At 63.9% G+C, this 111,348-nt stretch carries 110 protein-coding genes, 2 tRNA genes and 7 pseudogenes (1 of these 119 running past the window's edge); 59 read left to right on the top strand and 60 right to left on the bottom strand.

Going from position 1 to position 111,348, the window contains the following annotated elements:
• Nucleotides 1–8: 8 nt before the first annotated feature.
• The 9 genes from P6U29_RS18700 to P6U29_RS18660 all read right to left on the bottom strand — a co-directional run bounded on the left by P6U29_RS18700 (nt 9) and on the right by P6U29_RS18660 (nt 7,840).
• Entirely contained in the window at nt 9–338 is a 330-nt protein-coding gene (locus P6U29_RS18700) for a four-helix bundle copper-binding protein (RefSeq protein WP_407118906.1), read from the bottom strand.
• 91 nt (nt 339–429) lie between these two features.
• Nucleotides 430–1,332, bottom strand: a complete 903-nt coding sequence (locus tag P6U29_RS18695) for an NAD(P)/FAD-dependent oxidoreductase (protein WP_407118905.1) — start codon at nt 1,330–1,332, stop codon at nt 430–432.
• Nucleotides 1,329–2,405, bottom strand: coding sequence for a flavodoxin family protein (locus P6U29_RS18690; protein WP_407118904.1), 1,077 nt, complete (start codon nt 2,403–2,405; stop codon nt 1,329–1,331). The genes P6U29_RS18695 and P6U29_RS18690 overlap by 4 nt, the downstream gene beginning before the upstream one ends.
• A 62-nt stretch (nt 2,406–2,467) precedes the next feature.
• Nucleotides 2,468–2,668 carry a hypothetical protein gene (locus tag P6U29_RS18685; protein ID WP_407118903.1) on the bottom strand — a complete coding sequence of 67 codons (201 nt, stop codon included), beginning with the start codon at nt 2,666–2,668 and terminating at the stop codon, nt 2,468–2,470.
• Nucleotides 2,661–2,879 carry a hypothetical protein gene (locus tag P6U29_RS18680; RefSeq protein ID WP_407118902.1) on the bottom strand — a complete coding sequence of 73 codons (219 nt, stop codon included), beginning with the start codon at nt 2,877–2,879 and terminating at the stop codon, nt 2,661–2,663. Before P6U29_RS18680 ends, P6U29_RS18685 begins: the two co-directional genes overlap by 8 nt.
• A 294-nt stretch (nt 2,880–3,173) precedes the next feature.
• Nucleotides 3,174–3,374 carry a hypothetical protein gene (locus tag P6U29_RS18675; protein ID WP_407118901.1) on the bottom strand — a complete coding sequence of 67 codons (201 nt, stop codon included), beginning with the start codon at nt 3,372–3,374 and terminating at the stop codon, nt 3,174–3,176.
• 136 nt (nt 3,375–3,510) lie between these two features.
• Complete coding sequence (locus P6U29_RS18670) at nt 3,511–3,693, bottom strand: hypothetical protein (protein ID WP_407118900.1); 183 nt, start codon at nt 3,691–3,693, stop codon at nt 3,511–3,513.
• Between the two features lie 227 nt (nt 3,694–3,920).
• Entirely contained in the window at nt 3,921–4,667 is a 747-nt protein-coding gene (locus tag P6U29_RS18665; RefSeq protein ID WP_407118899.1) for a Crp/Fnr family transcriptional regulator, read from the bottom strand.
• Nucleotides 4,667–7,840, bottom strand: coding sequence for a CheR family methyltransferase (locus tag P6U29_RS18660; protein WP_407118898.1), 3,174 nt, complete (start codon nt 7,838–7,840; stop codon nt 4,667–4,669). Before P6U29_RS18660 ends, P6U29_RS18665 begins: the two co-directional genes overlap by 1 nt.
• Before the next feature lie 167 nt (nt 7,841–8,007).
• On the opposite strand from P6U29_RS18660, the gene P6U29_RS18655 reads away from it, so the two are divergent.
• The gene (locus P6U29_RS18655; protein WP_407118897.1) at nt 8,008–8,184 is read left to right on the top strand and encodes a hypothetical protein; all 177 of its coding nucleotides are present in this window, start codon (nt 8,008–8,010) and stop codon (nt 8,182–8,184) included.
• Here P6U29_RS18655 and P6U29_RS18650 read toward each other — a convergent pair.
• Both P6U29_RS18650 and P6U29_RS18645 read right to left on the bottom strand, forming a co-directional pair.
• Complete coding sequence (locus tag P6U29_RS18650) at nt 8,181–8,447, bottom strand: hypothetical protein (RefSeq protein ID WP_407118896.1); 267 nt, start codon at nt 8,445–8,447, stop codon at nt 8,181–8,183. The genes P6U29_RS18655 and P6U29_RS18650 overlap by 4 nt on opposite strands.
• A gap of 10 nt (nt 8,448–8,457) precedes the next feature.
• Complete coding sequence (locus tag P6U29_RS18645; RefSeq protein WP_407118895.1) at nt 8,458–9,465, bottom strand: chemotaxis protein CheB; 1,008 nt, start codon at nt 9,463–9,465, stop codon at nt 8,458–8,460.
• 86 nt (nt 9,466–9,551) lie between these two features.
• Here P6U29_RS18645 and P6U29_RS18640 point away from each other — a divergent pair, with 86 nt between their 5' ends.
• A complete protein-coding gene (locus tag P6U29_RS18640; protein ID WP_407118894.1) occupies nt 9,552–9,947 on the top strand; it encodes a response regulator in 396 nt (131 codons plus the stop codon).
• A gap of 70 nt (nt 9,948–10,017) precedes the next feature.
• Nucleotides 10,018–10,209, top strand: coding sequence for a hypothetical protein (locus tag P6U29_RS18635; RefSeq protein ID WP_407118893.1), 192 nt, complete (start codon nt 10,018–10,020; stop codon nt 10,207–10,209).
• Between the two features lie 349 nt (nt 10,210–10,558).
• On the opposite strand, the gene P6U29_RS18630 is transcribed toward P6U29_RS18635, so the two are convergent.
• A complete protein-coding gene (locus tag P6U29_RS18630; RefSeq protein WP_407118892.1) occupies nt 10,559–11,341 on the bottom strand; it encodes an SDR family NAD(P)-dependent oxidoreductase in 783 nt (260 codons plus the stop codon).
• A 164-nt stretch (nt 11,342–11,505) separates the two neighbouring features.
• Here P6U29_RS18630 and P6U29_RS18625 point away from each other — a divergent pair, with 164 nt between their 5' ends.
• The 12 genes from P6U29_RS18625 (at nt 11,506) to P6U29_RS18570 (ending at nt 22,118) form a co-directional block, all read left to right on the top strand.
• Complete coding sequence (locus tag P6U29_RS18625) at nt 11,506–12,681, top strand: zinc-dependent alcohol dehydrogenase (RefSeq protein WP_407118891.1); 1,176 nt, start codon at nt 11,506–11,508, stop codon at nt 12,679–12,681.
• 11 nt (nt 12,682–12,692) lie between these two features.
• The gene (locus tag P6U29_RS18620; RefSeq protein WP_407118890.1) at nt 12,693–13,298 is read left to right on the top strand and encodes a hypothetical protein; all 606 of its coding nucleotides are present in this window, start codon (nt 12,693–12,695) and stop codon (nt 13,296–13,298) included.
• Nucleotides 13,279–14,883, top strand: coding sequence for an alpha-amylase family glycosyl hydrolase (locus P6U29_RS18615; RefSeq protein ID WP_407118889.1), 1,605 nt, complete (start codon nt 13,279–13,281; stop codon nt 14,881–14,883). Before P6U29_RS18620 ends, P6U29_RS18615 begins: the two co-directional genes overlap by 20 nt.
• 162 nt (nt 14,884–15,045) lie before the next feature.
• Nucleotides 15,046–15,225: a CsbD family protein gene (locus P6U29_RS18610; protein WP_407118888.1), complete on the top strand. Its 180-nt coding sequence runs from the start codon at nt 15,046–15,048 to the stop codon at nt 15,223–15,225.
• The gene (locus tag P6U29_RS18605; RefSeq protein ID WP_407118887.1) at nt 15,222–16,376 is read left to right on the top strand and encodes a DUF305 domain-containing protein; all 1,155 of its coding nucleotides are present in this window, start codon (nt 15,222–15,224) and stop codon (nt 16,374–16,376) included. The genes P6U29_RS18610 and P6U29_RS18605 overlap by 4 nt, the downstream gene beginning before the upstream one ends.
• A gap of 73 nt (nt 16,377–16,449) precedes the next feature.
• Entirely contained in the window at nt 16,450–17,007 is a 558-nt protein-coding gene (locus P6U29_RS18600; protein ID WP_407118886.1) for a c-type cytochrome, read from the top strand.
• Complete coding sequence (gene coxB / locus P6U29_RS18595) at nt 17,007–18,011, top strand: cytochrome c oxidase subunit II (RefSeq protein WP_407119353.1); 1,005 nt, start codon at nt 17,007–17,009, stop codon at nt 18,009–18,011. Before P6U29_RS18600 ends, coxB begins: the two co-directional genes overlap by 1 nt.
• Entirely contained in the window at nt 18,008–19,921 is a 1,914-nt protein-coding gene (gene ctaD, locus P6U29_RS18590) for a cytochrome c oxidase subunit I (RefSeq protein WP_407118885.1), read from the top strand. The genes coxB and ctaD overlap by 4 nt, the downstream gene beginning before the upstream one ends.
• Nucleotides 19,918–20,520, top strand: coding sequence for a heme-copper oxidase subunit III (locus tag P6U29_RS18585; protein ID WP_407118884.1), 603 nt, complete (start codon nt 19,918–19,920; stop codon nt 20,518–20,520). Before ctaD ends, P6U29_RS18585 begins: the two co-directional genes overlap by 4 nt.
• Entirely contained in the window at nt 20,517–20,861 is a 345-nt protein-coding gene (locus P6U29_RS18580) for a hypothetical protein (protein WP_407118883.1), read from the top strand. Before P6U29_RS18585 ends, P6U29_RS18580 begins: the two co-directional genes overlap by 4 nt.
• Nucleotides 20,849–21,727: a cytochrome c oxidase assembly protein gene (locus tag P6U29_RS18575; protein WP_407118882.1), complete on the top strand. Its 879-nt coding sequence runs from the start codon at nt 20,849–20,851 to the stop codon at nt 21,725–21,727. Before P6U29_RS18580 ends, P6U29_RS18575 begins: the two co-directional genes overlap by 13 nt.
• A complete protein-coding gene (locus tag P6U29_RS18570; RefSeq protein WP_407118881.1) occupies nt 21,708–22,118 on the top strand; it encodes a c-type cytochrome in 411 nt (136 codons plus the stop codon). Before P6U29_RS18575 ends, P6U29_RS18570 begins: the two co-directional genes overlap by 20 nt.
• 5 nt (nt 22,119–22,123) lie before the next feature.
• Here the strand turns inward: P6U29_RS18570 and P6U29_RS18565 are convergent, their stop codons facing one another.
• Nucleotides 22,124–23,041, bottom strand: a complete 918-nt coding sequence (locus tag P6U29_RS18565) for a c-type cytochrome (protein WP_407118880.1) — start codon at nt 23,039–23,041, stop codon at nt 22,124–22,126.
• A gap of 241 nt (nt 23,042–23,282) precedes the next feature.
• Here P6U29_RS18565 and P6U29_RS18560 point away from each other — a divergent pair, with 241 nt between their 5' ends.
• Nucleotides 23,283–24,065: a Crp/Fnr family transcriptional regulator gene (locus P6U29_RS18560; protein WP_407118879.1), complete on the top strand. Its 783-nt coding sequence runs from the start codon at nt 23,283–23,285 to the stop codon at nt 24,063–24,065.
• 69 nt (nt 24,066–24,134) lie between these two features.
• On the opposite strand, the gene P6U29_RS18555 is transcribed toward P6U29_RS18560, so the two are convergent.
• The 3 genes from P6U29_RS18555 to P6U29_RS18545 are packed head-to-tail and all read right to left on the bottom strand — an operon-like array spanning nt 24,135 to nt 25,737.
• Nucleotides 24,135–24,743 (bottom strand): cysteine hydrolase family protein, encoded by a 609-nt coding sequence (locus P6U29_RS18555; RefSeq protein WP_407118878.1) that lies wholly within the window; start codon nt 24,741–24,743, stop codon nt 24,135–24,137.
• A gap of 26 nt (nt 24,744–24,769) precedes the next feature.
• Entirely contained in the window at nt 24,770–25,102 is a 333-nt protein-coding gene (locus P6U29_RS18550) for a hypothetical protein (protein ID WP_407119352.1), read from the bottom strand.
• Nucleotides 25,072–25,737: a hypothetical protein gene (locus P6U29_RS18545; RefSeq protein WP_407118877.1), complete on the bottom strand. Its 666-nt coding sequence runs from the start codon at nt 25,735–25,737 to the stop codon at nt 25,072–25,074. Before P6U29_RS18545 ends, P6U29_RS18550 begins: the two co-directional genes overlap by 31 nt.
• A gap of 421 nt (nt 25,738–26,158) precedes the next feature.
• On the opposite strand from P6U29_RS18545, the gene P6U29_RS18540 reads away from it, so the two are divergent.
• Nucleotides 26,159–26,386, top strand: a complete 228-nt coding sequence (locus P6U29_RS18540) for a hypothetical protein (RefSeq protein ID WP_407118876.1) — start codon at nt 26,159–26,161, stop codon at nt 26,384–26,386.
• Between the two features lie 73 nt (nt 26,387–26,459).
• Here the strand turns inward: P6U29_RS18540 and P6U29_RS18535 are convergent, their stop codons facing one another.
• The gene (locus P6U29_RS18535; RefSeq protein WP_407118875.1) at nt 26,460–26,735 is read right to left on the bottom strand and encodes a hypothetical protein; all 276 of its coding nucleotides are present in this window, start codon (nt 26,733–26,735) and stop codon (nt 26,460–26,462) included.
• 270 nt (nt 26,736–27,005) lie between these two features.
• On the opposite strand from P6U29_RS18535, the gene P6U29_RS18530 reads away from it, so the two are divergent.
• The 5 genes and pseudogenes from P6U29_RS18530 to tnpC all read left to right on the top strand — a co-directional run.
• The gene (locus P6U29_RS18530; protein WP_407118874.1) at nt 27,006–28,343 is read left to right on the top strand and encodes an erythromycin esterase family protein; all 1,338 of its coding nucleotides are present in this window, start codon (nt 27,006–27,008) and stop codon (nt 28,341–28,343) included.
• A gap of 2 nt (nt 28,344–28,345) precedes the next feature.
• The gene (locus tag P6U29_RS18525; protein ID WP_407118873.1) at nt 28,346–29,668 is read left to right on the top strand and encodes a phosphoribosyltransferase family protein; all 1,323 of its coding nucleotides are present in this window, start codon (nt 28,346–28,348) and stop codon (nt 29,666–29,668) included.
• Nucleotides 29,669–29,935: 267 nt separating this feature from the next.
• Nucleotides 29,936–30,316, top strand: a complete 381-nt coding sequence (gene tnpA / locus P6U29_RS18520) for an IS66-like element accessory protein TnpA (protein ID WP_407118872.1) — start codon at nt 29,936–29,938, stop codon at nt 30,314–30,316.
• A 34-nt stretch (nt 30,317–30,350) separates the two neighbouring features.
• Complete coding sequence (tnpB, locus tag P6U29_RS18515) at nt 30,351–30,704, top strand: IS66 family insertion sequence element accessory protein TnpB (RefSeq protein WP_091880705.1); 354 nt, start codon at nt 30,351–30,353, stop codon at nt 30,702–30,704.
• A gap of 50 nt (nt 30,705–30,754) precedes the next feature.
• Nucleotides 30,755–31,735: pseudogene (gene tnpC / locus P6U29_RS18510) on the top strand (IS66 family transposase); the annotation flags it as partial.
• Between the two features lie 207 nt (nt 31,736–31,942).
• Here the strand turns inward: tnpC and ltrA are convergent.
• A complete protein-coding gene (gene ltrA / locus P6U29_RS18505; protein WP_407118871.1) occupies nt 31,943–33,064 on the bottom strand; it encodes a group II intron reverse transcriptase/maturase in 1,122 nt (373 codons plus the stop codon).
• Nucleotides 33,065–33,747: 683 nt separating this feature from the next.
• Here ltrA and P6U29_RS18500 point away from each other — a divergent pair.
• Nucleotides 33,748–34,332, top strand: a pseudogene (locus P6U29_RS18500) (transposase); the annotation flags it as partial.
• Nucleotides 34,329–34,931 (top strand): plasmid pRiA4b ORF-3 family protein, encoded by a 603-nt coding sequence (locus P6U29_RS18495; protein ID WP_407118870.1) that lies wholly within the window; start codon nt 34,329–34,331, stop codon nt 34,929–34,931. The pseudogene P6U29_RS18500 and the gene P6U29_RS18495, both read left to right, overlap by 4 nt.
• A 308-nt stretch (nt 34,932–35,239) precedes the next feature.
• Here P6U29_RS18495 and P6U29_RS18490 read toward each other — a convergent pair whose 3' ends face one another.
• Nucleotides 35,240–35,563 carry a hypothetical protein gene (locus P6U29_RS18490; RefSeq protein ID WP_407118869.1) on the bottom strand — a complete coding sequence of 108 codons (324 nt, stop codon included), beginning with the start codon at nt 35,561–35,563 and terminating at the stop codon, nt 35,240–35,242.
• Between the two features lie 139 nt (nt 35,564–35,702).
• Here P6U29_RS18490 and P6U29_RS18485 point away from each other — a divergent pair, with 139 nt between their 5' ends.
• The 4 genes from P6U29_RS18485 to P6U29_RS18470 all read left to right on the top strand — a co-directional run bounded on the left by P6U29_RS18485 (nt 35,703) and on the right by P6U29_RS18470 (nt 40,858).
• On the top strand, nt 35,703–36,146 hold the full coding sequence (locus P6U29_RS18485) for a CBS domain-containing protein (RefSeq protein ID WP_407118868.1): 444 nt from the start codon (nt 35,703–35,705) through the stop codon (nt 36,144–36,146).
• A gap of 297 nt (nt 36,147–36,443) precedes the next feature.
• Nucleotides 36,444–37,550 carry a S1C family serine protease gene (locus P6U29_RS18480; RefSeq protein ID WP_407118867.1) on the top strand — a complete coding sequence of 369 codons (1,107 nt, stop codon included), beginning with the start codon at nt 36,444–36,446 and terminating at the stop codon, nt 37,548–37,550.
• A gap of 276 nt (nt 37,551–37,826) precedes the next feature.
• Nucleotides 37,827–38,924, top strand: a complete 1,098-nt coding sequence (locus P6U29_RS18475) for a glutamate-cysteine ligase family protein (RefSeq protein WP_407118866.1) — start codon at nt 37,827–37,829, stop codon at nt 38,922–38,924.
• A 743-nt stretch (nt 38,925–39,667) separates the two neighbouring features.
• Entirely contained in the window at nt 39,668–40,858 is a 1,191-nt protein-coding gene (locus P6U29_RS18470; RefSeq protein WP_407118865.1) for a DUF3182 family protein, read from the top strand.
• Between the two features lie 92 nt (nt 40,859–40,950).
• Here P6U29_RS18470 and P6U29_RS18465 read toward each other — a convergent pair.
• Nucleotides 40,951–41,035: transfer RNA gene (locus P6U29_RS18465), tRNA-Leu, on the bottom strand.
• A gap of 174 nt (nt 41,036–41,209) precedes the next feature.
• Entirely contained in the window at nt 41,210–41,452 is a 243-nt protein-coding gene (locus P6U29_RS18460; RefSeq protein ID WP_018647371.1) for a FliM/FliN family flagellar motor switch protein, read from the bottom strand.
• Between the two features lie 67 nt (nt 41,453–41,519).
• Between P6U29_RS18460 and lipB the strand changes: the two genes are divergently transcribed.
• Nucleotides 41,520–42,269, top strand: a complete 750-nt coding sequence (gene lipB / locus P6U29_RS18455; RefSeq protein WP_407118864.1) for a lipoyl(octanoyl) transferase LipB — start codon at nt 41,520–41,522, stop codon at nt 42,267–42,269.
• A 186-nt stretch (nt 42,270–42,455) separates the two neighbouring features.
• Nucleotides 42,456–43,169, top strand: a complete 714-nt coding sequence (locus P6U29_RS18450; protein ID WP_407118863.1) for a DNA helicase — start codon at nt 42,456–42,458, stop codon at nt 43,167–43,169.
• Nucleotides 43,170–43,221: 52 nt separating this feature from the next.
• Here the strand turns inward: P6U29_RS18450 and P6U29_RS18445 are convergent, their stop codons facing one another.
• Nucleotides 43,222–43,644: a 4-oxalocrotonate tautomerase family protein gene (locus P6U29_RS18445; RefSeq protein WP_407118862.1), complete on the bottom strand. Its 423-nt coding sequence runs from the start codon at nt 43,642–43,644 to the stop codon at nt 43,222–43,224.
• A 111-nt stretch (nt 43,645–43,755) separates the two neighbouring features.
• On the opposite strand from P6U29_RS18445, the gene P6U29_RS18440 reads away from it, so the two are divergent.
• Complete coding sequence (locus P6U29_RS18440; protein ID WP_407118861.1) at nt 43,756–44,610, top strand: LysR family transcriptional regulator; 855 nt, start codon at nt 43,756–43,758, stop codon at nt 44,608–44,610.
• Here P6U29_RS18440 and P6U29_RS18435 read toward each other — a convergent pair.
• From P6U29_RS18435 to P6U29_RS18420, 4 genes and pseudogenes are all read right to left on the bottom strand, one after another.
• Entirely contained in the window at nt 44,607–44,975 is a 369-nt protein-coding gene (locus P6U29_RS18435; RefSeq protein ID WP_407118860.1) for a hypothetical protein, read from the bottom strand. The genes P6U29_RS18440 and P6U29_RS18435 overlap by 4 nt on opposite strands.
• A gap of 60 nt (nt 44,976–45,035) precedes the next feature.
• The gene (locus P6U29_RS18430) at nt 45,036–46,472 is read right to left on the bottom strand and encodes a TIGR01777 family oxidoreductase (protein WP_407118859.1); all 1,437 of its coding nucleotides are present in this window, start codon (nt 46,470–46,472) and stop codon (nt 45,036–45,038) included.
• Nucleotides 46,469–47,133 (bottom strand): annotated as a pseudogene (locus tag P6U29_RS18425) (DUF4166 domain-containing protein). Before P6U29_RS18425 ends, P6U29_RS18430 begins: the two are co-directional and overlap by 4 nt.
• A 16-nt stretch (nt 47,134–47,149) precedes the next feature.
• The gene (locus P6U29_RS18420) at nt 47,150–47,707 is read right to left on the bottom strand and encodes a GbsR/MarR family transcriptional regulator (protein WP_407118858.1); all 558 of its coding nucleotides are present in this window, start codon (nt 47,705–47,707) and stop codon (nt 47,150–47,152) included.
• A gap of 134 nt (nt 47,708–47,841) precedes the next feature.
• Between P6U29_RS18420 and P6U29_RS18415 the strand changes: the two genes are divergently transcribed.
• A complete protein-coding gene (locus tag P6U29_RS18415; RefSeq protein WP_407118857.1) occupies nt 47,842–49,359 on the top strand; it encodes an ATP-binding protein in 1,518 nt (505 codons plus the stop codon).
• Between the two features lie 66 nt (nt 49,360–49,425).
• On the opposite strand, the gene P6U29_RS18410 is transcribed toward P6U29_RS18415, so the two are convergent.
• The 4 genes and pseudogenes from P6U29_RS18410 to P6U29_RS18395 form a co-directional block, all read right to left on the bottom strand.
• The gene (locus tag P6U29_RS18410) at nt 49,426–49,725 is read right to left on the bottom strand and encodes an acylphosphatase (RefSeq protein ID WP_407118856.1); all 300 of its coding nucleotides are present in this window, start codon (nt 49,723–49,725) and stop codon (nt 49,426–49,428) included.
• The gene (locus tag P6U29_RS18405) at nt 49,722–50,588 is read right to left on the bottom strand and encodes an oxaloacetate decarboxylase (RefSeq protein WP_407118855.1); all 867 of its coding nucleotides are present in this window, start codon (nt 50,586–50,588) and stop codon (nt 49,722–49,724) included. Before P6U29_RS18405 ends, P6U29_RS18410 begins: the two co-directional genes overlap by 4 nt.
• A gap of 222 nt (nt 50,589–50,810) precedes the next feature.
• On the bottom strand, nt 50,811–52,826 hold the full coding sequence (locus P6U29_RS18400; protein WP_407118854.1) for an acetyl-CoA carboxylase biotin carboxylase subunit: 2,016 nt from the start codon (nt 52,824–52,826) through the stop codon (nt 50,811–50,813).
• 165 nt (nt 52,827–52,991) lie between these two features.
• A pseudogene (locus P6U29_RS18395) lies at nt 52,992–54,085 on the bottom strand (putative zinc-binding metallopeptidase).
• A 207-nt stretch (nt 54,086–54,292) separates the two neighbouring features.
• Here P6U29_RS18395 and P6U29_RS18390 point away from each other — a divergent pair.
• The 8 genes from P6U29_RS18390 (at nt 54,293) to P6U29_RS18355 (ending at nt 64,346) form a co-directional block, all read left to right on the top strand.
• Nucleotides 54,293–56,770, top strand: a complete 2,478-nt coding sequence (locus P6U29_RS18390; RefSeq protein ID WP_407118853.1) for a PAS domain S-box protein — start codon at nt 54,293–54,295, stop codon at nt 56,768–56,770.
• Between the two features lie 216 nt (nt 56,771–56,986).
• Nucleotides 56,987–57,427 (top strand): EamA family transporter, encoded by a 441-nt coding sequence (locus tag P6U29_RS18385; protein WP_407118852.1) that lies wholly within the window; start codon nt 56,987–56,989, stop codon nt 57,425–57,427.
• Between the two features lie 36 nt (nt 57,428–57,463).
• Complete coding sequence (locus P6U29_RS18380) at nt 57,464–58,918, top strand: sensor histidine kinase (RefSeq protein ID WP_407118851.1); 1,455 nt, start codon at nt 57,464–57,466, stop codon at nt 58,916–58,918.
• Nucleotides 58,903–60,267 (top strand): sigma-54-dependent transcriptional regulator, encoded by a 1,365-nt coding sequence (locus tag P6U29_RS18375; RefSeq protein ID WP_407118850.1) that lies wholly within the window; start codon nt 58,903–58,905, stop codon nt 60,265–60,267. Before P6U29_RS18380 ends, P6U29_RS18375 begins: the two co-directional genes overlap by 16 nt.
• Before the next feature lie 109 nt (nt 60,268–60,376).
• On the top strand, nt 60,377–61,102 hold the full coding sequence (locus P6U29_RS18370) for a hypothetical protein (protein WP_407118849.1): 726 nt from the start codon (nt 60,377–60,379) through the stop codon (nt 61,100–61,102).
• 35 nt (nt 61,103–61,137) lie between these two features.
• On the top strand, nt 61,138–61,749 hold the full coding sequence (locus tag P6U29_RS18365; RefSeq protein ID WP_407118848.1) for a hypothetical protein: 612 nt from the start codon (nt 61,138–61,140) through the stop codon (nt 61,747–61,749).
• 52 nt (nt 61,750–61,801) lie between these two features.
• Nucleotides 61,802–63,070, top strand: coding sequence for an MFS transporter (locus P6U29_RS18360; RefSeq protein ID WP_407118847.1), 1,269 nt, complete (start codon nt 61,802–61,804; stop codon nt 63,068–63,070).
• 25 nt (nt 63,071–63,095) lie between these two features.
• Nucleotides 63,096–64,346 (top strand): arsenic transporter, encoded by a 1,251-nt coding sequence (locus P6U29_RS18355; RefSeq protein WP_407118846.1) that lies wholly within the window; start codon nt 63,096–63,098, stop codon nt 64,344–64,346.
• Between the two features lie 9 nt (nt 64,347–64,355).
• On the opposite strand, the gene P6U29_RS18350 is transcribed toward P6U29_RS18355, so the two are convergent.
• A complete protein-coding gene (locus P6U29_RS18350) occupies nt 64,356–65,720 on the bottom strand; it encodes an MFS transporter (RefSeq protein WP_407118845.1) in 1,365 nt (454 codons plus the stop codon).
• 24 nt (nt 65,721–65,744) lie between these two features.
• Nucleotides 65,745–66,512 (bottom strand): GntR family transcriptional regulator, encoded by a 768-nt coding sequence (locus P6U29_RS18345; protein ID WP_407118844.1) that lies wholly within the window; start codon nt 66,510–66,512, stop codon nt 65,745–65,747.
• Between the two features lie 191 nt (nt 66,513–66,703).
• On the opposite strand from P6U29_RS18345, the gene P6U29_RS18340 reads away from it, so the two are divergent.
• From P6U29_RS18340 to P6U29_RS18330, 3 genes are read left to right on the top strand one after another with little or no spacing between them, the layout of a single operon-like run.
• Nucleotides 66,704–67,903, top strand: a complete 1,200-nt coding sequence (locus P6U29_RS18340) for a mandelate racemase/muconate lactonizing enzyme family protein (protein WP_407118843.1) — start codon at nt 66,704–66,706, stop codon at nt 67,901–67,903.
• 12 nt (nt 67,904–67,915) lie between these two features.
• Nucleotides 67,916–68,683, top strand: coding sequence for an SDR family oxidoreductase (locus tag P6U29_RS18335; protein ID WP_407118842.1), 768 nt, complete (start codon nt 67,916–67,918; stop codon nt 68,681–68,683).
• Between the two features lie 20 nt (nt 68,684–68,703).
• Nucleotides 68,704–69,735 carry an L-idonate 5-dehydrogenase gene (locus P6U29_RS18330; RefSeq protein WP_407118841.1) on the top strand — a complete coding sequence of 344 codons (1,032 nt, stop codon included), beginning with the start codon at nt 68,704–68,706 and terminating at the stop codon, nt 69,733–69,735.
• On the opposite strand, the gene P6U29_RS18325 is transcribed toward P6U29_RS18330, so the two are convergent.
• On the bottom strand, nt 69,725–70,609 hold the full coding sequence (locus P6U29_RS18325; RefSeq protein WP_407118840.1) for a DUF2380 domain-containing protein: 885 nt from the start codon (nt 70,607–70,609) through the stop codon (nt 69,725–69,727). The two genes, P6U29_RS18330 and P6U29_RS18325, sit on opposite strands and share 11 nt — an antisense overlap.
• 193 nt (nt 70,610–70,802) lie before the next feature.
• On the opposite strand from P6U29_RS18325, the gene P6U29_RS18320 reads away from it, so the two are divergent.
• Nucleotides 70,803–72,185, top strand: coding sequence for a histidine kinase (locus P6U29_RS18320; RefSeq protein ID WP_407118839.1), 1,383 nt, complete (start codon nt 70,803–70,805; stop codon nt 72,183–72,185).
• Nucleotides 72,182–72,844: a response regulator gene (locus P6U29_RS18315; protein WP_407118838.1), complete on the top strand. Its 663-nt coding sequence runs from the start codon at nt 72,182–72,184 to the stop codon at nt 72,842–72,844. The genes P6U29_RS18320 and P6U29_RS18315 overlap by 4 nt, the downstream gene beginning before the upstream one ends.
• A gap of 4 nt (nt 72,845–72,848) precedes the next feature.
• On the opposite strand, the gene P6U29_RS18310 is transcribed toward P6U29_RS18315, so the two are convergent.
• Complete coding sequence (locus tag P6U29_RS18310; protein ID WP_407118837.1) at nt 72,849–73,691, bottom strand: hypothetical protein; 843 nt, start codon at nt 73,689–73,691, stop codon at nt 72,849–72,851.
• Nucleotides 73,692–73,902: 211 nt separating this feature from the next.
• Here P6U29_RS18310 and P6U29_RS18305 point away from each other — a divergent pair, with 211 nt between their 5' ends.
• Nucleotides 73,903–74,787, top strand: a complete 885-nt coding sequence (locus P6U29_RS18305; RefSeq protein ID WP_407118836.1) for an IclR family transcriptional regulator — start codon at nt 73,903–73,905, stop codon at nt 74,785–74,787.
• A gap of 36 nt (nt 74,788–74,823) precedes the next feature.
• Nucleotides 74,824–75,090: pseudogene (locus tag P6U29_RS18300) on the top strand (Bug family tripartite tricarboxylate transporter substrate binding protein); the annotation flags it as partial.
• A gap of 221 nt (nt 75,091–75,311) precedes the next feature.
• On the opposite strand, the gene P6U29_RS18295 reads toward P6U29_RS18300, so the two are convergent.
• The 3 genes from P6U29_RS18295 to P6U29_RS18285 all read right to left on the bottom strand — a co-directional run bounded on the left by P6U29_RS18295 (nt 75,312) and on the right by P6U29_RS18285 (nt 76,931).
• A complete protein-coding gene (locus P6U29_RS18295; RefSeq protein ID WP_407119351.1) occupies nt 75,312–75,578 on the bottom strand; it encodes a hypothetical protein in 267 nt (88 codons plus the stop codon).
• A gap of 481 nt (nt 75,579–76,059) precedes the next feature.
• Nucleotides 76,060–76,548: an SRPBCC family protein gene (locus P6U29_RS18290; protein WP_407118835.1), complete on the bottom strand. Its 489-nt coding sequence runs from the start codon at nt 76,546–76,548 to the stop codon at nt 76,060–76,062.
• Nucleotides 76,548–76,931, bottom strand: coding sequence for an ArsR/SmtB family transcription factor (locus P6U29_RS18285; RefSeq protein ID WP_407118834.1), 384 nt, complete (start codon nt 76,929–76,931; stop codon nt 76,548–76,550). Before P6U29_RS18285 ends, P6U29_RS18290 begins: the two co-directional genes overlap by 1 nt.
• Nucleotides 76,932–77,213: 282 nt before the next feature.
• Between P6U29_RS18285 and P6U29_RS18280 the strand changes: the two genes are divergently transcribed.
• A complete protein-coding gene (locus P6U29_RS18280) occupies nt 77,214–78,275 on the top strand; it encodes a serine hydrolase (protein ID WP_407118833.1) in 1,062 nt (353 codons plus the stop codon).
• Nucleotides 78,276–78,340: 65 nt separating this feature from the next.
• On the opposite strand, the gene P6U29_RS18275 is transcribed toward P6U29_RS18280, so the two are convergent.
• Together P6U29_RS18275 and P6U29_RS18270 are read right to left on the bottom strand one after the other, a co-directional pair.
• Complete coding sequence (locus tag P6U29_RS18275) at nt 78,341–79,174, bottom strand: outer membrane protein (protein WP_407118832.1); 834 nt, start codon at nt 79,172–79,174, stop codon at nt 78,341–78,343.
• Nucleotides 79,175–79,445: 271 nt separating this feature from the next.
• Nucleotides 79,446–80,150: an SDR family oxidoreductase gene (locus P6U29_RS18270; protein ID WP_407118831.1), complete on the bottom strand. Its 705-nt coding sequence runs from the start codon at nt 80,148–80,150 to the stop codon at nt 79,446–79,448.
• Nucleotides 80,151–80,250: 100 nt separating this feature from the next.
• Here P6U29_RS18270 and P6U29_RS18265 point away from each other — a divergent pair, with 100 nt between their 5' ends.
• A complete protein-coding gene (locus P6U29_RS18265; RefSeq protein WP_407118830.1) occupies nt 80,251–81,093 on the top strand; it encodes a GNAT family N-acetyltransferase in 843 nt (280 codons plus the stop codon).
• An 18-nt stretch (nt 81,094–81,111) separates the two neighbouring features.
• Here the strand turns inward: P6U29_RS18265 and P6U29_RS18260 are convergent, their stop codons facing one another.
• Entirely contained in the window at nt 81,112–81,561 is a 450-nt protein-coding gene (locus tag P6U29_RS18260) for a hypothetical protein (protein ID WP_407118829.1), read from the bottom strand.
• 287 nt (nt 81,562–81,848) lie between these two features.
• Between P6U29_RS18260 and P6U29_RS18255 the strand changes: the two genes are divergently transcribed.
• Nucleotides 81,849–82,127, top strand: a complete 279-nt coding sequence (locus tag P6U29_RS18255; RefSeq protein ID WP_407118828.1) for a hypothetical protein — start codon at nt 81,849–81,851, stop codon at nt 82,125–82,127.
• Here P6U29_RS18255 and P6U29_RS18250 read toward each other — a convergent pair.
• The gene (locus P6U29_RS18250) at nt 82,115–82,741 is read right to left on the bottom strand and encodes a transposase (protein ID WP_407118827.1); all 627 of its coding nucleotides are present in this window, start codon (nt 82,739–82,741) and stop codon (nt 82,115–82,117) included. The two genes, P6U29_RS18255 and P6U29_RS18250, sit on opposite strands and share 13 nt — an antisense overlap.
• Complete coding sequence (locus tag P6U29_RS18245; protein WP_407118826.1) at nt 82,644–83,891, bottom strand: IS1182 family transposase; 1,248 nt, start codon at nt 83,889–83,891, stop codon at nt 82,644–82,646. Before P6U29_RS18245 ends, P6U29_RS18250 begins: the two co-directional genes overlap by 98 nt.
• Nucleotides 83,892–84,494: 603 nt before the next feature.
• Between P6U29_RS18245 and P6U29_RS18240 the strand changes: the two genes are divergently transcribed.
• Together P6U29_RS18240 and P6U29_RS18235 are read left to right on the top strand one after the other, a co-directional pair.
• Nucleotides 84,495–85,595: an IS4 family transposase gene (locus tag P6U29_RS18240; protein WP_407112594.1), complete on the top strand. Its 1,101-nt coding sequence runs from the start codon at nt 84,495–84,497 to the stop codon at nt 85,593–85,595.
• A gap of 541 nt (nt 85,596–86,136) precedes the next feature.
• Nucleotides 86,137–87,990 carry an alkaline phosphatase family protein gene (locus P6U29_RS18235; protein ID WP_407118825.1) on the top strand — a complete coding sequence of 618 codons (1,854 nt, stop codon included), beginning with the start codon at nt 86,137–86,139 and terminating at the stop codon, nt 87,988–87,990.
• Nucleotides 87,991–88,030: 40 nt separating this feature from the next.
• Here P6U29_RS18235 and P6U29_RS18230 read toward each other — a convergent pair whose 3' ends face one another.
• On the bottom strand, nt 88,031–88,603 hold the full coding sequence (locus tag P6U29_RS18230; RefSeq protein ID WP_407118824.1) for a hypothetical protein: 573 nt from the start codon (nt 88,601–88,603) through the stop codon (nt 88,031–88,033).
• Between the two features lie 393 nt (nt 88,604–88,996).
• Between P6U29_RS18230 and P6U29_RS18225 the strand changes: the two genes are divergently transcribed.
• The gene (locus P6U29_RS18225) at nt 88,997–89,656 is read left to right on the top strand and encodes a peroxiredoxin (RefSeq protein ID WP_407118823.1); all 660 of its coding nucleotides are present in this window, start codon (nt 88,997–88,999) and stop codon (nt 89,654–89,656) included.
• Nucleotides 89,657–89,751: 95 nt separating this feature from the next.
• On the opposite strand, the gene P6U29_RS18220 is transcribed toward P6U29_RS18225, so the two are convergent.
• From P6U29_RS18220 to P6U29_RS18205, 4 genes are all read right to left on the bottom strand, one after another.
• Nucleotides 89,752–91,482 (bottom strand): Cache 3/Cache 2 fusion domain-containing protein, encoded by a 1,731-nt coding sequence (locus P6U29_RS18220; RefSeq protein ID WP_407118822.1) that lies wholly within the window; start codon nt 91,480–91,482, stop codon nt 89,752–89,754.
• Between the two features lie 292 nt (nt 91,483–91,774).
• Complete coding sequence (locus P6U29_RS18215) at nt 91,775–92,521, bottom strand: hypothetical protein (RefSeq protein WP_407118821.1); 747 nt, start codon at nt 92,519–92,521, stop codon at nt 91,775–91,777.
• A 91-nt stretch (nt 92,522–92,612) separates the two neighbouring features.
• Entirely contained in the window at nt 92,613–93,485 is an 873-nt protein-coding gene (locus P6U29_RS18210; RefSeq protein WP_407118820.1) for a DMT family transporter, read from the bottom strand.
• A 97-nt stretch (nt 93,486–93,582) separates the two neighbouring features.
• Nucleotides 93,583–94,029, bottom strand: coding sequence for a hypothetical protein (locus P6U29_RS18205; RefSeq protein WP_407118819.1), 447 nt, complete (start codon nt 94,027–94,029; stop codon nt 93,583–93,585).
• A 301-nt stretch (nt 94,030–94,330) separates the two neighbouring features.
• Here P6U29_RS18205 and P6U29_RS18200 point away from each other — a divergent pair, with 301 nt between their 5' ends.
• From P6U29_RS18200 to P6U29_RS18185, 4 genes are all read left to right on the top strand, one after another.
• Nucleotides 94,331–94,594: a hypothetical protein gene (locus P6U29_RS18200; RefSeq protein ID WP_407118818.1), complete on the top strand. Its 264-nt coding sequence runs from the start codon at nt 94,331–94,333 to the stop codon at nt 94,592–94,594.
• Between the two features lie 423 nt (nt 94,595–95,017).
• A complete protein-coding gene (locus P6U29_RS18195) occupies nt 95,018–95,290 on the top strand; it encodes a hypothetical protein (protein WP_407118817.1) in 273 nt (90 codons plus the stop codon).
• A 367-nt stretch (nt 95,291–95,657) separates the two neighbouring features.
• Entirely contained in the window at nt 95,658–96,620 is a 963-nt protein-coding gene (locus P6U29_RS18190; RefSeq protein ID WP_407118816.1) for a helix-turn-helix domain-containing protein, read from the top strand.
• Nucleotides 96,621–96,762: 142 nt separating this feature from the next.
• Nucleotides 96,763–97,968 carry an IS481 family transposase gene (locus P6U29_RS18185; protein ID WP_407115981.1) on the top strand — a complete coding sequence of 402 codons (1,206 nt, stop codon included), beginning with the start codon at nt 96,763–96,765 and terminating at the stop codon, nt 97,966–97,968.
• 264 nt (nt 97,969–98,232) lie between these two features.
• On the opposite strand, the gene P6U29_RS18180 is transcribed toward P6U29_RS18185, so the two are convergent.
• The 3 genes from P6U29_RS18180 to P6U29_RS18170 all read right to left on the bottom strand — a co-directional run bounded on the left by P6U29_RS18180 (nt 98,233) and on the right by P6U29_RS18170 (nt 99,712).
• Nucleotides 98,233–98,309, bottom strand: a tRNA-Arg gene (locus tag P6U29_RS18180).
• A gap of 150 nt (nt 98,310–98,459) precedes the next feature.
• Nucleotides 98,460–98,978, bottom strand: coding sequence for a hypothetical protein (locus P6U29_RS18175; RefSeq protein WP_407118815.1), 519 nt, complete (start codon nt 98,976–98,978; stop codon nt 98,460–98,462).
• 161 nt (nt 98,979–99,139) lie between these two features.
• Nucleotides 99,140–99,712 carry a hypothetical protein gene (locus P6U29_RS18170; protein WP_407118814.1) on the bottom strand — a complete coding sequence of 191 codons (573 nt, stop codon included), beginning with the start codon at nt 99,710–99,712 and terminating at the stop codon, nt 99,140–99,142.
• 179 nt (nt 99,713–99,891) lie between these two features.
• On the opposite strand from P6U29_RS18170, the gene P6U29_RS18165 reads away from it, so the two are divergent.
• Entirely contained in the window at nt 99,892–100,278 is a 387-nt protein-coding gene (locus tag P6U29_RS18165; RefSeq protein ID WP_407118813.1) for a VOC family protein, read from the top strand.
• 52 nt (nt 100,279–100,330) lie between these two features.
• Here P6U29_RS18165 and P6U29_RS18160 read toward each other — a convergent pair.
• A pseudogene (locus P6U29_RS18160) lies at nt 100,331–100,829 on the bottom strand (hypothetical protein).
• Between the two features lie 260 nt (nt 100,830–101,089).
• Here P6U29_RS18160 and P6U29_RS18155 point away from each other — a divergent pair.
• Nucleotides 101,090–101,443, top strand: a complete 354-nt coding sequence (locus P6U29_RS18155; RefSeq protein ID WP_407119350.1) for a GrlR family regulatory protein — start codon at nt 101,090–101,092, stop codon at nt 101,441–101,443.
• Here the strand turns inward: P6U29_RS18155 and P6U29_RS18150 are convergent, their stop codons facing one another.
• The 9 genes and pseudogenes from P6U29_RS18150 to P6U29_RS18110 form a co-directional block, all read right to left on the bottom strand.
• The gene (locus P6U29_RS18150) at nt 101,444–104,131 is read right to left on the bottom strand and encodes a PAS domain S-box protein (RefSeq protein WP_407118812.1); all 2,688 of its coding nucleotides are present in this window, start codon (nt 104,129–104,131) and stop codon (nt 101,444–101,446) included.
• Between the two features lie 123 nt (nt 104,132–104,254).
• A pseudogene (locus P6U29_RS18145) lies at nt 104,255–104,845 on the bottom strand (DMT family transporter); the annotation flags it as partial.
• A 48-nt stretch (nt 104,846–104,893) separates the two neighbouring features.
• Nucleotides 104,894–105,691, bottom strand: coding sequence for an NUDIX hydrolase (locus P6U29_RS18140; protein ID WP_407118811.1), 798 nt, complete (start codon nt 105,689–105,691; stop codon nt 104,894–104,896).
• Nucleotides 105,692–105,695: 4 nt separating this feature from the next.
• A complete protein-coding gene (locus tag P6U29_RS18135; RefSeq protein ID WP_407118810.1) occupies nt 105,696–106,649 on the bottom strand; it encodes a dihydrodipicolinate synthase family protein in 954 nt (317 codons plus the stop codon).
• Between the two features lie 67 nt (nt 106,650–106,716).
• A complete protein-coding gene (locus P6U29_RS18130) occupies nt 106,717–107,595 on the bottom strand; it encodes an SDR family oxidoreductase (RefSeq protein ID WP_407118809.1) in 879 nt (292 codons plus the stop codon).
• A gap of 160 nt (nt 107,596–107,755) precedes the next feature.
• Complete coding sequence (locus tag P6U29_RS18125; protein ID WP_407118808.1) at nt 107,756–108,616, bottom strand: MaoC/PaaZ C-terminal domain-containing protein; 861 nt, start codon at nt 108,614–108,616, stop codon at nt 107,756–107,758.
• A 204-nt stretch (nt 108,617–108,820) separates the two neighbouring features.
• The gene (locus tag P6U29_RS18120) at nt 108,821–109,210 is read right to left on the bottom strand and encodes a Zn-ribbon domain-containing OB-fold protein (RefSeq protein ID WP_407118807.1); all 390 of its coding nucleotides are present in this window, start codon (nt 109,208–109,210) and stop codon (nt 108,821–108,823) included.
• Nucleotides 109,210–110,367: a thiolase domain-containing protein gene (locus P6U29_RS18115; protein WP_407118806.1), complete on the bottom strand. Its 1,158-nt coding sequence runs from the start codon at nt 110,365–110,367 to the stop codon at nt 109,210–109,212. Before P6U29_RS18115 ends, P6U29_RS18120 begins: the two co-directional genes overlap by 1 nt.
• A protein-coding gene (locus P6U29_RS18110) for an IS1182 family transposase (RefSeq protein ID WP_407118805.1) crosses the window boundary here: on the bottom strand, nt 110,364–111,348 show its final stretch. 1,268 nt of this gene lie beyond the right edge of the window; the window shows 985 of its 2,253 coding nt (coding positions 1,269–2,253); the start codon falls outside the window, past its right edge; it ends in the stop codon at nt 110,364–110,366. The genes P6U29_RS18115 and P6U29_RS18110 overlap by 4 nt, the downstream gene beginning before the upstream one ends.

The following is a 111,348-nucleotide window of genomic DNA, read 5'->3' as shown; positions in this document are numbered from 1 at the left end:
GCCCCTCCTCAGGCCGCCATCGTGCGGCAGGATTGGGCGCAGGAACGGCACATCGCGACGCATTCGTCCATGCCGCCGATCCGCGCGCAATCCTCGGCGCATTCGCTGCAGATTTCGGCGCACTCACCGCATGTATGCTTGTGATGCGGCGTGTTGATCAGCATGAAATGCGCGGCCGTCCGGCACATCTCCGCGCAGGCCATCATCAGACGGAAGTGTTTTGGCTCGACGTGATTGCCGCCGCTCTCAAGGCAATGGTTCATCGCCGTGCCGAGGCATGTCTGATAGCAGCTCATGCAGAGTTCGATGCAGCGGGTCATCTCTTCGGATTGAGCCATCGGTTGTCTCCAATTGCGCGCCCCGCTCCGCTCGACCAAAGCAGGGCAACGCGCTTCGTTCCCGGTTCCGGTTGATTGTGAGCGGTCCCGGTCACGCCAATCGCGGCGGCAGGCTGTTGTGGATGGTGCAGGCGGCGATTGCGGCGTGGCCGAACGCGACAGAGATCTGGTGCAGGTCGGTGACGACGTCGCCGATGCCGTAGAGCCCGCGGATCGACGTGCGCTGATGGTCGTCGACCTTCAGATGACCCTCCCCGGCGTGCTCGGCGCCCAGCGCCGTCGCGAGCTGCGAGCGTACCTCCGCGCCCATCGCGGGATAGATCAGTTCGAATTGCGCGGTGCGGCCGCCTGCAAAGACCGCTTCGATGCCCTCGCCTCTCCGCCGCAAACGCAGATCGGGCGCGAACACGACCTCCACGTCCGCCTCGGCCAGCCGTGACGTTGCGGCCTGATCGTCATCCGGCCCGATTGCGAGCAGCGTCACGTCGCGCGAATAGCCGCGCAGGAATAGCGCCTTGCCCGCAGCACGCGCGAGCGGGCCGATGACGCCGATGCGGCGGCCGGTCGCCTCGAACGCATCGCATATCGGGCAATAGCGCAACAGCCCATCCGCGACGGCGGCCCGCCATTCGTCGAACGGCGGATGGGTATCGACGATCCCGCAGGCGAGAACAACGGTGGCGGCTGCATGCTCGCCGCCATTCCAGCTCGCCAGAAAACCATGATCGAGTCGTTGCAGCGCGGTGACCTCGGCGTCCACACGCGCGACGGCGAGCTGGTCCAGCTGGGCTGACATCCGTTCGATCAGCTCCGTCCCGGACAGGCCGTGGACGAATCCCGGGACATTGTGACTGCGCGGGATCAGCGCCGCCCGGCTCGCACCAGCGTCCACGACGCAGACGCGGCGGCGGAAGCGCGCCAGATAGATCGCGGCCATCAGCCCAGCCGGACCACCCCCGACGATCAGACATTCAAGCGGCGGCGCGCCGGTCATTTGGGGGTCGGGTCCGCAAGACCGGCACCGGGATCGCCGAGGCGCCCGCTCCTTGCCAGCCGGACTGCGTTGCCGAGCGCGCGCGCCGCATTCTGCACCTCTTGCTGGAAGTCGCTGTCGTCATCGAGATCGCGATGCGAGGTGGCGTATGGCTCCCTATAGCCGACATAGCCGTCGAGCTCGGCGTAGCGGCCCGCCGAGATCAGCTGCATGTCGGTCAACCAATCCGACAACGCCCGGCGCACGCCCTCGGCGCCGACCGCATCGCCGTGAACGACGACGCCGAAATGACGGCCGGCGAGATGGCGCGGATAGGACCAGCCCTTCAGCTCCAGCGCCTTGGCTTCAGCGGCGTTCTTGCCGTGGGTCGTGGTCGGATCGGGATTGCCGCCATCGGCGCAGACCATGCGGTCCATCATCGCCTTGAGCCCGGCGGGCACGTGATACCAGTTCACGGGCGCCACGATCAGGATGCCGTGGGCCGCAACCCAGAGCGGATAGATCTCGTTCATCCAGTCGCCGGTCTGCCCCAGCGAATAGTTAGGATAGCAGCTGCACGGCCAATGGCAGAGCGGCATGGCCGTGCCGACACAGGTCTTGCAGGGATGAATGGTCTTGCCGAATTCCGAGGCGAGGCGCGACAGATCGAGGATGTCGACGGCAAATCCCATCTCGATGAAAACAGGCTCGGCCAGTTTGACCAGCCGCCAGGTCTTGGACATCTCCCCGGGACAGGTGTGCTCGCTGCGGGTCGAGCCGTTGATGAGGAGAATGCGCGGCGTCTCGTCCGCATCGTCGTGGCGCCGTTGCGCTTCCAGGATTTTTGCGCGGGCATCGAGCCAGTCGACGGCAAGATCGTAGTCGGGATCGGAGAAACCTGCGCCCGCCTTCCGCGTCAACGGCGCCTTGCGCGAATGGCTGTAGGCGTCCCAGGCTGCAGCGGTGATGGCATCGAGCTCCCGTCCGAGCGGGGCAAAGGCGGGATCGACGAACTGACGCTTGTAGCGGCGCTCGAACTCCTCGCGCGACAGCTTGACGGGCGGCATCCCCTTGCGAACGTCGGCGTCCGTCATGCTGGCTCCTGGCGAAGTCGGTCATCAACCAACCCGTCGCGCAGCGCGCGGTTCCCTGGACTCTACTGGCAAGCAACCGGCTGCGGCAGATCGAATTGCGCGATCAGCCGGTCGAGCCGCCACAGCTCGATGCGTTGGTTCAGCACGAGCGTGGCCGCCTCGCGCTTGGCCTGCTCATCATCGTCGCAGACCAGATTGATGCATCCGAACACCCGCCCGTCCGGATCGATCTGGAACGCGCGGTAGTGCTTGATGCTACCCATTACTACTATGACCTCGCCTTGTAGAGACGGGCGCGGTCAGCCAGTCCGTCAGGCTCGAGGTCATTTCGTTCTGCTTGGCGCGTTGCAGCAGCATCTCACGTTCCCTGCCGGGCGGCAGGGTGCGGGCGCGCTCGCGGGCGTTTTCGGCGAAAGCAGTCAACCGCTCCTGGAGCGATTGGGTCTGTTTCCTGCGGTTACGTTTAGCGGTCATTTTCACTGTCGCGGACAATTCGGTTGGAAGGAAATCGGCCCCGGCGGGGGGACGGGCGCCGGGCGCCAAGTTCTCTCACTCAAGTCGCTTGCCGGTTGGGGCGGCCCAGCCCGGCAACGTTTGTAGCTTCCGCCGCAACAGCCGGTTCCAGCATTTCAGTAAGTTAACGCTGCATAATTTTGCGCCAGCGACAGGCGCGGCCGGACGACTTCAAAGGGGGATCATCATGGCAAGAGTAGCCGGCGCCAAGCCAGCGAAGCGGCGTTAGCGGCGGACTGCCGGGCCCATTACAATCTATTCGGGCGGCTGCAGCCCCGGCGACCGCAGCCATTCGCTCATCTGAGACCCCGTTTCCGCCTGGCGCGCCTTGCGCAACATCTCGTCGCGCGCCGCGCCGGGCGGAAGCGTGCTGGCTTGTTGGCGCAGCCGTTCCGCCTCGGCGGCCAGCCGTGCCTCCAGAGTCTCTACTTGCTTGAACCGATGTCGCGTCGTCATCAGGCGTTCTCCCTGGTGCATGAGGTCGAGCGCGCCGTTGCGTCCTGACGTCCGGTGGGTACCGAGCCGCGCAGCCTGGCAGACGATCAACGTTGCGGAGGGGGAACAGTTGCTTGTTTCAGCGAAAAGACTGGACCTACGGTTCCTCGTTGTCCCGGCGCGCCTTGATCTCCGAGCGAAGCATGGCGCTGTCCATGATGGCCAAACGCAAATCGTTCACGGCTTCGCCATAGTGATCCGCAGACTGTCTATGCTGCTCCCGGAGGGCGCGGCTCTCTTCAATAGCGCGTGCAGCGCGGGCAAACAGGGCGTCAGGCATTCAGCCATGATGCAACAAAGCTCAACAGCACGCTCTTGCATAGGTTACTCAAATCGCGCCAATCGCTCAAAAAGCGTCGCTGATTAACTTGGATCAAGCGTACGCAACCCTCTCCGGCCGTTGTTCGACCAAGAACCGGTGGCCGAAACGGGAATTGACAGGCAGATCCCCCCGATTTCCTTAGCCAAAACGCCGCCGCGAGCCAGGAGGTGCTTGGCCGTCTCACATCAGTCGCGTCGATAGAGCTGCAGATAGTTCGGCGAGTACAGCGCTGCATCCTTCAGGGCGTCGAGATCGGGAATGGTCAATGTGCGCTCGCGCAGCACGATCAAGCCCGATGCCCGCAGCTCCTGAAGGGTCCGATTGAGGTGGACGACCGATAGTCCCGTGGCATCGGCGAGATCCATCTGCGTCACCGGCATCACGCAGGAATTGCCGTCGACCATTCCGACCGGGCGAAGCCGCTCGACGATCTCGCAGAACAGATGGGCGACTCGCTCCAGGGCCACGCGGCGGCCAAGATTGATGGCCCATTCACGCTGGATTGCGGCGTTGACGAGGGTCTCGCGCCAAAACGCTTCGGCAAGCGAGCGGTCCCCCGCAAGCAGGCTCTCGAAACGCGCGCGCTTGATCTCACTGTATAGCACGGGCGTCATCGTCGCGATGGAATGGTCCATCACCGCGAGCAGGAATGCGTTGGCATCGCAGGTCTCGCCCGGAAAGATGAAGTTCACGATCTGGCGGCGGCCGTCTTCCAGGGTCTTGTAACGGCAGAGCCAGCCCGAAAGAACGATGCGAACACTGTCGACCGGATCGCCCTCGGAAATCAGGTCCTCACCTGGTCCGGCACGCTGGAGCCCTTCGAGCATCGCATATTCGAGCGATGTACGGGCTTCTGCCGACAAGGGCCTGAGTGTACTCAGCCGGCGAATGACCGTTTCCACCGAGCTGCGATCGGAGGTCGATAGAGACATCAGCCGGTCAGTACCGTTTTATGAAACGTGCGCTTGCTCACTGGGATGGTGATGGTGCATTGCAGCCCGACGGAGTTGAACGCCATCGTGGTTTGCCCCTTCAACTCGAACGCCAGAGTACGCTCCAGAAGCTCGGTACCGAATCCCTTCCGGGGCGGCGGCTTGACTTGCGGCCCGCCGCGCTCACGCCATTCGAACACGAGCTCCGCAGGCTCAATGGCCTCATCGAAGCGCCAATTGATTTCAATGCGCCCGGCAGGCTGGCTCAAGGCGCCGTATTTCAGCGCATTGGTCGCGAGCTCGTGAATGGCGAGCGCAAAAGTTTCCGCGGCCTTGGGCTGGAAGCGCACCTTCGGCCCCGAGACCCGCATCTGCTCGCCTTCCCGCGCATTATAGGCGAGTAGCTCCTCGACCACCAGATATTCGAGGTCTACCCCCCCTTCGGGATCGCGGGTCACCAAAGCCTGGGTCCGAGCAAAGGCATTCAGCCGGCCGTCGAGATGCGAGGCATATCCCTCGACGGTGGCGCTGGATTCGGCGGACCGGCGGGCAATCGAGCGGACAACGCTAAGCGTGTTGCGAACGCGGTGCTGAAGCTCCGCCAGCAGCAGGCGTTGCCGCTCCTCGGCGCGGGTGATCGCGGTGACGTCGATGAAGGTGATAATGACGCCGGCGATGAAATTGTCGATGCTGCGATAAGGCAGGATGCGCACGATGTAGCGCGTGCCGCTGTCGGGCGCGCTCAGCTCACGCTCGGCGCTGGCCAGGGTGCGCAGCACGCGACGGATGTCGTCGTAGAGCTCCTCGATCGGGATGCGCGCCTTGATATGGCTGATCGGCCGGCCGGTATCGGTTTCGACCAGGTGCAGGAGCTGCGTGATCGCGGGCGTGAAGTTCATCACGCGCAGATCATTGTCGAGGAACACCGTTGCGATCTGTGTGCTCTCGAGGAAATTCTTGAGGTCGCTGGTGGCCCGCGTCAGCTCCTGGACGCGGTGCGCCAGCTCGCCGTTGACGGTGGTCAGCTCCTCGTTGACCGATTGCAATTCCTCGCGCGAGGTCTCCAGCTCCTCATTCGCCGACTGCAGCTCCTCGTTGAGCGACTGGTATTCCTCGTTGGACGATTTCAGCTCCTCGTTGGTGCTCTCGAGCTCCTCGATGGTCGCCTGGAGGCGTTCGCGGGTGGCGCGCAGGTCATTTTCGAGCCGTTCGACGTGCTCGGTGCGCACCAGTGCGTTGGGGTTGCCGTTGTCGGCTTCGATGGTCCGCGCCGGGCCGTCCTTGAACAGAACGACGAAATTGCGATGGCCGCCCCCGCCCTCCTGGATCGGCTCGACCGTGATGTCCACCAGGACGCGGTGACCGTTGACCCCGAGTGGCACCTGCTCGGCATGAACGGGGTCGTTGGTTTCGGCGGCGCGGCTGAGCGCGGTGCGCAATTCCAGCCGGAGATCGCGGTGCACCAGTTGCAACAGGTCGAGCGTGGCGGCGCCTGCCGTCGGCTCGATATAGCGGCCGGTGCGCCCGGAGAAATGCAGGACCTGGAAATGATCGTCAGTGATGACATAGGCCGGCGCATAGCGCTCCGCGATGCGCTGCGCGCGCCGTTCCAGGCCGACGTCGGGTCCAAACGTGCGCACCGACGGCACCTCGACCGGTACCCTGCCGGCCGCGGTCGTGATCGGAAATTCCGGCGGCAGCCGCGTTCCGGTGTCGAGCTTCTTGAAGATCCGGGCGCGGCGGTCGATCGGCGCGAACAGCTTGGGATGCCGTGTCACGTTCTCGGAATTGCCGAGGAAGAGATAGCGCTCTGGCAGCAGCGCGAAATGGAACAGCGGAATCACGCGGTTCTGCAGCTCGGCATTGAGATAGATCAGCAGATTGCGACAGGAGACGAGGTCGAGCTTGGAGAACGGCGCATCCTTGATGACGTTGTGCTGCGAGAAGATGCACATCTCGCGCAGCTCCTTCACCACGCAATAGGTATCGCCCTCGCGCACGAACCAGCGCGCCAGGCGCTCGCTGGTCATGTCCGCCTCGATATTGGTGCGATAGCGTCCGACGCGCGCGGTCGCCAGCGCGCGCCCGTCGATGTCGGTGGCAAAGATCTGGACCTGGGGCACCGAATCCATCCGCGCCATGTGCTCGCGCAGGAGGATGCCGATCGAATAGGCCTCCTCGCCGGTGGCGCAGCCGAGCACCCAGACGCGGACCTGTTGGCCGGCGCCCTTGCCCTCGAAGATCTTCGGGACGATCTGGTTTTCCAGCACCTCGAATTCGCGTTTGTCGCGGAAGAATTCCGTGACTCCGATCAAGAGGTCGTTGAAGAGGTGCTGGGCCTCGTCCTTGTCGTTGCGCAAGTAATCGACATAGGCGGCGATGTCGTCGATCTGAACCACTTGCATGCGCCGCTGCACGCGGCGCAGGAAAGTGTTCTGCTTGTAGCCGTGGAAGTCGTTGCCGGTCTTGTTGCGCAGGATGTCGGCGATGCGCGACAACGAGGTCGCGGCGGCGGCCAGCACCTCGTCGAAGCCCTGCTTCTCCTCGAGGCGCCTGAGATGACGGGCGTAGACCTGGATATGCTCGGGAATTTCTTCCGGCGGCAGCACATAATCGGCGATAGCGGCGGGCGTGTTGCTGTCGCGGAGATGCTCGGCCTGTTCCGGCCCTGCGACTTTTTCGGCGATGGCAAGACCGCCGTGGTCTTTCAGGGCCGCGGTACCGAGCGTGCCGTCGCCGCCGGTCCCGGCCAGGATCACGCCGATCGATTGCTCGGCGCGCTCTTCCGCCAGCGAGACCAGGAAGCTGTCGATCGTCGCCCGCTCGCCGGGCGCCTGCTCCGCCTTGCGCAGCGCGAACCGGTTGCCTTGGATCGTCGTGATCATCGCGGGCGGGCAGAGATAGACCGCGCCGCCTTCGATCGGGTGGTCGTCGCCGATATCAGCGAGCTTGCCGCCATTGGACGCCGCCTGAAGGATGCCGCGCAAGCGCTGCTCGTCGTAAGTCTCGTGATGCTGAAGCGCCAGCACGATGGCCTGATCGGCGCCGACGGTCAGCTTGCCAAAGAACCGCTCGATGCTGTCGAGAGCACCGGGCGAGGCGCCGACCCCTATGATCAGAGGAGTCTTGACCTGGCGCTCTCCTGGGACCGGCTGGTCGCCGACTTCATGCATGGCTGTGGTGGCTCTTGTTCTCTTCCGGGACCAACGGGCGCCCGGCTCCTGCAAATAGCAGAAATCGATATTATCCCAACACATTAAACACAGAAATGTCCCAGCCTTTGGTGTTGTCAGGTCCGGCCGGCAGGGCCATAGTCCAGGCGCACCGGAGGAACCTGCCAATGCCGATCTCCGAGGAGCTCGCCGCCCTGATCGAGCGCGCCGAGCACGCCACCACGGAGGCCCGCCGCCTGCTGGCTGAGAACGAGCGCTGGCGCCGCTACGCAGAATGGCAGCTCGATGCCATGTTCGAGCTCAGCGCAGAGTTCAGGAGACGCGTCCCCCCCCCCCCCCACTAGCCCACCGCGACCTCCTGGCGGAGATACTCGACCCGCTGCTCGATCAGGACGCGGTGCCGCTCCCATTCCACCACGGTCTGCCTGAGCAGGCTGACCAGCCGCTCCGCCTGGCGCGTGTCGTGTCCGCCGGCCATGAGCTCACGTAGCCGATCTTCCTGATCGCGGATGCGCTTCCAGCCCTCCTCGATGTCCTTGTCGGCCTTCACCAGGAGGTGCTCTTCGGCATTGAGCTGTGCGGTACGTTCGGCAAGGGAGATGGCCATGGCTAAGCCTTCAAGCCTCCCGCTCCCCGGTGGGAGGGTCGAGCGACTTTAGCACGACACGCCGGATCATGTCGGCATATTCGCGATATTCGCGCGCCCTAGCCTCGTACATCTCCGCCACGGCAGCCCGCCCGCTGCTGCGGCCGTCCGCGGCCATGCGCTGCACCAGCTCCGCGCGCTCCTCGATGATGCGCAGCGCCACGCGCAGGGCTTCATCGACCCGCCCTTCCTGCTCCTTGGCGAGCACATCGGCCGTGAAGCCGTGCCCCACCTGGCAGCGGAAGCGCATCGGGCGCGCGCCCTTGACTTCCGAGAGCACGCCGCCGCATGCCGGGCAGGTCAGCCCGACAGGGTCGGCAACCGCGCTGAGATTGTCGCTTCCGATCCGCTCTCCGGCCGCAATCTCGACCTCGAGCCTGATCTCGGGCGGGATCGGCAGCGCGGCACCGGCCGGCTCCCTGACGAGCTCGGACAGCACGTCGCCCATAGTGGCGCCGGGAACGCAGAGGTCCACCGTGGTCGCCTCCATGGCGCGCCGCGGCATCTCGTCCGAGATCGCGTCCGCGGGGTCCTGAACCACGGCCATGCCGCCGCAGCGCTTGATGGCGTTGAGGCCGGCCGCGCCGTCGGACAACAGGCCGCTGAGGAGCACGCCGATCACCCGCGGCCCGTGAGAGAGGGCGGCCGAGCGGAACAGGGCATCGACCGCCGGCCGCACCATGTTCTCGCGCGGTCCCCGGCCGAGGAGAATGTGGTCCCCGGACAGCAGCAGATGATGGTCAGGCGCACCGAGATAGACCTGGCCCGGCTCGATTTTCATGCCGTTCTGGGCCTGGCGCACCGGAAGCGGCCCGGCGCTGCTGGCGACGGTGGAGAGAATGCCGATGCCCTGGGCCGGAATGTGCAGCACGACGAACACCGCGGCAGGCAAGTCCGCTGGCAGACGGCTCAAAATCTGCTTCAGCGGCCCGGTCGCTCCGGCCGAGCCCCCGATGACAATGATGTCGCGGTTGCTCATGGAACCGGCCTCCGATTGCATCGTTTGCAGTTTGCACCAAGGCGGATCGCCGGCGTATGTTCCTAGCGTTTGGAGGCTGAGACACCATGGCGGCATCGTCTCATCAGCGGGCACCACTCGCAGGGCGTCGCATCTTCGTGGTCGAGGACGAGTATTTCCTCGCCGATGACATCGGCAAAACATTCAGTGCCATGGGCGCGGAGATCGCAGGTCCCGTTGGCCACTTCGAAGACGCGCTCAAGATCCTGCACGACGGCAGCGTCCTCGATGCCGCCGTGCTCGACGTCAACATTCGCAGCGAGATGATCTTTCCGATCGCCCGCGAACTGAAGGCACGGAACGTGCCGTTCGTTTTCACCACGGGATACGACAAGATCACGCTCGGCCCCGAGTTTCAGGACGTGCCGCTGCTGGAAAAACCGATCGATCTTCCGGCGATGGCACGGACGCTGGCTGGGCTCATCGGCGAGCCCAGAGCTTGATTGCGCAGGGCTTGATCACGCAACGACGCGTGTTCCTTCGCCTTTTTCGCAAGACTTAAAGGAACGCTCGATGATCTACGCACCCGATTCCACCACCGACAAGCAGCTGGTGAAACATTCCCGCGATCTGGTTCGCAAGGCCATGGCGCTGCTGCGCCAGAGCAATCATCTCGCCACCGAGCAACGCCTGCGCGATGAGCTCGTGGAATCTCAAAACATGCCGCCGCGCCAGGACGAGCGGAAATCCGGTCAAGACCGCTGACTTGGTATTTGCTGATCGTGATCAGAACACATGTGCAAAAGCGAGCCAGGCTGTTACGGCCAGGCACAGGATAACTGCGGCGTAAGGCAGCGCGATGCGCAAGACGGCCAGCTCCCCGCTTCAGCTCATCATCATCCAGACGATCGCGGCCATCATTACAAGAAAACCCGTGACCGCAGTCGCGACAAAGGCCTGTTCGATACGATCCATCGCCATCGCAGCCCCCCTCTTGTTTCAGCCGGTACAAATTGACGGTTTGAGGGCGGCGGCGCATTAGGCTATGTGAATCGGGTCTGCTTTCTCTCCGCAAAACGGTTTCCGCGCTCGCCAGCATTGCGCACGCGTCGCTCTACGACCTCGCCGTACCGGGCTCGGCCATCTTGCGGTGCTGCTTGGCCAGCATCTCGTTGGGCGTGACGTTCGCGACCGTGGTCTGGATCTTGTTCTTCAGCCCGGTGACGATGTCGGCCTCCCCGCGCAGCATCGCATCGAAGCCGGCCTTGGCGACGTCGTAGGCGCCGTCCTTCTTCTCGGTGCCGACCTTGGTGTCCATCATGTCGGCGCGGCGGAAGAACTCGGTCTCGGTCGCACCCGGCATCAGGCACGTCACCGTGACGCCGCTGTCGCGCAGCTCCTCGCGCAGCGCAAACGAGAATGAATCGAGGAACGCCTTGCTGGCGTTATAGGCGGCCTGGAAACTGCCCGGCATGAAGCCGGCAATTGAACCGGTGATCAGGATGCGGCCCGCCTTGCGGCGGAGCATCTCGTTGCCGACGCGGTGGATCAGATACAGCGTGCCGGTGATGTTGGTGTCGATGAGGTGTTTCACCCTGGCAAAGTCCTGGTCGAGGAAGGCCCTGCCGAGGCCGATGCCGGCATTGGCGAGCAACGCGTCGATCGGCCGGTCGCCGACCGCCGCACACAGCTTGTCGACGCCCTCGGTGGTCGCGAGATCGGTCTCGACTGGCTCCACGCTGCCGCCGAGTCGGCGCAGATCGACCGCTACGCGTTCGATCTGAGGCTCATCCGCGGCGATGACGAGGTTGAATCCGACCTGCGCGCAGCATCGGGCGAGTTCCAGGCCGATACCAGTGGAGGCGCCTGTGACGACGGCGAGTTGATTGGCGGGCATGCGCAGATCCTTATTGAGGTCTTGGAATTGAGGCGATCACGCTCAATCGCTGCCCTGCTCTCTCGTTCCTATTTGCGCAGCGCGAACAATTTGCGCGCAGCAATAGCAACCATCGATCGTGCCTCGACTTAGATGCCACGTGGCTCAACCGGGAGGGACGGACGATGAAGGCGCTGGTCTGGCACGGCAAGGAGGACATCAGGTGCGACACCGTCACCGACCCGGAGATCCAGGATCCGCGCGATGCCATCATCAAGGTCACGAGCTGCGCCATCTGCGGCTCCGACCTGCACCTCTTCCACAATTTCATTCCGGGCATGCTGCCTGGCGACATCATGGGCCACGAGACCATGGGCGAAGTGGTCGAGGTCGGCTCGGGCGTCAACGGCAAGCTGAAAAAGGGCGACCGCGTCGTCGTGCCGTTCACGATCATTTGCGGCGAATGCGACCAGTGCAAGCGCGGCAATTTCTCTGTCTGCGAGACCACCAACCGCAAGCGTCATCTGGCCGACAAGGTGTTCGGGCACACCACGGCGGGCCTGTTCGGCTACACCCATCTGACCGGCGGCTATCCCGGCGGCCAGGCCGAATATCTTCGCGTGCCCTTTGCCGACGCCACCCACATCAAGGTGCCGGCGGGCATTCCCGACGAGCAATTGCTGTTCCTCAGCGACATCTTCCCGACCGGCTGGCAGGCCGCTGTGCAATGCGACATCGAGCCGACCGACACGGTCGCGATCTGGGGCTGTGGCCCGGTCGGACAGATGGCGATCCGCAGCGCCATCCTGCTCGGCGCCAACCAGGTGATCGCGATCGACTGCCTGCCGGAGCGGCTCAGCATGGCCGAGGCCGGCGGCGCCACAACGATCAATTTCGAGACCGAGAGCGTGGTGGAGCGGCTCCAGGAGCTGACCGACGGCAGGGGTCCGGAAAAATGCATCGATTGCGTCGGCATGGAATCGCATGTGATGCCGTCGCTGCCCGACACCCTGCTCGACCGCGCCAAGCAGATGGTGATGGCCGAGAGTGACCGGCCCCACGTGCTGCGCGAGATGATCTATGTCTGCCGTCCCGGCGGCATCATCTCGGTCGCAGGCGTGTACAGCGGCCTGTCCGACATGCTCCCGATGGGCGCCTTCATGAACAAGGGCCTGACGATGCGGACCGGCCAGACCCACGTCAACCGCTGGACCGACGACCTGCTTCGCCGCATCGAAGAAGGCGAGATCGACCCGTCCTTCGTCATCACCCACAATGTCCCGCTCGCCCAGGGACCGGAGATGTACCAGGTGTTTCGCGACAAGCGCGATTCCTGCGTCAAGGTCGTGCTGAAGCCCTGAAGGAGCAAGCCATGTTTCACTTCTCCAACATCGTGCGCACCAAGGGCGACCCCAAAATCGTCGAGGGCGGACCGAGCCTGAAGCAGCCGGCGGACCAGCTCGCGCGTGCACTCGGCTGGTTCAGCATCGGCCTCGGCGTCGTTGAGCTGTTCGCGCCGCGGCGCGTCACGCACACGCTGGGCATGGAAGGGCATGAGACGCTGGTGCGGACATTCGGCCTGCGCGAAATCATGGCCGGGATCATGACGCTGTCGGTCGAGAAAAACGCCGGCCTATGGGCCCGCATCGGCGGCGACGGCCTCGATGCCGCCGCGCTGTTGTCGGGGTTGACGTCGGACAATCCCAAGAAGGGCAACATCGCGCTGGCACTGCTGATGGTCGGCGGCATCGCCATGCTCGACTACCGCGCCGCGCAGGACACCAAGCCGCGGCGCCCGCCGCGCGATGCGCGGCGCAGGCTCTATCCGAACCGCAGCGGTTTTCCCAAGGGCATCGAGAGCGTCCGCACTGCGGCGAGGCAGATCGCGGCGCACGCAAAGACCAACGACATGACAAACGACAAGACCAACGACATGACAAACGAGGTGAAGCAAGGTGATGAGCGTCGAGTCCCGTGACGAAGCTGCGTGGTGGGAATCCGCCGTCATCTACGAGATCGCACCGATCTCCTTTCAGGACTCGAACGGCGACGGCAAGGGCGATCTTGCCGGATTGATGTCACGCATCGACTATTTGAAATGGCTCGGCGTCGATGCGGTGTGGCTGACGCCGATCTACAGGAGCCCGTTCCGCGACCTCGGCTACGACATCTCCGACTATTGCTCGATCGATCCCGTCTTCGGCAGCCTTGACGAATTCGATCGCCTGATCGACGCGTTGCATGGTGCGGGCATCCGGCTCATCCTCGACCTCGTCCCCAATCACACCGCCCACGATCATGCATGGTTCGTCGAGAGCGCGAGCTCGCGCAACAGCGCCAAGGCCGACTGGTACATTTGGGCCGACCCCGCCGAGAACGGCGGGCCGCCCAACAACTGGCTGAGCCGCTTCGGCGGCAGCGGCTGGGAATGGTGCGAGGCGCGGCGGCAATATTACTATCATTCCTTCCTGGTGGAGCAGCCCGACCTCAACTGGCGCAACCCGCAGGTGCGCGCCGCGATCGCCGATTCCATGCGGTTCTGGCTCGACCGGGGCGTCGACGGTTTTCGCGTCGACGCCAGCGCGGTCCTGATCAAGGATCAGCTGTTGCGCGACAACCCGCCGAATCCGCAAGCCGAGGGCAAGCCGCCGCCGCAGCGGCACACGACGGTGTTCACCGATGACCGGCCCGAGACGATGGATTGCATCGAGTTCATCCGTGAGGTGATCGATGCCTATGCCGGGCGGATGCTGTGCGGCGAGGTCCAGGGCAAGACCGACCGCATCGGCCATTTCTACGGCAACGACCGGCCGCGTCTGCATCTGCCGCTGAATTTCGCCCTGCTCGATTCAAAGTGGGACGCCCTCTCGCTGCAGGCCACGATCGACGCCTATCTCAATGCCATTCCGGACGATGGCTGGCCGGTCTGGGTCATCGGTGGCCACGACAAGCAACGGATCGCGAGCAAGATCGGCGAGGCGCAGATGCGCGTGCTGGCGATGCTGCTGATGACGCTGCGGGGAACGCCGTTCTTCTTCATGGGCGACGAGATCGGCCGCAAGCGCGTGCCGATCCCGCCGGGCCGCGTCCGCGATCCCTTCGAGAAGCTCGTGCCAGGCTATGGCCTGTGCCGCGATCCCGAACGGGCACCGATGCGATGGGACGACAGTCCCGACGGCGGCTTCACCACGGGCCGTCCATGGCTGCCGCTGGAGCCACCCGATGGTGCGGCCAATATCGCCGCGCAACAGCGCGACGCGCACTCGATCCTGGCGCTGTTTCGTGCATTGATGGCGCTGCGGCGCGCGCATGCCGGCCTGCAACGGGGCGAATATGAACCGCTGCGGTCGCAGAACGATGTCCTCGCCTACAAGCGGCGGGACGGTCGTCACGAGGTTCTGGTCGCACTCAATGTCGCGGCCGAACCGCGGAAATTCCACTGGCAAGGAAGCGGCCGTCTCTTGATGTCGACGCATTTGGATCGCCGCACCGAGCCGGTGCCGGATGCATCCATCCTGCTCCGCGGCAACGAAGGCGTGATCATCGCGCTCGAACCTCGGTGATATCGAGAGGAACCATCGGCGTTGCGAAGCGTCTCATCAATGCTTCCGGCGTCTCCCCCCCGCCGCCGGAGGCAGTTTGCAAGACCGCAGCCCCGGCGCCCACGCCCCCTTCAGGCGCCGGGGTAGCGGCGTGAGCGTCGGCAGCACATTCGGAGGCAGCTCATGGGCAAGACCAAAGCTCTGCAGCAACGGATCGCCGGTAAGGCCAAGCAGGCCGTCGGCGAAATCATCGGCGACCAGGATCTGCATGAAGACGGCAAGGCGCAAGCCGAGCGCGGGCGCGCCGAACAGGACAAGCCGAGCGAGCTCAATCCGCTGAAGAAGCTCAAGCAGCTGACGTGAACGCAGAGCCGCGACCAGCGCTCGCGCGTGGGACGCGGCGCAGCACCGGCGAGCGGCGGCGTTCGCGCTGGATTGCGGCAGCCAGCCTCGGCCTGGTCAGCAGCACGTTCTCGACCATCGTCAGCCAGCTCTTCGCCGCCCGCATCGGCCGCGACGCCGCCGTCGACTGGATGATTGTCGCCGCAATTCCTGCGCGCGATTGGGCGATCGGCTCGGAGCCGTCCTGGAGCGCGATCCTGACGGGAATCGCGTTTCACCAATGGGCCGATTTTTCCTGGGCACTGGTTTTCTTCGGTGTGCTCGGGCGCTGGACGGCGGGCTTGCGGCCAATGACGATCCTGCTGCTGGCGCTGCCTTGGGCCGTGTTCTCGTCAGGCATGGAATGGTTCGTGCTGGTGCCGCTGTTTCCATTCTGGCAGCCGCTGTTCACGCTGCAACAACCCTACTGGATCGGCCTGCTGGTCCATGGTGCCTCGGCCGTGATGTACCCCCTGTTCGCGCGCCTGCGCTGGCGGCGCGGGACTGCGCCTGCACGCGACGTGCGGTTCACCAATATTTGGATGACCGGCGCGCTGACCGTGATTGTGGTGCTCGGGGCGGTCGCATTGTTCGGCGGTCATGGTTACGAGCTGCCGTGGATGGGCCGCGACAGGGATCAGGACCAAGCCTACATCCGTCACATGACCACGCATCATGTCCAGGGCATCGAGCTGGCGCGGACGGCCGCCGAGCGCGCGCAGGATCCACATTTGCGCAAGCTCGCGATGCTGATGGTCGCGAGCCAGACCGGAGAGAACCAGATCTTCGAGAATTGGTGGCTGAGCTGGTTCGACACGGAGATGCCCGATTGCAGCACCGAGGAGCGTGCGGCGATGCCGGGCTTCCTGACGCCGGCCGAGATGCGCCAGGTCAAGACCGCGCCGCCGGACCAGTTCGACACGCTGTTCGTCGAGGCGATGAGCCGGCATCACCGCGGTGCGGTCAGGATGGCCGACCAGATGTGGCACAGCCGCGGCGACCCTCGCCTGCGCATCATGGCGCATGCCATCCGTCACGAGCAGCAGGGCGAGATCGCGCTGATGCACGGCGGAAGCGGCCTCGCCGCCGTCATCACAGGTGTCCGCAACATGTTCGGCGACAACGTCAATTGAGCCTGAGGAACCTTGGATCGGCGAGCCGATTGAGGATCACAGGTTCCTGAATTCAAGCGATCAGATGCAACGGATGGCCGGCGTTCTCCTTGGTCTTGCAGCTGCCTTGGCCGGGTGCCAGCGTGAAGAGCGGGTGTTGCGGCTGGATCCACCGATCGCCGACGCGCTCGACAAGATCGCGCTGATGCCGAACCGCATCGGCGGCGCGCCGCCGGACGTCTATTTCTCGCTCGGCAAACCCTACGAGGTCAACGCCTACAATCTCAGCCAGGGCAAGCGGCTCTATGCGTGGTTCGGCTGCAAGAGCTGCCATGGCGACGGCCAGGGCGGCATCGGCCCCGGCTTCCTCGATGGCTGGTGGTCCTACGGCCCCGAGATGGTCTCGATCTTCGCCTCGATCCGCGACGGGCGTCCGCACGGCATGCCGGCGTTCGGCGACAAGATGACGACAGATCAGATCTGGCAGCTCGCCGGCTATGTGCAGACCATCGGCTCCTACCAAGGCAAGACCGCAGCTCCCAGCCGCAACGACGAGAAGCAGACCCGGCCCGCCGAGAACCGGGCGCCGGCAAAGCTGTTGTTCGACGAAGGTCCCTCGCCCGTCCATCCGGATCAGGGACCGACGCCGTGATCCGCCTCCGCCGAGCCTGCTCGGGCGCCCTGCTCGTCGCGCCGCTGGCCGGCTGCGGCGGCAATTGGCAATCCGCGCTCGACGTCTACGGCACCTCGGCGATCTCGCTAAAGCACCTCATCATCCTGATCGTCGCGGTCTGCTCATTGATCTGGATGCTGGTGATGGTTGCGCTGATCGCCGCGTTGTGGCGAGGCCGCGATGCGCGGCCGGTCTCGCCAGAGCCGGGACGTGAGCGACGGATGACCATTGCCGTCACCGGTGCCGTCGTCGCCACGGTTCTCATCATCGGCACCTTCACCGCCATGAGCTTCGTCGCGACGCGCGCGCTCAGCGTTGCGGGCCAGGACGATCTGACGATCCGCGTGCGCGGGCTGCAATGGTGGTGGGGTCTCGAATATATCGGGCCCGATCCGGCAAGCCGATTTGAGACTGCCAACGAGATCCACATCCCGGTCGGGCGCAACGTGCGCCTCAAGCTCGAAGGGCTCGACGTCATCCATTCGTTCTGGGTCCCGAGCCTTGCCGGCAAGCAGGATCTCGTGCCCGGCCGTTCCAACGAGCTCACCATCCGTGCCGAGCACGCCGGCATCTATCGCGGCCAATGCGCCGAGTTCTGCGGCATGCAGCACGCCCATATGGCGCTGCTGGTGATTGCCGAGCCGCAGGACGAGTACGCCGAATGGGCGGCAACACAGCGGCAAGCGGCGGCGACTCCTCCCGACGAAGAGACCGCCACGGGATTGCAGACCTTCCTGACAAAGCCCTGCGCGGCCTGCCACACCATCCGCGGCACCGCCGCTGCGGGCACCACCGGGCCAGATCTCACCCATGTCGGCAGCCGGCGCACCATCGCCGCCGGCCTGTTCGAGACCACGCGCGGCTCGCTCGCGGCCTGGACCGCCGATCCCCAGACCATCAAGCCCGGCAACAACATGCCGATGGTGCCGCTGACGCCCGACGAGCTGCGCGCGGTGTCCGCATATCTGGCGAGCCTGAAATGAATCGTCCTGCTACAGCGCCCGACACGCGCGACATCGATGTCGAGCGCACGATCCCGGCCGACTCGCTGGCGGAGACGTGGAAGACGCCATCCGGCTTCTGGGGCGCGCTTGCGACCGTCGACCACAAGATCATCGGCCGCCGTTACATCTTCACCGCCTTCGTCTTCCTCGCCCTTGGCGGCGTGCTCGCCGCCTTGATGCGAATTCAGCTCGCGCAGCCCGAGGCGCGCCTGATCGGACCTGATCGCTACAACCAGATTTTCACCATGCACGGCGCGAACATGATGTTCCTGTTCGCCGTGCCCGTCATGGAAGCCGTGGCGGTCTATCTCGTGCCGCTAATGGTCGGTACCCGCAACATCGCCTTCCCGCGCCTGAACGCCTTCTCCTATTGGATCTATCTCGCCGGCGGCGCGCTGCTCTGGACTGCGTTCGCGCTCGACATGGGGCCCGACGTCGGCTGGTTTGCCTATGTGCCGCTGTCCGGCCCGCAATACGGCGCCGGCAAGCGTGCCGACATCTGGGCCCAGATGATCACCTTTACGGAGATCTCCGCGCTCGCGGTCGCGATCGAGCTGGTCGTCACCATCTTCAAGCAGCGTGCGCCGGGCATGACGCTCGACCGCATCCCGATCTTCGTCTGGGCCATGCTGGTGACGTCGTTCCTCGTCATCATGGCAATGCCGGCAATCGTGCTCGCAAGCACCAGCCTGATCCTCGACCGCCTCGTCGGCACGCACTTCTACAATCCGGCCGAGGGTGGCGACGTGCTGCTCTGGCAACATCTGTTCTGGTTCTTCGGGCATCCCGAGGTCTACATCATCTTCCTGCCTGCCGCGGGCATGGTTTCGACGATGATCGAGCCGTTCGCGCGACGGCCGGCCTTCGGCTATCTCGGCCTGGTGATGGCGCTGATCGCGACGGGCATTCTCTCCTTCGGCCTGTGGGTGCATCACATGTTCGTGGCGGGACTGCCGCGGCTCGGCGCCAGTTTCTTCACGGCCTCCAGCATGGCCATCGCGATCCCCGCCGGCATCCAGGTCTTCTGCTGGCTTGCGACGCTGTGGGACGGCAGGCCACTCTTCAAGAGCCCGCTGCTCTTCATCATCGGCTTTATCGTCACCTTCGTCATCGGCGGATTGACCGGCGTGATGGTCGCGTCCGTGCCGTTCGACACACAGGCGCACGACACCTATTTCGTCGTCGCGCATTTTCACTACGTGCTGATCGGCGGCGCCGTGTTTCCCTTGCTTGGCGCCATCCACTATTGGTTTCCCAAGCTGACCGGACGCATGATGAGCGAAACCCTCGGCCAGTGGTCGTTCTGGCTGATCTTCGTCGGCTTCAATGCGACGTTCTTTCCCATGCACATCCTCGGGCTCGAGGGCATGCCGCGCCGCATCTACACCTATCAGCCCGACCTGCCCTGGCACGGGCTCAACCTGTTCGTCAGCCTCAGTGCAGTGATCCTCACAGCAGGTTTCCTGCTGTTCTTCGTCAATGCCATGCGGAGCGCACGCTTCGGAGAGATTGCGCTGGACAATCCCTGGGATGCGCCGACCCTGGAATGGGCGACGACATCCCCTCCCCCGAGTTACAATTTCGCGATGATCCCGGTCGTCGGCAGCCTGCATCCGCTGTGGGACGACCGCGATATCCTCCCCGTCGCCGATGGCCTGCGCACCGATCGTCGCGAACTGATCGTGACCACGCTGGCAACGGCCGAACCGCAGGCGCGCGAAGCCTCGCCGCAGAATTCCATCTGGCCGCTGTGGGCAGCGATTGCGACCACGATCATGTTGATCTGGTCGATCTTCTCGCCCTGGGCCGTCGTCTGGGGCTCCATCCCGGTCGCGGTCGCGCTGATCGGCTGGTTCTGGCCCAAGGGTACGCCGGAGGATGAGTCATGAGAGAGAAGATCGTGCTCGATCTCGGCAAATTGCCGCTACACGGGATGAACACCGCGAGCGTCACCTGGTGGGGCACGCTCACCTTCATGCTGATCGAAGGCACCGGCTTCGCGCTCGTCATCGCCGTCTATCTCTATCTGATGAGCTTGGCGACGGCCTGGCCGATCAACACGCCGCCGCCCGATCTGCTCCCGGGCACGCTCGTGACGTTGATCCTGCTGGCCAGTCTCGTCCCCAATATCCTGCTCTCGCGCTGGGCCGAGCAGCAGGACCTGCGCAAAGTGCGGATCGGGATGGTGATGATGTCGATCCTCGGCACCCTCCCGCTGATCGTGCGCGTCTTCGAATTCCCCGCCCTCAAGGTAAGCTGGGACAGCAACGCCTATGGCTCAGTGGTGTGGACCCTGCTCGGCCTTCACACCGCCCACATCATCACCGATCTCGTCGATACGCTGGTGTTGGCTGCACTGATGTTCACGCGGCACAGCCGGAGCCCAAGGAGGTTAGGCGACGTCCAGGACAACGCCATGTATTGGAATTTTGTCGTCGCGACCTGGCTTCCGATCTATGGCTGCATCTACTGGCTGGCACGGCTATGAGCGCGTCAAAGCTCCTCACCCATCTCTGGATCTGGGCGGGACTGTGGCTCGCGCCGCTGGTCTGGGCTGCGAACATGCAGTTGGGACAGATCCTGCCTTATGCCGATTGCCACTCGCAGCTGCACGTCTCCGCCATCACCTCGTTCATTGGTGCGGCGCTCACGACGGCGTCGGGCCTCGCATCATGGCTGTCTCCGCGGCGGGTGCTCGGCAAAACCGGCGGACATCAGGGCAATGCCGATTTCGGCAGCACCGTGAGTGCACTCTCCGCGGGCCTCTTCACTTTCGCTCTGCTGATGCAGGGCGTCGCTGCAATGGTGTTGACCGGATGCGAAAAATAACCTTCGCCGCGATCGCTTGGTCGATGCCGCATTCGATCTACGCGCATGGTTCGGCGTCGCAGACTGCGGCACCAAGCTGGACGTTCGATCCGTGGATCGTCATACCGCTCACGCTTTTCGGCCTGATGTACGGCATCGGCAGGCTCGTGCTGGCACGGAAAGGACGCAAACGCATCGCGCAGGATGTCATCTGCGGCGCGGGCTGGCTAACGCTGGCAGCCGCGCTGGTGTCGCCGCTGCACTGGCTCGGGGAGCGTCTCCTCTCGTTCCACATGATCGAGCACGAGATCCTCATAGCCGTGGCGGCACCGCTGCTTGTGCTCGCAAGGCCGGTCGGACCGTTGCTATGGTCCCTGCCGCGGCGAACGCGGCTCGCGATCGGCTGGGCGATGCGGCATCCGCACATCACGCGGCTGTGGAGCCTGCTGAGCGCTGGCCGCAACGCCACGCTGTTGCATGGGATCGCGATCTGGGCCTGGCACGCGCCGGCGCTGTTCGATGCCGCGGTCGAGAATATCCTCCTGCACCGGATGCAGCATCTGAGCTTCTTCCTGACCGCGATCCTGTTCTGGTGGTCTGTGTTCCGGCGCAGCCCAATCGGCAGCGCTGCCTGGCATGTTTTCGTCACCATGCTGCACACGAGCATCCTCGGTGCGCTGATGGCACTGGCCCCGCACCTCCTGTACCGGCAAGAAGCCGATGCCGCAGCGGCCTGGGGCTTGACGCCGCTCGAGGACCAGCAACTGGCTGGCATTATCATGTGGGTGCCAGCGGGAACGATCTATGCCGGCGCGGCGCTCGCGCTGATCGCGCTCTGGATTCGCCGGTCCGGCAGGGAGCGAGCCGATGCGCTTCACGCTCTCTAGTTGGCCAATCATAGCATTGGGAACAGCGAGCCTCTTTCTCGCTGCTGTGGTTGCGACAGGCCTCGTGTGCAATGAGCGCCGGCAAAATGAAAGCATCGCCCGCGCCATAACGGGGGGTGATCCGGCCCGCGCGCCCGCACTGATCCGCCGTTACGGCTGCGCGGGATGCCATACCATTCCAGGCATTCCTGGCGGCGACGGCCAGGTCGGCGCGTCCCTCTCCGGTCTCAGATCACGCGTCTACATCGCCGGTGTTACGACCAACACGCCGGACAATCTGGTCCAGTGGATCGTGACACCACAGGCCTTCTCGCCACGGACGGCAATGCCCGCAACCGGCATCACTGAGGCCGAAGCGCGTGACGTCGCGGCCTACCTGTATGCGCAATGAGACGTTCAGGGATTGGGCGTCGGCCGCGCCGGTAATGATTTCACGAAGGCGGCAATTGCCTCACGATCGCTCTCCGGCAGCATCGCCATGTTGGTCACGACGCCGGCCATGGACGAGCCGACCCGGCCGTGATTTGGCGTGATCCCCGTCTTCAGCATCGCCGCCAATTGCGCTTCCGTCCAGTCGCCGAGGCGCGCGGCCGTGATGTTGGGATAGAAACCGGTACCAACGGGGTCCTGCCCGCCAGCATAGCGTGTGCTCGCCTTGATGCCGCCGAACATGTCGCGGGAGGAGTGGCACTCGGCGCAATGGGCCAGCGCCTCGCTGAGATATCGACCGCGATTCCATTTTTCGTCGTGAGCTGGCTCCGACGCAATCGGGCCGGGCTTGAAATACAGTATCTTCCAGAATCCGACGAAACGGCGAATCCCGAATACCGGATTCAGCTCATGGTCCGGCGGTCGCCCCTTCACCGCAGGCAGCGTGCGCAAATAGGCCATCAAGTCCCGCACGTCATCAGGACGCATATGCGTGAAGCTTGCGTAGGGAAAAACCGGATAATAGTGGCTTCCGTCCGGAGACACGCCGCGCAGTAGCGCATTGGCGAGGTCCTTGGCGGTCCAGTTTCCGATACCGTCGATCCGGTCCATCGAAATGTTGGGCGCACGAAAAGTTCCATAAGGGGAAACCAGAGCAAGTCCACCGCCGAGGCGCAAACGATCGGACTGGCCCGGCGATGCATGGCAGGAGGCGCAATCGCCAGCCGCAAAGACTAGCTTGCCGTGCTCGACGTCGCCACCCGTGTCAGATACGGCCTCCGCCTCGTCCGAGCCGAAGCGCTCCGGCGCAGTGATGAACCATACCCCCGCAGCGGCTGCGCACGCGACGAGGATTGCCGACCCCAGCCAGAAGCGCCCGCGCATCCGCTTTCTGTTTCCTCCGCCGGACCACCCGTCCAGTAACGGAGACGAACCGCGCCTGTTCCTGCTCGGCAGACGCCGCGGCGCTCAGATCAATAGGAACAATGAACGATACGGCACGTCGATATCCGGGCGCTTCGCTGTATCGGCCGGCGCGCCGGATTAAACGTATCAAAGGTTAATGCCTCTTACCGTCCTTCTCAGTCAAAGTCGGAGACTGGGGCGGTCGGCCATCGGACATCACATGCAGGCAGGATTTGCTTTCTCGAAACTCGCCGATCGCCTGACGAGCCTCGCCGAATTGCCCCCCGACGCTCTCGATCTGCTTGCGGACATGCCGAGCAGCATTGCGCATTTCAGCGCGCATCAGACGATCCTGCGGCACGGCGATGAGGCTACGCAATGCTGCCTGCTGCTCCAGGGATATCTGTCCTGGCAGAATCACGAAAGCGCAGACGGCCAGATCACCGCGATCTGCGTTCCCGGCGACATCGCCAACCTGCACACCCTCTATCGTCCGCGTGTCGCCGGCAATCTGGTCGCGCTCGGCCCCGCCATCGTCGCCCTCGTGCCGCACCGCTTCTTTCGCGAGGTCGCGGCGCGTTCGCCGGCGATGTCGCATGCGATGCTGTTGATGCTGCTTGCCGACCACGCCATCCAGCGCAATTGGACGGTGAATCTTGGCAGCCGGGACGCATTGACGCGCGTGGCACATCTGCTGTGCGAGATCACCGTTCGGCTGCAAATCGTCGGGCTCGCCAAAGATTTCAGGTTATCCTCGCCATTCACCCAGTCCGACCTTGCCGCGGCCTGTAGCATCTCCCCGGTGCATGCCAACCGCACTATCCAGGAGCTGCGCCGCTGCAATCTGCTGCAATGGCAGGGCAAGACATTGACGATCACGGACTGGCCGGGCCTGGTCCGGCTCGCCAGCTTCGACCCGGCCTATCTGAGCATTCGATCGGACGAGGACGATGCGCGGCCGCCATATGCGAGGTCGGCGACGGCCGACGCCGCGGTCGCTTGATCCGCCTTGAGGGGCGCTGGAGGCGCATTGCGCGCCTTGGAGATTGCGGATCGTATCCCGCTTCGCATCCTACTCCCGCCAGAACTCGGCCAGCTCTTCTGCCGTCACCAGGTCGACCTGGCCGTGAAAGCGGGTGCGATACATCGTCATCAGCGCATCGTGCCCGACATCGGACGAGCTGCACAGCGCGTCCTCGACGATGACGACCCTGAAGCCGAGATCGACGGCGCTCAGGACCGTCGAGAGCACGCAGACGTCCGTCTCTGCGCCTGATATCACGACGGTACCGACCTTCTTTTCGACGAGCAGGCTCGCCAGACCGGGGTTGCTGAACGCGGAATAGGCCGGCTTGTCGATGATTGCAGCCGGCGGAACGAACCGGTTCAAGGCAGGCACGAGATCAAGAGCGGATGGCGGCAGATGCCTGCGGGTCGCTTGGTGCCAGCGGTGAAAATAGCTCTGCCACTGCCCCGGACGATCCTCTGGATCCTGCGGGGTGATGAAGCGGGTGAAGATCGTTCGCGCCGGATGGCGCGAAACGACCGAGACGATCGTCGGCAGGACACGCTCCATCCAGGGCGTCGCCCAAAGGCCGCCGGGAGCGAAAATGTTCTGCATGTCGATGCACAAGTGAACGGCGTCGCTGATATCGGCAACATCCGACGCACTGTCCCTCATCGTGCTCGCCCCCTGAACATGTGGCCTCATTTACCATTCACGACGTCGAAATCGGAGACCTCTCTGCTGTCGATGATCTCCGGCGGAACATCCTTGAGCAGGCGTACCAGGACGGACTTGGCGGCAGGGACCTTGCTGCCTTCCGCGTAGTGCCAGAGTGGAACGAGCACGTTGCACTCGGGGTAACAGGCCGCAATGCTCCTGCGCGGAATACCGTAGGGAACGACCTGAAGCTCGCTCAAGCTGCGCGCCACCCCGTCGCCCGCCTCCGTCACCAGCGTGACGGCATCTCCGGATTTCAGCCCGTCGCCCTCCATGTCGGCGGGATTCATGAACACGACATAGCGGCTGCCCTTGATGCCGCGAAAGCGATCGTCTTCCGTATAGATCGTGGTGTTGAACGTCCGTCGGCGCGCATCGTCATCAGCTCATAGACGCCGTCGCTTTCGCGCGGCGGCGCGAAGGCCGACTTCGGAACGGTGAAGTTCGCCTTGCCGCTCGGGGTCTTCCACTTCCGCTCGCGAGCCGCGAGCGGCCGCGGAAAGCCGCCAGGCTCGAACATTCGCGTGTTGAAATCCTTGAACTGGTCGGGATAGGTCCGCTCGATGGCATCGGGAACGCGTGAGTAATCGGCGGTCCAGGTGTCCCAATCGAGCTTGGGATTTGGCTTCAATGTCGCCTTTGCAAGCGCGGCGGTTCGCAGCTCGGTCGGCGTGTGTTGCGCAAAGAACTCCGGCGTCACGGTCTTGCGTGTCACCTCTCCCAAGCGGTCGCCTTGGCGCCATTCTCGCAGAACTCGAACGGACGCGGCTTGGCCGGCTTGGCCCAGGAGCAGCTGACGCACATGTATCCCATCGGGCTTGTTCTGCTTGAGCAGGATCTCGCTGCCGAGGATCGCAACCTCTTCCTGCGTGAGAATATGAGCAAGGGCGTTGAGCGAGCCCCATCCGCCGGCCGGGGCATCATAGTTCTCGACCTTCGCCTTCTGCCGCATGACGCTTCCTTCGGTTGCAGGCCCCGCACCCAAAACCCGAGACACCATCGCAGGTTCCCTAAGCGCTCGGAACCTTGCGCCGACTCGCGCGTCATGACCGACGCAGGACGAGTATCCATGCACGGCTCTCAATCTGGCGCACGCGATCGCGCCGGCCGAAGCCAGTGGCATCACGTTTGTCGGTATCGCGCGGGGAAACGAGTTCGAGATATTCAGCCATCCAACGCGGGTGTCTACGCTCACGGCCGCACCGGGCAGGTTTTCGACATTGCCGTCGAATCGTCCTTCCGCGCGACGGCGCCTCCGCTCTGTTGATTCATGACGATCTATCCATCGAGAGCTATGATTACAGGGTGTCGGAAGATCCGCGGAGTCGGGATCCGGTACTAATCGCCTCGAAGCATCATTCGTACCGGCCACGATGATATTCGTTGCGCTGAAGCACGCGAAAGCCGAACCAACCCCAATAGACGCAGTGGCGCTGGATCAGGCCATTATCGTTGAGGTCCATGGCTTCAACGAAATCCATCTGTTCGCCATTGCCGCCATCGCGCCGATATTCCCAGATCAGCCGCTTGCCGTCGGTGAGGTATCCGGTTCGATAATATTGGCGTACTGGAGGCTTTCTGATTGCAAGAAGATCGAATAGTGGCCGTATCTCCTTATGTTCGCGCAGGTACCCCCTATCGATGCCCAGCCGAGCGTCCGTCTGCGGCTAACCGTCAAAAATCACCCTCCCGAACGTAGGGCTGTACCCATAGAGTCGCCTGGAGGATCATCGACTTCCACCAAGTGTCATACATCCGGTTGACGATATCGGCAGGATGGCTCTTCTTGGCCAGAAATGGCCTCTTCGGCACGACGATCGTCGAACAGAACGCCAGCAGATCGCGCGCCCGGATGTGGCCCAGCGTGTGTCCGTGGTCCGTCTTGTTCTTCTTGGACCGATGATGTCTCAGTCCAATCTCGTACTCCCCGGGATCGATCATTTCGTCCACGTGAAGCGCCGGAGGCGTTCGTGGCCGCGATCATCGGCCTTGTTCGGCCGTGAACACGTCGCCCTTGCCCGCCGTTTGGAGCTCCGGCATGGCTCCATGACGGATCGGGGTCGCTGCGCGACATTCACCGGGCGAGGAACGTCGGACCAGCGCTCGAGTTGGTTCGGGAGTAGCGCTGATCGGCGCTTCCAGCGCGCCTAGGATGATCCCTGAAGCTCGTGCGCGCGCTCATGCCGGAGAAGCGCGCACAACCATCCAGGGGAACCTGGCATGACCCTTTCACCGGCTGCCGAGCAAGTTCGCGAAAGAACCAATCGCGAGTTAATCGATCTCCTGCGCGAGGCTGGCGAGCATCTGCCCGCCGCCGAACGGGACGACTTCACCTCGTTCTTCGACCGGTTCGGCGAAGCGAAAATTGTAATGCTCGGAGAATCTACGCACGGCACGTCCGAGTTCTATCGCGCGCGTGCCAGCATCACCCGGCAGTTGATCGAGCATCACGGTTTCAACATCGTCGCGGTCGAGGCCGATTGGCCGGATGCCGCGACGATCGATCATCTCGTCCGGCAACTGCCGTCCGAACAGCCGCTGGAGCGGCCGTTTGAACGCTTTCCGACCTGGATGTGGCGCAACATCGAGGTGAAACAGTTCATGGACTACCTGCGCATCCACAACGATGCCTGCCGCGCGGACCGGAAGGTCGAGTTCCGGGGACTCGACGTCTACAGCCTGAGGAGCTCCATTGCCGCCGTCATCGCCTATCTCGAGCGCGTCGACCCGGAGCGCGCCCGCGCGGCGCGCGAACGCTATTCCTGCCTCACTCCTTGGCAGGCCGACCCCGCCGGGTACGGTCATGCCGTTCTGTTCGGACGAGACACATGTGAGGACGAGGTAGTCGCGCAATTGCGCGAGCTATTGGCGCAGCGCCTCTCCTATGCGGAACGCGATGGTGAAGCGTTCTTCAACGCCGCACAGAATGCGCGGATCGTGCGCGCGGCCGAGCAGTACTATCGCATCATGTATCGCGGCTCTACCGAGTCATGGAACCTGCGCGACCGTCATATGTTCGACACGCTGCAATATCTGATGCAGCAACGCGGGCCGCAGGCCAAGGCCGTGGTCTGGGCTCACAACTCGCACATAGGCAATGCTGCGGCAACCTCCATGGGCTGGGCCGGCGAATTCAACATCGGCGAGCTCGCGCGCAACACTTATGGCGACGAGGCCGTGCTGATCGGTTTCGGCACCGATCGCGGTACGGTGGCTGCGGCGACCGATTGGGGCGGCGAGATGGAGATCAAATCGGTTCGGCCCGCGCGCGAAGACAGTTACGAGTACCTGTTCCACCGCACGGGTCTGGCGCGCTCGCTGACCGACTTTCGGCCCCCCGGCCGGGGCGAGCTGCGCGACCGACTGACCGGCCCCAGGCTCGAGCGCGCCATCGGCGTCGTCTATCGGCCCGAGACTGAGCGCCTCAGCCACTATTTCGAGGCGGTGCTACCCGATCAGTTCGATGCCTTCGTCTGGTTCGAGGAGACCAACGCAGTGACGGCGCTTGCGACACGCGTCGCATCGGGTGGCGCAGAAACGTATCCCTTCGGGTTTTGATCATGGCAAGCGCGCGCGACGAGCTCAGCGAAGTGGTTGTCGGTCCGCACCGTCTCGCCGGCATTTTGGGCCTGCCGGAAGGCGCAATCGCCATCGTGATTTTTGCCCACGGCAGCGGCAGTGGCCGCTTCAGTCCGCGCAACAACCAGGTCGCCGCAGCGCTCCGTGAAGCAGGCTTCGCCACGCTGCTGCTTGATCTGCTCAGCCCGGAGGAGGAGCGCGACCGCGGCAACGTGTTCGACATCCCGCTACTGGCATCGCGACTCACGGAGGCTGCGGACTGGACCCGCAACAGGCCAGAGCTCGCAGTGCTTCCGATCGGCTATTTCGGCGCGAGCACCGGTGCTGCGGCTGCGCTGGTCGCCGCTGCCGGCCGACAGGACGTCGCGGCGGTGGTTTCGCGCGGCGGCCGCCCGGATCTGGCTGGCGAGGCGCTGCACGCCGTTACGGCACCGACCCTGTTGATCGTCGGCGGCGCCGATCTGCCGGTGATCCCGCTCAACGGTTCGGCCTTTGCGGAGCTGTCCTGCGCAAAAGACCTCGTGATCGTCCCGGAGGCGACACACCTGTTCGAAGAGCCTGGTGCGCTCGAACAGGTGACGCAACACGCCATCCGCTGGTTCCGCCGGTTTCTGGCATCGCGGCGTTCGGACGCTGTAACCGATGATCATTTCGTTTTTGCAGACCGGCGAGACGCCGGGCGTCGGCTGGCCTCGGCGCTCACGAAGTTCAGAGACAGCGGCGCGATCGTGCTTGCGCTGCCGCGCGGTGGCGTGCCCGTCGCGTTCGAGATTGCGCAAGCGCTGCACGCCGAACTGGACGTCGTGCTTGTGCGCAAGATCGGGGCGCCGGGACACGAGGAACTCGGGCTCGGCGCGGTCGTCGATGGCGCCCACCCGCAGGTCGTGCTCAATGAGGAGATCCTGCGCGAGATCCAGCCAGGCACGGCCTACCTAGAGGCCGAGACTGCCCGCCAGCTCGCCGAAATCGAACGCCGCCGGCGGCTTTATCGCGAGGGCGAACCGCCGCCGGAGATCGCCGGGCGCACCACGATCGTCGTCGATGACGGGATCGCGACGGGCGGAACGGTGAAAGCCGCGCTCAGAGCGCTGGCAAGGTCAAAGCCCGGCCATCTCGTACTCGCAGTGCCGGTCGCTCCCCGCGACTCGCTTGCCGATCTCAGCGCGGAGGTGGACGAGATCATCTGTCTCAACAGCCCCGATCCGTTCTATGCCGTCGGCATGCATTACAGAGATTTCGGCCAAACCTCGGATCAAGAGGTCACTGAGCTTCTGCGCCGCTCGAAGGCCGCAGAAAGCACTTAATTGGCGGATCTCCACCGCGAGATATGGCCCAGAGACGCGCCAATCGGCAGGGCCGTCGCCGACTCGATCAAGAGCTTGGTACCTACCGAGCCAGGACGAAAGCAAGTACTGCCAGGATCACGGCGCCGATTAGACCAGCCAGGAAGATTGCTCTTCTCGCTGGCGTGCGAAGAATGATCGTAAGCGTAGCGCCGAGGCCCTTTGGATTGTTTGTGCGGAGTCTTGAGAGCACCGTTAGAAGAGTCATCTTCTGGAAGGGTGCTCACAATGGACGACCATTCTGACGACATAAGACGACCGTTGTCACCGCGTATTGAAGTGTTCGCTGGCGCAGGTCGAAAGCGCTGGCCGGATGATTTGAAGGCACAGATTGCCGCGGAAAGCCTCGAGCCGGGGGCGGTTGTCACAGACGTCGCCCGTCGCCATGGCTGCCGGCCCCAGCAGGTGCATGACTGGCGGCGCCGGGCGCGTTTGGGCCAGTTGGTGCTGCCAGCTTCGGCGGAGACGCTGTCGTTCGTGCCGGTGGTGTCGGGATCGGCGCTACCGGCGGCCGCAGAGCCCACCGGGTCGCCGGAAGCAGCCGTTGTGACGGTTGAGCTCCAGGGGGCACGAGTGGAGGTGCGGGGGCGCCTGGCCTTGCTGTGTTGAGTGATGTGTTCTTGGCGCTTCGACGGACACGTTCATGCTGACGCCGCCTGCGAACCTTACGATTTACGTGGCGACGCAACCTGTGGACTTCAGAAAAGGTGCGGAGGGCTTGGCGCTTTTGGCGAAGGAGACGCTGGGCCATGATCCGATGAAGGGCGTGGCGGTGGTGTTCCGCGCGAAGCGCGCCGATCGGGTGAAGATTGTCGTCTGGGATGGCAGCGGCCTTGTGATGTATTGGAAGCGGCTCGATAGCAACGGCTTCAAATGGCCTCCCATCGTGGCCGGCGTGATGCGGATGAATGCCGCGCAGTTGTCGGCGCTTCTGGCCGGCATGGATTGGACGCGGATGCACGCGCCTCGGATCCCGCAGCCGAAAGCGCTTGCGTAAAGATACAAATCTCGCTGCATCGGGGCGCGAAGCATGGCAGACTCGGGCCAATGAGTGATTTGCCTGATGAGCTGCCGAGTGATCCAGCTGAGTTGCGTGTCTTTGCCGCGGCTCTGCTGGATCGCTGCGCCAGGCTCGAGCGGTTGCTCAAGCTTGCAAAAGATGCGCAGTTCGGTCGGTCCTCGGAAAAGCTGGACGCTGATCAGCTGCAGCTTGTTCTGGAGGACATCGAAGAGGCCGTCGCGGCCCTCGAAGCAGCCGAGGATCGCGCCAATCCCAGAACCTGCGAGAAGAGGACGGCCGAGCGCAAAGCCAACCGTGGTCAGCTGCCGGAGCATTTGCCGCGCATCATCGAGACCCTGATGCCCGCTGCAACCTGCTGTCCGTCCTGCAAAGGCGATCTCTTTGAGATCGGTCACGATGAGAGCCAGAGGTTGGACGTCGTACCGGCGCAGTATCGCGTGATCGTCACCCGCCGGCCCAAACTGGCCTGCCGCGCCTGTCACGGTGTCATCCTCCAGCATGCTGCTCCCGAGCGACTGATCAGGGGAGGATTGCCCACCGAGCGGCTGGTCGCGCATGTGATCGACGCGAAGTATCATTGGCATTTGCCGCTTTATCGCCAGGCGCAGATGCTGGAGACCCACGGAATAGCGCTGGACCGTTCCACGCTCGCCTTCTGGGTCGGCTACGCCGCCCAGGAATTGAAGCCCTTGTGGCATCGTCTGCGCCAGCTTCTGCTGGCCTCCTCGAAGCTCTGTGTCGATGAGACCCCGGCGCCGGTGCTGGATCCGGGGCGCGGCAGGACAAAAACCGGCTACTTCTGGGCGCTGTCACGCGATGACAGGCCTTGGGCCGGACCTGATCCGCCTGGGGTGGTCTATGCCTATGCAAGGGGCCGCGGCGCCGTTCATGGCTTGCGGCTGCTTGAGGGCTATCGCGGCATCATCCACTGCGACGGCTATCAGGCTTACAAGACCATGACCCGAGAGACGCGTGCGGACGCCCTGTCCGGGACGCTCGCCTTCTGCCGAGTAGGCGGGGATGTTGCCATCCCCGCCCCTCACAGACCCGGACGAGCGGATTACCCGCATCCGGTTCTTCACGCGTAAGCTTCGCTCACGGGACGGCATATTGGTGGACGATCTTGGCTGTCGGCAACGGGTGTCGCGCGAGCATGGCCCGGAAGCGCGACCACGGCAGATTGCTGTGGCGGCCACGCCGTGCAAGCCATTTCTTCATATCCGCGTGATCTGGTGGTGATACCATCTGATCCGTCGGCCGTTGCCGGAGATGCCATAGTAGGCGCAGTGCCCCCGGATCACCCGCGACAAGTGCGCGTGCTGTTCCCGGAACGGACGATGCAGGTTGAGCCGACACCATTCCGTCACGGAAGCCAGCGCGCGGGCATAACGGTCTTTTGCCGTTATTTGTCGGACGACATTCTTACCCTTCCTCGATTGACCCCACACATGGGTGAAGCCAAGGAAGTTGAATGTGGTCCCCGCCGTCGCGGGATGACGCCCACCCGGGCGTTTGAACCGGAAGTCTACGAAGCGGGTCTTGGTCGGATGGAGTTGAAGCCCGTACCGACCGAGCCGCTTACCCAGCACATTCAGCAATCGCTTGCCGGACAGATGGTCCTCGAAGGCGATCACCGCGTCATCAGCGTATCGGACCAGTTGGCATCGCCCCTTGAGGCGCGGTCGCGCCACCTGCTCGAACCATTCATCCAGCACATAATGCAGGTAGATGTTTGCAAGCAGTGGCGAGATCACGCCGCCTTGGGGCGTTCCACCAGTCGTGCGGCGCAGGACGCCCTTTTCGAGCACCCCCGCCTTCAGCCATTTATCAATCATCCTCCGGACGATGCCGTCCGTGACTCGCTGATCGAGGAATCGGCGCAGGTGCGTGTGGTCGATGGTGTCGAAGTATTTCGAGATATCGACGTCCACCACCCAACGCAGCCCTTGCTCCATGAACCCATTGCGCAGAGCGTGCAGGGCATCATGGGCCGATCGTCCCGGTCGGAAGCCATACGAGCAGGACAGGAAGTCCGTCTCGTAGATCGGCTCCAGCAGCAGGAGAATCGCACGCTGCGCCACTTTGTCTTCCAGCGTTGGAATGCCTAGCGGCCGTTGCGTGCCGTCCGCCTTCGGGATGTAGTGCCGACGCACCGGCGGCGCGATGTATCGACCGGATTTGATGCGCGCCAGAAGATCATCAAGATTGCCCTCCAGCTTCGCCTCATAATCCGTCGCCATCACGCCGTCGATGCCGGGCGCGCCATCCTTGCGCGTCAGGCGATAGGCCTCGAGCATCCATTCACGGTCGATCAGGTGATGCAGCGAGGTCAGCACCCGCTTGGGATTTTTCCTCGCCAGATCGGCTATCCATTGTCGTTTCGTGGACAGGTTCGTGGGACTCAGCGTTCCCTCCCGTGTTTCTCGTCAATGGGTCTTGACGCGTGGCGGCTCCCTTCCCTCCAGTGGGTCCCGGTGAGCCCAGTTCCCCGCCTTCCTCGGTACTACGAAGCCGCTACGACTTCCCACCGCGCGCATCCGTCGGCTTATGTCTTCACCTCGGGATTCCACATGCCTTGGAGTTTCGTGTTCGCGTGCGCGCTCCCGATGACTCGCCAAGTCGGTCATCAGGCCTGGAGCGTTGTTGTGGCCGGTGCTCCGTGCCGGCTTTCCATGTGGGCACAAACGGGACCTCTCAGGTTTCCTGGTGGCCCATCCCGTACCTTTGCCCTGCTCAGAGACCCCGGCCGAACCGGTCAGCCTGGCCATAGCGGCTTTCCCAGTGCTGCCCCCGGATCCAACACGGCGAAGGCTTCAGCACGACCATGATTTCGAGGCTAGCCACAGGGCTTCGGTACCCGCTGTCTACGCTTCACGAGCGACGTTGCCGTCACCCATGCAAGACTCGCTTCCGGCTGGCGGGCTCCGCCTTTGCCGGGAGGGCGTCGAACCCTCTGGGTCACGATGAAAGGTTTCAGATCACATTCTTCCTCCTTTCCAGGACTTGTCCTGACGCAAGCTGGTCGCATCTGCGGCGCCAGTTTGTGAAGATCGAGCGGGAGGCTGCGCCGGCGCCAGCTCCGGTTGCCCGCGAGGCGCTCGCGCGCATTGCCCAGCTCTACGCGGTCGAGAAGGCACTGCGCGGCCGCTCTGCTTCCGAGCGCTGCGCCGGCCGACAAGCGCATGCCCGGCCTCTGGCTACAGCCTTGAAGCAGTGGTTTGAGGCCAAGCTTGATCACCTTGCGGGGAAGAGCGACACGGCGAAGGCTTTGCGTTATGCGCTACGCCATTGGGACGGCCTGACGCTCTACCTTGATGACGGGCGCATCGAGATGGACACGAATGCGGTCGAGCGTGCGATGCGGCCGATCAAGCTCAACGCCAAGAACTCCCTTTTTGCCGGTTGCGACGAAGGTGCCGAGAATTGGGCATTGCTGGCTTCGCTCATTGAGACCTGTAAGCTCAATGGCGTCAGTGCCGAGCACTGGCTCGCTGACGTTCTCGCCAAGCTCGTCAATGGTTGGCCTGCGGCGCGACTGGACGAACTGCTTCCCTGGGCATCGACCTATACGATGCATACACACGATCCGAGGCTGGCGGCATGAGCCTGAACACGACCGCGGTCCGGATCAAGGTGACCCTCAAGGATGTGAAGCCGGAGGTGATGCGTCGCCTTGTCGTACCCGTCACCCTGCGCCTTGATCGGTTGCATCTGACGCTTCAGGAGGCATTCGGCTGGACGAACAGTCACCTCTTCGAGTTCTTCGCTGGTGAGGTCCGTTGGGGGATTCCTGATCCCCACAACGATTACGGCCACCAGCCCATGGATGCCCGCAAAGCGCGGCTTTGCGATATCGTTCGCGAGACCGGCGCCAAGACGATCCACTATCTCTATGACTTCGGCGACAGCTGGGACCATGTGATCAAGCTCGAAAAATGGTTCGAGAACACCACGACGGAGGGGCTTCCCTTCCTGCTCGAGGCCGCCGGCCGTTGTCCTCCGGAAGACGTCGGCGGTGCGCCAGGCTATGCCGAATACCTCGCCGCCATCAGCGACTCCGGCCATCCCGAGCACGAACACATGCGCCTCTGGGGCCCGGAGCGGTTCGATCCCAACGTCGTCGACCGGAAGGCGCTCGAAGCCGCCGTCAAGGCGTTGTCCGACACATGGATACCGCGGCGACGCGCCACGCGAACAAAATAGGCGTCAAGCGTCATTCAGAAGGGCTGCAGAGCTACGCTTACGAATGATCTCTCCGCCCCTCGCCTTCTCCGCCGGATAGGGGTCCTTGGGCGGAGGGGGCGGCTCTGCTGGGCCTTCACGAACCATGCCGAAATAACGCCCTGGTCGGACTTTGTTCCTGATCGGCCTCGCCAATTTACAAGTCGTCGCCGCTGATCCTGTTTCGATCTGTAGAGACGTGCGCTGCGATGCCGGGGCATCGCGCGATATGTGTTTCGTCCGAACAGCCGCGGGACTGCTTGCCGCGCTTGAATACGTGCTCGCTCGGGTCAGGATGAACTCTTCACGCCGAGATCTCGGGCCTTCTGTTCAAACTCGTCCTTGATGTCATCGATGGTCGGCAAATGCAGATGGCGGAGTTCGGCATGAGCTTTCTTGGCGGCACGCGAGTTCAGGTCGCGCTTGAAATTGACCGTTACGTCTTCGGCAGAGCCGTAGTTTCGATAGCGCTCGATTTCCGCCCTGGTTGCCTTCTGAACATGCTCCAGGGATTTCCGATCAGCCTCGGACCGTCCATCTGCCTTCGCTCGCATCACGGGATTGAACGCCTTGCTGATCACGAAATTCGCAAGTTCTTGCTGCGCTTGAGACATGGTTGCTCTCCTCGAACGGAAACGCTGATCAACATATCGCGACAATCAATGGACGCTTCAGTCCGTTCCCCAATAGAAGAAACCTTTGGCTCAGCTTGTCGTTGGGCGGAAGAAAGCACGCATTCTCAGGAGAACGCCGATGCAGGTCCATGAGATCATGGAACGAAATGTGGCGATCGCCGACCCTAACATGACGGTCCGCGATATCGCGCGCCAGATGCGCGCGGACAATATTGGTTCGCTGCCGGTCGGCGAGCATGACCGTTTGATCGGGATGGTGACGGACCGCGACATTGTGATGCGTGGCGTTGCGGCCGACCGCGCGCCCGGAAACATCACCGTCCGCGAGGTCATGTCCGAGGGCGTGAGTTACTGCTTTGAGGATGACGACGCTCAAGCTGCGGCGCAGGTCATGGCCAAACACCAAGTGCGGCGGCTTCCCGTCCTCAACCGCGATAAGCGGCTGGTCGGTGTGGTGGCGCTTGCCGATCTCGGCCGTTGCGAGGCAGACGCAGCCCAGGATGCCCTGCAAGGCATTTCGGAGGCGACTGACAAGGAACGTCGCCACATGCGGAGCGGCTAACAAGTGTCGCAGCCGCAACGGCACTCAGCATAAACGATTTCGGCCACCCAAATGACCGTAGCTCGGCTCCGCCCAGAGGCACGCATCATGACCAATTCAAGCTCATGGCGCCCGACGTCGAGCCACGTTTGCAAGCGCGAGTGCACGTTCGGCTGACGCAACATCTTTGTCGGAACGGCTTCGCAAGGCACGACAGCCGGCGATCGAAGCAGAGGGCCAGACAACGGAAGAGCTATGAAAATGGACTTGGCGTTACGAAGACTGATTCACGCCCACCTTCGAACATCTGCGATCAGCATGGTCGCGCTGACGGCCCTGACGGTTAGTACCGCGCTTGCCGCGCCGAAATCGGATGGAGCGCCCAATACCTTCGCTGAGATCGCTGAGAGAGTTCAGCCGGCGGTCATTGGTGTCATCTCGAAATCTGCCGAACCCCGGCAAGTTCTCCCAGATCTGCCGTTCAGCGATATGCCAGACGAAGATACTCCCGACGCGCGGGCTCCGAGTCCCAATGGCCAACCCTCCGAAAACGACCCGAACGTACGCGAAACGATTGCGATCGGATCGGGCTTCTTCATCTCTCCGGACGGCTACGCCGTTACCAACAGCCATGTCGTCAAAGATAACGGTACTGCCGAGATCCGCACGACCGACAAGAAAACCTACTCGGCAAAGGTGATCGGGAGGGACCCGCTCAGTGATCTGGCCCTCATCAAGGTCGACGGCCGGGCCGACTTTGGTTACGTGAAGGTGGCCGAACAATCACCACGCGTCGGCGACTGGGTGCTCACCGCGGGCAATCCATTCGGACTTGGAGGAACAGTCACGGCGGGCATCGTCTCGGCGCGCGAACGCGAAATCGAGAATGGTCCGACCGACGGCTTCCTTCAGATTGACGCACCGATCAACAGCGGAGATTCGGGCGGGCCTAGTCTCGACACCAACGGCGATGTCATTGGCGTGAACAGCATGATCCTTTCCCTATCGGGTGGTTGGGCGGGAGTTGCATTTGCCATTCCAGCCGAGACGGTCAGGACCGTGATACCCCAATTGAAGGAGAAGGGTACCGTAACACGCGGGTCGATAGGGGTCGAAGTCCAATCAGTTACCCCCGAGATCTCCGATAGCCTCGGTGCCGACGATCTTCACGGTGCGATCGTGACCAACGTTCAAGCCAATGGTTCCGCGGCGAAGGCCGGCTTGCGAACCGGCGACGTCATCACGAAGGTAGAAGGAGATGCGATCAGGAGCGCCTCCGAATTGACAAAGAAGATCCACGCAATGGCGCCCGGCTCCTCAGCTCAACTCGCGATGGTTCGGGCCGGAAAGCAAAGAATATTGAGCGTGACCTTGGACCAGCTCCCACGCGAGCCTCGGCAGCGTCTACCTACAAATCCGGAGTAGTAGTCAACGTCCTCCCGCGGCCGCAACGTGCAGTTCGTGTCGCCCTGCCCGGCTAAATTGCGGGATTCCTGCGGAGCCGTCGTGGATCCCGTTCGCTTATCCCGCCTGCCCGCCAACTTTTCCAGCCACGCACACTCGAAACACCGTCGTTGTGCATAGCAATGCGTCTTGGCCCAACCGCGACCTCTTCACAACGAGTTGATCTCTGCGAGTGGGAAGCTGACCTCAGGCCGCCGTTGTCAAAACGCGCATAGGGCAATGTCTCGCGGATGAGGCATGTCGCGCCCTTTTGGAAGTGATGAGGACATGGCCGGCCCTGGTTCAGGATTTCATTTCGGCTTGGAAGCAGAGTTTCTTCTGGTCGATGCCGTTTCGTGCCGTCCTCTGTGGCATCCCGAACTTCGATTTGAGGACCTCAATCTCGCTCTGGAAGCGATTGACGTCAGCGATTTCGATCAAGAGGGCTTGGACCTCATCCCGCTTCACCGCAAGAGAATGCCGTTCGTGGTCGAAGGCTATCAGCTTCCCGGCCCGGATTTGAAGCCGACTGCTTTGTTGCCAAAGGGAGTGGAGATTCGGACTCCGATATGCAACTCAGTTGAGGAGTGCGTTGCCACATTCGCCACGCTTCACGGCCGGATGCAACGATCTCTCTCGGAGCACGGATACCGCGCCGCAACGCTCTCCTTTCATCCGATCGAGGACCATTTCGAAGGTCCGCAGAACAAGCGCCGTTACGACCATTGGCAGTGGGCCATGGAGGCGATGACCACGTATGGCCCTGACATCAATGTCAGCGTGCCGCCCGAGATAACGGCCCAACTGGACCTGCACGAACTCCATCGCAAAGTAAATTACTACGCCCCTGCTCTCACTGCCCTCACAGTTGCCTCGCCTTTATATCGTGGGAATCTTTGGCGCATTCGCGGCTCCATTGGAAAATCCGTGCGCACGTACCATCGGAGCACCATTGCACCGGCGATTTCTATTCACCCGAAGGAACACCGGCGTCTCGAATTCAAGACGCTCGAAATGACTCCGTATCTTGTCGACTATCAAGCCTATTTTCTGATGTGGCTCACACTGATCCTCGACGAGCGACTGTTAGGACGGGCGACGGAGCAAACGCGGATCTTCGACATGGGACAGGTTGCTCGATTTGGCCTCCATGCGGAGAGTGCTCGCGAGCGAGCCCATGAAGTCCTATCAAAAGCGCCGAGCGCGCTGAGCCATTGGGGTTTCGATTGCCAGCCGCTCGATCATTTTCGTGCCAGGCTGGAGACCGGCAGAGTCCCCGCCGATGACATCATCGATCTCTTCGAGCGCGAGCAATCCATACCGAACGTGTTGCGTGATCTCCTCGATCTACGATAACTCGATCACTTTTCGGAGGCGATCAGACACCCAGGCGCAATCCGGTGCCGATGAGCAGTTCGCAAACGTCCGCCGCCTATGACTGCCGCAAGAGTGCCCAAACCCGTTCCGCCAGCTGGATGTAACTCGAAGCGAGTGCTTCTCGAGGTGGCCGCCGCTCGCCATCGCGAACAGACGAGATCCGACGCGACGAGCCTGGCCACTGTTGTGGGTGCTCCATAGGACGCTTGTTCCGGCCAAGACACGCTCGGCAACCAGGGCTTCCACGGATGCGGTCGATGCCCGCGTCAAGCGCCGAGGTGGGCTCGTCCAACAGAAGCACCCGCAAATGCAGCAACGGAATGGCCAGATCCCGGTCGGTAAAGTGCTCCTGCACCGTGTCAGCCCACCAGCCGCTTCGGCAGCTACATAGGTCACCTGCCTACGCCAAACAGGGGCTGACATCGGTCCCGCGATATCCCGTGCAACTCAACGGAACCTTCATTTGGATCAAGATCGGCAATGGCGCGGAGCAGCAAGCTCTTGCCCACCCCGATCAGCCTTGCAGTGCAATACATTCTCCATCCGCGAGTTCGAAAGAAACCGAGAGATGCAAGCGCTTCGCACTGTCGATGAGCATATGACCTTTGACCCCTTGGCACATCTTGCAGTGATCTACGTTATCTGAGTGGGGATGTTCAGTCTCCCCGTCAGACGGTTCCGTCCAAGCACTGACCAATGCTCGGTTGCCGAGGTGGTTGCGCATGGATCGACCCACATTCCCTCATCTGCTTCAGCATAGATCGCGTCAAACACGGCCATCGGCGGTTCGTGAGATTGCGCGCGAGCACGGGATCGGCGCGGTCGCCTGCCTCTTCCCTCATCTGGGCGCGCCGATGTACACCCACGAAAAAGTCACGCTTTCCGTGGTGGCTGAGAGCATCGCGCGGCTAAAAGGCTGTCGATTTGTAGGTGAGTACGGCCCGAAGACGCATGTGGCCGCTGGTCTTTTCTTCGTTCCCAGCGACACGCTCGTGGTCGAGGAGGCGCGGGATCTCGGAATTCAGTCTCCGCATCAGCTCTACGGCGCCGTGGTGCCATATTCCTTCGTCAAGACGAAGGCCATCACGCATCCCCTTGTCGCCAAGCATGCGGCCCGGCCGCGCGGCTGGTCATTTGCCTTCGGAGACGGTGTCCGTGATGCGGTTCTGCCGGGCTACACCGCATTTGGCGCTGACGATGCCAGATTGGCAGCTAAGCGGCTATTGGCACTGGGGCCGGTTCGCGTGAAGGAGCCGTTGGGCGACGGCGGTCATGGACAGACGGTCATCACGAACATTGATGAACTGGAAGCTTACTTGGAGAAATTCCCGACGGATAAACTGGCATCTCACGGCCTGTCGCTCGAGGTCAATTTGCGTCAAGTCGTCACCCGAAGCGTCGGTTGCACGATGATCGGCGACCGCTCGATCGCCTATCACGGCACGCAACGGTCGGTTACCAACAATCATGGACTTCGGGTCTATGGCGGCTCGCATCTGATTTGCGCTCGGGGCGGCTGGTCGGTCCTCGACAATCTTCCCATGGAGACAGAGGCGAGGCTCGCCGTAGATCAAGCTCGAATATACGATCGGAACGCCACCAGATATCGGGGCTTCTTGGCCTCACGCCGAAACTATGATGTTGGACAAGGCATCGATGGGACCGGACAATGGCGATCCGGAGTATTTGAGGCGTCCTGGCGCTCCGGCGGCGCGAGTACTGCCGAACTCGCCGCTCTGACCGCGTTCGCAGACGATTCCAGCTTACACGTGGTCGAGACGGCATCGGTGAAGCACTATGGGAAGCTACGCAGAACCCCGGCTGGCGCAACCATCCATTTCGATGATGAAGATCCTGAAGAGGGTCCGTTGATCAGATACACGACGGCCGCGTGTACCGCAGAGCCAACCTAGTTTTCTGAGTCGGGGCGCACAAGTCGCACAGGAGTGACCAGACGGCCCAGGCCAACAAAACCAAGCAATATCAAATATTTAATGAGGATCATTGGTGCGCTCGGAGGGACTCGAACCCCCACGGTGTTACCCACTGCCACCTCAAGGCAGCGCGTCTACCAGTTCCGCCACGAGCGCTAAGGGATGCCGGCTTGAGGTTTTGAGGCCGGCCGGATCAGCGGCGCCGATCTAACAAATCCATCATGGGGATACAAGCCTGCAAAAGCCCTGAATTCCACAAGCGGGGCAGGAAAAACGCCGCCCTCCCCAGGAGATCGGCCTTACCGGGTGACCGGGCCGCTCCCGCGTGCCCTACCGGGTCCCCGGCGAGCGCGGCAGCATCTGCTTGACCTCGACCGCGATCCGGTTGCGGTCGACCAGCACGACGCCGGAGGCAACCGGCAGATTATTCGCCAACACCTTGACCTCGTCGGCCTCTGTTGCATCCAGCTCGATGATGGCGCCACGGGAAAGACGTAATACTTGATGGATCGGCATGGTGGTCGTTCCGAGGACGACCATGAGATCCACGGTGACTTTATCGAGAGTGGGCACTGTCAGGACCGCCGCAACATGAGACTGGCATTTGCTCCCGAGATGATCACCACGTTATGGTTAGCCAATGGTTAATTCGCCTGAAAACCCCCGCCAAAACCAGCGTCAAGAGCTCGATCTGACGTCGTTTTCCGCCTCAGGCGGCGAGCCCGTCCAATGGCTGATCTCGGACGCTCCGGTGCCCTATCCGGACGCGGTGGCCGCCATGGAGGCCCGGGTCGCCGCGATTGCGGCAGGCGAGGCCCCGGAATTGGTCTGGCTGCTCGAACACCCCCCGCTCTACACCTCGGGCACCTCGGGCAAGGAGGCCGACCTGCTCGATGCCCGTTTCCCGACCTTCGCAACCGGGCGCGGCGGGCAGCTCACCTATCACGGACCGGGCCAGCGGGTGGTCTATGTCATGCTCGACCTCAAGCGCCGCCGGCCGGACGTGCGAGCCTATGTCGCGAGCCTGGAAGAGTTGATTCTGCGCACGCTGGCCGCCTTCAACGTCCGCGGCGAGCGGCGCGAGGACCGGGTTGGTGTCTGGGTCAGGCGGCCCGACAAGGGGGCGGATCACGAGGACAAGATCGCGGCGATCGGCGTCCGCCTGAAGCGCTGGGTCTCTTTTCACGGCATCGCCATCAATGTCGAGCCGGAGCTATCGCATTTCGCCGGCATCGTGCCCTGCGGTGTCGTCGATCCCCGCTACGGCGTCACCTCGCTGGTCGATCTCGGCCAGCTCGTGACCATGGCCGACGTCGACATCGCGTTGAGGCAGGCGTTCGAAGAGCTGTTCGGACCGACCACGGCTCTGGTGCCCGAGGCAGCCGTCTAGCGGACACGCACCAGGCCGTTCTCCGCAGATGTGGAATCGGCTAAGCTCAATTCCGGCGCCGCCCACGCCTCCCCCCTCCGCCGGGAAAGCAGACTTCATGCCGGGCGAATTGATCATCGGACCGACTGTTCGAGCGCTGGGCATAAGGAGGGATTGCCATCATGCTCGCAATGGGAGGTTCTCACGATGAGACTGTCTGCGCCGATCTATCATCTCAAGCGCAAGGCGAAGCGCCTGTCCCGCGAGGAAGGCATTCCACTCCACGACGCACTTGACCGCATCGCCACAACGGAAGGGTTTTCCGCCTGGAGCCTGCTCGCGGCGAAAGCCGCGGCGGAGACGCCGGCCGGCAAGCTGTTTCCTCAATTCCGGCCGGGTGACCTGGTGCTGGTCGGGGCGCGTCCCGGTCATGGCAAGACCCTGATGAGTCTCGAACTTGCGGTGGAGGCCATGAGATCAGGCAGCCACGCCGCGTTCTTCTCGCTCGAATACACTGAGAGAGACGTTCTGAACCGCTTGCGGGCGATCGGCATCGATCCCGCGCAATTCGGCAAATTGTTCGAGGTCGATTGCTCCGACGCGATCAGCGCCGACTACATCGTCAAGCAGATGGCCTCGGCCCCGCGCGGCACATTCGTCGTGATCGACTATCTGCAACTGCTCGACCAGCGGCGGGAAAACCCCGACCTTTCCGTTCAAGTACGCGCGCTGGAATCATTCGCACGCGACAAGGGGCTGATCGTCATCTTCATCTCGCAGATCGATCGATCCTATGATCCCTCGACCAAACCCTGTCCTGATCTCAGCGATGTCAGACTGCCGAACCCGCTGGACCTGAAGCTGTTCGACAAGACGTGCTTCCTTAGCAATTCCGAGGTTCAGTTCCGCGCAGCGAGCTGACGATCCCTCGCAACCGGCCGCGGGCGAGATCGCTCACCCGCGGCTTTCGGCATCACGCCGCCTGCAGCGCAACCTCGAGCTTGCCGGCGATGTAGCGCCGCTCCTGGCTGAGGCCGCCAAAACCGTAGGCGTCGCCCTTGACCTCGTCGACATGCAGGTAAGTCTCGGGATGCAGCGGTCCCAGAATCTCGGCCATGCGCTCGAACATGGCGGCGAGATAGGCCGCCTTCTCGTCCTTGGTGTTGGTGCCTTCGGTGACGTGGATGTCGATCCAGTAACTTGCGAGCTTCTGCTCGGCGAGCGACTTGCCGCCGGCGAACCAGTCGCCCGCATCCACGGACTTCACGATGATGGCGGTGACCTTGGGATCCTTATGCAGGATCTTTGCGGTGAGCTCGGACACGGCATTCGCGATGTCGGCCTTCAGTGAGGGCGACTGACGAGACGAGGTGTAGGACACGGTGATCAGCGGCATGGTGGTTCTCCTTGAGAGGCCGCGCCATTTGCGCGGCGTTGGTGAGAAGCTAGACCTGCAGACGTCATTTTGATATCTTATCTATACTGATATCAATGATAACGATTTGGAATGACAGCCACACTCGACATCGCCACCGTCCAGGCGTTCCTGCTGGTCACCGACCTCCAGAGCTTTACCCGTGCCGCCGAAGCGCTCGGTACGACGCAAGCGGCTGTCAGCCTCAAGCTGCAGCGGCTGGAGACGTTGCTGGGAAAACGCCTCGTCGAGCGCTCGCCGCGTGCGGTGCGGCTCACTGCCGACGGCGCGGCCTTCCTCGATCGCGCCCGCGCGCTGATGGAAGCGCATGACCGTGCACTCTCCGGGGATGCTTCAGCCGCGCAGTCGCTCGCGCTCGGCATCTCCGATCACGCCGCAGGTCCGGAGCTGGTGCCGCTGCTCGAACGGCTCCACGCAATGTCGGCGAATCTCACCCTCGCAGTCACCATCGGCTTCTCGCGCGAGATGCAGGATGCCTATGACGCGGGCGAGCTGGATGCGGTGATCGTGCGCCAGGAAGGCAGCCGCCGCGGCGGCGAGAAGCTGGCTGAGGACGAGTTTGGCTGGTTCGCCTCGCGACGCTTCACCCTGCCGAAGAGCGGGCCGCTGCCGCTCGCGACACTCGCCCCGCCTTGCGGCGTCCGCGCCATCGCCGTGCGCGCGCTCAACAAGGCCGGTGTCGCCTGGCGCGAGCGCTTCGTCGGCGGCGGCGTCACCGCGGTGGCAGCTGCCGCGCTTGCCGGACTCGCAATCGCGCCGCTGGCGCGGCGTATCGCGCCTCCGGGGCTGGTCGACATCGGTCCTGCACAGAAGCTGCCGAAACTCGGCAGCTCGAAGGTGATGTTGCATTCGAAGGTCAGCGACCCCGCAAAACTCGCCGCACTGCGCACGGTCGCGGCGACGTTCCGGAGCGTGGCGGCCGCCTAGCCAAACCACTGACCTTCCTTCCCGGCGTATCTGCCAGCGGCGAACCAATAGACAAGTCCCGCCGAACCGCCGGCGAGATCAAACGCGGCGCCGAACGAGCCGACGATCTGGAACAGCAGCGCGAAAAACAGCGACCCAATCGCGGCGCCTGAAGCCGAGTGGAATAACAGGGACCGGATGCGCAGCCGTTCGGCGAGCCAGATCACCGCGCCAACCGGAAGCCCCGTGAGCGTGCAGACGACAAGCAACGTTAGCGGCAGCACGAAGACGAGCATCAAGGCGATGCCCACCAGCTGTCCAGCGCTATTCATGGCTCCAATGAAGATGGCCAGTATGATGGCATGCGGGACCGTGGTCGCGGCCACGCATCCACGAAACCAACCGTTCAGAGCGCGAGGACATTCGGCGCAGGACATAATATCACCTCACAAGATCGCCTCGAACGCACTGCGCAGCGTCTCGTGCCTAAACACGAAACCACGGCTGAGCGCCTTGTTCGGCAGCACGCGCTGACCGCCGAGCAGCAGCTCATCGGCAAAGCCGCCACCGATGCGCCGCAACAGGCCGCCGGGAATGCGAAACACCGCGGGCCGGTGCAGGCGGCGGCCGAGCTCCTCGGTGAACTTTGCGTTGGTGACCGGGATCGGCGCGGTGGCATTGACCGGGCCTGAAAGATCGGGCGTTGCCACCACATAGGCGATCAGCCGGATCAGATCGTCGCGCTCGATCCAGGACATCCACTGCCGACCGGTGCCGAGCGGACCGCCGAGGCCGAATTCGAACGGCGTCAGCATGCGCGTGATGAAGCCGCCTTCCGTGCCCAGCACGAGGCCGATGCGCAAATACACCACGCGCACGCCGAGCTCCTCCGCCGGCCGCGCCGCGCTCTCCCAGGCCGCGCACAGCTCGTGGCTGAAGCAGGCATGAGATTTCGCCGACTCCGTCAGCACCTGGTCGGCCCACAATCCGTACCAGCCGATCGCGGAGCCGCTGACGAGCACCTCGGGCTTGCGGTCAAGCCGCGCGATCAGCTTCACGACCTCGCCGGTCACGTTGATGCGGGAGCTGATGATCTTCGCGCGCTTCGCCTCGGTCCACAGGCCGTTGCCGATCGGCTCACCGGCAAGATTGACGATGGCGCCGATCTGCGTGTCCGAGGCGAGCTGATCGAGGCTGCTGATCAGCGTGACCGGCGGCGGCAGCATCTCGGCCTTCGCAGGATTGCGGATCAGCGCGATGACATGATGCCCTGCTCCGCTGAGGCTCGCCGCCAGACGGCTGCCGATGAAGCCGGTGGCGCCTGATATCAGCACGGTCTTGCGACCGGCGACTTTTTCGACGAGTCCAGGTGCGGGCACACTCTTCATGCGGCCGAGCCGGCGCATCGCGGCAAAATCCCGGATACCGCAAAGCGAAGCGCCGACTGCACAGGCACTCGCGGCGATGCTGAGAAGCCCCTGATACACGACGCTGATGCCGATCGGCCGCATCGCCCAATCGATCAGCACCGGCAGCAGCAGCACCAAGATCGCGCCATAGTTGATCGCCAGCAGCGTGTGATTGATGCGCTCGCTCGGCGGCAGTTTCCGGCTCAGATCCTCCTCGACGAAATCCATCAGCGTGATGACGATCTCGGCGACCAGCACGGCGACGATCAAGAGCGCCGGCACGCCATAGACCTCGAGCCAGCCGAGCACCAGGAACAGCAGCGCATAAAGCATATTGCGGATGCCATGGAGCTTCAGCTCAAAGCGCTGCGACGGACGCCAGGCCAGACGTTCGGTGAATTCATGGTGATAGAAGGTGTCGAACACGCCCATCACGATCTGGATGGCGATGAGGGTCCATAACAGCGGCGTCATGATACGGCCTCCCTGAACAAGGCGGACTGATGGATCAGCGCGCCGTAGCGCGGGTGAGTGACATCGAGGGTGAAGCGGAAGGCGCCCTCTCCGAGATCTCTATGCGTCACGGTGAGGTCGCCCGGCGTCAGCCATCGCGGCAGCGCGAGCCACAGGCGTCCAAGCTGGAGGCCGTAGCCAGCGCTGCGAAAAGTCAGCACCTGATCCTCGACCGCGATGCGAAGCGCCATCGAGACGCCGAAGCCGACATACTCTTCAAGACCGGTCGGGCCCGCGAAGCGCTTTGCCGAATGGATCACTTGCGGAAAGCCGCGCTTGCGCGCGCAGATGCGCGTCCAGGTCTGGCCGCCACTGGCGGCATCCTCAGTGACCGTGACGATCATGGGCACACCGATGTCGCGGCCGGTCGGCAATGGTCCGCCGATCAGGCGCGCGGCTTGTGCGAACTACCAGCCGATGTCGCTGATGGCGACCTCATCGACCACGCCGACATAAACGATGCTGTCGCCGTCGGCGACGCGTTTGGAGAAGCCCGCCAGGTCGCGAGCGGCAGGCGGCCCCAATCCTCATCCGACAGCAGCGCACGGAAACGGCGGTCGTCGAGCAGCTTGGTGTGGGCGGAGGAAGATGCGCTTGAGCCTAATAATCGAGCCGACGTCATCGCCCCCTCCTTAATGCTATTTGACCTTGCCGATCGGCAGCAGGTTGGCGATCTTTTCGCCAAGTCGCATCAAGGCGACGAGACGCGGCCGCGGCACTTGCAGCATCTGCATGAACCAGTGGTCGGCGAGCTCGGTGAAGGCGAGCATCTCCTTCAGGCGCTTGGCTGCGACGGGACTGATGGTCGGATCATCGGTGGCATCGGCCACGCAGGCCCGAAGCGCTGCGATCGCCGGATCGATCTCCCTCTCCTTGCGCCGCGCCGCGATTCGAGCCGCGACCTCCCAGATGTCGGTCTCAGCCTCGTAATGATCGCGGCGATCACCAAGGATCGGTACCCGGCGGATCAGATTCCAGGCGAGCAGCTCCTTCAGCGAGTTCGAGACATTGGAGCGCGCCATGCCGAGCGTATCGGCGATGTCCTCGGCCGTCATCGGAGCCTCGGCCAGATAGAGCAGCCCGTGGATCTGGCTGACCGAGCGGTTGACCCCCCACTCGTCCCCCATGTCGCCCCAATGCAGGATGAAGCGCTGGACGGCGGCGGGTAGTTTCTTCTTTCCGGATGTTTCTGTCATAACAGAAATATCTGACGAACCCGGGTTCGTGTCAAGAAGCCCGCACACCGCCGTGACACTTGCCTAAAAATGTCTCATAGAACGGAACAAATCCGCTGTCTCCGACGTTTGCTCCCGTCGAGGCGGGGTCCGGAATGGTCAAAAAGTCCAGTCAGCAGAGAGACTTGTTCGAGAGCGAACGCAGTTTCCGGCTGCTAGTTGAAGGCGTTGCGGACTACGCCCTCTACATGCTCGATCCGACCGGGACCATCACCAGCTGGAATATCGGCGGCGAGCGCATCAAGGGCTACTCGCCCCGGGAGATCCTGGGCCAACATTTCTCGCGCTTCTACACCGAGACCGACCGCGCCAATGGCAAGCCCGCGCGGGCGCTCGCTATTGCGCGGGAAAAGGGTCGATACGAAGAGGAAGGCTGGCGCGTCCGAAAGGACGGCACTTTCTTCTGGGCCAGCGTGGTGATCGACCCGATCTACGAGGATGGCGCGCTGATCGGATTTGCCAAGATCACCCGCGACATCACCGAGCGTCGCAACTCCCAGCTCAGGTTGGAGGCGATGCAGAAGCAGCTGGCCGAATCCCAGAAATTCGATGCACTCGGGCAGCTCACCGGCGGGGTTGCCCACGACTTCAACAATCTTCTGATGATCATCAGCGGCAGCCTTCATATCCTGAAGAAGAGCGCTCCTGACGACCCCAAGCTCGAGCGCGCCATGTCCGCGATCGAGACCGCGACCAAACGCGGCGCCGCGCTGACCAACCAGCTCCTCACCTTCGCGCGGCGGCAGAGCGTCAACCCGCAGGCGATCGATTTCGCCGAACGCATCGCGGCCATCCGCGAGGTGCTCGACGCTGGCGTAGGCAGTTCCGTGCGTCTCGCCTTTGACATCCCTTCAGGCACATGGCCCATCAAGGCCGACGTCTCCGAGCTCGAGACCGCGCTGCTCAACCTCGTCATCAACGCGCGTGACGCGATGCCGGACGGCGGCACGGTGACGATTGGAGCGCGCAATGTCGTGCTGAACGAGCGGCACCTCGCCGGCGACTTCGTCGCAATCGACGTCACCGATACCGGGCTTGGAATTCCTTCCGACGTTCTCGACAAGATCTTCGAGCCGTTCTTCACGACCAAGCCGATCGGAAAGGGCACCGGCCTTGGCCTTTCGCAGGTGCACGGCTTCGCCCACCAGGCCGGCGGCACCGTGCAGGTCGCAAGCGAGCTCGGAAAGGGCACCACATTCACCATCGTGCTGCCGCGCGGCACGGATGCACCGTCGCGCGAGACATCGGGGACGCCGCTCCGCGGCAGCGGCACGGTGCTGCTGGTCGAGGACAATCCCGACGTCGCATCCGTCAGCACCGGCCTTCTGGAGCAGCTCGGCTACCAAGTGCGCCGGGTCGCCGATGCCGAAGCGGCATTGCTTGAGATCGAGAACAACGGCGTCGACTTCGTGTTCTCGGACATCGTCATGCCCGGCAAGATGGACGGGCTCAGCCTCGCCCATCACCTCCGCCAGATCCGCCCCGGCCTGCCGATCCTGCTTGCCACCGGTTATAGCGAGGTCGCCGCCGGCGTGCGCGGCGATTTCCCGATCCTGCGCAAACCCTACGAGATTCATGAACTGAGCGAGGCAATCGCCAAGTTGCCAAGGTGAGCGTTCACTTCTCCCGTAAGAGCGGGGCGAACGAGCGCACCTCCAGCCCGGAGAGAAGCTCAGCTCTCAGACCGTCGGCAGTACCGAGAACGTCTCCCCTGCCCGGCGTAGATTCAGCTCATCCGCGCTGGCGGTTTCACTGGTGACACTGTCGACGCGCGAGGACGGCGGGCCGTGGCGGCACAGCGCGACCATGTCGGCAACGTGTTTCGGCGTGCCAGCGAACAGCGCCTCCACACTGCCGTCGCGGCGGTTGCGAACCCAGCCCTCGAGACCGCATGCAGCCGCCTGATATTCGACCCAGGCGCGGTAGCCAACGCCCTGCACGCGGCCGCGGATCATGACCTGGAGAATCACCCGGCTCATGTCTTCAACCCGAGAAAGTCGGCGCTGCGCGCCTTGACGTCGCTCTCGCGCGTGACGCGGGCCATCAGCTCCGATGATGCCAGACCCTTGAGGCTTTTCGGCGCCATGCCCTCGCGCAACGCCTTCTGCGTCGCGTAGACCGCCTGCGTCGCGGCGGCGATCGGCGCATGGCCTTGGAGCGCGATGCGTACGCGCCGGCTCGTAAGGTAATCGAGCGCGTTCAGTTCCTCCGGCGCGCCTCCGAGCACGATCGGCAGGCGTGTGGCGGATGAGATGGCTTCGAGCTCGGTTCGCGATTTGATGCCGGTGAAGAACAGCGCATCGACCCCCGCGGCCTCATAAGCCCGGGCGCGGCGAACCGCATCCTCGATCGAGGTGATCGCGGCAGCGCCCGTGCGGCCCATAATGACGAGCGAGGGATCGCTGCGGCTGTCGAGCGCCGCCTTCATCTTTCCGACGCCTTCCTCGAGCGAGATCAGCTGCGTCTTCGTCTCCCCGAACGCTGCCGGCAGCAGCGTGTCCTCGATGGTGAGGCCGGCGGCACCGGCCGTCTCCAGCTCCTGCACCGTGCGGCGCACGTTGAGCGCATTGCCGTAGCCGTGATCGGCATCGACCAGAACGGGGAGCGCTGAGGCGCGCGACATCCGCCGCATCTGCTCGGCAAGCTCGATGAGCGTGATCAGCGTGACATCGGGGTCGCCGAGCACGGCGAGCGAGGCCACTGATCCCCCGAACATCCCGAGCGGAAAGCCGAGATCCTCCGCGATCCGGATCGAGATGGCGTCGTAGACGGAGCCGGGATGGACGCACGTCCCGCCCGACAGGATCGATCGCAGTTTCTCGCGGCGGGAACGAAAGGCCATGGTGTTGTCTCGGTTAGATCACGGAAGCTGCAGCATACTCCGTCACTGCGAGTGAAGGAAATATGGCGCCTCTCGTGCCCCGGACGCAGCGCAGCGCCCTTCAGCGATGCGCTGCAGAGCCGGGGCCCATGCTGCTGAGTGATACGCCAATGATCTGGGTCCCGGCTCTGCGAAGCAACGCTAATGCGTTGCATCGCGTCCGGGACACGAGAGTGGGCTTCGCTACGCAAACTCCAATATCAGCGCGTCCACCGCGAGCGTCGCGCCGGCGCTGGCGTGGATCTTCTTCACGGTACCGTCCTGCTCGGCGCGCAGCACGTTCTGCATCTTCATGGCTTCGACCACCGCCAGCGTCTCGCCGGCCTTGACCTCCTGCCCTTCGCTGACCGCAATCGAGACCACAAGGCCGGGCATCGGGCAGAGCAGCTTCTTGCCGGTGTCGGAGGCCGTCGTCACCGGCATCAGCCGCGCGGAGGCCGCCTCAGCCTCGGTCCAGACATAGACCGGCACTTCGACGCCCTGATGCGCGAGACGGATGCCGTTCGCGATCGGCCGCGCCTGCACGGCGACGAACTGCCCGTCGATGGTGCCCTGCCAGACCGGATCGCCCGGCTTCCACGGCGACTGCAACAGCTGCGCGTTGCCGGCCTTGCCCTCGGCATCGATGAAGCGGATCGCGATCGCCTCGCCATCGCGCGCCACCTCGAGCAGGATCTCCTGACGATCGAGCCAGACCGCGCGACGCCGCTCACGCTGCACGACCCGCCCACCCATTTGGCCCGAGATCTGCCGCTTGCGCTCCCCCAGCACGTGATCGATGGCGGCGCCGACCGCGGCGATCCTTCGCGCGACCTCGCCTTCGGGCACGCGCACCGCAAACCCCTTGGGGAATTCCTCGGCGATGAAGCCGGTCGAGAGCCGTCCCTCGCGCCAGCGCGGATGGTGCATCAGCGCCGACAGGAACGGGATGTTGTGCCTGATGCCGTCGACATAGAACGAGTCCAGCGCGGTCGACTGCGCCTCGATGGCGGCCGCGCGCGACGGCGCATGCGTGACGAGCTTGGCGATCATCGGATCGTAATGGATCGAAATCTCGCCGCCCTCCTGCACGCCGGTATCGTTGCGGATGGTGATGCCGTCCTTGCTGGCTTCCGCTGGCGGGCGATATTTCACGAGACGGCCGATCGAGGGCAGGAAGTTGCGGAACGGATCCTCGGCATAGAGGCGCGATTCCACCGCCCAGCCCGTCAGCGTGACGTCCTTCTGCGCGATGGCGAGCTTCTCGCCGGCGGCGACGCGGATCATCTGCTCGACGAGATCGATCCCGGTGACGAGCTCGGTGACGGGATGCTCGACCTGGAGGCGCGTGTTCATCTCCAGGAAATAGAAGCTCTTGTCCTGCCCGGCGACGAACTCGACGGTACCGGCGGAATCGTAGTGCACGGCCTTTGCCAGCGCGACCGCCTGCTCGCCCATCTTGCGGCGGGTTTCCTCGTCGAGCAGCGGCGACGGCGCTTCCTCGATGACCTTCTGGTTGCGGCGCTGGATCGAGCATTCGCGCTCGCCGAGATAGATCACGTTGCCGTGCTTGTCGCCCAGCACCTGGATTTCGATGTGGCGGGGATCGACGATGAACTTCTCGACGAAGACGCGGTCGTCGCCGAACGAGGCCTTGGCCTCGGCCTTGGCAAGGTTAAAGCCTTCGGCGACCTCGGCCTTCGAATGCGCGATGCGCATGCCCTTGCCGCCGCCGCCGGCCGACGCCTTGATCATCACGGGATAGCCGATCTCGTCGGCGATGCGGACCGCGTGCTTGTCGTCCTCGATGACGCCGAGATAGCCCGGCACAGTCGAGACCTTGGCCTTGGCGGCCGCCTTCTTGGATTCGATCTTGTCGCCCATTGCGGCGATCGCGTCAGGGTTCGGGCCGATGAAGACGATGCCGGCCGCCGCCAGCGCCCGCGGAAACGCCTCGCGCTCGGACAGGAAGCCGTAGCCGGGATGCACCGCTTCCGCGCCGGTCTTGCGGCAGGCATCCACGATCTTCTCGATCACCAGATAGCTCTCCGCGGCGGCGGCCGGGCCGATCAGCACCGCCTCGTCGGCCATCTCGACATGGAGGGCGTCGCGGTCGGCCTCGGAATAGACCGCAACCGTCTGAATTCCCATCTTGCGGGCAGTCTTGATGAGCCGGCAGGCGATTTCGCCGCGATTGGCGATCAGAATGCGTTTGAACATGCTTTTCTTGAGTCTCGACCTTGGGCGGGACCCTTCCCCTGGCCGTTGGGGGCCTGTGGGACGGGCCGTGTGGCTCCCGTGGTACAGCAAAATGGGCCGGAGGCAACGGTCTAAATCCGGGGCTTCTGGCGTACCAGCGCAAGACCGAAATCGGCGCGGCGAGCCCTAGGGGCGCCGTGCAGCTTCCCGAGGCTTACCGGCCTTGGCCGCGTCCCGCGGACCAGACCGTGAATGAAGCCGAGCTTGGCGACCACCGCGGGCGACAGCATGAAGGGATAGAGGTCGCGCAGGCCCATGGCGCGGTTGACGCTGTTCATGGCGAAGGTGAAGGGCAGCCATGCGCTGACCAGCGCCTCGACATCCCTCGCCTCGTAAGGGTTGAAGCGGATGCGCGCCGTCAACTCCCCGTCGCGGTCCACCTTGGGGCGCACCTCCATGCCGAACTCGGCGGCCATTTCCAGGGTATCGACGATGTGGAGGTAGTGCGCCCAGGTCTCGGCGAAATCTTCCCAGGGATGCGTCGTGGCGTAGGCCGAGACGTAGCTCTGCTGCCAGTCGGGCGGCGGGCCTTCGGCATAGTGACGCTGCAGGGCCTGGCCGTAATCGGCCGTATCGTCGCCGAACACGGCGCGGCACTGGTCGAGCTTGCCGCCGTCGCGCACCAGCACGTCCCAGAAATAGTGGCCGACCTCATGGCGGAAATGCCCGAGCAGCGTCCGGTAGGGCTCGCCCATCTCGAGCCGGCGCCGCTCGCGCTCAATGTCGTCGGCCTCGGTCAGCGCGATCGTGATCAGGCCGCTGTCATGGCCGGTCATGACCTTCTCGCCGCTGTGCGGATCGTCGGCGAGGAAGTTGAAGATCAGCCCATGTCCGGGATTGTCCTGCCGGGTCTGGAGCGGCAGCTTCCAGCGGATCAGGGAATAGAATAGACGGTGCTTGGCCACCTCCAGCTCGCGCCAGCCGGCGAGCTGCGCCGGATCAGAGAGGTTCGGCACCGTCCCATTGTGGCGGCAGGCGCGGCAATAGCCGGTGGTACCGCCTACGTCCGTCAGCCAGTTGCAGGCGTCGTACTCGGCATTCCGGCACAGCATCAGGCTTTCGCCATTGTCGGCCAGTGTCCTCCAGGTTTCTCCGTCTGGCTCGATCGCCGACATCGTCTCCTTCTCCGGCAGGAAGGCGACCCGATGCCCGCAGCGTTGGCAGGCGCGGTTCTCGAAATAGAGAACGTTGCCGCAGGCCTGACAGACAAAGAGCTTCAAGACTTCAGCCTTTCGGAAAGGGAGCCTCGTGAACGAGACTTGCCGCGCCTCGCAGATACGCGCGCAGGGGGCGCATCGTTCCAACGTCAGGAACAAATAGCCGGTCGAGGCGTTCGTTCGTACCTGCCGTAATCCGCTCCCTTCCCTGCATATTTCCTTCTAAGCGATGGCTATCACGCTCCGTCTGTGTGAATATCGGTCCGGCACGTGCGCACCCGCATGACAACGGCCGACGCCTTGAACGATCCCTTGCCCCAGACCATCGCCGCCGAAAGGCTGCGCCAGCACCTCGAAGACCTCGCGCGCGAGCGCGACAACGCCTATCGCGCGCTGCAGGAGCGCGAGGCCGAGCTCGCACGCATCCAGCGCATCGGCAAGGTGGGTGGCGTCGAGGTCGACTTCCGCGAAGGGTTCAAGAACCGCCGTTCGCCCGAATATCTGATGATCCATGGCCTGCGCCCCGAGGCCGCGGACGAGACGCACGAGGACTGGGTCAACCGCATCCATCCCGAGGATCGCGACGCGACCGTCAAACATTTCTTCGACGCACTCGCCGGAACGAGCGAAGACTACGTTGCCGAATACCGCATCATCCGTCCCAGCGACGCCGAGACCCGCTGGATCCGGGTCGTCGCGAAGATCGAGCGCGACAAGGATGGCTGCGCCATCCGCCTCGTCGGCGCCCATATCGACATCACCGACCAGGCGCTGGCGCGCGAGACGCTGCGCGAAAGCGAGGAGCGGTTTCGGCTGATCGCCGACAGCGCGCCGGTGCCGATCTGGGTGACCAAGCTCGACCGCAAGCGGTCCTTCGCCAACCAGGCCTATGTCGATTTCGTCGGCCTGCCCTACGACCAGGCCATCGATTTCGACTGGCGCAAGGTGCTGCATCCGGACGACCTGCCGCATGTGCTGCAACAATCTGTCCAAGGTGAAGCCTCGCTGAAGCCGTTCGTGCTGGAAGCGCGTTACAAGAACGCCGGCGGCGAATGGCGCTGGCTGCGCTCGGAATCGCAGCCGCGCTGGGACCCCACCGGCAAGCATATCGGCTTCATCGGCGTCGCCCACGACATCACCGTCGCCAAGCAGGCCGAGATCGAGCTCAGGCAGCTCAACGAGACGCTGGAGCAGCGCATCGCCGAGCGCACCGCGGAGCTCGAAGCCAACCAGGCGCGGCTGCGCGCGATCCTGGAGACCAGCAATCAGTATCAGGGCCTGGTCAATCTCAAGGGCGAACTGCTTTACGCCAACAAGACCGCACTCGACGGCATCAAGGCGAATTCCGCGGACGTGATTGGAAAGCCATTTTGGGACACGCCCTGGTTCAGCGCGACCGAGGGCATGAGCGAGCAGGTGCGCGAGGCTTTCGACACCGTGCTCAAGGGCGAAGCGGTCCGGCTGGAGATGCGCCTGCGGCTGCCGATCGGCGAGCGCGATTTCGATTTCGGCATGCGCCCCGTGCTCGACCGTCACGGCAACATCACCGGCGCGGTGCCCGAGGCCGTCGACATTACCGAGCGTCGCCGCGGCGAGGAAGCGTTGCGTCAGTCGCAGAAGATGGAGGCGATCGGCCAGCTCACCGGCGGTGTCGCGCACGACTTCAATAATCTCCTCACCATCATCCGGTCGGCGACTGACTTCCTGCGTCGCCGCGAGTTGCCCGAGGAGCGCCGCCGCCGTTATGTCGATGCCATCTCCGAGACGGTCGAGCGCGCCTCCAAGCTGACCGCGCAGCTCCTGGCCTTCGCGCGGCGGCAGCCGCTGAAGCCGCAGATCTTCAACGTTGGCAATCAAGTCGAAGGCGTGGCGCAGCTGGTCCGGCCTTTGGTCGGCGGCCGCATCGAGATCGCCGTGGAGGTTCAGGATGCCGATTGCTTCACCGTGGCCGACATCGCCCAGTTCGAGACCGCGCTGATCAATCTTGCCATTAACGCCCGCGACGCCATGGACGGCGAAGGCCGCCTCGGCATCGCCGTGCGCAAGGTCCGGGGAATTCCGAGCCTGCGCGCACATTCGGCGCGCGGCGGCGATTACGTCGCCATCTCCGTCACCGACACCGGCAGCGGCATCGCGCCGGAACACCTCGACCTGATCTTCGAACCGTTCTTCACCACCAAGGAGGTCGGCAAGGGCACCGGCCTCGGTCTCAGCCAGGCCTTCGGCTTCGCAAAGCAGTCCGAGGGCGACATCGCCGTGACGAGCAAGCGAGGTCAAGGCGCGACCTTCACCATCTACCTGCCGCGGGCACAAAGCCCCGCCACCGACAAAGAAGCGGCGGCGCTGACCAGCGAGGCTGCGACCACCGGGCGCGGCTACCGCGTGCTCGTGGTCGAGGACAATGACGATGTCGGCCAGTTCTCGACAGAGCTTCTGGAAGACCTCGGCTATGTCGTCCGCCGCGTCGCCAACGCCAATGCGGCGCTCGCGATCCTCAGCGAGAACGAATTCGCCGTCGACCTCGTGTTCTCCGACGTCATCATGCCCGGCATGAACGGCGTCGAGCTCGCCGGAATCATCCGCGAGCGCTATCCGGGCCTGCCCGTGGTGCTCACCAGCGGCTACAGCAATGTGCTCGCCGAAAGCGCCCATCGCGGCTTCGAGCTGATCCAGAAGCCGTATTCGGTCGAGTCGCTCTCGCGCATCCTGCGCAAGGCGATCACGGAGAAGCTGCCGGTGGCAAGGTAATGTGAACCAAGCAAACCGCTGTCGTCGCGGACAAGCGCGCGCCGATCCGGGACCCATGACCACAGCGAGAGATTATCGGGCCGGCTGGTAACCACCAATCTTCGCCAAACAACATCCTGTGATTATGGGTCCCGGATCGGCGCTTACGCTTGTCCGGGACGACAGCAGAGTGTTGGGCTGCGATCCACGTCACGACCAGATGAAGGCAATACATCCATGAAACCCGCCCTCCTCTCCGCCTGGCAGACCTGGGCACTGCTCTCCGCCTGCTTTGCAGCGCTGACCGCGATCTTCGCCAAGGTCGGCGTCGAGAACATCAATCCGGACCTTGCCACCTTCATCCGCACCATCGTGGTGCTGCTCGCGTTTTCGGTGCTGCTCTTCCTCACCGGGCAGTTCACCGCGCCGTCGGACGTTTCGCCGAAAACCTGGCTATTCCTGGTGCTGTCGGGACTCGCAACCGGCGCGTCCTGGCTCTGCTATTTTCGTGCGCTGAAGCTCGGACCGGCGACGCTGGTGGCGCCGATCGACAAGCTCAGCGTCGTGCTGGTCGCCCTGTTCGCATTCGTCTTTCTCGGTGAGCGGCCGACGGCGCAGGGCTGGGCCGGCATCGCCATGATCGGAGCCGGCGCGGTGCTGCTGGCGGTCAAGTTTTGAGGTACTGATCAGGCGGATAGGTCCCAGGATGCAGCGATGCGCTCTCTTCGAATCCGACTGCTGGCTCTGTGGATCATGCTGGTCGTCTCCGGCATTGCGACCGGCTATCTGCTGTTCGAATCGTTCCAGCAGACCGCCAATGCACGGCTCGCACGATCCGAGGAGCTTGTTGCCCGGGCCTGCCGCGATCTCGCCGACCGCTATCAATTCTTCGTCGCGGGTTGGGGCGGCGGACCGATCGACGATCGACTCAAGAGCGAGCTGACCGGCGTGACCCGGACCGCTCTCGCCGGCGCGGCCGGCGTAGAAGGCGGCATCTGGCAAGCGAACGTCGGCTCGCTGGGCTATGCATTTCCGACCTATGAGGGAACCGGCCCGAAAACCGACCTGCCGTCGGCCGAGCAAAACACCATTGGCGAGGTCAACGCCGAGGCATTGCGTTCCGGACACCCTGCATCGATCCGGCAAGCCGGCCGATCGCAGGTCCTCATCGTGCATGCGTGCCCGTTGCGCGGGCCGCTGCAAGGGGTCACCGGCTGGACCATGACGCGCGTCTTTACCGCCCAGGGACCTGCCTATAATCAATTGCTGGCCGGCCTCGTCGTTCTGGCACTGACGATCTTCGGATCGGCCATCTGGCTCGCTCGGCTGCTCTACACTTGGTCGCGCAAAATCGCGCTGATCGAGCGCGCCCTTGACGACCGGCGGGATGGTGTCGTCGATCTGCCGAAGCTTGCACGTACCGGCACGCCCGAGCTCGATCGGCTGGTGGACGCACTGAACGCGACCGGTGAGCGTCTCTCGCTCGAGCGCCGGCGCGCCGCGAGCGCGGAGCGGCTTGCCGCGCTCGGCCGCCTGTCGGCCGGCCTTGCACATGAGATTCGCAATCCGATCGCCGCAATGCGCCTGAAGGCCGAGAACGCGCTCGCCGTTGCCGACGGCTCACGCAGCAACGCGGCTCTCGGGACCATCCTGCAACAGGTTGACCGGCTCGACATCCTGTTGCGGGATCTGCTGGATATGACCCAGGCGCACGAACCGAAGCTTGCGGAGGTCGATCTCGCATCTTTCATCGACAACGCCGTGGACGCCCATCGCGAGCTCGCGGCCGCCATGGACCTGATCCTGACTGCGGGAACCGAGGGCGCATGCTCGGAGTTGCCAAGGTTCGACCCCTTCCAGATGCAGCGCGCGTTGGACAATCTCATTCTAAACGCCATCCAGAATTGTCCACCCGGTGGCTCCGTGGCGGTCGAAGCCCGTCGCCGCGATGGCCACCTGATCCTGCGGGTTGCCGACACCGGCACCGGCATTTCCGACGAGCTGCGCGAACGCCTCTTCGAGCCATTTGTCACCGGCCGCGCCGACGGGACCGGGCTCGGCCTTGCCATCGTGCGCGAGATCGCGCGAAATCATGACGGCGAAGCACGGCACGTACCGACCCCGCGCGGCGCGACGTTCGAGATCGAGGTGCCATGGCGACCGTCCTGATTGTCGATGACGATGCCGCGCTGCGCGACGGTCTGGCCGAAGCGTTGACCGATCTCGGCCATACCGCTCGCCTGGCGGCGTCCGGCCGCGAGGGCCTCGCCGCGCTCGGCGACGATGTCGATGCCGTGCTGCTCGACCTGCGCATGCCCGGCGGCATGGACGGGATCGAGGTGCTGCGCCGGATCCGGTCGGCCCATAATGCGCCACCGGTCGTGGTGTTGACGGCCTTTGCCAGCGCCGCGAACACGATCGAGGCGATGAGGCTCGGTGCCTTCGACCATCTCAGCAAGCCAATAGGACGAGACGATCTGAGCGCCTTGCTGAACCGCCTCCCCAAACGCTCGCATTCGATCGCAGGGCCCGCGCCAGATGCGGGCGACGGTCTGATCGGATCAAGTGAGGCGATCCGCCAGGTTCAGAAAGCAATCGGGCTTGCGGCCGACAGCGATGCGACCGTCCTGATTCACGGCGAGACGGGCAGCGGCAAGGAGCTGGTGGCGCGCGCACTCCATACCTACGGCAAGCGCAAGGATGGTCCGTTCATCGCGGTCAATTGCGCCGCCATTCCCGAGGACCTGCTCGAGAGCGAACTGTTCGGTCATGTGAAGGGCTCCTTCACGGGCGCGACTGCGGACAGGACCGGCGCGTTCCGCGATGCCGCCAACGGCACCCTGTTCCTCGACGAGATCGGCGACATGCCGCTCGCCATGCAGGCAAAAATCCTGCGCGCCCTCCAGGAGCAAGTCGTTACTCCCGTCGGCGGCAAGCCGGTACGCACCAGCGCGCGCATCATCACCGCCACCCATCGCGATCTGGCCAAGCTCGTCGGGGCGAAGGAATTTCGCGAGGACCTCTACTACCGGCTCAACGTGGTGCCGATTGCGATTCCGCCGCTGCGGGAGCGCGCTGCGGATATCCTTCCTCTGGCCGAGCACTTCCTTGCTCGCGTTGCCGTCCCAAGCGGACGGCACAAGCAGCTCACCGCCGCGGCGGTCGCAAAGTTGCAGCGGCATGGCTGGCCCGGCAACGTCCGCGAGCTTCGCAATGTGATCGAGCGGGCCTACATCCTGAGCCGCTCCGACGTGATCGGGAGCGACGACATCGACACCAGCCGTGCCGACGTGCTCCCGGCAGATTCCCCTCCCGATGCGGACCTTCCGGCCGCAGTCGCGCAGCTCGAGAAGATGATGATTCTGCGCGCGCTGGATGCGTGCGGCGGCAACCGGACGGAAGCCGCGCGGCGGCTCGGCATCAACCGCCAGCTCCTCTACACCAAGATGCAGCGCTACGGGATTGCTGTCGACGCGTCAGAAAACCTGACGGGCCGTGTCAGCAAAGACGACGAATAACGCCGGCGTCATCGCGACAACTCCTTTGAGATCAACGACCTCGCGACTGGCACACCGCTTGCCAAAGCTTGGCAAGCGACATGGTCGCGAAATCGAAAGGAGTTGTTCCATGAAGACAGCACGCATGCGATGGCGGCTCTGTGCACTGCTCGCCAGCACGGCGATCGGCCTCAGTGCGACCGCCTACGCGCAGAGCACAGGCCCCGTCTGGGATTCCTCGCAGCTTCCGGAGTCACGCGGCACCGTCAAGCAATACACGCTGACACCGCGCGGCGACGTCGATGGCGTCATCCTGACCGATGGCACCGAGGTGAAGCTGCCGCCGCACCTGACGGCACAAACGGTGTTCTCGATCCGCCCGGGCGACCAGGTCTCGATTCGCGGCTTGCGGGCTCGTGCGGTGGCCCTGGTCGATGCCGCATCGATCACCAATGTCACCACGGGCCGCAGCGTCGTCGACAGCGGCCCGCCCGACCGACGCGATCGCAGTCAGGAACAGCCGATCAGTGGCAGGATCGCCGCGCCGCTGCACGGCAAGCGCGGCGAAGTCAACGGCGCGCTGCTGGAGGACGGCACCGTGCTGCGCCTTCCCCCGCCAGAGGCAGAGCGTTTGCAGGACTGGCTGCGGCAGGGTCAGCCCGTCTCGGTGCGCGGCGCTGTTCTCGATACGCCACTCGGCAGAGTGGTCGACGTGCAGGCGATCGGAAGCTCGCCGGAGCAGATGATCGAGCTCGCCGGCGCCCGGCCGCCTCGTGGTCCTGCGGATGGACCCGACCGGCGCGGACCGCCTCCGCCCGCCTTTGGTCCTCCGCCTCCTCCACCTCCGCGCAGCTAACGCGTCCATTCACTCAACCGAGAAAGGAAAACACCATGCATTGGATCGATCCCGCCTGCCTGCCCGAGGTCGAGGGTACCTTCGAGCGCTTCATCCCTAATCCCCACGGGGAGGTCGATGGATTCATCATGAAGCCTGACGGGCGGACCGCAATCCTGGTCCACACGCCGCCACACCTGGAGAGCGAGCTGACCCGCTATCTTTCATCCGGCGACGCCGTTCGCGTTCGGGGCTTGCGGCCGCGCAGGGCCGATCTCCTCGCAGCCGTCGCCATCACCTCGTCGGGTGGACGACAGATCATCGACGAGGGCCCGGAGCCCGACCGCAAACGTCCAAAGCTCAAGCATCAGCCGATGGCGGCCGAAGGCAGCGTACGGGTGTCTCTGTTCGGCCCGAAGGGCGAGCTTCGCGGCGCACTGCTTTCCGACGGCGTCGTTCTTCGCATCGGGCCCAAGGAAGCCGAGCGCGCCGCGCCGCTGCTCGCGCCGGGTGCAAAGGTCGCCGCGCGCGGTGACGGAGCAGAGACCCGGCATGGCCGGGTGATCGAGGTGCTGGAGATCGGACCAGGCCTGCATGCGCTGAAGCCCGTCAAGAAGCCGAAACCCAAAGGCAAGCCCAAACCCGACGCCGAGGCCCGTGCGGCCTAGGCAGGGCGTTCACGGCGAGGACGAAACGCGCCGCATTGGACTGGAGGCTATCGTGTCCACACATGCAGATCGCAGACGCGCCAGCCGCGCGCTGGATGCGGCCAACTTCTTCCTCGCCGACGTCCGCGATGGTCTCGGTCCCTATCTTGCAATCTATCTCCTCACGGAGCAGCGGTGGGACGAGGCCCGCATCGGCATGGTGATGTCGGTCGCCACGCTCGCCGGCATCGTCGCGCAGACGCCGGCGGGGGCGCTGATCGATTCAACTGGGGCCAAGCGTCCGGTGATGGCCGTCGCATCCATTCTGGTGACGGTCGCCTCACTGATGCTGCCGCTCTTTCAATGCTTTGTGCCGGTCGCGATCTCGCAAAGTATAGCGCATGCGGCCAGCGTGATTTTCCCGCCGGCGCTCGCCGCCGTGTCGCTCGGCACTGTCGGCCACCACGCCTTCACCGCGCGGATCGGGCGGAACGAGACGTTCAATCATGCGGGCAATGCCGTGGCGGCGGCGATCGCGGGTATCGGGGCCTACCATTTCGGCCCGACCGTCGTCTTCTACCTTCTCGGCGCCATGGCGACCGCGAGCCTCGTCAGCATCCTCGCAATCCCCACTCGCGCCATTGACCACGATCTTGCCCGCGGGCTGCACGATGCGGTTGCGGGCAGCGAGCGCGAACAGCCATCAGGCCTCGGCGTGCTCCTGACCTGCCGTCCCCTGCTTGTCTTCACGATCTGCGTCCTGCTCTTCCACCTTTCCAATGCAGCCATGCTGCCGCTGGTCGGGCAGAAGCTCGCTCTTCAGGACAAGAATATCGGCACCAGCCTGATGTCGGCCTGCATCGTCGCGGCGCAAATTGTGATGGTGCCATTCGCGATGCTGGTCGGCGCCAGGGCCGACAGCTGGGGGCACAAGCGCTTCTTCCTCGCCGCATTGCTGATCCTGCCTGTTCGGGGGGCGCTTTACACACTCTCCGACAATCCGTTCTGGCTGGTCGGCGTGCAGCTTCTCGACGGCATCGGCGCCGGCATCTTCGGCGCGATCTTCCCCGTCATCGTGGCCGATCTCATGCGCAACACCGGCCGCTTCAACGTGGCGCAGGGCGCGGTCATCACCGCCCAGAGCATTGGAGCTGCGCTCTCGACAACGCTCGCCGGCTTCGTCGTGGTCGGTGCGGGCTACAGTGCGGCTTTCATCACGCTCGGCGCGGTTGCGGCGATCGGCGCCGTCATCTGCCTCCTCGCCTTGCCCGAGACGCGGCATGGCACCTTGCGGCCGCAGGGGAAGACAGCGCCTCCAGCATCGGCTATCGCTGCCGAATGATCCCGCTTCACATTGAGGACTGAACGTGCCGTCTGACGCCATCTGGGCCTGGAGCATCATCGTAGCCGCGACCGCAGGCGTCATCATCCGCCCGTTTCGCATGCCCGAGGCGATCTGGGCCGTCATCGGCGCAGCCGCGCTGGTGGTGCTTGGTTTCCTGCCCTGGCATGACGCGCTTGTCGGCATTGAGAAGGGCCTCGACGTTTATCTCTTTCTGATCGGCATGATGCTGATCGCCGAGCTGGCGCGGCTCGAAGGCCTGTTCGATTATCTGGCTGCGTTCGCGGTCGAGCATGCACGCGGCTCGCCGCAGCGGCTGTTCCTGCTGATCTATCTGGTCGGCACGCTGGTCACGGTGCTGCTCTCGAATGATGCTACCGCCATCGTGCTGACTCCGGCCGTCTATGCCGCCACGCGCGCGGCCGGCGCCAAGCCGCTCCCCTATCTCTTCGTCTGTGCCTTCATTGCCAATGCCGCAAGCTTCGTGCTGCCGATCTCCAATCCGGCCAACCTCGTCGTGTTCGGCAAGAACATGCCGCATCTGGGGGTCTGGTTGCGCCAGTTCGCTCTGCCGTCGCTTGCCTCGATTGTTCTCACCTATGTCGCCCTACGCCTTGCCTTGCATCGCGAGCTGAAGGACGAGACCATCGAAAAGCGGGTGCCTCATCCTAAACTCAGCCGCGGTGGCCTGTTGACGGCCTACGGCATCGGCGCCATCGGCATCGTGCTGATCTGGGCCTCGGCCCTCGACCTGCAATTGGGTCTGCCCACCTTCATCTGCGGCGTGGCGACGGCAGCGATCGTGCTGCTGATCAGCCGGCAATCGCCTTTGCCCGTGCTGCACGGCGTCTCCTGGAGCGTGCTGCCGCTGGTTGGAGGGCTCTTCGTCATGGTGGAAGCGCTGGTGAAGACCGGCGTGATCGCGCAGCTGAGCGCACTGCTGCACCAAGCTGTGGCGCAGTCCGTGGCGAAGGCCGCCTGGAGCGTCGGTATCGCCACCGCGCTCGCCGACAACATTGCCAATAACCTTCCAGTCGGCCTCGTCGCCGGCTCGGTCGCCGCCAACGATCATCTCCCCGCATCCGTCGTCAGCGCCATCCTGATCGGGGTCGATCTCGGCCCTAATCTGTCGGTGACCGGCTCGCTCGCCACCATCCTCTGGCTGGTCGCGCTCCGGCGGGAGAAGATCGAGGTCGGCGCCTGGCCGTTCCTCAAGCTCGGTCTGCTGGTGACGCCGCCTGCTCTGATCGCGGCCTTGGCGGCCGCGATCAAGTAGCATTCTCTCCTAGTCGTTCTCGTAGCCGTAGACTTCCGGCAAGATGAAGATCGCGGCGAGCAATCCGATCAGCGGGAAGATGGCGACGAACAGCGTGGCGTTGGCCTGGCCGATCGCGGCGAACAGCGAGGGGAACAGGAAGATCGCCAGGAACGACGGCAGCTTCACGAACATGTAGGCGAAGCCGCTGGCGGTGCCGCGATATTTCGGCTTGGCGACCATGGTCGGGATCGTCATGCAGTTCGAGGCGTCCCAATAGTGGCCCCACAGCATCGCGGCGGCCGCGAACGGCAGCAGCATTTTGTTGTCGGTGTAGAGCGCGAAGGCCGCGACGAGCAGCGATACCAGCACGATCGAGAAACCGGCGATCGAGATGCCACGATGGCCGATCTTCGGCGTCAGCAAGGGCCCGACCCAGCCCGACAGCCCCGCGAAGGCAAACAGCGCCATCGTCACCAGATTGTTGCCGAGAATTGACGAAACGCCGACCATCGCGAACAGCACCGGCAGGTAGAACGCGAAGGTCGAGAACTCGCTTGCTTGCATGAAGCAGGCGATCCAGCCGTAGACCGTCGCGCGCCAGCGGATCGGATCCTTCTTGAGGTCGGCGAGGAAGGCGCGGGTCGAGACCTTCGGCACCTGGACGTCCTGGTCCGGCAGCATGTCGAGATTATCGTTGAACATCTCGCGCGCGACCTGCTTGGCCTCGCGGTAGCGTCCCTTCTGCACCAGCCACACCGCCGTCTCCGGCACGTCATGGCGCATGATAAGGATGATCAGCGCGGGCACCGCGCCGAGGCCGAGCGTGACGCGCCACAGCATCTCATGATTCATGTCGATCAGGAGGAAGATCACGATGACGCCGATGGTCAGGACCTCGCCGACGGCGAACATGAACTGCCAGCGGTTGCCCATGACCTCGCGCTCGCCCTTGGCCATGGATTCCATGATGTAGGTGTAGCCGGTCGAGATGTCCGAGCCCAAGGGAATGCCGAGCAGGAAGCGGATCACGACGAGCCAGGCAACGTTCGGCACGAAGGCCTGCGCCAGCGCCAGCACGATGAACAGCACCATCGTCACCAGGAACATCACGCGGCGGCCGATCTTGTCGGATAGCCAGCCGCCGAGCAGTGCGCCGATCAGGGCGCCGCCTTGCGTGCCGGCCGCGGCAAGGCCGAGCATCAGCGGATCGGGATTGTACTGCTCCTTGATGAAGATCAGCACGAAGGCGATTGAATAGAGGTCCCAGGCTTCGACCAGGATCGAGGCCATCATCAGCCAGCCGACCTTGTTGCCCTTGGGGCTGTAGTTCGTGATGAGGTAGCGGACCGCGGCTTCGCTCGCGGTCGGTTTTGCCATCGCCATCGTTGACATTCTTCTTCCTTTCTTCAGAACTCTCTACGCGCCGAGCAGCGGCTCGATGCTGCAATCGAGCAGGCGCGGATCGATCCCCGCCTCCATGCCCGTGAACATCTCGCCCATGTAGTCGATCAGCGCATCGCTGGCCTTCACGGCGTCCGCGACGCGGCGGTTGGCGACGGCTGCGAGAATGGCGAGATGATGATCGATCGTGCCTGATAGATCCGCCTGCCCCGGCATAAAGCGGTGGTGGATGTAGCCGATGCGGCGATACAACGTGTGCAGCGGCCGCAGCGTATGCACCAGGAACGGCTCGCCCGCGGCCTCCAGCACCAGCGCGTCGATGCGACGGTCAATATGATTGAATTCGTCGAGGGTCAGGCTGGCGCGACGCTCGCGCAAGAGGCGCTCGATGTGCAGCGCCTGGTTGCGATGCGAGAGGCTGGCGCGATCGGCCGCAAGGCGGATCACGAAGCGCTCCATGTCACGGCGCAGGCCGAGCAGCATGCGCTCGCGCGCCAGATCGATCGGGGCGATGTGCAGGCCATGACGTGGGCGGATGATGATGAGCGTGTCGGCCGAGAGACGATTGACGGCGTGATGCACCGGCGTGCGGCCGAAGCCCGTGATCTGCTGCAATTCCAGCATCGTCATGAACTGGCCGGGCTTGAGCTCGCAATTCACCAGGAGCTCTTCGATTCTTTGATAGGCCAATTCAAAGAAGTTGAGACGGTTGCTCCGGGAGGGCCTGCCTCCGCCGTCATCCTCGCTTCTCACAACCTCGAGCGCGCGCTTGCGCCGTGCCATGTCGTCCTCCCGTGAGCCCGCATTCTGCTTGCAGGTGCGCCTTGGCAGGTGGCGCCTGTTTGGTGATGTCTCTAAAACATGTTGTGATATATTACAAGCAGGCGTAAGACTGCGGCCGGGCGCGCCGCGATTGGCGGCGCGGAAATGACAACAAACGGGCGCGCTATGCTCCCGAGGGGAGGACTGTTGCCGTGAAGATCACGTCGATCGAGACCCTGCGCACCGAGGAATTCTCCAACGTCATCTGGGTCCGCATCCACACCGACACGGGTGTGATCGGGCTCGGCGAAACATTCTACGGCGCCGGCGCGGTCGAGGCGCAGATCCACGACACCTTTGCCGGCCGCCTGCTCGGCCGCAATCCGCTGCACATCGAGGCGATCCACCGCGACATGCTGAACCTGCCGATGGCGCAGTCCTCCACCGGCGTCGAATATCGCGCGGCCTCCGCCATCGACATCGCGCTGTGGGATTTGTTCGGCAAGGTCTGCAATCAGCCGGTCCACCAGATGCTCGGCGGCCTCTGCCGCGACAAGCAGCGCATCTACAACACCTGCGCCGGCACACAATATGTCCGCTCAACCAATATCAGCCCGGTTGCGAACTGGAATCTCGGTGCCTCCAAGGGCCCCTACGAAGACCTCGACGGCTTCATGAACCGCGCCGATGCACTGGCCGAAAGCCTTTTGGAAAGCGGCATCTCCGCGATGAAGATCTGGCCGTTCGATCCGGCTGCGCAGGAGAACAAGGGCCTCTACATCACCGCCGCCCAGATGAAGCAGGCGATCGAGCCGTTCGAGAAGATCCGCAAGGCCGTCGGCGACAAGATGGAGATCATGGTCGAGCTCCATTCGCTGTGGAATCTGCCGACCGCCAAGCAGATCGCACGCGCACTCGAACCTTACAAGCCCACCTGGTACGAAGACCCGATCCGGATGAACTCGCCGCAGGCGCTGGCCGAATATGCCCGCTCGACCGACGTCTGGGTCTGCGCCAGCGAGACCTTGGGCTCGCGCTTCCCCTACAAGGACATGCTCGACCGCGACGCCATGCATGTGGTGATGGCGGATCTGTGCTGGACCGGCGGTCTCACCGAGGGCCGCAAGATCGCGACGATGGCCGAGACCTATCACCGTCCCTTCGCGCCGCATGATTGCATCGGCCCGATCGGCTTCATCGCCGCCATCCACATGTCGTTCAGCCAGCCCAACACGCTGATTCAGGAATCGGTGCGCGCTTTCTACAAGGGCTGGTATAATGAGCTCGTGACCACCATGCCTACGATCAAGGACGGTTACGTCTATCCGATGGAAGGACCCGGCCTCGGCGTCGACCTTCTGCCCGCCGTATTCGAGCGCTCCGATCTCACCGTGCGCCGTTCCAACGTCTAAGGATTCCTCGAGATGAGCACCTCCCTCTTCGATCTCTCCGGCCGCACTGCGCTCGTGACCGGCTCCTCCCGCGGCCTCGGCCGAGCCATCGCCGAGGGCATGGCCAAGGCCGGCGCCAGGATCATCGTCAACGGAGTCGATGCCAAGCGCGTCGAGCAGGCCGTCGCCGAGTTCCGTGCCGCCGGGCATCAGGCCGAGGGCGCCGCGTTCAACGTCACCGACGAGCCCGCGATCGTCGCTGTGTTCAACGACTTCGACAAGAAGGGCATCGCGGTCGACATCGTCGTCAACAATGCCGGCATCCAGCACCGCAAGCCGCTGGTGGAATTCACCACCGACGAATGGCGCAAGGTGATCGAGACCAACCTCACCAGCGCGTTCGTGATCGGCCGCGAGGCGGCCAAGCGCATGATCCCCCGCAAGCACGGCAAGATCATCAATATCGGCTCGCTCGGCAGCGAGCTCGCGCGTCCCACCATCGCGCCTTACACCGCCGCCAAGGGCGGCATCAAGAACCTGACCCGCTCGATGGCGGTGGAATGGGCGCAGCACGGCATCCAGGCCAACGCGATCGGCCCCGGCTACATGCTGACCGACATGAACGAGGCGCTAGTCAACAACACCGACTTCAACAACTGGCTGATGGGCCGCATCCCCTCCAAGCGCTGGGGCAAACCGGATGAACTCGTCGGTGCCGCGATCTTCCTCGCCTCGGATGCGTCCACCTACGTCAACGGCCAGATCATCTACGTCGATGGCGGCATGATCGCCGCGATGTGATCCGCGAAAGGGAACGAGCTATGCGCGCCGTCGTCATTCACGCCCCGAAGGACCTGCGGATTGATGCTTACCCCGATCCCGCGCCCGGCCCGGGTGAGGTCCGCGTCAAGATCGCCAATGGTGGCATCTGCGGCTCGGACCTGCACTATTACCATCACGGCGGCTTCGGCGTGGTGCGCATCCGGCAGCCGATGGCGCTGGGGCATGAGATCGCCGGCGTAGTCGCTGATGTCGGTGACGGCGTCACCAGCGTCAAGCCGGGCACGCGCGTTGCGGTCAATCCGAGCAAGCCGTGCGGGGCGTGCCTGCATTGCCAGGAAGGCATGCGCAACCAGTGCCTCGACATGCGCTTTCTCGGCAGCGCGATGCGCTTTCCTCATGTGCAGGGGGGCTTTCGCGAATTCATCACGATCGATGCGACGCAGGCCGTTCCCATCGCCGACACGTTGTCATTAGCTGAGGCCGCGGTCGCCGAACCGCTCGCGGTGTGTCTGCATGCCGGCAAGCAGGCCGGTCCCCTGCTGGGCAAGCGCGTGCTGATCACCGGCTGCGGCCCGATCGGCGCGCTGATGATCCTGGTCTCGCGCTTCGGCGGCGCCGCCGAGATCGTGGTGACGGATGTGGCCGACGCGCCCCTCGCGGTCGCGAAAAAGCTCGGCGCCACGCATGCTATCAATGTCGCGACCAATGCCACCGCGCTCGACCCCTGGCGCGCCGGCAAAGGCGTGTTCGACACGCTGTTCGAAGCTTCGGGCAACCAGGCTGCACTGCGCACCGCACTCGACGTGCTCAGGCCCGGCGCGACGCTGGTGCAGCTCGGCCTCGGCGGCGAGATGACGCTGCCGATCAACTCGATCGTCGCAAAAGAACTGCAGCTCCGCGGCACCTTCCGCTTCGACCCCGAGTTCGAGCTCGCGGTGCGGCTGATGGGCGAAGGCCTGATCGACGTCAAGCCGCTGATCACGGCGACCATGCCGTTCGAGAACGCGGTCGCAGCGTTCGAGCTCGCCAGCGACCGCTCGCAATCGATGAAGGTGCAGCTTACTTTCTAGCCCTATCGGTGGCTTGCTGGGTCTCAATCAGCCGGTCCGTGACCAATCGCACCGCCCCGCGATTCCAGGAATAGTCCGCGCCCATGCGCAGGCCGCTGTCGCCGCGCGCCAGCACCGCGCCGGTCCTGGCATCGCGCACCTGGAAGCCGAGCGTGTATTCGGTGCGGCTGACCCGGCGCACCACGCCGATCAGTGACTGGTCTGCACCGAGCTTCTGCGCAATTGAGGCCTCGCAGCCGCCGCAATCCCGCAAAGTGCCCGCCTTCCCCGCCTCTCCGCCGACATCGACGATCCGGTAGCGGCCGGATTGGCCGAGCGCCTCACGCACACCGCCGGTGACCTCGGCCAGGTATGAGGCATCCGAAGCGGCTGACGCGCCCGCCGAGGCGGCGGTCATGTCCTCGAGCTCGAAATCGAACACGGCAAGCGCGACCGGCGCTTGTGTGCCGAGCGCAGCCATGACCTCGCGGGACACGAAGATTTCGGCGCGCTCCCATGATTCATCATTGTCGCCGCGGAAGGAATACAGCTTGTCCAGCACGAGCTTCTTGGCGCTGACGTCGATCACGGCGACCTTGGCCCATTGCACCAGCGTGCTCGTCTTCTGGATGCCGCCGATCACCTTGAAAGTCGCTCCGTCCTGGGCGGACGGCACGAGCCGATAACGCCCACCCTCGCCGATGTCCCTTCGAAGCGCGGCCATGAACGCCGCCAGCCGCCGCTCGTGGGCGGCGGTCTGGTTGGTCGGCTCGGCCGATGTGTCAGTATAGCTGAAATCGTCCATGGCAACGCCGATGGCGGGCTCGGCAGCGACCGGTGAATGAGAGAGGACGAAGAGGAAAAGAGTAGAGAAGATCAGCCGGAAACGGTGCATCAACGGACCTCATGGGATGGAACGGCCTGCAAATCTGGACGGGCAGCCGGAGGTGATGCAGCCGTGACCGTCCCGACGAATGCCGGGAAAATTTCACGACATTGCACCGCGACAAGGCGGGAACGCTTCCCGCCGCTGGCGTTCTGCCTTTTAATGAGGGCGCGACAAACCCGTTCACAGCAGGTGCACGCCGATGTGGAATCGCCCGAGATTCGATCTCAAGGTCCGTCTGACGTTGCGCGTGGCCGCCGTATCGGCCGCCTGTTTCGCCGCGATCTCCGCCTATTTCCTCGTCACGGCCGACAGCGCGGCGCATGCGCGCATCGACGGTATCGCCGCCATCGTGGCGAAGACACTGGAGCTGCAACAGGGCAAGATCCAATGGGTGGCGAGCCCGCGCTCGGACTTCCCGAACCTCGACCCGGTGTCGGCCCATGTGATGACGCCGGGCCTGTGTCTTGGCTTCCGTAGCGCGAGCGGCGACATGCTGCAGCGCTTCTGCAGTGGCGCGCCCGCCCCGGCGAACCCGCCGCCGCAAGCCTTCGCCGCCTTCTATCGCAGCCTGTTTGACCCCGGCCGCGAGGCGGCACGGCCCGTGATCGTGCGCGGAACCAAGCTCGGCGAGACCGTGGTCTCGGTCGATCCGGCCGTGCAGACGGCGGAGGCTTGGCACGAGGCCGGCCGCCTGATGCTCGCGCTTGCGATCGCGCTGCCGCTGCTTTGCGCGCTGATTTATGCCGCGCTGGCCCGCGCCCTGCGCCCCACCCGCATGATCGGCAACGGCCTCGAGCGCATCGCCGCCGGTGACCTCACGACGCGGCTGCCGCCGTTCGATCTCGCCGAGCTCTCCGCCATACGCGACGTCTTCAACCACCTCGCCGAAAGCCTCGACACCGCGCTTGCGGAACGCAACGAGCTGACGCGGAAGCTGATCGCGCTCCAGGACGAGGAGCGCCGCCATCTCGCGCGCGAGCTGCACGACGAGTTCGGCCAGTCGCTCGCTGCGATCCGCGCGCTGGCCGCGTCCGCCCGCCAGACTGCCGCGCAGGACTGTCCCGGCTTGCTGGGCGAATGCGACAGCATTGCCCGGACCGCGACCGGCATGATGGAGACGCTGCGCGGTGCGTTGTTCCGGTTGCGGCCGCCCGATGTTGACGAGCTCGGCCTGGTTGCCAGCCTCGAAGGCCTGGTGTCGGGGTGGAACGGCCGCAGCCGCGGCCAGACCCGCTTCGATATCCGGTTCGACGGTGCCTTCGAGAGCGTGCCCGCTTCCGTCAGCGCCAACCTCTACCGCATCGTGCAGGAGGCGCTCACCAATGCGGCCAAGCACGCCGGCGCAAAGAAGGTCAGCCTGCATCTGACGATGACCGAAGGTGAGATAGCGCTCGCGGTCGAGGACGACGGCCGGCCCAACGAAGCCGCCGTCAAGTCCGGCATGGGCCTGCTCGGCATGCGCGAGCGCGTCGCCGCACTTCGCGGCCGGCTGAGCTTTGAGACCGGCCCTAACGGCTCGGCGCTGCGCGTGTTCATTCCGCTTGCGGCCGCCGATCGGCAGGCGCTGGAGCACGCGGCATGAGCGCGACTGACGCGACCATCCTGCTGGTCGACGACCATTCCGTCGTCCGCGAGGGCTATCGCTCCGTGCTGCAGAAGCAGCCGGGATTGCGCGTCGTCGCCGAGGCCGCCGACGGTGCGGAGGCCTATCGCCTGTACAAATCCGAGGCGCCCGACCTCGTCATCATGGACCTGAGCATGCCCGGCATCGGCGGCATCGAGGCCGTCAGGCGGATCAGGCAGTGGGACAAGGCGGCACGAATCCTCGTCTTCACCATGCACGAGAATGCCGGCTTTGCCGTGCAGGCGATCCGCGCCGGTGCAAGGGGTTACGTCACCAAGACCAGTCCGCCCGAGACGCTGGTGCGCGCGGTGAAGGACGTGCTCGCCGGCAAGATCGCCATCAGCCCCGACATCGACCACGAGCTCGCGCTCAGCCGCATCAGCGGCGAGAGCTCGGCCGCCGACGTGCTGACGCCGCGCGAATTCGAGGTGCTGCGGCTGCTGCTCGCCGAGAACACGACGGAGGAGATCGCCGAGACGCTGCACGTCAGCCCGAAGACGGTGGCGAACCTGCATTCCCTGATCAAGGACAAGCTCGGCGTCGGCTCCGACATCGAGCTGGTCCGGCTGGCGCTGCGCCAGGGATTGTTGACGCAGGTCGATCTCGGCGAAGCGTGATCGGTCAGGCGAGATAACGCGCCAGATACCCTTCCATCGCGTAGAGTGCGCAGAGCGCGAGGCTCGACCAGACGGCGGCGCTGAAATACAGGAACATCCAGGTCAGCTCGCCCTTCCAATGCGCGACGTCGTGGGTCACCACCCAGCGCGTCGCGACGTCATGCAGGCCTTCGAGAACGCCGAGGAACTTGTTGCCCTCGGCGTGCCCCGCCCGCCAGCGGCTGAGATACATCGGCACGTCGACGGTGACGAGGAAGGCGAGGAAGCAGGCGATGCCGACGATGCCTGACATCAGCGCCCAGCGCACCACGCCCTGGAATTCCGGCATCAGGCGGCACAGCGCGATGCCGGCGAGGAAGAAGGTCACCGCCCACAGCGAATTCTCGATCGCGTTGTAGAGATAATTGGTTGTGACCACCGCGTACCAAGAGAAGCACTCGGCGACGATGATGATCGGTACGATCACCCACGCGACGTTCACCGCCGTCTCGGCGCCGGTCATGGTGCCGAGCTGATGCAGGATGATCGCCCATTGCGCGGCGAAGCAGACTTCGGCCACGGTCGCAACCGAGCGTCCGACGAAGACGCTGGAAAGCCACGTGTCGAACAGGCAGATGCGCTGCACGTCGGCGCGCGGCAGCACCGAACGGAAGGCGCAGCCGAACACGTAGCCGGCGCACAGCAGGAACATCAGCCCGATATCCGAGCCGCCACTGAGGCTGCCCGAAGGCGTCGGGTAGAACTCGCGATAGAGCATGAACCAGACGAGAATATTGGCGCTGCTCACAAGGGTGAGAGATCCCCACCACCACGCGAGGGGATTTGACCGCGCCTGCCAATGCAACATGAGCCGCTCCGCAAAATTTATCGATCTGACATGTCATCGTAATAATCCTGTCACAAGATGACATGCAACCACGACAAGAATCCGTGTGGTCGGATCGCCAAGCGCGTCCTCCAGCGGAATGGCGAGGTGCCAGCTGTGTCCATATCGGACAATTTTTTCGCCCCCTACGAATTTATTGGACAAAGATGATCTGCTGGTCCGATAACCAGGAATGGCCTCGACAGATTCATCCAAATCGCGACATCCGCTCTCCTCCGCCGCAGCAGTGCTGGCGGAGAGCACCGACGACGCCGCTTTCGCCACGACGCTGGCAAAAGGGCTCGTCGTGCTCGAGGCCTTCAAGGCGGGGAGCACGCTGCTCGGCAACATGGAGCTGTCGACCATGACCGGCATCCCCCGGCCGACGGTGGCGCGGCTGACCCACACGCTGGCCGAGCTCGGCTACCTCCGCTACGACGCCGAGCGGGCGAAGTACCGCGTCGGCGCGCGGGCGCTGCGGATGGCGCATCCTCTGCTCGCCGGAATGCAATTCCGCCAAGTGGCGCGGCCTATGATGCAGGAGCTGGCGCACAGCGTCCGCGGCACGGTCTCGATCGGCCTGCTCGACGCCACCTCGATGATCTATGTCGAGACCGCGCGCTCCGGCGATGTCGGCCCGCACGTGCCCGACGTCGGCATGCCCATTCCCGTGGTGATGACTGCGATGGGACGCGCCGCGGCAGCAACCTTGCCGCCGGCCGATGCAGACCGGCTGGAACGGAGTATCGCCGCCGAAGACGCCGGGCTGTGGGCAGCGGTCCGCGACAAATACCGTGCCGGGATCGCGCAATGCAAAAGCCGCGGCTTCTGCACCTGCTGGGGCGAGTACATGGCCTCGATCCATGCCGTCGCCGCGCCGCTGTTTCATGCCAGCGAATCCAAGCAGTCGTTCTCGATCAATTGCGGCATCCCCGCCTTCCGGCTCCAGCCGGGGCAGCTGGAGAGCGAGATCGGCCCGCGCATCGCGGCACTCGCCGCCAGCATCCGCGCCATCGTCGGGCAGGCAGGCCCGGCGACCGAGACACGCAAGCAAAACAAGAAGCCCGCCAGGACATGAACATAAAAGCTGGCGCTCCGCGTCCGGGAGGCCATCATGACCATCACACGCCGAACCCTGCTGGGCATAATCGCGGGCGGCCTGGCGGCGAGCTCAGGTTTGGCGGCACATGCCGAGGACGCCTGGCCGTCGCGTATGGTGCGGCTGATCTCGCCTTACGGGCCCGGCGGCTCCAATGATATCTCGCTGCGCTTGCTCGCCGAAGAGTTCGGCCGCAGCCTGCGTCAGCAGTTCATCGTCGAGAACAAGCCCGGTGCCGGCACGCGCATCGCTAACGATATGGTCGCCCATGCGCCGGGCGACTGATCCGCGACGCCGGCCTCAAGGGCGAATAGCGAGTGGGAGGGACCGGACATGAAAAACAGTTTCGTCAAAAGCATCGCTCGCAGCGGATCTTGGTGACGACCACGCCGACCGACTACGCATCAACAAGCAGTTCCGACGGCATGCTCTGGCAGAAGCTTGGTGATATCGTGACCGACGAGGCCAAGGAGTGAGGCGGCGAAAGGCACGCTGATCGGCGCTCAACGCCTCTCGGCGCGGCGGCCGCCGCTGCGGATGTAGTCGTCGCGTTCGTCGACATGGCGCTGGTATTCGGAGATCGCGCGGTTGGCCATGCGGATACGGTTGGTCTGTCCTTCCTCGACCATCATGGTGATACGCTGCGCCAGGAACACGCAGGCCTCGAATTCGTCGCAGATGGTGCCCGTACGCACGAGAAAGTCCCAGGCGATCTCGTATGCCTGCTCCGCGGCGGGATTGCGGTAGTCGCTGAAGATGATGTGCGTCATCATCGGCAAAGCCGGAGGACCACGATCGTTCCTATCGGGCTCCGGGGCCGGTGTTCCGATTCTCCGACTGGGCGATCTGACGACATTGCCGCGCCTTCACATCGGCGAGCGCAGGAACGGTTGGCGACGCGCGTGATTGGTCCGTCCTGAACCTCACGGAGAAACGACATGCGCAGGACGATTCTGACAATCTTCACAGCCGCGATACCTCCAGCCGTCCGGGCATGCGCAATGAGATGACTCCGCCGTCTAGCGGCAACGTCCCTCGGCGCTAGCCGGACTATCGATCAGGCTGGATCGAACGTCGATCACGGCCAAGTGCCGCGCGTGAGCGTGAATGCGGCCCCGGAGAATCCTCTCCGTCGGAGCCGCATCCCCTTTTTCAAGCTGCTGAAGGATGAATCTAGAGCGCGTTCAGGGTGGTCATCCATGTTCGGGGATGATGCGAAGCATCGATCCCCCGAACGATCAGCCCGTCTCATCACTTCATCCGCGCCACATAGGCCGCCAGCTTGTCCAGCGTCTGGTAGCCATATTCGACGGCACCGAAGCCGATCATGCCGTCGCGCTGCTCGGTGCTCGAGGCCAGCTGGCGCATCATCAGCACGGTCTTGCCGTTGCTCTGCTCGGCAAAGGTGACGGTGAAGCGGAACATGCCGGGATCGTCATCCTGGTCGCGGCCATGATCCATCTCCATCAGCGACGGCCGCTCGATACGACGGAAGCGCATCCGGTTCGGATAGACCGTGCCGTCGGGACCGATCATGTTGAAGCGCCAGACGCCGCCGACGCGCACGTCGATCTCGAAGGTCTCGATCTTGAATCCTTTCGGACCGAACCATTGCGGCAGATGCTTCGGGTCCGACCACGCCTCGAACACCAGATCGCGCGGCGCGTCGATCACGCGCGACATCACGATCTCGCGGTCGAGCGACCATTGCGACAGAGCGGGATTGGAAGAACTCGTCATCACTCAAAACCTTTCCGTTTGGTTGTTCGGGACGGCCGCTTGGCGCCCGCCCTCTCTTTCTTGAGCTTCATCACATAGGCCTCGAACCGGTCGAGCCGCACCTCCCAGACCGCGCGCTGCTGCTGGAACCAATACTCCGCGCCGACAAGCGCATCCGGGCTGAGACGACAGGTGCGCACGCGGCCGGATTTCTCCGACAAGACAAGCCCGCTCGTCTCCAGCGCGTGGATGTGCTTCATGAAACTCGGCAGAGCCATGTCGAAGGGATCGGCAAGCTCGCCGACCGACGCCTCGCCTGCGCACAGCCGCATCACGATCGCCCGCCGGGTGGGGTCGGCGAGCGCTGCGAAAATCTGGTCGAGGCGGGATAATTGGTTAGCCATGAAGCTAACTATAGACCGGGCTCGCGTTGTGTCAACAATTGTTAGCTCCTGAGCTAAGTAATTTAGTCCGCGCTGCGGAACCTACAACGCGCAATTGTGAATTGGGACGCGGCGCATTTCCCGTTAAAGACAGGCTTGGGGCGTATGGATCGTTCGTTGAGACACGTGCTGCCTATTGTCACTCAACCGTATCAACTCACTCGCCGGGCTCTCGCCCAGACTGCGCTCGTTCCATTTGCGATCGCGTTGGGCCGGTCGCACCGTGCCTTCGCGGATTCCGACTTGATCGCGCAGATGCGCGATATCGTCGCGAACGAGCTGGCGCCGACCGCAACGTCGGACCATGCTGGCGGGCTCGCCGCCGCCCTCTATGCCGGCCGCCACGTCGAGTTCTTCACCTATGGTTTTGCCGATGATGCCGCCAAACGACCGGTGACGCCGGATACGCTGTTCAATCTCGCCTCATTGCGAAAGCCGTTCGAGGCGACACTCGTGGCGCTCGGCACGCTGCGCGGCGAACTGCGGCTCGACGATCGCCTGCCGAAATACCTTCCCGAGCTGACTGGCGAGTACATCCGCCGCGTCACTGTCGGCGAGCTCGTCACGCACACCTCGGGGCTGCTGCTGCCGACCGACCATCCGCCATGGCCGAACGAGCAGTACAATCGCGAGCAATTCATCGGGATGCTGAACGCATTCGCGCCGGCCCCCGGCGTCGCACCCGGCCGGCAGCGCATCTACACCCATGCCGGTTACGTGCTGCTTCAGCTCGTGCTCGAGCGCCGCTATGGCATGCCGATCGCGCCCCTGTTCGAACAGCGTATCCTCGGGCCGCTCGGCATGACCGCGACCTGCGTCCCCGAGCGCGGCGAGGACAATCGCGCCATCATGGACGCAGCCTGGATGCAGCGCGCGGTCCAGGGCTATTCGGATCAGGGCATGGCGATCGGCCCGATCGGCGACCAGCAGAGCTATTTCGACTTCCCCAGCACCGGGCAGATGTTCTCCTCGGCGCGTGACCTCGCGACCTTCGTAGCGGCCTGCCTCGATAGCCACTCGGTCGATCCGCATCTGCGCGAAGCACTGCGGCTGACGCAGCGTGATGCCTTCCGCGTCGACGACAGGTTCGGGCAAGGCATGGCCTGGGAGACGGTTCGCCTGCCCGGCATCATCGTCGTCGACAAGCCTGGCGGCCTCAACAATGCCTCCGGCTATATCGGTCTCGTGCCGGCGCGGCGGATCGGCATCGTCCTGCTCGCCAATCGCGGCGAATATCCGCATGAGATCGCGCGCTACAAGATCCTGCCCGCGCTGGCGCAGCTGATCGCGCCGCGCGGCGGCTGAACTTCAAAACAGAAAGCCCCGGCCGAGCCGGGGCTTTCCACGCCAGATCCGGAACGGGATGAAGCTCAGTACCTGGCGACGACGGGTCCGCCGAACTTGTAGTTCACGCCGACGCGCACAATGTCCGACTTGATGTCCACTGAGTGGGTGTAGACGTTGCTCGGGAATGCGATGGCCCCCGCGAAGGCCGCAAGGTTCGTGCTGGTCGTGCTGGCGCGGCCGAGATCGACATGGAGATATTCGGCCTTGAGCGACCAGCCGCCACCGAACGCATATTCGGTGCCGACGCCCGCGGTCCAGCCGACGCGCGTATCACGGATCGCCGCCGATTCCGTCGCGGCTGCGAAAGTATCCGTGAAGTTGAAATTGCCCTTCACCTCGGCGATGGCCGCGCCGCCCGTGGCGTAAAGCAGCCAGGTCGGAGCCGCGAGGAAACCGATGCGACCGCGGATGGTGGCGAGCCAGTCCGCCGAGACCTGCGACGAAACCGTGAAGCCGGACGGCGCACAGCAGGGATAGAGCGCAGAGCCGCTCGCGCTTCCCTTGAAGCCGAAATAGTTGATGTCGCCCTCGAGGCCGAGCACGGCGTGGTTGACCTGCCAGTTGTAACCAGCGGTGAAGCCGCCGGTCACGCTGGAGCTGTTGACGCTCTGGGCGCCGACCGTGTTGATGGCCGGCACGCTGCTGGCGGCGAAATAGCCGGTCGGCGAGAACACCGTCGAGGTGGTCGGATCGGCGCTGCCCCACTGCCCGCCGACGTTGCCGCCGACATAGAAGCCCGTCCAGTCATAGCCCGGCGCCATCACCGGCGCCTTGGTGTAACGTGCCGCGAGATCGGCCGCCTGCGCGGAGGCGGCGCCGAGCACAAGCGATGCGACAGCCAGCAAAATCTTCTTCATTCTAGTCTCCTTGCCCCACGCGACAAACTCGCGTTTCGAATGCGCGCGGGCGAAAGCATCCGGCGCAGATTGGGCATAGACCGCGGGCCCTGAAACGTCTTGGACTGCGGCGAAGTTCATAGGGACTGCGCCGCAGTGTGCGCCCCACGTCGTGCAAACGAATGACGAGTGTGGCCCACGAGCCACGCATCATGCTGCACCGGCGGCGCGCAACGCAGGCCTGCGTCGCATCACGACAAGGCCGCGCCAATGCGATTCGAATTTGAGTATGTCAGACCGAGCGCGTCAGCCCGCCGTCAACGCGGATGTTCTGGCCGGTGATGTAGGCCGCGCCGTCGGACGCCAGGAACGAGATCGTCGCCGCGATCTCCTCGACCTTGCCGTAGCGCTTCATCGGCACGCTGTCGCGGCGCGCGTCCTGCTGCGGCAGGCTGTCGATCCAGCCTGGCAGGACGTTGTTCATGCGAATATTGTCCGCGGCGTAAGTGTCCGTGAAGATCTTGGTGAAGGCGGCAAGACCGGCGCGGAACACCGCTGAGGTCGGAAACATCGCGCTCGGCTCGAAGGCCCACGCCGTCGAGATGTTGATGATGGCGCCGCCCTTCTGCGCCTGCATCAGCGGCGTCACCAGCCGGGTCGGACGGATCACGTTGAGCAGATACGTGTCGAGACCGGTGTGCCACTGCTCGTCGGTGATCTCGGTGATGGGCGCACGCGGCCCGTGCCCGGCGCTGTTGACGAGCACGTCGATCCGTCCCCACTTCGCCATGGCAGCGTCGACGAGGCGCTTCAGATCGTCGTTCGACTGGTTCGAGCCGGTGACGCCGATGCCGCCGAGCTCGGCAGCCAATGCCTCGCCCTTGCCCGAGGACGACAGAATCGCGACGCGAAACCCGTCCGCTGCCAGCCGCCGCGCAGCTCCCGCCCCCATGCCGCTGCCACCGGCGATAACGAGAGCAACCTTCTCTGCTGCCATGACCAACCATCCCCGTGTTGAGGCGAGCCGCAGGCTCGGCCTATCATGAGGCCTTCTACCGCCGGACTTGCCGCCAGGTCCACCGCCGAGAGCGTTCGTCATGAGCGATTTGCAGATCCGCAGTTTGCGTCCCGAGGAGATCACCGTCGCCATCGACTGGGCCGCGGCAGAGGGCTGGAATCCGGGCCTTGCCGACGCCACCTGCTTCGCGATCCCCGATGCGCAGGGCTTCTTCGTCGGCGAGATCGACGGCGAGCCGGTCGCGACCGTCTCCTGTGTCAATTATGACGACCGCTTCGCCTTCCTCGGCTTCTACATCGTGCGCCAGCCCTTTCGCGGTGCGGGCCATGGCCTGCGCATCTGGAATGCGGCGATCGCGCATGCGGGTACTCGCGTCATCGGGCTCGATGGTGTCGTGGCGCAGCAGGACAACTACAAAAAATCCGGCTTCCAGCTGGCTTACGCCAATATCCGCTATGGCGGCGTCGTGACCGCGCCACCGAAATCGTCTGCCGAGGTTGTCGCCCTCGACAATATCCCGTTTGCAATTGTTGAAGCCGATGACGCCACCGTCTTCCCGGCCAGGCGCAGCGCCTTCCTGCGCGCTTGGATCAACACACCCGGTCGCGTCGGCCGCGCATTGCTGCGCGACAGCGGACTCGCCGCGTGGGGCGTGATCCGTCCGTGCCGGACGGGCTACAAGATCGGCCCGCTCGTCGCAGACGATCGCGCGGCCGCGGAGCAGGTCATGCAGACATTGCTCGGAAGCGCGAGCCGCGGCGAGGTCTTCCTCGATGTCCCCGCCGTCAATCCTGGCGCAATTGCGCTCGCCGAGCAGTTCGGCCTCAAGCCGGTGTTCGAGACGGCGCGGATGTACACGGGGCCGATCCCGCCGCTGCGCATCGACCGCATCTTCGGCGTCACCAGCTTCGAGCTGGGCTAGCTGAGCGGGACCCGCCGCTCAGTAGCAGCGCATGATGTTGACGGTGTGCTCGCTGCCGCCGCGGCCGGGCACCGTCACCTGCTCCGTCGGGCAGCTCGGTACATAGGGCCGGTCGGACGGCACGACGTTCGGCGGATAGCGATGCGTCCAGTCCCAGGGAACATCGTAGGTGTAGGTGTAACGCACGTCGGTGGAGAGCGGCTGGCCGGCATCGACGAAGGGCTGGCTGTAAGCAGCGCCGTCGTAGAAGAATCCGCCGCCACCCGGCCAATAGACCCAGGGCGCGCTGCGGCGGTGGAGCCGGACGCCCGCCCCGAGCGGCGGACGTGTTGCAGCCGGCGGCGCGGCGGCGGTCACGACGCCGGATGCCGCGGCGCCAGCGGGTCTGGCAAAACTGTCACTGGAGCTAAGGAGCAGCGCGGCTGCGCTGAGCGAGGCGAACAACGCCCCATGTGATCTGACAATCATGATACGCACCACACTCGTTTGGCTTTGCGATAGCGGCTCCCCGCGAGAGGCTAGGCCGGGCTGTCGGCCACCCGCAAACGTATAATTAATTATTGGTTAAGGCACGGGGTTGACCGGGATCTGGGTGCGGCAGAAAGCCCGGAATTCGCGTCTCCTTTCAGCCACTTCGTTCCGCGGCACACGCTTCATATCCAGTTGATCGGAGTTGATCGCTCACCGGCCCATACGCCCGGAACGCTCCCGCATTGCAACCGTTGGCCCCCAAACACTAGCAAGGAGCATCTCCAATGCAGAACAAGTCAAAACTACTCTGCCTGATCGCGGCATCGCTCGTCGCAGGCACCGCGGCTGCCTCGGCGCAGGGCTACGACTGGAACGGACCGCGCGTGGGCTGGGACCGCACGGGTCCTTACGAACCGGTTCAACCGCGCGCGTACTATCCTGACGTCGCGGGGCCCTACGGTGCGTTCAATGGCACCAACCATCCAACCCCGAGTTCGACGCAGGGCGATGTCGGCCCTGGCGGCAACAACAACGGCACGCTGACCGGCGGCTATCGCTGGTAAGATCGTTTGACTCGAGGCCCACCGTCCACAACGGATGGTGGGCTTTTGTGCGTCAGCGGCCCTGCTGCTTGCGCAGCGACCGCACCTGATCGAACATCCCGGCCACAATCCCTCGCGTTGCCCGTCGAGACTGAGCAAGAATTACTGGTTTTGGCGGAGTCAGGCCGGTGTGGGCGACCGATTGCGATCGGAGGCGGGTGATTGATCCAGAAGGCCTCTGGAGCAAGCTGGATGCCCTGCAGGAGGGCTGCGAGGGTGCCTCGGCCAGGAGCGAGCGTCTTTGCGAGGGCGGCCAGAAACACGTCTAAGCCAAGAATGTTGAGCACGCGGGTAAAGTTGTAGCAGAGCGCCATCAGGTTCCACTCACCGCGGACCTTATCGAAGCCGCGGACCAGGAAATGACGATAGCCGGCGCGGCATTTGAGCGTGCCAAACGGATGCTCGACGATGGCAAAACGACGGCGCATCAGCTCGCCTGCACCCTGCATCCGCGCGCGATGACGTTCAAGAACGCCTTCATGCTCCCAGCGACCGATCGTCCGGTAGGCCCGCGTTCGACGAGAGACACTGGACCTTGAGCGGGCAGGTCCTGCAGATCGCTCCGCGCGCCGCATAGCGGATCTCGATGCGGCCGCTGGTGTTCTTTTGCCTGCTCTTCATCGGATGTAGCGGTTGGCCGGCAGGACAACGGTAGGTGTCGGTTGCGCCATCATAGTTGAAGTCCTTGAGGGCAAAGCGGCCTTGCTTCTCGAGCCGGGCGTTGCCCTCCGGCACCGGCACATAGGGCGTGATGCCATCGTCTTCACAGGCCTTCAGTTCGCGACTGCTGTAATAGCCCTCATCTGCCAGCGCCTGCAGGGCCCCGACCTCGAGAGCCTCTTTTGCCGCCATGGCCATCGCATGTAGCTGGCCGACATCGCTGCTGTCGTTCACCACCTCGCTGGCGACAATGAGCTTGTGCTTGTCATCGACGGCGGTCTGCACATTGTAGCCTGCGACGCCCTGGCCGCTCTTGACCAGAAGCCGGGCATCCGGATCAGTCAGGGATAGCTGCGTCTCGCCATTCTCTTCCAGCCGAGCAAGGTCGCCTTGTGCGCGCAAGCGCTTCGCCAGCAGCGCCGCGATCTTCGCACCGATGTCGCCGCCACCTCCGCCGCCGCCATCGGGGCCATCCTTGCCCGGCTTCTTGGCTTCCGCGGCATCATTGTCCTCAAGGCACTTGCCGTAAGCCTCGATCTCTTGGTCCAGCTTGATGATCTGATCGGCAAGCCGTTTGCGCGTAAAGATGCTGGCCTTGCTGGCGTCGCCATGGAAGAACGAGCCGTCAATTGCAACAACGCTGCCGCCGACAAGACCAAGCTCGCGCATCAGCAGCACGAAGCTGCGGTTGGCTGCCTTCAGCGCCGCCCAGTTCTCTTTGCGGAAATTGCCGATCGTCCGATAACCCGGCTTCAGATTCCTCAGCAGCCAGATCAGTTCCAGATTGCGGCCGGCCTCCCGCTCCAACCGACGCGACGACCTGATTTGGTTGATGTAGCCGTAAAGGTAGAGCTTCAGCAGATCGGCTGGATCGTATGGCGGCTGGCCGACCTCTTCAGCCTTGCGATCCGCATGGCGAAAGCCGAGCTTGGCAAGGTCGAGGACACGAACGAAGCTCTCAATCGCCCGGACGGGGTTGTCCGGTCCGACATAGTCCTCAATCCGAGCAGGAAGCAGGCTGGCCTGGTCGCGGCTCTCGCCGGTCTTGAATGTGCGATTCGTCATGAACAGAATCGTACATCAACTCACCAAAATGCCGAGTTCTTGCTCAGTCTCGTCGGGCAAAACACCCAAGCGATGGGTCAATGCACTCGGCCAAAGATATTCCACTTTACCGAAATTCGGAATTGACGGATAGTGCGCGACAACCCGGCCCAAGGAAGAGGGGCGTATCGCGATCGTCACGACACGCGGGCCGGGCGGCGGTGGACGTGGCCACACCGGCGCGAGAAGCTTCGCAGGGCGGGCGACCGTGAGCGAAGACCTCGCGCCAACGACGGGTGCGGCTTGCGTACGGCAAAATCGTGTGGTCCTGGCGCCCGGGGTCTGTGCGCCAAGTGTTGCGGTGATGTGTGTTGCCCGACCGGGCAGCCGCATCAGCCATCCGCAAGGCGACGGGGGCAATAGTGCATCGCTCCCCGGGGAGAGCACGAAGGACACCGTTAAAACCATCCGCGCAGGGAAGGCCGGGCGACCGGCATCACCTGTGGTCCACCCCGTGTGCATTCCTGTAGCGCACGGACTTGCGGGTGCCGCCGGCGCCCGGTCTTCCCCATAGGCGTTAAGTTTATTCTTGAGTGTTGGAATCACACGTGATTCCAAGGCGGGATGGCAGACGAATCGCTTCTGAACGAGGACTGGACGAGAGTGGTTGCGCAGCTCGGCGGGGCTGCGCAGCTTGAAATAAGTGCGCGCCAGACGAAGGCTTTCGTGCGGCGGCGCCAAATTCCAGATGCGGTGTCGTTACTTCGGCTGATGCTGGCCTATTGTCTGGGTGAAAGAGGGTTGAGATCGACAGCCGCGTGGGCCGCTTCTGTTGGCCTTGCCGACCTCAGCAGCGTGGCGTTGTTCTATCGCCTGCGTCAATGTGGCGATTGGTTTGCAGTGCTGGTGGAGGGCTTGCTCGCTGCGGCAGCCCCGAAGGCGAGCCGAGGCCGCCTGATCCGCATTATCGATGCGACGACAGTGCCTCAGGCAGGACCGGCTGCGCGCAGGAACAGTGAGCTTTGGCGCGTTCATAGTGCATTCGATCTGCCATATGAGCGCTTTGGTCACTTCGAGCTGACAGATCAGCAAGAGGGCGAAACGTTTGACCGGATACCGGTGGTCAAGAACGAGATCCGCATTGCTGACCGCGCTTATCTGCAACCTGACCGCATCGCCGCTGTCCGCGACGCCGGGGCAGACGTTTTGATCCGAGCGGGCTGGAAGAACGCACGTTGGCTTGATGCCAAAGGCCTTCCATTCGATCTGATGGCCCAATTGCGTGCGGCGAAGGCGCACGGACTGATCGATCGGAGGATTTGGATCAAACGCAAGGACGGTGCGCCTCTGGCTATGCGTCTGGTCGCAGTCAAGAAGCCCGCCGGTGCAGTCGCGGCTTCGCGTCGTAAAGCCCGGCGCGACGCACAAGACGAAAACCGCGTCATCTCCAAAGAAACTCTGGAAGCCGCGGATTGGGTCATTCTGGTCACGTCGCTCGCACGGGACGAGTTCTCCACCAAGGATGTACTCGCGCTCTATCGACTGCGATGGCGCATCGAACTTGGCTTCAAGCGACTGAAGAGTCTGATTGGTCTCAAGACGCCACCTGGAACCGATCCGCGCTCCGCCAAGCCCTACTTGCTGGCACACCTCTTGATCATCCTGCTGCTCGAGCCGCTTGCCCGCGACTTCGAGGACTCTCCCCGCTGGATGCAGGCCGCCTGACGGCACCTGGCGCTTGGCGTGTTTTGCAACAACTCGTTGCATCCTTGCTACAAGCGATCATTCCACAACCAACCATCCGTTGCTTCCGCCGCAGAAAGCGAGCGCTTGGGCGGCACCTGCGCGAGCCTCCTCGAAAACGTCCGTATCAATCGATGCTCGCGCTACCTTAACGCCTATGCGGTCTTCCCTGCGCCTTCGGCGCTTTTGAGGGAGCCAACTGAAGCAATAGCTCGGGCGAGATGAGCCGCGAGGATGATCAGCTATGCTTTTCGTTGAACGGCGATCTCGTGCCCCGGACGCTGCGCAGCACGAAGTGATGCGCTGCGGAGCCGGGGCCCATGCAACAGCAATCCGTGTGGCCTTCTGGGTCCCGGCTCTGCGCCGCAACGCCAAGAGCGTTGCAGCGCGTCCGGGACACGAGATCAACGTCATCCCTCCCCAGCCCCCAACAGGCCTTGTAACAAAACAGTCATGCAGCGAAACTAAACGAAGCTGGGAGCCGCGATCGCGGCCGAGCCGCCTCATCGCAGGGAGAGATTTGATGCGCCGTTCACTGCTGTTGCTGTCCGCCGGACTGACCGTCCTGTCCACCGGACTTGCCTCGGCCCAGAACAACACGCCCCGCAATTTGATTCTGTTCATCCCCGATGGCCTACGCGCGCTGAAGGTGACGCCGGAGACGGCCCCCGCAATGGCCGAGGTCCGCGACAAGGGCGTCAACTTCAAGAACCCGCACTCCCTCTTCCCGACCTTCACCATGGCCAACGGCTCGGCAATGTCGACCGGCCACTATCTCGGCGACACCGGCGTGTTCTCCAACACGATCTGGACCGGCTACACCTCAGCGCCCGCCGGTGACACCGTTGTCCCCTTCATCGAGAACGACGCCGTGCTCGGTGACATCGACGAGCATTTTAGGGGCGACTACCTCAACGAAGAGACCATTCTGAAGATGGCCCGCGACAAGGGGCTGAGCACCGCAGCGATCGGCAAGGTCGGTCCGACCTATCAGTTCGACCACACCGACAAGCCTGAAAAGCCCGGCTTGCACTCGATCGTGTTCGATGATTCCACGGGCGGCAAGAACAGCGTGGCGCTGTCGGACGAGGTGAAAGACGCTTTGACCAAGGCCGGCCTGCCCCTCGCCACGCCGCCGCGCGGCGACAATTCCAAGGCGGGCGATGCCAAGACGCCGGGCACCACGGTCGCCAACGTCGCGCAGCAGGCCTATTTCGCCGACGTCGCCACCAAGGTGGTGCTGCCGATGTTCAAGGCGCGCAACAAGCCGTTCGTGCTGGTGTTCTGGTCGCGCGACCCCGACGGCAGCCAGCACAACACCGGCGACAGCCTCAACCAGATCAAGCCCGGCATCAACGGCCCGACCTCGATGGCCGGCATCAAGAACGCAGACACCAACCTCGCCCAGCTCCGCAAAGCGCTCGACGAACTCGGGCTCGCCGCCTCGACCAACATCATCGTTTCCGCCGACCATGGCTTCTCGACGATTTCGAAGGAAAGCAAGACCAGCCCGTCGGCCAAGGTGAGCTATGACGACACGCCCAAGGACTTCCTGCCGATGGGCTTCCTGGCGCTCGACCTTGCGAAAGCGCTCGACCTGCCGCTGTTCGACCCCAACGACAAGAATGTGAAGATTGAAGGCAACAAGCACCCCAAGGCGGGCAACGGCGTGCTCGGCAAGGATCCCACCAAGCCCGATCTCGTCGTCGCCACCAATGGCGGCTCGGATCTGATCTACCTGCCGAACAAGGACAAGAAGCTCGCCGCGAAAACGATCAAGGTGCTGCTCGAGCAGGACTACGTCTCCGGCCTGTTCGTGGAGGACTCGCTCGGCCGCTTCCCCGGCACGCTGCCGCTGTCGAGCATCAACTTGCGCGGCAAGCCGGCGACGCCGACCCCGTCGATCGTCGTCAACTTCCGCTCCTATGCCAGCGATTGCGGCGAGGCGCCGACCAACTGCTCGGTCCAGGTGGCCGATACCGTGCTGCGCCAGGGCCAGGGCATGCATGGCAGCTTCAGCCGCGGCGACACCATGAACTTCATGGCCGCGATCGGGCCGGACTTCAAAGCCGGCTATGTCGACGAGATTCCGGTCAGCAATGCGGACGTCGGCATGACGGCCGCCCAGCTCATGGGCCTGCGCGCCTCGCAGAACGGCAGCCTGATCGGCCGCGTGATGTCGGAGGCCATGCCCAACGGCATCGTGCCAAAGGCCTATGTTGGCACGCTGAAGTCCAAGCCCGCCGAGGGCGGCCTGATGACCGTGCTGAACTTCCAGCGAGTCGGCAGTCAACGCTATTTCGATGCCGCTGGATTTCCGGGCCGCACGCTCGGGCTAGAGCTCGACGCCGGCAAACAAAAAACGGCGGGGAAATGACCCCGCCGTTCCCTCGCGTCCTCAAGTGACGCCCAAAATCTTACATCCCAATGTCGAACACGTTCGGCAATTGGCCCGCCAGAGGCAGCGCGGTGGCGCCCAGGAACGTCGCCACCATCGCCATGAGGCGACGGTTCATCTGGCGCTTGCCGCGCATCTGGCCGGCAATCCACTCCAGCATCTCGCTGTTGACCTTGGACGCATAGGACGGCGCCCAGCTCTCGATCTCGGTGTCGGCGGACAGCGCGACGCTGCGCGGCGGCACCTTCAGGCCCGAGGCGCTGGCGGCGTAGTGGGCAACAGCCTTGGCGAGCAGGTCGTCGAACCGGCCGCCGTCAGTACGCTCGGTCGCGGCCTCGTTGATCTCGAACAGCACTTCGGCCTCGGCGCGGCTGACGGGCTGGTCGTTGACGGCGGTGGCGGTGAGGATGCGCGAGCACCAGGCGGTGTCATCGGCATCGAGCGAACGGGAGAAATGCACCCTTCCCTTGGTGGTCGGGCCTTCGCCCGTGATCACGCCGTCGCGCACAATGCTCAGCGCATGGGCCGCGGTATCGCGGCAGGACGGTTCGAGGGACGACGACTCGGTAGACTTAGGCGCAGCGGCAGACATAGTTCACTTCCAGACTTCTTCCGATCGGCTAGCATTTTCATGCCGGCGTAAAGGGGTGGTTAACGATTCGATATGGGGATCGCGACTTTTCTAGATGGTTGCCAATTGGTCGCTGTCAGGACCAATTTGGTTCTAGGACGCGCCGGGCGGGCGTGATGGAAGTCATAAAAGGCATTATCGGGGCAATCGAGGCCCGTGCGGCTCCTGTGGAGATGTTTCGTCGCAGGCGCCGCTGTAACAGAAAGGTGCTAGGAAATCGGCCGTTCAAAGAAGGAATTCATATTTTACTTGAGCCGGTTCACTTGGCGTTCACTTGGCTTCGCCAAGCCATTATACTGAGTGTGACGGCCAGACATGAATTCCATAGTAAATTCAAAGAGATGAGGTAGAACCATGACACTCCCGATCGGCGCCAACGCCCCCGACTTCGAAGCCGAGACCACCGAAGGGAAGATCAAGTTCCATGACTGGATCGGCAACAGCTGGGCACTCTTGTTCTCGCACCCGAAGGACTTCACGCCGGTTTGTACGACCGAGCTTGGCGCTCTCGCCAAGTTGAAGCCGGAGTTCGACAAGCGTGGCGTCAAGCTGATGGGCCTCTCGGTCGATCCGGTCGACCGCCATTCCAAATGGTCAGAGGACATCAAAGAGACCCAAGGCGCCGCACCGAACTACCCGATGATCGGCGACACCGATTACAACGTCTCGAAGCTCTACGAGATGCTGCCGGCCTCGACCTCGGGCGATCCCCTCACCCGCACGCCGGCCGACAACCAGACCGTCCGCAACGTCTTCGTCATCGGGCCGGACAAGAAGATCAAGCTGGTGTTGGTCTACCCGATGACCACCGGGCGGAACTTCCAGGAGATCCTCCGCGCCATCGACTCGCTCCAGCTCACCGCCAAGCATCGCGTCGCGACGCCGGCCGACTGGTCGCAGGGCGAAGACGTCATCATTGCGGGCTCGGTCTCCAATGACGAGGCCAGGACGATCTACCCGCAGGGCTGGAAGGAGCCGAAGCCCTACATCCGCATCGTGCCGCAGCCGAAGTAACTCACTGTCATTCCGGGGCGGTCCGCAGGACTGAACCCGGAATCTCGAGATCCCGGGTCTGGTCCTTCGGACCATCCCGGGATGACGACGCTGAATTAGGCCGCATGCACGCGGTCGAGGAAGCTCTCCACTTCGGCCTTCAAATGCAGGCTCTCGCCCGACAGCGCCTGGGCGGAAGCAAACATCCGGCTCGAGGTCTCGCCGGTCTCGCTGGCGCCCTTCGCGGCTTGGCGGACATTGACGGCGACATCGGCCGTGCCCGACACGGCCGCGCGAACGCTGGCGACGATGTTGTGCGTCGCGCTTTTCTGCTGCTCGACCGCAGCCGAGATCGAGCCCGCGATACCGCTGATGCGCTCGATGGTCTGGCTGATCGCCTTGATGGCGGCGACCGATTCTTCGGTCGCGAGCTGCATGCTCTCGATCTGGCTCGAGATCTCGTCGGTCGCTTTCGCAGTCTGTCCGGCGAGCGTCTTGACCTCCTGAGCCACCACAGCGAAGCCGCGCCCGGCATCGCCCGCGCGCGCGGCCTCGATGGTGGCGTTCAGCGCCAGGAGATTGGTCTGCTCGGCGATCGAGGTGATCAGCTTGACGACGTCGCCGATGCGCGCGCCCGCTTCCGAGAGCTGCGCGATGCGCTGGTCGGTCGCCTCGGCCTGGCGCACCGCCTCGGCGGAGATCTCATTGGATTCCTGCACCCGGCGGGTGATCTCGGAGATCGATTGAGACAGCTCCTCAGAGGCCGACGCAGCCGAATGCACGTGCTCGGAGGCGCTTTCGGAGGCTCCCGCCGACTGCGCCGACAGATCGGCCGTGGAGCGCGCGGCGTCGGTGAGCTGTCGCGCGGCGCGCTCGAACTCGCCCGACGATGCCAGCACCTTGTCGAGAATGCCGCCGACGCTGCCGCGGAACTCCTCGACGAAACTGTGCAGCTCCGCCTTGCGCTGCTCGGCCGCGGCAGTCGTTGTCGCCGCCTGTTCGCTGCGCAGGCGCGCCCGCTCCTGCGAATTGCTCCTGAACACCGCAACCGTGCGGGCGATCTCGCCGATCTCATCGGCGCGGTCCTCGCATTCGATCGCGACGTCGCTCTGGCCGTTGGCAAGCGCGGTGAGCGAGTGCGTGACCGAGGTGAGCGGCCGGGTAACGCGGCGGACGACCAGCAGGGTCAGGACCAGCACCAGAAGCGCGGCGAGCCCGGCAGCGGCGGCCATGCTCTCGATCGCCTGCGACAGCATGCTCTCAAACTGAGCCATCGGGATGCCGACATAGAGAATGCCGGCGACCTTGCCGGTCGCGTCCAGAACCGGGAAATAGGCAGTCATGAACGTCTTGCCGAACAGCGTCGCGGGCCCCTTATAGGCCTCGCCGCGGCGCAGCGGGGCCTGCCCCGGATGATCGGCGGCAAGCTGGGTGCCGACGGCGCGGTCACCGTTTTCCTTCTTCACGTTGGTCGAGCGTCGCACGAATTGCCCGCTCGCCGCGTCGAACATGAACAGGGTCGCATTGCCGCCGACATAGGACACCGCACGATCGACGATGGCGTGATCCTTGAGGTCGGGCATCTTGGGAATCTCGGCGCGCTGGACCGCGCCATCCCGAATCGTGATCTTGGCGTCCGGAAAGGTCTCCGCAAAGGCCAGCGCCAGCGTGCGCAGATTGACCTCGATGTCCCGGAGCGCGCGATCATTGAAGGCTGATGTCAGCGACCAATAACCGACGCCGACCACCAGCGCCGTATTCATGGCGATCAGCAACACAGCGCACAGGACCGCCTTGGTGCCGAGCTTGAACTGCGGCAGAAACTTCGCCGTTGGAAGGTTGGACATGAATGGAATGACCCCCGTAATTTCTGCATATTCGTGCAATCGGCTTACGACCGCATTAACGACCGTTCGCACCGCCGCACGCGGCATGCTTTACAAATCGTAAATGAGGACGCCCGCCTGCAGGCTTACCTGCGAAGCCGATCCGCCAGACCCTGGCAGGCGGCGCCGATCGAGCTTGCGCAAAGAAGTCGTCTGAGACAGCCGCGAAGAAGGCCAAAAAGGCCAAGTGCTGATCGCAACCATCAGAGCCGTCTCCGGGTGCGGGCGCGCTTGGAGACGGCTTCGGCGACGCCTACCCTCGTCGCTTCGCTGCGCGCCGGCCCGGATGATGCTTGCCCTTGGGATCGCGGAATTCACTGCGATGGCCGCGCCGATCCTCGGCGTTGAAGCGCTTCCGCTTTTCCGGTGAGCCGAACTGTTTGATCACCCGTTTGCCATTGACCTTCTTGATCACGTAGCCGCCCTCGGTCATCGTGAAAGGCGCCTTCAGCGACCCCATGTGATCGAACTTGGTGCCGCGGGGATGTTCGAACGGCTCGAACCAGGACGGATAGACGAAGTTCGACATCGGAAAGCCGTTGACGATGAACGCCTCCTCCTCCACGGCGTCGCAAACCTCGTAGGCATATTGGGTGTGCCGGGTCTTGTCGGCCCACAGATTGGCCATGGGGTCGAGCACCATCTCGAACAGCTCGTGCGATGCGGCGAGGCTGACCGGCTCGTCCTCGCCGAGCGTCTTCAGGAATATCTTCGAGATCGGCTGTCCCTGATGCGTCAGCTCGTGCCGCCCGAGGAAGTTCTCGTGGGTGGCGTCGTCGAAATAGACCAGCTGCCAGTCCGTCGGCTTCGGCTTGCGGGTGACGTCGAGATCGATGGGATAGCCCCACACGGGGAGGAAATGCTCGTCGTAGCATTTCTGGAGCGCGGCCGTGAGCCTTCCCATCAGTCGGTCGCTCATCATCTCCTCTGCATAGTTGATGCAGGCAATCCGGACCGGCTTCATAGACCTGCCGAGCAGTGCACGCCGTGCTTTCGTCATGGACATCACCGTGCTGAAAAGAAATGGGTTGAATGCTCCACCCTAGCACGAAACGGTCAACACACGTCAGGGCTGTGAGCGCTGAAAAGCGCTATGAGCGCCGATTGACCACAAAGACCGCTGCGGCGCACAGCGCCATGCCCACAATGGCAATTGCGTCGAGCTTTTCGCCGAACAGCAGATAGGCCATCAGGGCCGTCACGGCCGGCACCAGGTAGAAAAGGCTCGCGACCGAGGTTGCCGCAGCGTGGCGGATCAGCCAGTACAACAGCCCGATCGATCCAATCGAGAGCGCCACCGCGAGCCAAGCGAGCGCGAGCACGAATTCCCGCGTCCAGTGCACCACGCGGTCTTCGAACAGGAAGGCGCCGATTGCGAAGAAGATGGTGACGGATAGGTATTGCACGAGATTGCCGGCGCGCCAGTCGATGTGATTGCAGTAACGGCGCTGGTAGAGCGTGCCGAGCGTGATGCTGATCAGGGAGACCACCGAGGCGAGCCAGCCGAGCCCGGCCTCGCCGGTCATCGGACGGTTGTGCAGGATCAGCACGACGCCGCCGAGGCCGAGCACGAGGCCAGCCCATTGCACCGGCGTCACCTTCTCGCCGAGCCACCGATTGGCGATGGTCGAAGTCAGGATCGGCTGCAGGCCCGGAATCAGCGCCGAAAGGCCGGCCGGAATAGAATGCGCGATCGCGATCGCGGTGCCGCCGAGATAGAAGCCGTGGACCAGGATGCCCGCGACCGCGCTGTGTGCAATGCCGGCGCGATCAGGCCATTTCGGCCGCGCGATGCCAGCGATGATCGCCATCAAGCCGACCACGATCGCCATGCGGATGGCGAGATAAGTCAAGGGATCGGCGTTGTTGACGACGTATTTGGTGCCGATAAATCCGGTGCTCCAGAGCAGCACGAACAGGATCGGCGCGGCGCGGGCGGTCAGAGCTTCTTGATTATGGTTCATTGCCGCCCTCATTGCCTCACCGGCGGTCATGCGGCAATGCGAATTTCGTCCTGATGATGCTGCGCTGCGACGGACGACAGCGGCCTAGCTCAGCCGCTCACCACTCTTCCGGACAGGGATTGACGATCTTCCAGAGCTCGACGCCGTTCTTGATCTTCTTCATGTCGGTGGTGAGCCCGCCATTGCGACGAATCCAGTCCTTCACCGTGTCGGGGTAGTAGGACATGAGATCGGAGGTGCCTTCGGCGCTGGTGACCTTGATGCCGAAGGTGAACGCTTTGTCGTAGTAGGCCTGATGGAAGCCGAGGCTGGCGCGCGGCGTCACACAGATCTTGTTCATCGGCACGATGCCGAGCACGAGCGTGCAGGCCGAATTGCAGATACCGTCGATGATGACGCGCTCGCCCTTCTCGCGCACGCGCTTGTACTTGGCCTTGTACTCCTCGACATAGCCGCCATGGTCGCGGGTGATGTGCAGCTCGGCGCGTGCTGGCGTGGCAGCGGCGAGGCAGAGCAACAGCAGGCTCAGAAGCGTGATGCGCATGGCGAGGTGACGGCGACGGCCTTCAGGAATGGACCGGCCTGGAAGGACCCGCAAAATGAGCCCTGGGGCCGGCAGCTGGATTCTTAACCGAATAGTCTTTGGTCATACTTGTGTGGGGAATTCGTTAAGCATCCCGAAAAGGCCAAAAATGGGCAGCTTTCGACCGCATGTCCGGCAATTCTGTCACACCTCCCCGGAAATCTGCGGGACTGGTCATGATTTCGGGCCTTCGGAGCGATGCCTGACTGCCCGAAATTGCTATAAATGGCCGACTTATTCGAGCGGGTTCCGGAGAATCGAGATGAGCAAGTTGACGCTTGTAGCCGCGGTTGCGGCCCTGACGGCTGCAGTGCTGGCACCTGGCCTCGCGGAGGCGCGCGGACATCACCGGTACCACCGCTCCTACGCCAACCCGCTGCCTTACCCGATCAGCTATCTGCACAATTACGGACCCGGCATCACCCCCGGCACCTTCGCCTATTACGACGGCCCGTCGACCAACCACTGCTACCGCAGCGCGGCTGCCTATATCGGCCAGGACGGCCGGCGGCACCCCTGCTACTGAGGCAATCCCGCAAGCAGGCGCGCTCGGCCCCGTCATGCCTGTCGGTCTGCTCGACCGAGCTGCGCGACCCGCCGACCGCTGGGTGCGATCGGCCTGACGCATCGCTGCCTTGCGCGGCGGTCAAGGGGTTGGGCTGCTCTCTGGTGTGGAGATTCGGAAATCCGCATGCAGCTCACCTTGCCCGGCAGCAGGCACACCGCCGCTGCATGTCGGCGACAACAAGAGCCAAGGCAAACTTGCGAACTGCGCAAGATCAAAGTCTAAAGGTGCGGCATGGCCCTGCGCGCCTACGCCAGCTGGCGGGCTGCCATCAAGGCCCGCCAGCTCGCTGAAGGTTTGTTCATCAGTATTACATTTCGGTTCCGCCACAATTTGAGCAGAACAACTTCGATATTCTGCATCGTGCAAGCGGAGGAAGACATCATGAATTTCAAGACTGGCCTCGTCGCCGCGTCCCTGTTCGGCGCCCTAGCGGCAACGTCGGCGGCATCCGCCATGCCCATCGCGCCCGCACCTGCGACACCGCAGATCTCCGGCATCGAGCAGGTCCGCATGGTCTGCAATGCCTGGGGGCGGTGCTGGTGGCGCCCGAACTACTATGGGTATTATGGGCCGCGGCCATATTACGGCCCGCGGTATTACGGGCCGCGCTATTACGGTCCGCGCTATGGCTATTACGGCTATCGCCGCTGGTGACGTTTGAAGGGGCCCTCTGGGCCCCTTCGCTTTTGCGAGGCCACGTCTTGCGCGGCGCCACTGGCCTGGAGCCATTCAGATCTGATCTAGATCAAAGATGAAATCAGCCGACACTGTCATCTGAAATAACGAAGCACGGAGCTTTACGTCCTTTCACGCCTGCATGCGGACAGTATTTCATTGGTCTCACCTCCGGCGGACCAATGAGCCGAGAACGTTGAGGGCGACATTGATCCGGCGGACGTCATGACGCGGTGTCCGCAATACTACGGCCCGGAATCCGGTTTACTGAAAGGCGACGTTTCGCCATTGATGGCGATGCATCGACGTTCATTTGATTGTCTCATTTTGGCAGCCGGCCAGAACCATGTTGTTCGACAACCTCGCTCCATCCTCCGCACTTCAACTGATCGGCTTTTCCGACGTCGATGCGTTTTGGCCGGTCGAGACGATGGAGGATGCGAGAAGCATTCCGCTCGACATCCCAAACTTCGCGGCGGCCCGCGCCGTCGTCTCCCTGCCGGCGTGCCGCATCATCGTGATGAGATCGTTCGCGCGCATCCTCGACACCACCTATCGGATGCCGGGCGGGATGGTGATCCTGTCGATGACCGACGATCTTCAAGCCAATTTCAAGGGAGTGGATCTCGACGCCCGCTTCTTCCTTGCGCTCCGCGGCAACGATGAGTGCCATTTCGTCGAGCCCCGGACCAATCATCATGCCATGATCATCTTCTCTCCCGAGCTGAGAGACCGGGGCTGGTTCGACCACGCCGACCAATTGCGGGCCCATGTCGCGAACCGGCCCGCCCTGCTCCACACGCGGCAACTCCTGCTCGACATCTTGCGCACCGCATCAGCGCAACCGCGCCTGTTTGAAACCACCGAAGTTGCAGCCCATCTTCAGGAAGGATTGCTGCTCGCGCTCGACGATTTATTTCGGATCGATTTGATGTCGGATCGGAGCGCCCCGGTGCAGAGCGAGCGCGCGATCAAGCTCGTGCAGCGCATCGACGATTACGTCGCGACCTATCCGACGGCTCCGATCTATACGGCCGATCTCGCCCGCGAGTTTGACGTATCGATCCGGACTCTCGGCGGCGCCGTCAGCAAGGTGCATGGCATGAGCCTGCACCAGTACATTCGCCTGAAGAGGCTGTGGGCGACCCGCGCCCGCCTCCTCAAGGGCGGCGTTACCGTTGCCACCTGCGCACGCGCCCAGGGCTTCCATCATCTCGGCGAATTCGCCGCAGCCTACCGCGCGACCTTCCACGAGGCGCCGTCCGACACGCTGGCACGCGGCCGGCAAAGCGGTGTCCGGGCAGGCTGATTGACGCCGCAGACCCTCGCGACAGAGGCGTCAACGCCGTTTCGGAACATATCTGGAACAACTGAGCGGCCCGAGACATAGGTGACAGAACGTACCGGACACATGGGTTACACTTTCCGCTTTTGTTCTGCGGGAGGTGTGGATGCCGTGGAAAGTGAGTTCGGTAATGGAAGAGCGCCTGCGCTTTGTCGCCCGGCTTCTGGATGGGGAAGCCATGACCGAGGTCTGTCGCGAGTTCGGCATCTCCCGCAAGACCGGCTATAAGATTTTCGACCGCTACAAGGAGCAAGGGCTTGGCGCGTTGAGCGACCGCTCCAGGCGGCCCATACGCTACGCCAATCAGCTCCCGCAACAGGTCGAGACCCTGATTGTCCAGCTCAAGGCCGAGAAGCCGCACTGGGGCGCCCGCAAGATCCGCGAACTGCTGGTACGCCGGCTCGATGGCGACATCAGGGTTCCCGCCAAAAGCACCATTCATGCGGTGCTCGACCGCCACGGTCTGGTCAAGCGCAGCAGCGGGCCGCGCCACCATGCGCACGGCACGCCGCTGTCGCAGGGCACGCTCCCCAATGATCTGTGGTGCGCCGACTTCAAGGGTGAGTTCAAGCTCGGCAATGGCCGATACTGCTATCCACTGACCGTTACCGACCATGCCTCGCGCTTTCTGCTGCTCTGCGAAGCGCTGGACTCAACGCGCGAAGACGCTGCCCTCACAGCCTTTGAGCAGCTGTTCCGCGAGCGCGGCCTGCCGTTTGCCATCCGCTCCGACAATGGCGTCCCCTTTGCCAGTCCCAATGCTTTGTTCAATCTCTCGAAGCTGTCAGTGTGGTGGCTCCGGCTCGGCATTGCGATCGAGCGCATTAAGCCAGGCCATCCGCAGCAGAACGGCCGTCATGAGCGCATGCATCTCACGCTCAAAAGGGAAGCCACCAGACCGCCGGGGTTCAACAGCCTCCAGCAGCAGGATCGCTTTGATAGCTTCCGGCACGAGTTCAATGAGGAACGCCCTCACGAAGCTCTCGATATGAAGCGTCCCGCAGACCTCTACACAGCTTCAGCACGCCGCTACGATGGCCTGCCCGAACTGACCTATCCCTTCCACGATCGAGACGTCGTCATCACATCCTGTGGGCGCCTTTGCCTGCACCGCAAGAAAATCAATATCTCCGTCGTGCTGGCCGGCCAAAAGCTCGGCATCAAGGAGGTCGACGACGGCATTTGGCTCGTCAGCTTCATGCACTACGATCTGGGCTACTTCGACCTGGAGCAAAAGACCTTGCAGCCCCTCGACAACCCATTCGGCCCAAAGCCCGTCACCGATGTCTCCGGTACGACATCCTCGCTTTGACCGAGAGGCAGTCTTGCTCATTCTTGGCACGGCAGCCCTTGGCTCGGCCGCGCTGAGCGGTCAACCCCCGCAGCCCGCAGGGGCGCGCCTTTGGCGCGCGGGGTTGACGGCGAACGCGCGTGCCGAGCAACAATGCGGCTGTGCCATGAATGCTTGGAGTGAGTGACCCTGCAACCCCTCGACAACCCGTTCGGCACGAGGTTGTCACCCATGTCTTAGGTACGACCTGTTACCTATGTGTCCGGGCTGGACACAACGGCGGACTGGCGCGCTCGGAAGGATTCGAACCTCCGACCCTCGGAATCGAAATCCGATGCTCTATCCAGCTGAGCTACGAGCGCCCTGGCCCGGCAACGGGCCACCGAGATTCGCCCGACCGGCGCTGGCGACGAACCAGCACACCGGACGGCGTTCGGATCGGTTCGAATTAGCAGAGAGGCCGGCCAATAAAAAGCCCTTCCCGCCTCCATCGAGGCGGGTCGAAGACGCCGTCACCAGGTCGTGTTGAAGAGGCCGAAATGCGGCTGCTGAGCGACCATCATCATGGGACGGCCGGGCTGCGGCGCCGGACGCGCCCTGACGATCTTGCGCCTGGGCTGAGCGTGCACCGGAGAAGCTTGAGCCTGAGAAACCTGAGGCTGAGTGGCCTCGGATTTCCTGGCGGCGGCGGTCTCGGCCCTCGGCGCCGGCGTGAACTGGGCGAAAGTCTCCCGCACCCGCGTCTTGGCCGACATCTCGGCGAAAGCCGGCGAAAGACCCTGTACCGGCGGCTGGGGCGCAGCCGCAACAGCGGCGGTCTTCACCGCGGGTGCGGCAATCGTCGGCTGGCTGGTGTCGAGCACGACGCGCTCAGGCAGATGACGGTTGGACCGGATTCGGATCAGAGGCTGGTCGTTGCTTGCGGTCGCGACGGCTTGCGCCACGGGCGCCGCCGGGAAAACGAAATCCGCCACGAACAGCAGTCCGAGCAGGGCTCCACCGACAAAAATGAAATACCTAAAGATGGGCATCGGCCGCGCTCCGCCCCCCGCATCCCCGCGTGGGCTCTCTCCGCCTCAACAGGCGATCTTTCAATTGGTTCCTGGCCCAGCCGTTCGGTTCAAATGGCGATGCGTGGTTTTTTCGCCAAGGACCAAGAGGGTAACTTTTCCGCTACCGGAACACGCCGCCTTTAAGCGCGACGTGCTGCAACCAGCGAACATTTTGCCTGATCGGCATTCACGTTAACGAAGCCGACAGGGATATGCACAAATGTCTTGCGGCTCTTCATGCTGACCGGATCGGCCAGCACGCGGCTGCGGTCGGTAAGATGACTGCCATCGCGCCGCGCAAAGGCGCAGACGATCTCGACATCCTTTACGGCATAGTCATTGTCGTTTCGCAGCGTGAACGTCACCAGGGCTTTGGAGCCAAGGCCGCCGCGGCGCCAGGTCTGCGATGAAATCCTGAGACGACCGAGTTCTACTCCGACCGGCACCTGAGCTTCGGACGCCGGCGACGCCACTGCGGACGCATCGCCTACGGGAGCCGTCTCAACAGCCGCCAGCTCCGGCCTCGCCGGCTCAGCACTGTTGCCTTTGGAAAGAGGCAGGAGCATCCAGATGCCGCAGCCGACGATGATTGCCGCCAGCAGCCACAGAAGGCTACGGCCGATCGAGACGCTCGCGATCGTTATGGCTCGCGCCAGTCGTTCGCCGGCCCCGGCGAAGCGCCCCAATCCGATCCGGTCGAGCCTGGCAATCATGGTTACATCACCGATCGCGGCCGAGCACCGTCAACGCCGGACTCGGTCACTGCTTACCTTAATCCGGCAGACGAATTAAGGTTCCCGCGCTCATGCGAGTCGGCAAGGCCGTAGCGACCACCGGCCGCCGCCACTAACATGCGCCGCAACATCGAACGACCCGGCTGGGAGAATACGAAATGCCATTCGCCGTTACTTGGGATCACGTCCATCTGCGCAGCCCCGATCCGGAGACCACGGCGGCCTGGCTGCGGGACATCCTCGGCGGCGAAATCGTGCGCGCGCCAGGCCGGCTCGAGGTGAACCTCGGTGGCGCCAGGATCTTCATCGCATCGCTGGATGGCGATGATACCGTCAACCCGCCACCTCCACATCCGCATCAGGGTCTCGACCATTTTGGTCTGACGGTGAAGGACATCGACGCAGTCGCCGCCGAGATCAAGGCCAAGGGCGTCACATTCACGCGCGAACCGACGACCATCCGGCCGGGCGTGCGCATCTGCTTCATCCGTGGCCCCGAAGGGATCTCTATCGAGCTGCTCGAGCGCGACAAGAAATACACCTGACGTGACGCGGCGTGGGCCGTCTCAGCCACCGGGGCGACGTGAGCCCTGGGGGCTAAGTCATGCTGCCGGGCATAAAGCAGCGGATGGTGACGCCCATGTAGCCGTAGATCGGCCAGACCATGGTGCGCCCCACCCGGTTCGGCTCGGAGATCACGGCCTCCTCGGGCACATCGACCCAGACGAGCTCCTGCTGCTGACCATCGAGCGCGTAGCCATAGCGCGGGATGCGGACGCGATAGTGCCCGTCCTTTGCTGTCCCAGTCGGCGTCCTGGAGCGCCGAGCCGTCGGCATCGGAGCAGCAAGGCCCCTTGCCGCTGCGCAGACTGTCGAACCATGCCTTCAATTCGGCATTGGTGTGGACGAACTGCCCGCGGTCGCGCGCGTGCCCAAAGGGGGCTGCGAGCGCCATCAAGGCCAAGGTGGACGCCAGCCTTGTCAAGTGTCGCCGGCGTATCGCACTGCCAATTCGCCATTGCTCGCTTTTGCAATTCGTGTGACGCGCACTGTACAGACACGGCTCATCGCCGCCGGAATCGATCCAGTTGGTCACGTTCGTCTTGCTCCAGCACCCCGCGGCCAGTGCAACAATGGTTATGCATTTCGCGGGCCAACCCTGATTCGTAACGGTCGCCTCCGCTTCACCATCGGAGCGCCATGACGACCTCACACACAAGCCCGGACAACTACGGCTTGCCGCTGCAGGCTCTCGCAACCAGCCGGCAAACTGCCGCGTTGCGCGAGGGGATCGGCTTTGGCATAAAAGCGGACCGGTGAAGCCATTGGGCGATGGCGGCCGGCCTGTGGGACGTTATGAAGAACGGCCTCTATTCAATTCACGTGACCCTGCTCGATGGTCGAGTCGGCAAGGGCAGCGGTGTGATTCTCTTCCGGGACGGCAAGATCCTTGGCGGCGATGCCTACCTCTATTACACCGGCAACTACACGGTGAAGGACAAGAACACCTTCAAAGGCGAGGTGCTGGTGCAACGGCACACGTCGCCTCGAGGCGACGACAATCCGCTGTTCGGCGGCCCTGCCCCGGTCGGCATCGGCGTCAGTGGCACCTACACAGACACGCGCGCGGAGATGACGGGCACGGCGCTGGTTGGCAAGGCCAGCCTGATTTTCGGCGCCACCCTGCACAAGCTTTCAGAGGCCGATTAGCTATTCCGCAGCCTGCTCGAGCGGCGCCACGCGCGGCAGGATGATCTGGATACGGGTGCCGCCGCCCGGTTCGGAATCGAGATCAAGCCGCCCGCCGAGCCGGTTCGTAACGATGCTGTAGACGATGTGCAGCCCGAGGCCGGTGCCGCCCTGGTCGCGCCGGGTCGTGAAGAACGGATCGAAGGCACGGCGGCGGACGTCGAGCGACATGCCGCAGCCATTGTCAGAGAAGATGATCTCGACATTGTCTTTGCCGGACTCGCGCACTTGGATCTCGATGGTCCCCGGCCGGCCGTCCGGGAAGGCGTGCGCCACCGAATTGAGAAACAGGTTGGTCAGCACCTGGCCGTACGGGCCGGGATAGCTGTTCATGGTCAGGTCCGGCTGGCACTCGACATTGAGCGTCAGATTGTGCTTGCGCAGGCCGGGCCGCAAGCTCATCACCACCTGCTCGGTGAGGTCGCCGAGATCGAAGGTGCGCTGATCCGAATAATTGCGATCGGCGGCGACCTGCTTGAACGACTGGATCAGCTCAGCGGCGCGGTTGAGATTGGAGACGAGCTGCGACGACGCGTCGCGACTGGTGCTGAGGAAGTCGTTGAGCGTGGAGCGGCGCAGCTCGCCGCGCTCGACCTCGGCGGTGAACATCGCGGTCTTGCGCTCCAGCGCGGAGGCGACCGTGAGGCTGATGCCGACGGGATTATTGACCTCGTGGGCGACACCGGCGACCAGGCGCCCAAGCGCGGCGAGCTTCTCCGCCTCGATCAGCGAGGCCTGGGTCTCGCGCAGATTGCGCAACGCGGTCTCCGCGGCTTCCTTGGCCTTCCGCATCTCCTGCTCGCCGCGCTTGCGCTCGCCGATGTCGAGCGCGACGGTCACGATCCGCTCGATCTCGCCTTCGGCGTCGAGCAGCGGCAGCTTGTTAACCAGCCATTGGCGCATGTTGCCGGCGGCGTCCTGGTACTCCTCCTCGTAGAAGCCGAGACCTTTTCGAAGCTTGAGCACCCGCTTGTCGCTTTCGTCGGACTTGGCTGCGCCATAGCGCGACATCAGGTCGGCCGTGGTGCGGCCGAGCGCCTCGCCGGGCTCGATGCCGAAGATGCCCGCCATGTAGCGGTTCATCAGCACGTAGCGCAGATTGCGGTCCTTGACGTTGATCACCGCGGGCACGGTGTCGATGACCTGCTGGAGCAGGCGCCGGCCCTCGGCGATGGCGTCCTCCGCGCGTTTCTGGTCGGTGATGTCGCGCAGCGTGCCCTCGTAGCGGACGATGTTGCCCTGCTCGTCGCGCACGCCCGTGGCGCTGTCGGAGAGCCAGAGGATGTTGCCGCTGCGCTGACGCACCTGATACTCGAACTCGCGCACCATGCCGTCGCGCGCCATCAGCCGCTGGTATTCGGCGCGCGCCTCGGGATGGACATAGATCGTGTGGGCGATGTCGTTGATGCTGTCGATCAGGTGCTGCGGACTGTCATAGCCCATCATCCGCGCCAGGGCCGGATTGGCGTTGAGGAGGTCACCGGCCGGCGTCGTCACATAGATGCCGTCGACCGAGCCTTCGAACAGTTTTCGATAGCTCTCCTCGGCGAGGCGCTGCTCGGTGAGCGCGCGCACCGCCGCCTCGCGCGCCGTGTCGGCCTCCTCCAGCGCGCGGCGGAACACTTCGGCTGCCCGCGCAATGTCGCCGATCTCGTTGTCGAGGTCGGCAGACGGAATCGAGGTGTCTTTCCGTCCGGCCGCAAGCGCGCGAATGGATCGCGCGATCTGGGCGAGCGGACGCACCGTCCTGCGCACCACGAACAACGCAGCACCGATGCCAATCAGCACGCCGACCGTACCGAGCACGATGCTCTGCCATCGCGCCTCGGTGAGGGTCCGGGCAAAGTCGCGCGACAGCACATGGCCGCGCCGGGAGCTGACCTCGCGCAGCAATTCGGTGACGCGACCGATCAGCCGGCCCTCGGTGCCGAGCACCTCGCGGTCGATGTCGGCGATCTGACGCTCGCGGACGGCGACCGCCATGATCGCTTCGGCATAATCATTCACCGCCACCTTGAGCTTGGGATCGGTGATATCCATCGCGCGCATGCCCTGCGCGGCCTGCTCGGCGGCCGACGGGTTACGCGCGAGCAGCCCGAGCGCGATCCGGCTCTGCGCCTCCGACAGGCGCGAGGCCAGCGCACGGTCGGCGGTGCCGGAGACCGCCGCGTCGAACTGCTCGCGCAGCGGCGGCAAGCCGGCGAGCAGCTGGGCGCGGCGGTCGATCAGGGTCGAGATCCGCTCGAGGCCATTGCGGTAGGTCGCAAGCCGCTCGGTGACCCCGTCGATCATGTCCTGCTGCTCGGGCGCGAGCTCGATGCGGGTCTTCTTCAGGATGTCACTGAGCGTCGAGGCCGCCTCGCCCACCTGCTGGAACTGGATGCCGGCGCCGGGGTCGGTGACGAAGTCGCGCGCGGCGAGCCGCAGCTCGTTCATGCGGCGGTCGATGTCCTCGGCGAGGTCGCCGACGCTCTGCAGGCGCTGCAACTCGGCGAAGGTCGTGTCGATGTGGCGGATCGCGATCACGCTCGCGGCCGAGGTGACGATGATCACCGCCAGCACCAACAGAAAGCTGCCGAAGGTGAGCTGACCGATGGAGAGCGAGAATGTTCGCCTTTTCTCAGGGGGCGGCGTCAATTCGGCGGACATTGGTGGTTTGAGGACCGGGCTGCTGGAGACCCAATATACGACGTATTGCCGCCCGGGGGGAACATGCCTCGGGACGCGGAATATCCTTAATATTGGGGGCCGCCGCCCTTTTCAGCCTCCGCCTTACGACAGTTTGACGCTGGCTGCCCGGCGGACCGGGATGGTCAGGGCGGCGACGCCGAGGACGACGCAGGCCAAGCCGGTCCAGGCGGTCCGACTCAAGGTCTCGCCAAGGAAGGCGACGCTAATGGCGACCCCGATCGGCACCCGCAAATAGGCCTGCGCGGTGGTGCCGACCGAGCCCAGGGTCTGGATCAGGCGGAAGTAGATCGCGAACGCTGCCGCGGTCGAGAACACCGCGAGCGCCGACAGTGCCAGCACGGAGCTCAGCGAAGGCGACAAGGTCCAAGGTTGCTCGACGACCAGCGAGGCCGGGATCGGGACCGCTGCCCCCGCCAGCAACGAGCCGGCCGCCGGCCCCATGGGATCGAGGCCTTTGAAACTGCGGCCGAAGATCGCGGCGCAGGCATAGCAGACGGTCGCGGCGACGATGGCGGCCTCGGCGACGAGGCCGCTGCCAATGTCATGAAAGCCATCGACGCCGACGATCAGCAGGATGGCGGCCATGCCGGCGACCACGCCGAACAGTTTTCGCGGGGTCGTCGCCTCGTGACGGGTGACAATAGCCGTGAGCAGGAAGGTGAAGATCGGTCCGGTCTAGCGCCGTACGGTCCTCAATACTTCGCCCAGCGTCGAAGTGTCCTAGCCGACCGCGCCGACCTCGAACACCTCGCCGTCATAGCCGGCCTCGCGGGGGATGCGGAGTTGACGGCCGGTTTCGGTCTTGGTCATGACCGGCATCACGGTGACGATCGCCAGGCCGCGGGCGTGCTCCAGCGCTTCACTCACGTTTGGCTGCTTGGCGAGCCGGATCAAATTGCGCGTGGTCGGGAACGGCAGCTTGAAGCGGCCGCTCTCGCCGCCCTCCACCGCCTCGCGCGGCGAGACCCAGATCGAATCGGTGGACTCCCGCCCGTCATGCGCGCCGAGCTGGTCGGGCGGTGCGGCGGCTAGGAAAAACCAAGTGTCGAAGCGTTTGGGCATGCCCTCCGGCGTGATCCAGTGGGCGTAAGGCACGAGCGTGTCCAGCGCGAGCTGGAGGCCATTGTCGGCGAGCATGCTGAGGAAGCTGACCTTGTGCTCGTTGAGCGCAACGCGATGCGCATCGGCGATCTCGCCGGCGCGCTTGGCATCGACCGGCGCGCCTGTGTCCTTCGACCGCGCCAGCAAAATGCCGCTCTCCTCGAAGGTCTCGCGGATCGCGGCGATCCGAAAGCCGCGGTCCGCTTCGCTCAATCCTTCGCCACCCGAATAGAGGTCCGCGCGGGCGACGATCTCCTTGTCGCCGGCATCGACGCTGCCGCCGGGAAACACCAGCGCGCCCGAGTTGAACTCGATCTGATGATGGCGAACCATCATGAAGACCTCGATTTCCTGTGCTGCGCCGTCGCGCAGCAGGAGGATCGTCGATGCCGGGCGTGATGCTGATGTCTCGGCCATTCAACTAACCTGCGGCGCTGGATTGCGGGCCGAGATTGGCCCGCTTGTCGACACAGGCAACGCGCGACAGCAGGTACTCGACCTCGGCCTTTGCCGCCGCCGTGATGGTCGCGCCGGGCTTGCGCTGGGCGCTGGAGGCGATGACGCCGCGCTTCTGCAGCACGTATTTGCGCACAGCAAGGCCGGCGCCGGGCTGCTGCTCGTAGCGGATCAGCGGCAGGTGCGCGTCGAACAGATCATGCGCAGCATCGCGCTTGCCTTGCTTCGACAGGCGCACGACGTCGATCAGAAGCTCGGGGAAGGCGTAACCAGTCATGGCGCCGTCGGCGCCGCGCTCCATCTCGAAATCCAGGAATAGGCCGCCATTGCCGCAGAGGATCGAGAGCGGGCGAAGCGAGCCGTCCTTCTGGAAATTGCGGAGCGCCGAGATCTTCTCCAGACCCGGCCAATCCTCGTGCTTGAGCATCACGCAGTTCGGATTGTCCGTGACGATCTTGCGGATCACGGCAGGCGTGAACACCACCGACAGCGTCAGCGGATAGTCCTGGAGCACCCAGGGCACGTCGGGGCCGATTGCCTCGGCCGCCTGTTTGAAATAGCCGACGATCTGATCGTCGGTGCGAAGTGAGGGCGGCGGCGCGATCATCACGCCGGCCGCGCCGGCATCCATCGAGGCCTTCGCCAGCGAACGCATGGTGGCAAAGCCCGGCGCGGAGACGCCGACGATCACCTGCATCTTCTTGGCGCGCTTGACGAAGCGCACCGCCACCTGCTCGGCCTCGGCGGCATCGAGCTTGGGGGCCTCACCCATGATGCCGAGCACCGTGACGCCATCGCAGCCGACCTCCTCGTAGAAATCGGTCAGGCGGTCGATCGAGCGCTCGTCGATCCGGCCATCATCGTGGAACGGCGTCGGCGCGATTGCGAAGGTGCCCTTGGCGTCGGCGGTGAGTTTCATAAGTCCTTTGTCCTCTTTTGTTCGTCATTCCGGGTTCACGCTACGCGTGCCCCGGAACGACACTGAATCAGAACCGCCGCGCCGCCATCTTGATCTGCTCCTCGGAGAAGAAGATCTCCTTGGCGTGATCGACGAGGTCCTGGGCCTTCCAGCCCGAGTGCGGCGGCTTCCAGCCTTCCATTTCCATCATCCGCATCTCGCGCACGCCGCGGGGCCCGGACACGCCCAGCACCTTGCCGGTCTGGTCGCGCGACAAATCGCTGACCATGTATAGCACGGCCGGCGCGATGCCGTCCGGCCCCAGCGCCGCTCCCGGGTTCTCCTTATAGCGGGGCAGGTCTGCGGTCATGCGGGTCAGCGCGCCCGGGGCCAGCGTCCAGATCCGGATGTTGTACTTGCGGCCCTCGATCGCCAGCACGTTGGACAGGCCCCAGATGCCGCCCTTGGCCGCGCCGTAATTGGTCTGGCCGAAATTGCCGATCAGCCCTGATGTCGAGGAGGTGTTGACGATGACACCGCCGCCATTTTCCCGCATCCAGCGAAACACCGGCAAGGTGCAACAAAAGGTCCCCTTCAGATGGACCTTGATGACCTTGTCCCAGTCGGCCTCGGAGGCTTTTGCGAAGGTTTGATCGCGCAGAATGCCGGCATTGTTGACCAGGATGTCGGCGCGGCCAAAGTGCTTGATGGCGTCGTCGAACACCGACTGGCCGCCCTCCATGGTGGAGATGTCGGCGCCGTTGGCAACCGCTTTGCCGCCTTCGGCCTTGATCGCGTCCACAACCTGCTGCGCCATGGACTTGTCGGCGCCGGAGCCGTCACGGGGCCCGCCGAGGTCGTTAACGACGACCGAGGCCCCTTCCCGCGCGAACAGCTTTGCGTAGGCCTCACCGAGCCCCCCGCCCGCGCCGGTGATCAGCGCAACCTTGCCGTCGAGTAGTCCCATGGTGGCCTCTCCCTGTTTTTGTTGTTGTGTCCCGGACGCGATGCGGCGTGAAACGCTGCATCGCAGAGCCGGGACCCGGTTCTTTCTTGATCTCACTCTGGGCCCCGGCTCTGCAGCGCACCGCTAACGCGCTGCACTGCGTCCGGGGCACGCGACCCGCCTAACCCAGCACCGTCTTGCCGTTCTTGATCACGGTGACGCCGCGCGACTTCACCTTGGCTTCGAACGAGATCACGTTGCCGTCCTTCCAGAGGTCCATGGTCACGGTCTCGCCGGGATAGACCGGCGAGGAGAACCGCGCGACGTGCTGACGGAAGGCGCTTGCGTCGTAGTCGGCATAGGTCTGGAGCACGCCGCGGCAGGTGATGCCGTAGGTGCACATGCCGTGCAGGATCGGGCGCGGGAAGCCTGCCTTCTTCGCAAACTCCGGATCGGAGTGCAGCGGATTGCGATCACCACAGAGGCGGTAGACCAGCGCCTGATCGGGACGCGTCGTGATGTCGATGGTCTTGTCGGGCGAACGCGAGGGGATCTTGTGCGGATCGGGCTGGGTCAGGTTCGGGCCACCGAAGCCGCCGTCGCCGCGCGCGAAGCGCGAAGCAACGAGCGTTGCGAGCTTCTCGCCCTTCTCGTTCTTCAGCACGGTCTGGTGGCTGATGACGACGCCCTTGTCCTTGCCTTTGTCGTAGACCTCGAGCACGGACGAATCGGCGGTGATGTTGGCGGCGACCGGCAGCGGCTGGTGGAAGGTGATATCGCGCTCGCCGTCCACCACCATGACGCGATTGAGGTTCATCTCACCAGGGCCCGAACCCCAGGCGGCGACGGACGCGAATGTCGGCACCACCTTCAGCGGCCGCGGCGTCAGCGTGCCCTCGTTGACGAAAGCGAGCTCCTTCTCGTCCATGGGATCGGCGCCAAGGCCGATGCCGTAGGCGTAGAGCATGACCTCGCGGTCGGTGTAGGCGTATTTCTGGCCGATGTTATTGAGGGCTTTGAGCTCTTCGTATCTGGCGGACATTTTCTGGTTTCCTCCACAAATGCTTTGCACGCGGCGCCGCCAGTTAATGTGCCTCTCCCCTTGTGGGAGAGGGCTGCGAGGACCGCGCGGCAAACTCGATCGGGTGAGGGGTTGCATCCGCATTGAGAGTCTCTCTGTGGAGCGATACCCCTCATCCGGCGCTTCGCGCCACCTTCTCCCACAAGGGGAGAAGGAAGAAAGTAATCAAGCCGGCGTGAAGAACGGCAGCGGGGCGCCGTCGGTCGGCTTGAACACCACCTTCACCTTCTGGCCGATTCTGAGCTTCTCCAGATCGCAGTCGACGAAATTGGTCTGCACCGACGGCCCCTCTTTCAGCGTGACGTAGCCGATGGCGTAAGGGCCGGTGGGCGATTTCCGCATCAGGCTGTAGGTGTAGATCGTGCCCTCGCCCGATGCCTGCTCCCACACCGTCTTGTCGGAGTAGCAGAACGGGCAGATCGAGCGCGGGAAGTAATGCGCTTCGCCGCACGCGGTGCAGCGCTTGATCATGAGCTTGCCCTCTTTCGCCGCATCCCAGAACGCGGCGGTCTCGGGATTGGTCACCGGTGCCGGATACTTCTTAGCTTCGCTCATCACACGCGCTCCAGAATGGCCGTCGAGGCGGCATGGCGGACACCCAGAAGGCCGCCGGTGCCGTGGGCGATGGCGAGATCGCAATTCTTGACCTGCACCTTCGGATGCGCTTCGCCGCGCAGCTGGCGTACGGCTTCGATGATCTTGGTCATACCGCCGCGGTTGACGGGATGGTTGCTGCAGAGGCCGCCGCCGTCGGTGTTGAACGGCAGCTTGCCGACACCCGAGATCAGATTGCCGTCGGCGACGAACTTGCCGCCCTCGCCCTTCTTGCAGAAGCCGAGATCCTCGAGTTGCATCAGCACCGTGATGGTGAAGCTGTCGTAGATCGAGGCGTATTTGATGTCCTTCGGCGTGATGCCGGCTTCCTCGAAGGCGCGCGGGCCGGACCAGACGCCGGCGGAGTACGTGAGGTCGAGATCCTTGCCGCCGCGCGGGCCCTTCATGGCTTCGCCATGACCGATCAACCTGACCAATGGCTTCTTCAGGCTCTTCGCGATCTCCGGCGTGGTCACGATCAGCGCGCCACCGCCGTCCGAGACGACGCAGCAATCCATCCGATGCAGGGGATCGGAGATCATCGGCGAGTTCAGCACGTCCTCGACAGTGACGACGTCCTTGAGCATCGCATGCGGATTGTACTGCGCGTGATGGGAGGCTGCGACCTTGATCCAGGCGAGCTGTTCGCTGGTGGTGCCATAGTCGTGCATGTGGCGCATGGCACACATGCCGTAGGCATTGTGCGTGGTCGCCCCGTAAGCGGATTCGAAATCGACCTCGGCGCCGGCCGCGCGCGGCGGCATCACCCCCGTGCGCGGCTTGCCGGCGAGCGTAACAAGCGCGATCGAGCACTTGCCCGCCGCGATCGCCTCGGCGGCGTGGCCGAGATGGATGATATAGGAACAGCCGCCGGTCTCGGTGGAATCGACGTGACGGAGCTTCTTGGTGTTGAGGCCGAGATAATCGACCATCGGCCAGGCGCCGCCCGGGGCATCGCCCGCGCAGAAATAGCCGTCGACATCGTCCTTGCTGATCCCGGCATCCTCGATCGCGCCCTTGGCGACCTCGCCATGGAGCTGGGCGGTGGATTTGTCCGGCGCATGCCGGGTCGGGTGTTCGTAAATCCCGGCAATGTAGGCCTTGCCCTTGATAGTCAAAACAGAGATCTCCGCTCGCGTTTCTTATTGCCCCGTTTTTCTGAACCGCGATGGGCGGATTGGCAAGCGCGGAAATATTCCGTCGCGCGAGAGAGCAGCGGGTCGGCACAAGTGGGATGGCGCTCTCGTGTCCCGGACGCGCTGCAACGCTTTGGCGTTGCTGCGCAGAGCCGGGACCCATGCAGCCGCGCACTCGTTGCGACCTGGGCCCCGGCTCTGCAGCGCATCGCTTCGTGCTGCGCGGCGTCCGGGGCACGAGAGCTTGCGTTGCAGACACACTTCCGCATCCTCGCGGCATGTTCCGCCCGAGCGGGGAGCGATGCACTATTGCCCCCGTCGCCTTGCGAGCGATCGCAAGACTTGACGCACAGACCCCGGGCGTCAGGACCACACGATTTTGCCGTATGCGAGGCCGCGCCCGTCGTGCACGCGAGACAATCACGCGTGCGACGCAGCCCGCGTCCACCGCCACTCACCCCGCGTTTCGTGACGATCGCGATACGCCCCTCTGACTGGGATGAGGTGGCGGAGAGATACGACAATTCCGAATTTCGGTAAAGTGGAATATTTATGTGGAGGTGGGTTGACCCACGGCCTGGGTGTTTTGCCCGACGAGACTGAGCAAGAATACTCGTTTTGGCGGAGTCAGGCCGGTGTGGGCGACCGATTGCGATCGGAGGCGGGTGATTGATCCAGAAGGCCTCTGGAGCAAGCTGGATGCCCTGCAGGAGGGCTGCGAGGGTGCCTCGGCCAGGAGCGAGCGTCTTTGCGAGGGCGGCCAGAAACACGTCTAAGCCAAGAATGTTGAGCACGCGGGTAAAGTTGTAGCAGAGCGCCATCAGGTTCCACTCACCGCGGACCTTATCGAAGCCGCGGACCAGGAAATGACGATAGCCGGCGCGGCATTTGAGCGTGCCAAACGGATGCTCGACGATGGCAAAACGACGGCGCATCAGCTCGCCTGCACCCTGCATCCGCGCG

The sequence above is a fragment of the Bradyrhizobium sp. LMG 9283 genome (genome assembly GCF_045571415.1).
In the GTDB taxonomy this organism is placed as follows: Bacteria; Pseudomonadota; Alphaproteobacteria; order Rhizobiales; family Xanthobacteraceae; genus Bradyrhizobium.
Note: the sequence above shows the minus strand (reverse complement) of the source record. Positions and strands in the feature narration are given on the sequence as shown.

Bases quoted from the DNA above. Each gene is read 5' to 3' on its own strand.
- P6U29_RS18700 (WP_407118906.1), bottom strand. From the start codon at position 338: ATGGCTCAATCCGAAGAGATGACCCGCTGCATCGAACTCTGCATGAGC.
- P6U29_RS18695 (WP_407118905.1), bottom strand. From the start codon at position 1,332: ATGACCGGCGCGCCGCCGCTTGAATGTCTGATCGTCGGGGGTGGTCCG.
- P6U29_RS18690 (WP_407118904.1), bottom strand. From the start codon at position 2,405: ATGACGGACGCCGACGTTCGCAAGGGGATGCCGCCCGTCAAGCTGTCG.
- P6U29_RS18685 (WP_407118903.1), bottom strand. From the start codon at position 2,668: ATGGGTAGCATCAAGCACTACCGCGCGTTCCAGATCGATCCGGACGGG.
- P6U29_RS18680 (WP_407118902.1), bottom strand. From the start codon at position 2,879: ATGACCGCTAAACGTAACCGCAGGAAACAGACCCAATCGCTCCAGGAG.
- P6U29_RS18675 (WP_407118901.1), bottom strand. From the start codon at position 3,374: ATGACGACGCGACATCGGTTCAAGCAAGTAGAGACTCTGGAGGCACGG.
- P6U29_RS18670 (WP_407118900.1), bottom strand. From the start codon at position 3,693: ATGCCTGACGCCCTGTTTGCCCGCGCTGCACGCGCTATTGAAGAGAGC.
- P6U29_RS18665 (WP_407118899.1), bottom strand. From the start codon at position 4,667: ATGTCTCTATCGACCTCCGATCGCAGCTCGGTGGAAACGGTCATTCGC.
- P6U29_RS18660 (WP_407118898.1), bottom strand. From the start codon at position 7,840: ATGCATGAAGTCGGCGACCAGCCGGTCCCAGGAGAGCGCCAGGTCAAG.
- P6U29_RS18655 (WP_407118897.1), top strand. From the start codon at position 8,008: ATGCCGATCTCCGAGGAGCTCGCCGCCCTGATCGAGCGCGCCGAGCAC.
- P6U29_RS18650 (WP_407118896.1), bottom strand. From the start codon at position 8,447: ATGGCCATCTCCCTTGCCGAACGTACCGCACAGCTCAATGCCGAAGAG.
- P6U29_RS18645 (WP_407118895.1), bottom strand. From the start codon at position 9,465: ATGAGCAACCGCGACATCATTGTCATCGGGGGCTCGGCCGGAGCGACC.
- P6U29_RS18640 (WP_407118894.1), top strand. From the start codon at position 9,552: ATGGCGGCATCGTCTCATCAGCGGGCACCACTCGCAGGGCGTCGCATC.
- P6U29_RS18635 (WP_407118893.1), top strand. From the start codon at position 10,018: ATGATCTACGCACCCGATTCCACCACCGACAAGCAGCTGGTGAAACAT.
- P6U29_RS18630 (WP_407118892.1), bottom strand. From the start codon at position 11,341: ATGCCCGCCAATCAACTCGCCGTCGTCACAGGCGCCTCCACTGGTATC.
- P6U29_RS18625 (WP_407118891.1), top strand. From the start codon at position 11,506: ATGAAGGCGCTGGTCTGGCACGGCAAGGAGGACATCAGGTGCGACACC.
- P6U29_RS18620 (WP_407118890.1), top strand. From the start codon at position 12,693: ATGTTTCACTTCTCCAACATCGTGCGCACCAAGGGCGACCCCAAAATC.
- P6U29_RS18615 (WP_407118889.1), top strand. From the start codon at position 13,279: ATGAGCGTCGAGTCCCGTGACGAAGCTGCGTGGTGGGAATCCGCCGTC.
- P6U29_RS18610 (WP_407118888.1), top strand. From the start codon at position 15,046: ATGGGCAAGACCAAAGCTCTGCAGCAACGGATCGCCGGTAAGGCCAAG.
- P6U29_RS18600 (WP_407118886.1), top strand. From the start codon at position 16,450: ATGGCCGGCGTTCTCCTTGGTCTTGCAGCTGCCTTGGCCGGGTGCCAG.
- ctaD (WP_407118885.1), top strand. From the start codon at position 18,008: ATGAATCGTCCTGCTACAGCGCCCGACACGCGCGACATCGATGTCGAG.
- P6U29_RS18585 (WP_407118884.1), top strand. From the start codon at position 19,918: ATGAGAGAGAAGATCGTGCTCGATCTCGGCAAATTGCCGCTACACGGG.
- P6U29_RS18580 (WP_407118883.1), top strand. From the start codon at position 20,517: ATGAGCGCGTCAAAGCTCCTCACCCATCTCTGGATCTGGGCGGGACTG.
- P6U29_RS18575 (WP_407118882.1), top strand. From the start codon at position 20,849: ATGCGAAAAATAACCTTCGCCGCGATCGCTTGGTCGATGCCGCATTCG.
- P6U29_RS18570 (WP_407118881.1), top strand. From the start codon at position 21,708: ATGCGCTTCACGCTCTCTAGTTGGCCAATCATAGCATTGGGAACAGCG.
- P6U29_RS18565 (WP_407118880.1), bottom strand. From the start codon at position 23,041: ATGCGCGGGCGCTTCTGGCTGGGGTCGGCAATCCTCGTCGCGTGCGCA.
- P6U29_RS18560 (WP_407118879.1), top strand. From the start codon at position 23,283: ATGCAGGCAGGATTTGCTTTCTCGAAACTCGCCGATCGCCTGACGAGC.
- P6U29_RS18555 (WP_407118878.1), bottom strand. From the start codon at position 24,743: ATGAGGGACAGTGCGTCGGATGTTGCCGATATCAGCGACGCCGTTCAC.
- P6U29_RS18545 (WP_407118877.1), bottom strand. From the start codon at position 25,737: ATGCGGCAGAAGGCGAAGGTCGAGAACTATGATGCCCCGGCCGGCGGA.
- P6U29_RS18540 (WP_407118876.1), top strand. From the start codon at position 26,159: ATGATATTCGTTGCGCTGAAGCACGCGAAAGCCGAACCAACCCCAATA.
- P6U29_RS18530 (WP_407118874.1), top strand. From the start codon at position 27,006: ATGACCCTTTCACCGGCTGCCGAGCAAGTTCGCGAAAGAACCAATCGC.
- P6U29_RS18525 (WP_407118873.1), top strand. From the start codon at position 28,346: ATGGCAAGCGCGCGCGACGAGCTCAGCGAAGTGGTTGTCGGTCCGCAC.
- tnpA (WP_407118872.1), top strand. From the start codon at position 29,936: ATGGACGACCATTCTGACGACATAAGACGACCGTTGTCACCGCGTATT.
- tnpB (WP_091880705.1), top strand. From the start codon at position 30,351: ATGCTGACGCCGCCTGCGAACCTTACGATTTACGTGGCGACGCAACCT.
- P6U29_RS18495 (WP_407118870.1), top strand. From the start codon at position 34,329: ATGAGCCTGAACACGACCGCGGTCCGGATCAAGGTGACCCTCAAGGAT.
- P6U29_RS18490 (WP_407118869.1), bottom strand. From the start codon at position 35,563: ATGTCTCAAGCGCAGCAAGAACTTGCGAATTTCGTGATCAGCAAGGCG.
- P6U29_RS18485 (WP_407118868.1), top strand. From the start codon at position 35,703: ATGCAGGTCCATGAGATCATGGAACGAAATGTGGCGATCGCCGACCCT.
- P6U29_RS18480 (WP_407118867.1), top strand. From the start codon at position 36,444: ATGGTCGCGCTGACGGCCCTGACGGTTAGTACCGCGCTTGCCGCGCCG.
- P6U29_RS18475 (WP_407118866.1), top strand. From the start codon at position 37,827: ATGTCGCGCCCTTTTGGAAGTGATGAGGACATGGCCGGCCCTGGTTCA.
- P6U29_RS18470 (WP_407118865.1), top strand. From the start codon at position 39,668: ATGGATCGACCCACATTCCCTCATCTGCTTCAGCATAGATCGCGTCAA.
- lipB (WP_407118864.1), top strand. From the start codon at position 41,520: ATGGTTAATTCGCCTGAAAACCCCCGCCAAAACCAGCGTCAAGAGCTC.
- P6U29_RS18450 (WP_407118863.1), top strand. From the start codon at position 42,456: ATGAGACTGTCTGCGCCGATCTATCATCTCAAGCGCAAGGCGAAGCGC.
- P6U29_RS18445 (WP_407118862.1), bottom strand. From the start codon at position 43,644: ATGCCGCTGATCACCGTGTCCTACACCTCGTCTCGTCAGTCGCCCTCA.
- P6U29_RS18440 (WP_407118861.1), top strand. From the start codon at position 43,756: ATGACAGCCACACTCGACATCGCCACCGTCCAGGCGTTCCTGCTGGTC.
- P6U29_RS18430 (WP_407118859.1), bottom strand. From the start codon at position 46,472: ATGACGCCGCTGTTATGGACCCTCATCGCCATCCAGATCGTGATGGGC.
- P6U29_RS18420 (WP_407118858.1), bottom strand. From the start codon at position 47,707: ATGACAGAAACATCCGGAAAGAAGAAACTACCCGCCGCCGTCCAGCGC.
- P6U29_RS18415 (WP_407118857.1), top strand. From the start codon at position 47,842: ATGGTCAAAAAGTCCAGTCAGCAGAGAGACTTGTTCGAGAGCGAACGC.
- P6U29_RS18410 (WP_407118856.1), bottom strand. From the start codon at position 49,725: ATGAGCCGGGTGATTCTCCAGGTCATGATCCGCGGCCGCGTGCAGGGC.
- P6U29_RS18405 (WP_407118855.1), bottom strand. From the start codon at position 50,588: ATGGCCTTTCGTTCCCGCCGCGAGAAACTGCGATCGATCCTGTCGGGC.
- P6U29_RS18400 (WP_407118854.1), bottom strand. From the start codon at position 52,826: ATGTTCAAACGCATTCTGATCGCCAATCGCGGCGAAATCGCCTGCCGG.
- P6U29_RS18385 (WP_407118852.1), top strand. From the start codon at position 56,987: ATGAAACCCGCCCTCCTCTCCGCCTGGCAGACCTGGGCACTGCTCTCC.
- P6U29_RS18380 (WP_407118851.1), top strand. From the start codon at position 57,464: ATGCGCTCTCTTCGAATCCGACTGCTGGCTCTGTGGATCATGCTGGTC.
- P6U29_RS18375 (WP_407118850.1), top strand. From the start codon at position 58,903: ATGGCGACCGTCCTGATTGTCGATGACGATGCCGCGCTGCGCGACGGT.
- P6U29_RS18370 (WP_407118849.1), top strand. From the start codon at position 60,377: ATGAAGACAGCACGCATGCGATGGCGGCTCTGTGCACTGCTCGCCAGC.
- P6U29_RS18365 (WP_407118848.1), top strand. From the start codon at position 61,138: ATGCATTGGATCGATCCCGCCTGCCTGCCCGAGGTCGAGGGTACCTTC.
- P6U29_RS18350 (WP_407118845.1), bottom strand. From the start codon at position 65,720: ATGTCAACGATGGCGATGGCAAAACCGACCGCGAGCGAAGCCGCGGTC.
- P6U29_RS18345 (WP_407118844.1), bottom strand. From the start codon at position 66,512: ATGGCACGGCGCAAGCGCGCGCTCGAGGTTGTGAGAAGCGAGGATGAC.
- P6U29_RS18335 (WP_407118842.1), top strand. From the start codon at position 67,916: ATGAGCACCTCCCTCTTCGATCTCTCCGGCCGCACTGCGCTCGTGACC.
- P6U29_RS18330 (WP_407118841.1), top strand. From the start codon at position 68,704: ATGCGCGCCGTCGTCATTCACGCCCCGAAGGACCTGCGGATTGATGCT.
- P6U29_RS18325 (WP_407118840.1), bottom strand. From the start codon at position 70,609: ATGCACCGTTTCCGGCTGATCTTCTCTACTCTTTTCCTCTTCGTCCTC.
- P6U29_RS18320 (WP_407118839.1), top strand. From the start codon at position 70,803: ATGTGGAATCGCCCGAGATTCGATCTCAAGGTCCGTCTGACGTTGCGC.
- P6U29_RS18315 (WP_407118838.1), top strand. From the start codon at position 72,182: ATGAGCGCGACTGACGCGACCATCCTGCTGGTCGACGACCATTCCGTC.
- P6U29_RS18310 (WP_407118837.1), bottom strand. From the start codon at position 73,691: ATGTTGCATTGGCAGGCGCGGTCAAATCCCCTCGCGTGGTGGTGGGGA.
- P6U29_RS18305 (WP_407118836.1), top strand. From the start codon at position 73,903: ATGGCCTCGACAGATTCATCCAAATCGCGACATCCGCTCTCCTCCGCC.
- P6U29_RS18295 (WP_407119351.1), bottom strand. From the start codon at position 75,578: ATGACGCACATCATCTTCAGCGACTACCGCAATCCCGCCGCGGAGCAG.
- P6U29_RS18290 (WP_407118835.1), bottom strand. From the start codon at position 76,548: ATGACGAGTTCTTCCAATCCCGCTCTGTCGCAATGGTCGCTCGACCGC.
- P6U29_RS18285 (WP_407118834.1), bottom strand. From the start codon at position 76,931: ATGGCTAACCAATTATCCCGCCTCGACCAGATTTTCGCAGCGCTCGCC.
- P6U29_RS18275 (WP_407118832.1), bottom strand. From the start codon at position 79,174: ATGAAGAAGATTTTGCTGGCTGTCGCATCGCTTGTGCTCGGCGCCGCC.
- P6U29_RS18270 (WP_407118831.1), bottom strand. From the start codon at position 80,150: ATGGCAGCAGAGAAGGTTGCTCTCGTTATCGCCGGTGGCAGCGGCATG.
- P6U29_RS18265 (WP_407118830.1), top strand. From the start codon at position 80,251: ATGAGCGATTTGCAGATCCGCAGTTTGCGTCCCGAGGAGATCACCGTC.
- P6U29_RS18260 (WP_407118829.1), bottom strand. From the start codon at position 81,561: ATGATTGTCAGATCACATGGGGCGTTGTTCGCCTCGCTCAGCGCAGCC.
- P6U29_RS18255 (WP_407118828.1), top strand. From the start codon at position 81,849: ATGCAGAACAAGTCAAAACTACTCTGCCTGATCGCGGCATCGCTCGTC.
- P6U29_RS18250 (WP_407118827.1), bottom strand. From the start codon at position 82,741: ATGCGGCGCGCGGAGCGATCTGCAGGACCTGCCCGCTCAAGGTCCAGT.
- P6U29_RS18245 (WP_407118826.1), bottom strand. From the start codon at position 83,891: ATGACGAATCGCACATTCAAGACCGGCGAGAGCCGCGACCAGGCCAGC.
- P6U29_RS18240 (WP_407112594.1), top strand. From the start codon at position 84,495: ATGGCAGACGAATCGCTTCTGAACGAGGACTGGACGAGAGTGGTTGCG.
- P6U29_RS18235 (WP_407118825.1), top strand. From the start codon at position 86,137: ATGCGCCGTTCACTGCTGTTGCTGTCCGCCGGACTGACCGTCCTGTCC.
- P6U29_RS18230 (WP_407118824.1), bottom strand. From the start codon at position 88,603: ATGTCTGCCGCTGCGCCTAAGTCTACCGAGTCGTCGTCCCTCGAACCG.
- P6U29_RS18225 (WP_407118823.1), top strand. From the start codon at position 88,997: ATGACACTCCCGATCGGCGCCAACGCCCCCGACTTCGAAGCCGAGACC.
- P6U29_RS18220 (WP_407118822.1), bottom strand. From the start codon at position 91,482: ATGTCCAACCTTCCAACGGCGAAGTTTCTGCCGCAGTTCAAGCTCGGC.
- P6U29_RS18215 (WP_407118821.1), bottom strand. From the start codon at position 92,521: ATGACGAAAGCACGGCGTGCACTGCTCGGCAGGTCTATGAAGCCGGTC.
- P6U29_RS18210 (WP_407118820.1), bottom strand. From the start codon at position 93,485: ATGAACCATAATCAAGAAGCTCTGACCGCCCGCGCCGCGCCGATCCTG.
- P6U29_RS18205 (WP_407118819.1), bottom strand. From the start codon at position 94,029: ATGCGCATCACGCTTCTGAGCCTGCTGTTGCTCTGCCTCGCCGCTGCC.
- P6U29_RS18200 (WP_407118818.1), top strand. From the start codon at position 94,331: ATGAGCAAGTTGACGCTTGTAGCCGCGGTTGCGGCCCTGACGGCTGCA.
- P6U29_RS18195 (WP_407118817.1), top strand. From the start codon at position 95,018: ATGAATTTCAAGACTGGCCTCGTCGCCGCGTCCCTGTTCGGCGCCCTA.
- P6U29_RS18190 (WP_407118816.1), top strand. From the start codon at position 95,658: ATGTTGTTCGACAACCTCGCTCCATCCTCCGCACTTCAACTGATCGGC.
- P6U29_RS18185 (WP_407115981.1), top strand. From the start codon at position 96,763: ATGCCGTGGAAAGTGAGTTCGGTAATGGAAGAGCGCCTGCGCTTTGTC.
- P6U29_RS18175 (WP_407118815.1), bottom strand. From the start codon at position 98,978: ATGCCCATCTTTAGGTATTTCATTTTTGTCGGTGGAGCCCTGCTCGGA.
- P6U29_RS18170 (WP_407118814.1), bottom strand. From the start codon at position 99,712: ATGATTGCCAGGCTCGACCGGATCGGATTGGGGCGCTTCGCCGGGGCC.
- P6U29_RS18165 (WP_407118813.1), top strand. From the start codon at position 99,892: ATGCCATTCGCCGTTACTTGGGATCACGTCCATCTGCGCAGCCCCGAT.
- P6U29_RS18155 (WP_407119350.1), top strand. From the start codon at position 101,090: ATGAAGAACGGCCTCTATTCAATTCACGTGACCCTGCTCGATGGTCGA.
- P6U29_RS18150 (WP_407118812.1), bottom strand. From the start codon at position 104,131: ATGTCCGCCGAATTGACGCCGCCCCCTGAGAAAAGGCGAACATTCTCG.
- P6U29_RS18140 (WP_407118811.1), bottom strand. From the start codon at position 105,691: ATGGCCGAGACATCAGCATCACGCCCGGCATCGACGATCCTCCTGCTG.
- P6U29_RS18135 (WP_407118810.1), bottom strand. From the start codon at position 106,649: ATGAAACTCACCGCCGACGCCAAGGGCACCTTCGCAATCGCGCCGACG.
- P6U29_RS18130 (WP_407118809.1), bottom strand. From the start codon at position 107,595: ATGGGACTACTCGACGGCAAGGTTGCGCTGATCACCGGCGCGGGCGGG.
- P6U29_RS18125 (WP_407118808.1), bottom strand. From the start codon at position 108,616: ATGTCCGCCAGATACGAAGAGCTCAAAGCCCTCAATAACATCGGCCAG.
- P6U29_RS18120 (WP_407118807.1), bottom strand. From the start codon at position 109,210: ATGAGCGAAGCTAAGAAGTATCCGGCACCGGTGACCAATCCCGAGACC.